Origin of the sequence: Sorangium sp. So ce281 (genome assembly GCF_051527395.1) — a bacterium.
Taxonomy (GTDB): Bacteria; Myxococcota_A; Polyangia; order Polyangiales; family Polyangiaceae; genus Sorangium; species Sorangium cellulosum_B.
The window spans coordinates 5536340-5651682 of sequence record NZ_CP150322.1 but is presented as its reverse complement, the minus strand read 5'-3'; the positions used below and the strand labels follow the sequence as shown (position 1 = coordinate 5651682).

At 72.6% G+C, this 115343-nt stretch carries 81 protein-coding genes and 1 pseudogene (2 of these 82 running past the window's edge); 47 read left to right on the top strand and 35 right to left on the bottom strand.

Annotated features, from left to right (window positions below):
• Positions 1-1582, top strand: partial view of a protein kinase domain-containing protein gene (locus tag WMF27_RS21405; protein WP_437944477.1) — the 3' portion only. 158 nt of this gene lie to the left of the window's left edge; the window shows 1582 of its 1740 coding nt (coding positions 159-1740); the start codon falls outside the window, past its left edge; its stop codon occupies positions 1580-1582.
• Positions 1583-1822: 240 nt separating this feature from the next.
• On the opposite strand, the gene WMF27_RS21400 is transcribed toward WMF27_RS21405, so the two are convergent.
• Both WMF27_RS21400 and WMF27_RS21395 read right to left on the bottom strand, forming a co-directional pair.
• Positions 1823-1993 (bottom strand): hypothetical protein, encoded by a 171-nt coding sequence (locus tag WMF27_RS21400; RefSeq protein ID WP_437944476.1) that lies wholly within the window; start codon positions 1991-1993, stop codon positions 1823-1825.
• 273 nt (positions 1994-2266) lie between these two features.
• A complete protein-coding gene (locus WMF27_RS21395) occupies positions 2267-2500 on the bottom strand; it encodes a hypothetical protein (RefSeq protein ID WP_437944475.1) in 234 nt (77 codons plus the stop codon).
• 401 nt (positions 2501-2901) lie between these two features.
• Here WMF27_RS21395 and WMF27_RS21390 point away from each other — a divergent pair, with 401 nt between their 5' ends.
• Together WMF27_RS21390 and WMF27_RS21385 are read left to right on the top strand one after the other, a co-directional pair.
• Positions 2902-7200, top strand: a complete 4299-nt coding sequence (locus tag WMF27_RS21390; RefSeq protein ID WP_437944474.1) for a hypothetical protein — start codon at positions 2902-2904, stop codon at positions 7198-7200.
• Positions 7190-8176 (top strand): S66 peptidase family protein, encoded by a 987-nt coding sequence (locus WMF27_RS21385; protein WP_437767038.1) that lies wholly within the window; start codon positions 7190-7192, stop codon positions 8174-8176. Before WMF27_RS21390 ends, WMF27_RS21385 begins: the two co-directional genes overlap by 11 nt.
• Positions 8177-8212: 36 nt before the next feature.
• Here WMF27_RS21385 and WMF27_RS21380 read toward each other — a convergent pair whose 3' ends face one another.
• On the bottom strand, positions 8213-9139 hold the full coding sequence (locus tag WMF27_RS21380; protein ID WP_437767039.1) for a lysophospholipid acyltransferase family protein: 927 nt from the start codon (positions 9137-9139) through the stop codon (positions 8213-8215).
• A gap of 99 nt (positions 9140-9238) precedes the next feature.
• Here WMF27_RS21380 and WMF27_RS21375 point away from each other — a divergent pair, with 99 nt between their 5' ends.
• From WMF27_RS21375 to WMF27_RS21365, 3 genes are all read left to right on the top strand, one after another.
• A complete protein-coding gene (locus tag WMF27_RS21375; RefSeq protein WP_437769824.1) occupies positions 9239-10204 on the top strand; it encodes an NAD-dependent epimerase/dehydratase family protein in 966 nt (321 codons plus the stop codon).
• 8 nt (positions 10205-10212) lie between these two features.
• Positions 10213-10878 carry a class I SAM-dependent DNA methyltransferase gene (locus WMF27_RS21370; protein WP_437767040.1) on the top strand — a complete coding sequence of 222 codons (666 nt, stop codon included), beginning with the start codon at positions 10213-10215 and terminating at the stop codon, positions 10876-10878.
• 76 nt (positions 10879-10954) lie between these two features.
• A complete protein-coding gene (locus WMF27_RS21365) occupies positions 10955-12256 on the top strand; it encodes a hypothetical protein (RefSeq protein ID WP_437767041.1) in 1302 nt (433 codons plus the stop codon).
• Between the two features lie 279 nt (positions 12257-12535).
• Here the strand turns inward: WMF27_RS21365 and WMF27_RS21360 are convergent, their stop codons facing one another.
• A complete protein-coding gene (locus tag WMF27_RS21360; protein WP_437767042.1) occupies positions 12536-13570 on the bottom strand; it encodes a hypothetical protein in 1035 nt (344 codons plus the stop codon).
• A gap of 54 nt (positions 13571-13624) precedes the next feature.
• Positions 13625-16795, bottom strand: coding sequence for a TonB-dependent receptor (locus WMF27_RS21355; RefSeq protein WP_437767043.1), 3171 nt, complete (start codon positions 16793-16795; stop codon positions 13625-13627).
• A 266-nt stretch (positions 16796-17061) separates the two neighbouring features.
• Between WMF27_RS21355 and WMF27_RS21350 the strand changes: the two genes are divergently transcribed.
• The 8 genes from WMF27_RS21350 to bioB all read left to right on the top strand — a co-directional run bounded on the left by WMF27_RS21350 (position 17062) and on the right by bioB (position 24366).
• On the top strand, positions 17062-17859 hold the full coding sequence (locus WMF27_RS21350) for an energy transducer TonB (RefSeq protein ID WP_437767044.1): 798 nt from the start codon (positions 17062-17064) through the stop codon (positions 17857-17859).
• 189 nt (positions 17860-18048) lie between these two features.
• On the top strand, positions 18049-18765 hold the full coding sequence (locus WMF27_RS21345) for a MotA/TolQ/ExbB proton channel family protein (RefSeq protein ID WP_437767045.1): 717 nt from the start codon (positions 18049-18051) through the stop codon (positions 18763-18765).
• A gap of 111 nt (positions 18766-18876) precedes the next feature.
• On the top strand, positions 18877-19293 hold the full coding sequence (locus WMF27_RS21340; protein ID WP_437767046.1) for an ExbD/TolR family protein: 417 nt from the start codon (positions 18877-18879) through the stop codon (positions 19291-19293).
• A 5-nt stretch (positions 19294-19298) separates the two neighbouring features.
• Complete coding sequence (locus WMF27_RS21335) at positions 19299-19742, top strand: ExbD/TolR family protein (RefSeq protein ID WP_437767047.1); 444 nt, start codon at positions 19299-19301, stop codon at positions 19740-19742.
• A 150-nt stretch (positions 19743-19892) separates the two neighbouring features.
• Positions 19893-21278, top strand: a complete 1386-nt coding sequence (gene thiC / locus WMF27_RS21330; RefSeq protein WP_437769825.1) for a phosphomethylpyrimidine synthase ThiC — start codon at positions 19893-19895, stop codon at positions 21276-21278.
• Complete coding sequence (locus tag WMF27_RS21325; RefSeq protein ID WP_437944473.1) at positions 21275-21961, top strand: thiamine biosynthesis protein; 687 nt, start codon at positions 21275-21277, stop codon at positions 21959-21961. Before thiC ends, WMF27_RS21325 begins: the two co-directional genes overlap by 4 nt.
• Before the next feature lie 121 nt (positions 21962-22082).
• Positions 22083-23135 (top strand): type IV pilus twitching motility protein PilT, encoded by a 1053-nt coding sequence (locus WMF27_RS21320; protein ID WP_437767049.1) that lies wholly within the window; start codon positions 22083-22085, stop codon positions 23133-23135.
• A gap of 181 nt (positions 23136-23316) precedes the next feature.
• Positions 23317-24366 (top strand): biotin synthase BioB, encoded by a 1050-nt coding sequence (gene bioB, locus WMF27_RS21315; protein ID WP_437767050.1) that lies wholly within the window; start codon positions 23317-23319, stop codon positions 24364-24366.
• On the opposite strand, the gene WMF27_RS21310 is transcribed toward bioB, so the two are convergent.
• The 4 genes from WMF27_RS21310 to WMF27_RS21295 form a co-directional block, all read right to left on the bottom strand.
• Entirely contained in the window at positions 24308-26065 is a 1758-nt protein-coding gene (locus WMF27_RS21310) for a mechanosensitive ion channel family protein (protein ID WP_437944472.1), read from the bottom strand. The genes bioB and WMF27_RS21310 overlap by 59 nt on opposite strands.
• Positions 26066-26259: 194 nt before the next feature.
• A complete protein-coding gene (locus WMF27_RS21305; protein ID WP_437944537.1) occupies positions 26260-27450 on the bottom strand; it encodes an HRDC domain-containing protein in 1191 nt (396 codons plus the stop codon).
• A gap of 17 nt (positions 27451-27467) precedes the next feature.
• A complete protein-coding gene (locus tag WMF27_RS21300) occupies positions 27468-28457 on the bottom strand; it encodes a matrixin family metalloprotease (protein WP_437944471.1) in 990 nt (329 codons plus the stop codon).
• Entirely contained in the window at positions 28444-29142 is a 699-nt protein-coding gene (locus tag WMF27_RS21295; protein ID WP_437767053.1) for a hypothetical protein, read from the bottom strand. Before WMF27_RS21295 ends, WMF27_RS21300 begins: the two co-directional genes overlap by 14 nt.
• Positions 29143-29265: 123 nt before the next feature.
• Between WMF27_RS21295 and WMF27_RS21290 the strand changes: the two genes are divergently transcribed.
• The 5 genes from WMF27_RS21290 (at position 29266) to WMF27_RS21270 (ending at position 34210) form a co-directional block, all read left to right on the top strand.
• A complete protein-coding gene (locus tag WMF27_RS21290; protein WP_437747667.1) occupies positions 29266-30048 on the top strand; it encodes a thiazole synthase in 783 nt (260 codons plus the stop codon).
• Positions 30049-30354: 306 nt separating this feature from the next.
• The gene (locus WMF27_RS21285; protein ID WP_437767054.1) at positions 30355-31608 is read left to right on the top strand and encodes a glycosyltransferase; all 1254 of its coding nucleotides are present in this window, start codon (positions 30355-30357) and stop codon (positions 31606-31608) included.
• A gap of 263 nt (positions 31609-31871) precedes the next feature.
• Positions 31872-33143, top strand: coding sequence for a glycosyltransferase family 4 protein (locus WMF27_RS21280; protein WP_437767055.1), 1272 nt, complete (start codon positions 31872-31874; stop codon positions 33141-33143).
• A gap of 100 nt (positions 33144-33243) precedes the next feature.
• A complete protein-coding gene (locus WMF27_RS21275; RefSeq protein WP_437944470.1) occupies positions 33244-33561 on the top strand; it encodes a tetratricopeptide repeat protein in 318 nt (105 codons plus the stop codon).
• 31 nt (positions 33562-33592) lie between these two features.
• The gene (locus WMF27_RS21270; protein WP_437944469.1) at positions 33593-34210 is read left to right on the top strand and encodes a thiamine phosphate synthase; all 618 of its coding nucleotides are present in this window, start codon (positions 33593-33595) and stop codon (positions 34208-34210) included.
• 34 nt (positions 34211-34244) lie between these two features.
• Here the strand turns inward: WMF27_RS21270 and WMF27_RS21265 are convergent, their stop codons facing one another.
• Entirely contained in the window at positions 34245-34838 is a 594-nt protein-coding gene (locus WMF27_RS21265; protein ID WP_437944468.1) for a Uma2 family endonuclease, read from the bottom strand.
• A 98-nt stretch (positions 34839-34936) separates the two neighbouring features.
• Here WMF27_RS21265 and ileS point away from each other — a divergent pair, with 98 nt between their 5' ends.
• The 3 genes from ileS to WMF27_RS21250 are packed head-to-tail and all read left to right on the top strand — an operon-like array spanning position 34937 to position 40733.
• Positions 34937-38821 carry an isoleucine--tRNA ligase gene (gene ileS / locus WMF27_RS21260; RefSeq protein WP_437944467.1) on the top strand — a complete coding sequence of 1295 codons (3885 nt, stop codon included), beginning with the start codon at positions 34937-34939 and terminating at the stop codon, positions 38819-38821.
• A 27-nt stretch (positions 38822-38848) separates the two neighbouring features.
• Positions 38849-40114 (top strand): AAA family ATPase, encoded by a 1266-nt coding sequence (locus tag WMF27_RS21255; RefSeq protein WP_437944466.1) that lies wholly within the window; start codon positions 38849-38851, stop codon positions 40112-40114.
• Positions 40107-40733, top strand: coding sequence for a DUF4276 family protein (locus WMF27_RS21250; protein ID WP_437944465.1), 627 nt, complete (start codon positions 40107-40109; stop codon positions 40731-40733). The genes WMF27_RS21255 and WMF27_RS21250 overlap by 8 nt, the downstream gene beginning before the upstream one ends.
• A 48-nt stretch (positions 40734-40781) precedes the next feature.
• On the opposite strand, the gene WMF27_RS21245 is transcribed toward WMF27_RS21250, so the two are convergent.
• Positions 40782-41867 (bottom strand): aldo/keto reductase, encoded by a 1086-nt coding sequence (locus WMF27_RS21245; protein ID WP_437944464.1) that lies wholly within the window; start codon positions 41865-41867, stop codon positions 40782-40784.
• Between the two features lie 133 nt (positions 41868-42000).
• Between WMF27_RS21245 and WMF27_RS21240 the strand changes: the two genes are divergently transcribed.
• Both WMF27_RS21240 and WMF27_RS21235 read left to right on the top strand, forming a co-directional pair.
• Positions 42001-42849: a helix-turn-helix domain-containing protein gene (locus WMF27_RS21240; protein WP_437944463.1), complete on the top strand. Its 849-nt coding sequence runs from the start codon at positions 42001-42003 to the stop codon at positions 42847-42849.
• Positions 42850-43405: 556 nt separating this feature from the next.
• Complete coding sequence (locus tag WMF27_RS21235; RefSeq protein WP_437944462.1) at positions 43406-44668, top strand: AAA family ATPase; 1263 nt, start codon at positions 43406-43408, stop codon at positions 44666-44668.
• A 16-nt stretch (positions 44669-44684) separates the two neighbouring features.
• On the opposite strand, the gene WMF27_RS21230 is transcribed toward WMF27_RS21235, so the two are convergent.
• Entirely contained in the window at positions 44685-45377 is a 693-nt protein-coding gene (locus WMF27_RS21230) for an HAD family hydrolase (protein WP_437944461.1), read from the bottom strand.
• A 137-nt stretch (positions 45378-45514) separates the two neighbouring features.
• Between WMF27_RS21230 and WMF27_RS21225 the strand changes: the two genes are divergently transcribed.
• Positions 45515-47350: a hypothetical protein gene (locus tag WMF27_RS21225; protein WP_437944460.1), complete on the top strand. Its 1836-nt coding sequence runs from the start codon at positions 45515-45517 to the stop codon at positions 47348-47350.
• Between the two features lie 33 nt (positions 47351-47383).
• A complete protein-coding gene (locus tag WMF27_RS21220; protein WP_437944459.1) occupies positions 47384-49852 on the top strand; it encodes a hypothetical protein in 2469 nt (822 codons plus the stop codon).
• 28 nt (positions 49853-49880) lie between these two features.
• Here the strand turns inward: WMF27_RS21220 and WMF27_RS21215 are convergent, their stop codons facing one another.
• Positions 49881-50435 carry an exonuclease domain-containing protein gene (locus WMF27_RS21215; protein ID WP_437944458.1) on the bottom strand — a complete coding sequence of 185 codons (555 nt, stop codon included), beginning with the start codon at positions 50433-50435 and terminating at the stop codon, positions 49881-49883.
• A gap of 308 nt (positions 50436-50743) precedes the next feature.
• Here WMF27_RS21215 and WMF27_RS21210 point away from each other — a divergent pair, with 308 nt between their 5' ends.
• Together WMF27_RS21210 and WMF27_RS21205 are read left to right on the top strand one after the other, a co-directional pair.
• A complete protein-coding gene (locus WMF27_RS21210) occupies positions 50744-51811 on the top strand; it encodes a serine/threonine-protein kinase (RefSeq protein WP_437767067.1) in 1068 nt (355 codons plus the stop codon).
• Positions 51812-51964: 153 nt separating this feature from the next.
• Complete coding sequence (locus WMF27_RS21205) at positions 51965-52531, top strand: hemerythrin domain-containing protein (RefSeq protein ID WP_437767068.1); 567 nt, start codon at positions 51965-51967, stop codon at positions 52529-52531.
• 135 nt (positions 52532-52666) lie between these two features.
• Here WMF27_RS21205 and WMF27_RS21200 read toward each other — a convergent pair whose 3' ends face one another.
• The 3 genes and pseudogenes from WMF27_RS21200 to WMF27_RS21190 form a co-directional block, all read right to left on the bottom strand.
• Positions 52667-53050 carry a DUF2752 domain-containing protein gene (locus tag WMF27_RS21200; protein WP_437767069.1) on the bottom strand — a complete coding sequence of 128 codons (384 nt, stop codon included), beginning with the start codon at positions 53048-53050 and terminating at the stop codon, positions 52667-52669.
• Positions 53051-53143: 93 nt separating this feature from the next.
• Positions 53144-54451: a hypothetical protein gene (locus WMF27_RS21195; RefSeq protein ID WP_437770007.1), complete on the bottom strand. Its 1308-nt coding sequence runs from the start codon at positions 54449-54451 to the stop codon at positions 53144-53146.
• Positions 54452-54490: 39 nt separating this feature from the next.
• Positions 54491-54556, bottom strand: a pseudogene (locus WMF27_RS21190) (zinc-ribbon domain-containing protein); the annotation flags it as partial.
• A gap of 593 nt (positions 54557-55149) precedes the next feature.
• Here WMF27_RS21190 and nuoE point away from each other — a divergent pair.
• The 8 genes from nuoE (at position 55150) to WMF27_RS21150 (ending at position 65294) form a co-directional block, all read left to right on the top strand.
• On the top strand, positions 55150-55632 hold the full coding sequence (gene nuoE / locus WMF27_RS21185) for an NADH-quinone oxidoreductase subunit NuoE (protein WP_437767070.1): 483 nt from the start codon (positions 55150-55152) through the stop codon (positions 55630-55632).
• A gap of 4 nt (positions 55633-55636) precedes the next feature.
• Positions 55637-56989, top strand: coding sequence for an NADH-quinone oxidoreductase subunit NuoF (gene nuoF / locus WMF27_RS21180; RefSeq protein WP_437767071.1), 1353 nt, complete (start codon positions 55637-55639; stop codon positions 56987-56989).
• Positions 56986-57624, top strand: a complete 639-nt coding sequence (locus WMF27_RS21175) for an NADH-quinone oxidoreductase subunit J family protein (RefSeq protein ID WP_437767072.1) — start codon at positions 56986-56988, stop codon at positions 57622-57624. Before nuoF ends, WMF27_RS21175 begins: the two co-directional genes overlap by 4 nt.
• A complete protein-coding gene (gene nuoK / locus WMF27_RS21170) occupies positions 57624-57935 on the top strand; it encodes an NADH-quinone oxidoreductase subunit NuoK (RefSeq protein ID WP_437767073.1) in 312 nt (103 codons plus the stop codon). Before WMF27_RS21175 ends, nuoK begins: the two co-directional genes overlap by 1 nt.
• Before the next feature lies 1 nt (position 57936).
• Positions 57937-60501 (top strand): NADH-quinone oxidoreductase subunit L, encoded by a 2565-nt coding sequence (gene nuoL, locus WMF27_RS21165; RefSeq protein WP_437767074.1) that lies wholly within the window; start codon positions 57937-57939, stop codon positions 60499-60501.
• Complete coding sequence (locus WMF27_RS21160; protein WP_437767075.1) at positions 60498-62498, top strand: complex I subunit 4 family protein; 2001 nt, start codon at positions 60498-60500, stop codon at positions 62496-62498. Before nuoL ends, WMF27_RS21160 begins: the two co-directional genes overlap by 4 nt.
• Positions 62495-64021 carry an NADH-quinone oxidoreductase subunit N gene (locus WMF27_RS21155; RefSeq protein ID WP_437767076.1) on the top strand — a complete coding sequence of 509 codons (1527 nt, stop codon included), beginning with the start codon at positions 62495-62497 and terminating at the stop codon, positions 64019-64021. Before WMF27_RS21160 ends, WMF27_RS21155 begins: the two co-directional genes overlap by 4 nt.
• 265 nt (positions 64022-64286) lie before the next feature.
• Positions 64287-65294 carry a hypothetical protein gene (locus WMF27_RS21150; RefSeq protein WP_437944457.1) on the top strand — a complete coding sequence of 336 codons (1008 nt, stop codon included), beginning with the start codon at positions 64287-64289 and terminating at the stop codon, positions 65292-65294.
• 34 nt (positions 65295-65328) lie between these two features.
• Here WMF27_RS21150 and WMF27_RS21145 read toward each other — a convergent pair whose 3' ends face one another.
• Positions 65329-66585, bottom strand: a complete 1257-nt coding sequence (locus WMF27_RS21145; protein ID WP_437944456.1) for a tetratricopeptide repeat protein — start codon at positions 66583-66585, stop codon at positions 65329-65331.
• Positions 66576-67667, bottom strand: coding sequence for a histidinol-phosphate transaminase (gene hisC / locus WMF27_RS21140; RefSeq protein ID WP_437767079.1), 1092 nt, complete (start codon positions 67665-67667; stop codon positions 66576-66578). The genes WMF27_RS21145 and hisC overlap by 10 nt, the downstream gene beginning before the upstream one ends.
• Positions 67668-67754: 87 nt before the next feature.
• Between hisC and WMF27_RS21135 the strand changes: the two genes are divergently transcribed.
• The gene (locus tag WMF27_RS21135; protein WP_437944455.1) at positions 67755-68693 is read left to right on the top strand and encodes a hypothetical protein; all 939 of its coding nucleotides are present in this window, start codon (positions 67755-67757) and stop codon (positions 68691-68693) included.
• A gap of 15 nt (positions 68694-68708) precedes the next feature.
• Here WMF27_RS21135 and WMF27_RS21130 read toward each other — a convergent pair whose 3' ends face one another.
• Positions 68709-72860, bottom strand: coding sequence for a PAAR-like domain-containing protein (locus WMF27_RS21130; protein WP_437944454.1), 4152 nt, complete (start codon positions 72858-72860; stop codon positions 68709-68711).
• 235 nt (positions 72861-73095) lie between these two features.
• On the opposite strand from WMF27_RS21130, the gene WMF27_RS21125 reads away from it, so the two are divergent.
• Positions 73096-74184 carry a hypothetical protein gene (locus WMF27_RS21125; RefSeq protein WP_437944453.1) on the top strand — a complete coding sequence of 363 codons (1089 nt, stop codon included), beginning with the start codon at positions 73096-73098 and terminating at the stop codon, positions 74182-74184.
• Here WMF27_RS21125 and WMF27_RS21120 read toward each other — a convergent pair whose 3' ends face one another.
• The 9 genes from WMF27_RS21120 to WMF27_RS21080 form a co-directional block, all read right to left on the bottom strand.
• Positions 74185-78465, bottom strand: a complete 4281-nt coding sequence (locus WMF27_RS21120) for a PAAR-like domain-containing protein (RefSeq protein ID WP_437767083.1) — start codon at positions 78463-78465, stop codon at positions 74185-74187.
• A gap of 137 nt (positions 78466-78602) precedes the next feature.
• Positions 78603-79370, bottom strand: a complete 768-nt coding sequence (locus WMF27_RS21115) for a phosphoenolpyruvate--protein phosphotransferase (protein ID WP_437767084.1) — start codon at positions 79368-79370, stop codon at positions 78603-78605.
• Positions 79371-79657: 287 nt separating this feature from the next.
• Positions 79658-81697: a hypothetical protein gene (locus WMF27_RS21110; protein ID WP_437767085.1), complete on the bottom strand. Its 2040-nt coding sequence runs from the start codon at positions 81695-81697 to the stop codon at positions 79658-79660.
• Positions 81694-85608 carry an RHS repeat-associated core domain-containing protein gene (locus tag WMF27_RS21105; protein ID WP_437767086.1) on the bottom strand — a complete coding sequence of 1305 codons (3915 nt, stop codon included), beginning with the start codon at positions 85606-85608 and terminating at the stop codon, positions 81694-81696. Before WMF27_RS21105 ends, WMF27_RS21110 begins: the two co-directional genes overlap by 4 nt.
• 129 nt (positions 85609-85737) lie before the next feature.
• On the bottom strand, positions 85738-86625 hold the full coding sequence (locus WMF27_RS21100; protein ID WP_437944452.1) for a hypothetical protein: 888 nt from the start codon (positions 86623-86625) through the stop codon (positions 85738-85740).
• Positions 86626-87153: 528 nt separating this feature from the next.
• Positions 87154-88155 carry a hypothetical protein gene (locus tag WMF27_RS21095; protein ID WP_437767088.1) on the bottom strand — a complete coding sequence of 334 codons (1002 nt, stop codon included), beginning with the start codon at positions 88153-88155 and terminating at the stop codon, positions 87154-87156.
• A complete protein-coding gene (gene mvaD / locus WMF27_RS21090) occupies positions 88152-89159 on the bottom strand; it encodes a diphosphomevalonate decarboxylase (protein ID WP_437767089.1) in 1008 nt (335 codons plus the stop codon). The genes WMF27_RS21095 and mvaD overlap by 4 nt, the downstream gene beginning before the upstream one ends.
• The gene (mvk, locus tag WMF27_RS21085; protein ID WP_437944451.1) at positions 89156-90202 is read right to left on the bottom strand and encodes a mevalonate kinase; all 1047 of its coding nucleotides are present in this window, start codon (positions 90200-90202) and stop codon (positions 89156-89158) included. Before mvk ends, mvaD begins: the two co-directional genes overlap by 4 nt.
• A complete protein-coding gene (locus WMF27_RS21080; protein ID WP_437767091.1) occupies positions 90187-91299 on the bottom strand; it encodes a polyprenyl synthetase family protein in 1113 nt (370 codons plus the stop codon). Before WMF27_RS21080 ends, mvk begins: the two co-directional genes overlap by 16 nt.
• A gap of 220 nt (positions 91300-91519) precedes the next feature.
• Here WMF27_RS21080 and WMF27_RS21075 point away from each other — a divergent pair, with 220 nt between their 5' ends.
• Entirely contained in the window at positions 91520-93523 is a 2004-nt protein-coding gene (locus WMF27_RS21075; RefSeq protein WP_437767092.1) for a DUF6345 domain-containing protein, read from the top strand.
• 155 nt (positions 93524-93678) lie between these two features.
• Here WMF27_RS21075 and WMF27_RS21070 read toward each other — a convergent pair whose 3' ends face one another.
• A complete protein-coding gene (locus tag WMF27_RS21070; RefSeq protein WP_437767093.1) occupies positions 93679-96468 on the bottom strand; it encodes a protein kinase domain-containing protein in 2790 nt (929 codons plus the stop codon).
• A gap of 420 nt (positions 96469-96888) precedes the next feature.
• Between WMF27_RS21070 and WMF27_RS21065 the strand changes: the two genes are divergently transcribed.
• Positions 96889-98781 carry a phosphoenolpyruvate carboxykinase (GTP) gene (locus tag WMF27_RS21065; protein WP_437769827.1) on the top strand — a complete coding sequence of 631 codons (1893 nt, stop codon included), beginning with the start codon at positions 96889-96891 and terminating at the stop codon, positions 98779-98781.
• A gap of 145 nt (positions 98782-98926) precedes the next feature.
• Here the strand turns inward: WMF27_RS21065 and WMF27_RS21060 are convergent, their stop codons facing one another.
• The 4 genes from WMF27_RS21060 to WMF27_RS21045 all read right to left on the bottom strand — a co-directional run bounded on the left by WMF27_RS21060 (position 98927) and on the right by WMF27_RS21045 (position 104150).
• A complete protein-coding gene (locus WMF27_RS21060) occupies positions 98927-99946 on the bottom strand; it encodes a cation diffusion facilitator family transporter (RefSeq protein WP_437767094.1) in 1020 nt (339 codons plus the stop codon).
• Between the two features lie 129 nt (positions 99947-100075).
• Positions 100076-101326 (bottom strand): zinc-dependent alcohol dehydrogenase, encoded by a 1251-nt coding sequence (locus tag WMF27_RS21055; RefSeq protein ID WP_437767095.1) that lies wholly within the window; start codon positions 101324-101326, stop codon positions 100076-100078.
• 272 nt (positions 101327-101598) lie between these two features.
• A complete protein-coding gene (locus tag WMF27_RS21050; protein WP_437767096.1) occupies positions 101599-103296 on the bottom strand; it encodes an AAA family ATPase in 1698 nt (565 codons plus the stop codon).
• Positions 103297-103385: 89 nt separating this feature from the next.
• On the bottom strand, positions 103386-104150 hold the full coding sequence (locus tag WMF27_RS21045; protein WP_437767097.1) for a tetratricopeptide repeat protein: 765 nt from the start codon (positions 104148-104150) through the stop codon (positions 103386-103388).
• Between the two features lie 58 nt (positions 104151-104208).
• On the opposite strand from WMF27_RS21045, the gene WMF27_RS21040 reads away from it, so the two are divergent.
• The 3 genes from WMF27_RS21040 to WMF27_RS21030 are packed head-to-tail and all read left to right on the top strand — an operon-like array spanning position 104209 to position 108076.
• Positions 104209-105492 carry a glycoside hydrolase family 1 protein gene (locus WMF27_RS21040; protein WP_437767098.1) on the top strand — a complete coding sequence of 428 codons (1284 nt, stop codon included), beginning with the start codon at positions 104209-104211 and terminating at the stop codon, positions 105490-105492.
• Between the two features lie 26 nt (positions 105493-105518).
• A complete protein-coding gene (locus WMF27_RS21035; protein ID WP_437767099.1) occupies positions 105519-107348 on the top strand; it encodes a radical SAM protein in 1830 nt (609 codons plus the stop codon).
• Between the two features lie 59 nt (positions 107349-107407).
• The gene (locus tag WMF27_RS21030; RefSeq protein WP_437767100.1) at positions 107408-108076 is read left to right on the top strand and encodes a HugZ family protein; all 669 of its coding nucleotides are present in this window, start codon (positions 107408-107410) and stop codon (positions 108074-108076) included.
• Positions 108077-108403: 327 nt separating this feature from the next.
• On the opposite strand, the gene WMF27_RS21025 is transcribed toward WMF27_RS21030, so the two are convergent.
• Positions 108404-109606, bottom strand: coding sequence for an IS110 family transposase (locus WMF27_RS21025; RefSeq protein WP_437761397.1), 1203 nt, complete (start codon positions 109604-109606; stop codon positions 108404-108406).
• Between the two features lie 365 nt (positions 109607-109971).
• Here WMF27_RS21025 and WMF27_RS21020 point away from each other — a divergent pair, with 365 nt between their 5' ends.
• Positions 109972-110250 (top strand): DUF2470 domain-containing protein, encoded by a 279-nt coding sequence (locus WMF27_RS21020; RefSeq protein WP_437767101.1) that lies wholly within the window; start codon positions 109972-109974, stop codon positions 110248-110250.
• A 155-nt stretch (positions 110251-110405) separates the two neighbouring features.
• Positions 110406-111326 carry a hypothetical protein gene (locus WMF27_RS21015; protein ID WP_437767102.1) on the top strand — a complete coding sequence of 307 codons (921 nt, stop codon included), beginning with the start codon at positions 110406-110408 and terminating at the stop codon, positions 111324-111326.
• A 29-nt stretch (positions 111327-111355) separates the two neighbouring features.
• Here WMF27_RS21015 and WMF27_RS21010 read toward each other — a convergent pair whose 3' ends face one another.
• On the bottom strand, positions 111356-112645 hold the full coding sequence (locus WMF27_RS21010; protein ID WP_437767103.1) for a PAS domain S-box protein: 1290 nt from the start codon (positions 112643-112645) through the stop codon (positions 111356-111358).
• Positions 112646-112953: 308 nt separating this feature from the next.
• Here WMF27_RS21010 and WMF27_RS21005 point away from each other — a divergent pair, with 308 nt between their 5' ends.
• Positions 112954-114114: a lysylphosphatidylglycerol synthase domain-containing protein gene (locus tag WMF27_RS21005; RefSeq protein WP_437767104.1), complete on the top strand. Its 1161-nt coding sequence runs from the start codon at positions 112954-112956 to the stop codon at positions 114112-114114.
• Positions 114115-114343: 229 nt separating this feature from the next.
• Positions 114344-115343 carry the 5' portion of a chemotaxis protein CheB gene (locus WMF27_RS21000; protein WP_437767105.1) on the top strand. The gene runs 3002 nt beyond the window's last position, so only the first 1000 of its 4002 coding nucleotides appear in the window; its start codon is at positions 114344-114346; its stop codon lies off the right edge, out of view.

Genomic DNA, 115343 nt, shown 5'->3' with positions numbered 1-115343 from the left:
CGGTTCCCAGGGCGGCCAGAGCGCGAGGCTACCTCGTTGCCCCCGCGACGGGCTGGCCCTCGTGAGCCGCGAGGTGCTCGGCGAGGCCGACGGAGATCCGTTCCTGGGGATCACGATCGCGGATCGGTTCGTGATCGTGGGCAAGCTCGGCGCCGGCTCGATGGGCACGGTGTACCGCGCGCGCCAGGAGGCGATGGGCCGCGACGTGGCCATCAAGATACTGCGGTCGGACAGGGCCTTCGACGCGCAGGCGAAGGCGCGCTTCACCCGCGAAGCGCGCGCGATGAGCCTCCTCCGGTCGCCGCACACGGTCACCGTGTTCGATTTCGGCGAGATCGTGGACGACGCGACGGACGCGGCCTTCGGCCGCGGTCGCTCCGCAGAGCAGAGCTCGCCCGTGGAGGGGACGACGTCGAGCAGCGGCTCCCTCTACCTCGCGATGGAGCTGCTCGAGGGCGAGTCGCTCGGTCAGCGGCTCAAGCGCCTGCGGCGGCTGCGCGTGGGCGACGCCGCCCGCTTCGCGCGGCACGCGCTCCTGTCGCTGGCCGAGGCGCACGACAAGGGGATCATCCACAGGGACCTCAAGCCGGACAACCTGTTCCTGGCGAGGCCCCCCGCGGGCGAGCACGAGGAGATCTGCAAGGTGCTCGATTTCGGCATCGCGAAGGTGATGACCGGGACGGAGCGGCCGGTCGATGCCCTGGAGACGCAGGCAGGCACCGTCTTCGGGACGCCGCGGTACATGTCGCCGGAACAGGCGCAGGGCAGGCCGCTCGACGCGCGGAGCGACCTCTACTCGCTCGGCGTCCTGCTCTATCAGATGCTGGTCGGGAGGCCGCCGTTCATCGACGACGATGCGGTCGTCGTGATGGCGAGGCACATCAAGTCGTCGCCCGTGCCGGCGAGCGAGGCCGCGCCGGACGCCAGGATCCCGCCGTCGCTCTCGCAGCTCCTGCAGCGCGCCCTGGCCAAGCGGCCCGAGGATCGGCCGCGGAGCGCCCAGGAGTTCATCGCCGAGCTCGATCGCGCGATGGGCGAGGCCAGGCCGAGCCTCGACCGCGAGCGCCTCGGCCCGGCTCAGCCCGCCGAGGCCGGCGCCACGAGCGAGCTGCTCGCGGTCGTGGGCGACGGCGAAGGCGCCGCGCAGGCGCCGAGCACGCTGCGTCCCGCGCCGCGGAGGCGCACCTCGCGCGTGGCCGTCGGCGCCGGCGCCCTGTCCCTGATCGTGATGGCGCTCGCCGTGCGCGAGCTCCGCCGGCCTGCGGACGGCAGCGCGCACAGCCTTCAGAAAGGGGTAGCGCTGGAAGCGAGGGCACTCGCGAGCGCGATCTCGCGCGCCGACCCGCCGCCCGCCGCCGCGCCGACGGCGCCGCCGACCGCGCCGGCGCCCGCCGCGCCGAGCGCGCCGGTGGCGCCGCCGCCGTCCGGCGCGCCGACCGCGCCGACCGCGCCGCCGCCGCCGTCCGGCGCGCCGACCGCGGGGGTCGCCAGCGCGGCGCCCGCGCCCGCGGGCGTACCCTCGGCGTCGACACCGAGGCGAAAGCCAGCGCAGCCGCGCAAGCCATATGTGAAATTCGACTGATGACGGCACGCGCGCGGCACCGCTGCGCAAGGCCGACGTGGGCCCCCGAAGGCCCGCGCTTCCATGGAGTCCCGTCGCGCGAGAGACAGCGGCGTCCGATCGCGAATGGCGCCGAGAGTCGCTGTACGAGCCGGAGGCTAACGTGTAACTTCGCCGCGCACCGATGGATCCCCGGGAGATGGAAACGCTCGTTCAGCGGCTCGTCACGAATCCGCATGACGGGGAAGCCCTGGCGTATGCTCACCGAGCCGGGGAGCAGGACCCACGCTCGTACGCCATGCTGCTCGAGCGCGTCGGCAGCTCCACCGCAGATCCGTCGTACGCGGCGCACTGGCTGAGCGAGGCCGCGAACGTGTGGTCGACCACCATCGGCGACGCGCACCACGCCGCGCGGACGCTCATGATCGCCATCGACAAGGATCCGACGCAGCGGACCGCGGCGGAGCGGCTGGCGCAGCTCTACCGCGACAAGGGCGATCAGAAGGCGCTCGTCGCGCTCCTGGAGCGGCTCGTCAAGGCGCTCACGCCGCTGCTCTTCGAGCGGCCCGAGGTGCGCGCGCAGGTCTCGACCCTGCACGAGGAGCTCGGCCGGCTGTGGAGCGAGCCGCCGCTCTCGCGGCCGGAGCGCGCCCTCGAGAACTGGCGCCGCCTGGCGGAGCTCGATCCGCACAACGTCTACGCCATCTACGCCGCCCGCGAGATGCTGAAGGCCCAGCAGCAGTACGCCGAGGCGATCCCGTACTTCGCGATGGAGCAGGCGCTCGTCGACGACCCGGATCGGCGGCTCGCCCTGCTGCGCGACGAGGCCGACATCCGGCGCCGCGCCGGCGATCTCGCGGGCTCCACCGTGGCGCTGCGGAACGCGCGCGCGTTCGTGCCGCACGACATGGGGCTCATCCAGGCGCTCGGCGTCGCCATCGTCGACCGCATCGAGGCGGGCGAGCCGGTGCCGCAGCCAGAGCGCGACGAGGCCGCGGAGCTCTTCGTGGCGCTCGCGGAGACGTACGACGGGGAGTACGGCTACTCGTACTCGGTCTACGCCCTCCGCGCGGCGCCGGGGCACGATCGCGCGATGCAGCTCGCCGACCATTACGGGAAGCAGCTGGGCCGCATCGGGGAGCTCCGCCCGCGCTACGTCGCCTACCTCCAGGTCAACCCGAACGGGTTCATGGCCCCCGAGGCGCGCAAGCGGGCGTCCGTGCCGCCCCCCCCCCCCGCGGCTGCCGTCGGTGCCGCCGCCGCCCCTGGGCGTGGCTGCCGCGCCTGCGCACCGGTCGTCGGTGCCGCCCAGCGCGGGAGCCGCCCATGCGCACGCGTCCGTGCCACCCTCGGGCGTCCTCTCGTCGCCGGCCGCCGCTGGGCTGGTCGAGCCGGGGGTGGCCGCGTTCGCGCCGGCGTCTTCGTTCGCTCCCGCGCCGGGGTTGCCGGCGCCGGACACGCTGGCTTCGCCTGCGGACGCCGCGGCGCCGGCCTCGGCGGGGGCGTACGGCCTGGCCGGCGCCGCGCCGGCGCCTCTCGCCTTCGGCGGCTCGGCCCCCTCGGAGGCGCCGCAGCCGCCGAAGGAGGAGGCGGAGGAGCTTCGCAAGCCGCTGACGCTCGCCAAGCTCCGCGAGGTGCTCAAGGGCGAGCCGGCCAACCCGGACGTGCTCGCGCAGGTCGAGGAGCAGCTGCGCCAGAAGCGGATGTTCGTCGAGCTGCGGGACGTCCTGCTCGCGGCGGCGCGCGTCCCCGAGGCGCCCATCGAGCGCAGGAAGGCGCAGCTGCGCGACGTCGCCGGGCTGTGCGAGGCGCAGCTGCGCGACGTCGACTCGGCGGTCCAGGCCTGGAAGCTGCTCTCCGAGCTCGATCCCGGCGACGCGCAGGCGCAGGCCGAGCTGAGGCGGCTGCTCGAGCGGAGCTCGCGGTGGGACGATCTCGCCGCGCTGCTCGAGCACGACGCCGCGGCGACGCCCGACGTCGCGCAGCGGGTCGAGATCGAGATGGCGCTCGTCGCGCTCCATGAGCAAAAGCGCCGCGACCCCATCGCGGCCGCGGAGGCGTGGGTGCGGATCGCGGGACTCGCGCCGGACGACGGCGCGGCGCTCCTGTCCGCCGTCAAGCTCTTCGAGCGCGGCGAGCGCTTCGATCTCGCGGCGCGGGTCCTCGCCGACGCGACCTCCTGGTTCCAGGGGAAGCTGAACCACGGGCCGCTCCTTCAGAAGCTCGGCGAGCTCCGGATGCGGCTCGATGAGCCGGGCGCCGCGGGCGACGCCTACGGCCAGGCCGCCGAGCTGCTGCGCCAACCGAGGCTGTGGGAGCTGGCGCAGAAGGCCTACGTCGCGGCGGGGCGGCTCGCCGAGGCGGCGAGGGCGCTCTGCGAGCGCGCGCTGCTCGCGGACCGCAAGGCGCGCCCTGCGCTCCTCGTCCAGGCCGCCGAGCTGCTCTTCAGCGCCGGGGACGTCGACGGCGCGCTCGACCGCGTCGAGCGCGCTGTCGAGATCGATCCGGCGACCGACGCCGCCCCCGCGATCGAGGATCTCTACCGGCGCGCCCATCGGTGGCCCGAGCTCGTGCGGTTCCTCCTGAGCCGGGCCGAGGTGCTCGGCGACAGGGCGGAGCGCGTCGCGGCGCGGCGGGCCGCGGCGGCCCTGCAGCGCGAGCTCGGCGATCGCGACGGGGAGCGCGCGACGCTCACGCTCCTGCTCGCCGACGGCGATGACGCCGAGGCCCTCGAGCGGCTGGCCCAGGACGCGGGCGAGCGCGGCGATCACCAGCAGGGCGCGGAGCTCCTCCGCAAGCTCGGCGATCTGACGGACAGCGAGCCCGGCAAGATCTCGCTCGCCCTGCGCGAGGCGCGCATGCTCGCGGAGGGCCCCGGCGACCTCGAGGCCGCGATCGCGCGCTACGAGGCGGTCGTGGCGACGCTCGATCCGCAGAACCGGATCGCGCTGCAGGGGATCGCCGATCTGGAGGAGCGGCGCGGCAACCCGAGGGGGGTCGCGGGCGCGCTCGAGCGTGAGCTCGTGCTCGTGTACGGCCACGACCAGGTCGACATCGCGCAGCGCCTCGCGGCGCTGTACGAGGGCCCGCTCGACGATCCGCGCGGCGCCGTCAGGGCGCTCGAGATCGTCCACGCCGTCGAGCCGGACGACCTCGACGCGGTCGCCCGGCTCCTGCGGCTCGCCGAGCGGCTGAACGACTGGCCGAAGGTCGCGCGCCTGATGGCGATCCTGATCGAGGTGGAGGGCGACGACGACGAGGCGTCGCAGATGACCCGGCGCCTCGCCGAGATCCTCGACCAGCAGCTGGGCAAGAGCGACGAGGCGCTGGCGCTCCTGGAGCGGCTCGCCGATCAGGGCGACGAGCCGTGCCGAGAGGCGTACGTCGCGCTCGGCGATCGGAGCGGGTGGAAGGGGATCGTCGCGACCAAGCTGGTCGCCTGGAACGAGTCGACCGCGCGCGCGGGGCGCGAGGTCGCCCTGCGCGGGGCCTTCGAGCGCTTCGTGGAGGTCGGTCGCCAGAAGGACGCCGCGCGCGTGGCGATGGAGCTCGCGCGCTCCCGCACCGCCGACGCCGGCCTCGCGGAGAAGCTCGAGGCGATCGCGGTGGAGCTCCAGGATCGCGAGGCCCTCACCGCCGCGCACGAGCTCCTCGCGAGGGATCTCGCGGGCGCGGCCCGGGCGGCCGAGCTCGTGCGGCAGGCCGAGGTCCGGGTCTCCGTGGGCGCCGATCCGCTGGAGTCGATCCACCACGGCGAGGGCGCGCTCGCGAGCGTTCCGACCGCCGAGGTCGAGCCGCTGCTCCAGCGGCTCGCGGCGCTGGCCGAGGCCCCGGGCCTCATCATCGATCTCTTCGAGCGCCAGGTCGGCCGGTGCCGCACGCCGGCCGATCGCCTCGCGGCGCTCGTCCGCGCCGCCCAGATCGCCTGCGAGCGCGGCGCCATCGACCGGGCGAGGAGCTTCTTCGAGCTGGCCCTCGGCGGCGGCGTCCAGGAGGAGACGATCGCCACGCTCGAGCAGGTGGCGCGGGACGACGACGAGCGGTCGCGGTCGACGGCGCTGCGCACGGTCCTCGCCGAGGCGCTCGCGGCCGGCGGCCAGGGCTCGCGCGACGGCGGCCGCACCCGGGCGGCGCTCCTGCGGCGCGCGGCCACGATCGCCTACCAGGATCTCGGCGACGTCGACCGCGCCTTCGGCTGGCTGAGCGGCGCCGTGCTCACGCAGGTCGACGACGCTTCGCTCGACGCGCTCGAGGCCCTCGGGCGCGAGGTGGGCGACCTGCCCCGCGTCGGCGCGACGCTGGACCGCGCGCTGGACGAGGTCTTTGACGGCCCGCTCGTGCGCAAGCTCCTGCAGCGTCGCGCCAGGCTGCGGCGCGACGTGCTCGGCGACCGGCAGGGCGCCGCGGCGGACCTGAAGAAGCTTCACGACCTGTCGCCCTCGGATCAGGACGTGATGAACGACCTGTCGGGTCTCCTGCTGGAGCTCGGCGATCACCGCGGCATGATCCAGCTGTACGAGGACCAGATCCTCCGCGGCCGCGATCCGGCGCAGCGGGCGGAGCTCGCGCGCAAGGTGGCGCGCCTCTGGGAGGAGGAGCTCGGCGAAGCGCGCGAGGCGGCGGACGCCTGGCGCCGCGTCCTCCGCATGAAGGCGGGCGATCCGGACGCGACCGCGGGCCTCGAGCGGGCCAAGACCGGCAAGCTCAAGCGCACCCCGCCGCCTCCTTCGCTGCCGACGCGCGCGCCGGGCCCGCCGCTGACCGAGCCGCCGCTCGCGCCCCGGGCTCCGGCGCTCGAGACGCTCGGCCTCGAGGCCGGCGCGGTGGCGGCGGTGAGCAACGGCTACGCGGGCTCCGAGACGCTTGAGGGCGTCGAGGCGCAGCCGGTTGCGGAGGCGCAGCCGGTTGCGGAGGCGTACCCCGCGGCGGAGGCGTATCCGGCGGCGGAGGCGTACCCCGCGGCGGAGGCGTATCCGGCGGCGGAGGCGTACCCCGCGGCGGAGGCGTATCCGGCGGCGGAGGCGTATCCGGCGGCGGAGGCGCAGCCGGTTGCGGAGGCGTACCCCGCGGCGGAGGCGTATCCGGCGGCGGAGGCGTACCCCGCGGCGGAGGCGTACCCCGCGGCGGAGGCGTATCCGGCGGCGGAGGCGTACCCCGCAGCGGAGGCGCTGTCGGCTCCCGAGGCGCAGCCGGCGGACGCCGCCGCCTCGCAAGCGCTGCCGGTCGAGCCGGAGCAGCAGGTCTGGGCCTACGGCGTCGCCGCGCACGCCGACGCGGCGGACGCAGGCAGCGGCGCTGCTCATGTCGATGTGGTTCTGCGCGAGGGGCAGAGGCTCCCTCTGGATAGCGCCACCCAGGTCCTCCACGTTGCTCCGGCTGCGTATTCCGATGCGCCAGCCGCTCCCGCGCAGTGGTCGGAGTTCGACGCTCACGCAGGGCCGCAGACGCTCGGCGACGTCGACAGCGGCGAGGCCCATCGAGCGCACGATGAGGCGCCCCTCTCGGCCCCTGCGCTGCCCGTCGCGCCCGCTGCCCCCGTGGCGCCTGTCGTGCCGCACTTGCTCGGCTCCGACGCGATCGACGTCGACATGGATGCGGAAGACGTGGAGTTGATCGACGACGAACCTGGTGCTCGCTAGCTCTCCCCCGCCGATCCTGCCCCCTGCGCTCCGGCCGGGCGATACCGTCGCGGTGATCGCCCCTTCCAGCCCGTTCGAGCACGTCCTCGCGCGGGTCGGCATCGGCTGGCTCGCCCAGCGCTACCGCGTCCTCTTCGACGCGGGCGAGGGGCCTCCGTTCGACGGCGACGGCCGGCGGGGCGGGCCGCCATCGCTGTCGGCGCCCTCCCATCACGGGCTGTTCGCGCGGGCCGGGTACCTGGCCGGCAGCGACGCCCGGCGCAGCGACGAGCTCGCCCGCGCGCTCTCGCACCCCGACGTCAGGGCCATCTTCGCGGCCCGCGGCGGCTACGGCGCGAACCGGTTCGTCCACCGGCTCGACTGGAGCGCCCTCACCGCGCACCCCCGCTGGATCGTCGGCTTCTCCGACGTCACGGCCCTCCACGTCGAGGCAGCGCGCGCGGGCGTGGCGTCGCTCCATGGCGTCCATGTCACCGCGCTCGGGCGCGGCGACGCCCGCGCCCGCGCCGCGCTGATCCGCGCCCTCGAAGATCCGCTGGGTGAGCGCCGCTTCGACGGCCTCACCACGCTGCGCGCCGGGGTGGCCGAGGGGCCGCTCTTCGGCGGCAACCTGGCCCTGCTCCACGCCTGCGCCGCCGCGGGGCGGCTCCGGGTGCCGGAGGGGGCCATCCTCCTGCTCGAGGACGTCACCGAGCGGCCCTACCGCATCGATCGCATGCTCGCGACGCTCGAGGTCGGCGGCCACCTCGCCCCGGCCGCGGCGGTGGTCCTCGGCGACTTCGATCAGTGCGCGCCAGGCCCCGACGGCATCACGGTGGACGAGGTCCTCCGCGACAGGCTGCTCCCGCTGGGCATCCCCGTCGTCGCCGGGCTGCCGATCGGCCACGGCCACCGCAACGAGCCCGCCATCCTCGGCGGCCACGCGCGCGTCCTCGCTCACGGCCCCGACGCCGCGGTCACGCTGGCGGGCGCCTGAGCGCCCGCGCGATCACGCGGTCACGCGGTCACGCGATCACCAGAAGATGCTCTTCCGCTCCTTCAGGCCGCGGTTCAGCATCGACTGGATCCGACCCTTCACGAGCGCCACCTTCTCCTGGATCACCGCGTCGTCGTCGTCGGGGTCGCCGTGGAACGTCATCGGCTCGCCGAAGTAGATCCGGTATCGGGTCGGCAGCGGCATCTGGCCGCCGGGGAGCAGGAGCTGTGGGATGATCGGGAACGTCGGCATGCCGAGCGCCTTCGAGACCGACTCGAGGTTGCCGAGCGAGATGTACTGTTCCTCGCCCCCGATGACCGCGATGGGCACGATCGGCGTGTCGGTCTCGAGCGCGAGCCGCATGAACCCGAGCCCGAAGTCGAGCAGCTGATAGCGGCTGGAGAACCCCTTCGAGATCCCCTTCGTCCCCTCCGGGAACACCAGGATCGCCGCGCCCATGTCGAGCAGCCGGCGCGCGTTCTCGGGGACGCCGACCACCTGGCCCACGCGCGAGAAGAAGGTCGCCACGAACGGCAGCGTCTGCGTCCACTTCTCGACCATGCTCCGCATCACGCGCGGCGGCTCCGCGTCCAGGAACATCGAGGCCGCGATGAGCATGCCGTCGAACGGGAGCTGGCCCGAGTGGTTCGCGATGAGGAGCACACGGCCGGCCGGGACGCGCTCGATGCCGAACACCTCGGTCCGGAAATAGAAGCGATGAAAGAACGCGGCGACCCCGACCGCGTACTTCGCCCACTCCCGGTCGAGCCCGAACGGGTCCACCCCGTCCGCCGCGTGCGGCAGCGCGACCCGGCGCAGACGGTCCTCGAAGTCCTGACCGAGCAGCCGGATGGTCGCGTCGTCGATCGTGCCGCGCAAGCTGTCGACCCCGACGCGCGCCAGCGGCAGCGCGCTGTGGGTGACGAAGTGGCTCAGCCTGGCGAGCGTCGTTCTGCTGGCCATGGGCGGCGGACGATAGCAAAACTCGCGTGGGCCTGCACCGGCACGAAGGGCTTGACCATCGGCCTCCTCGAAGCGACCGTCGCTCCGATGAGCGAACGAATGCTCGGTCGAGGCCGCCGTCCCGCCGCGGACACCGATCCGTCCCTCCGGTCCGTCCTCATCACCGGCATCTGTGGTCGCCTCGGGCGGCGCCTGGCGCGGCGCCTCCACCGCGAGCGGCGCGTGATCGGCGTCGACCGGCGCAGCTTCGAGGGGCGCCCCAAGGACATCGAGCATCACCAGATCGACATCCGCCGCAAGAAGACCCAGGACATCTTCCGCCAGGAGCAGCTCGCCGCGGTGGTCCACCTCGGGGTCATGCACGATCCGCGGGTGAGCCAGATGGAGCACCACAGCTGGAACCTCGCCGGGTTCCAGCGGCTGCTCGAGTTCGTCGCGCAGTACGACGTGCCCAAGCTCATCGTGCTGTCGAGCGCGAACGCCTACGGGCCGCGCCCCGACAACCCGCAGTTCATCACCGAGGACGCCCCGCTGCTCGGCGGCGCGTCGTTCAGCGAGATCCGCGACCTCATCGAGGTCGACATGCTGGCGCAGTCGTTCTTCTGGAAGCACCCCCAGACCGAGACGGTCATCCTCAGGCCGGTCCACATCCTCGGCTCCGTGCGGAACGCGCCGTCGAACTACCTCCGGCTCAACGTGATCCCGACCCTCCTCGGCTTCGACCCGATGGTGCAGGTCATTCACCAGGACGACGTGGTCTCCGCGATCCTCGCGGCGCTCCGCCCCGGCGTGCGCGGGATCTTCAACCTCGCCGGGCCCGCGCCGCTGCCGCTCTCGCGCGTCATCGAGATGACCGGCCGGGCCCGCGCGGCGATTCCCCACTTCGTCATGCAGACGATCATCCCGCGGCTCTGGCGGTTCAGGGCGACCTCGTTCCCGGCCCCCGAGCTCGATCACATCCGCTACGTGTGCATGGTCGACGATCGGCGAGCGCGCGACATCCTCGGCTACACGCACGAGCACGACATCCAGGACACCGTCCAGGCGGTCGACGACATCACCTGAAAGGCGTCATGAAGCGAGCGACCCGGATCGAGCGGCTCGTCGACTACTACGAGGACTTCGCGCCCGACTACGTCTCCACCTGGAAAGACATCCAGCACTACGAGAAGCCCGTGCGCGCGTTCCTGCGCGAGGCGGTCGCCGACGGCGCCCGCGTGCTCGACGCGGGCTGCGGTCCGGGCCACCTCACGCGCGATCTCCCGCCGTCCGTCGAGGTCGTGGGCTTCGACATCGCCGAGGGGATGCTCGAGATCGCGCGCAAGAAGCGGCCCCACGGCGCCTATCACCGGCACGACTACCACCTCCCGATCCCCCGCTCCTGGGGGCGGTTCGACGTCGCCCTCGCGCTCGGCACCCTCGAGTTCTGCGACGATCTCTCGCTCGTGCTCAAGAACCTGGCCGGCGCGATGCGCCCCGGCGGCCGCCTGCTGGTGAGCATCGTCGAGCGGAGGCCGAACGTCCGGCTCCACGAGCGCCACGCGCGCCCGCTCTCCGACGCCGAGCTGAGCGGCGTGAAGATGTATCTTTACACCTTCGCCGAGCAGACGGACGCCATCCTGGGTTCTGGCCTGCTCCCGCGCAGCTACCGGCTCCACCCCGGCTGGCGACACACCGAGTACGAGGTCGACGTGCTCTACGCGCTCTGGGACCTCGAGGTCTCACGCGGCGGCCGGTGATCACCCTGGACAGCGCGGCGAGCCTTTCCGCGCCGCGCTGTCCGGGGTATCTCGTGGAGAGGAGAGCCACGGTTCGATGGAAGTGAAGCTCGGCGGCACCTTCCTGACCTGCGCGATGGGGCCGCTGCACCACGCCGGCGCGTGCATGCAGGCGAGGCGGGTGCCGGAGGGGCTCCGCGAGCTGGCGCCGGCGGGGCTCCTCGGAGGCTTCCAGCGCGGCGTCGATCAAGCCGCGAAGCTCGCGGGCGTGCGCCGGGAGGACGTCGAGCGCCTGCTCCCGATGGCCGACGTGCGCGAGGCCATGGAGCGGCTCGGCGACAGCCAGTCCGAGGCGCTCCTCGCCTGGGATGTCTACGCCGGGCGCATCGGCGGGCTGCTCGAGGGCGTCGCCGAGGTGACCGACCACGGCCGGGCCCCCGACGCCGGTATGTGGCTCGAGCGGCTGGCGAACAAGGTCCGACGCGATCGCCCGTTCGCGGAGCCGCTCCAGGTGCTCGCCGAGGACATCGCGCAATGGCAGGCGATGATCGGCCGCTGCCGCAAGCTGCTCGACGAGAGCGGCGGCGGCGCGCTCGCCAAGGCGTATCACCGGCGGAGGCTCCGCAGGATCGCGTCGATCGTGGTGTCGGCGCTCGTGATCGTCGCGGCGCTGTCGGTGATCGTGCGGCTCCGCGCCGCCCGCGCGCGCGTCGATGCGGTCCTGGAGCGCCCGGAGGTGTGCGCGGTCCGCGACATCGCGGAGGACGATCTCGGCCGCGCGGCGAGCGAGCAGCAGCGGCGCGTGGCCGCGCGGCTCGAGCAGTGCGCCGCGGTGGAGGCCCGCGAGGCGCGCGAGCGCGAGGAGCGGCTGCGCGCCGAGGAGCGGGCCCGCGAGGAGCAGCGGCTGCGCGCGGAGCGCGACGAGAAGTGCGCCGCGCTCGCCGTGCGGTTCAAGGCGGGGGCGTTCTCGGACGACGACGGCAAGATCGCCGGCGTGGAGAAGGATCTGCTCCGGCGGATCGCGGGGCGGAGGCTCCTCGCCACCGACGTCGGACCGGCCGGCCCCGTGCTGCCGTGCGAGGGCGCGCGCGGCGGCGACGAGCTGCGCGCGGCCTTCGCGGACGCCCTTGTCGCGTCGGTCTGGACGTGGGCGCCGGCCGCCGATCCGGGTCCGAAGCTCGGCGATCTGCTCGTGGCGCGGCGCGCGGAGCTGCCCCCCCGCGCGCAGACGATGCTCGCGGTCCGGACCGGATACGAGTCCAAGCGGGCCATCGTATCGGGCGATCCGGGGGCGCTCGAGCGGGCGTCGCGCCTGTGCGCGCTCACGGCGAAGCTCGAGATCGCGAGCGGGGCCGGCTGCGCGGCGCTGGCGAGGCTGGCCGTCAAACCCGCGCCCTGAGCCGGCGGTCCGAGGGATCGCGACGTGTGCTGCGCTGACGTCGGGGCCGCCGGTCCTCGCACGACCAGGGATGCGCCTGGGCGATGAGGTTCTGGGGAGGTGAGGGGAGAGGGGCCGGAGGAGGGTGGTGCTGTCATTTGAACATGAAGGCGGTAAGGCGGGAAGAATATCTCAGTAATCTTCCCGCCTTACCGCCTTCATGTGCACCCTCTCTGGGCAAATGACAGCACCACCCGGAGGCGCGCAGGCGGGACGATGGCGCCCCGCCCGCCGGGCTGCCTATCTAAAGGCGGGAATGCTGTCCGCGTCGAGCACGCACAGGCCCACGGTGGTGTCGCACTTCACCTTGAGATCCGGGGAGATACCAGAGTTAGGATTCGTGCACTTGTCATTGTCGAACTTGCCTGTGGGGATCGGATCGCCCTCGGGGTCGGGGTTCGGGGTGTAGATCTGGCAGTCCCTCATCGGCCAGAGCCCGACGACCTTGTACGTCGTCGAGCAGCTCTCTTCCGAGTACGTGACTTCAGCCTCGAATTGATTCGCGAGGTTGGCGGGCGTCACGTACACGCGCAGGTTGCGCCACTCGAGCTTGTGCGACCCCAGCGCCGGCGCCGGTGCGCCACCTTCGCCAGCCCCACCCTCGCCAGCGCCACCGGCACCACCCTCGCCGCCAGCACCGCCCTCGCCGGCGCCGCCGGCACCGCCCTCGCCAGCGCCGCCGGCACCGCCCTCGCCAGCGCCGCCGGCACCGCCCTCGCCGGCGCCGCCGGCACCGCCCTCGCCAGCGCCGCCGGCACCGCCCTCGCCAGCGCCGCCGGCACCGCCCTCGCCAGCGCCGCCGGCACCGCCCTCGCCAGCGCCGCCGGCACCGCCCTCGCCGGCGCCGCCCTCGCCAGCGCCGCCGGGCATCAACACCACCTCGGCCGGATCGAGCGTTGGAACCGTGCAGATATCGTTGGTATCCGGTCCGATCGACGCGAAGGCACCGATCGCGAACGCGTTCAGGTCAGGGTTCGGGTCGATCGTTGCCCCGCCGCGATACCAGTCGCCGAACTCCGCCGTCTGGATCGCGACGAGCTTCGTCTCCACGTCGGGGAGCTGGTCGCCGTTCTCGTCCGGATTGTACATCTGCATCCCGACCAGCTCGACAGTCCCCTCCTTCCGAGCACAGGGGCCCTCGGCATCCCCGCCGACCCGGGTGAACTTCGTCACGTACGGGGATACGATTGCGGTGCCGACCGTGCACTCGGGCTTGGGCTGCGAGCAGCCCGGAGACATCGCCGCGAGCGGTGAGAGCGCCGCGAGCCCTGCCATCCAAACAAGCCATCGCCTCTTCATCGCTTGCATCCTTTCCCGCGCGCGCCGCGCCTAGAACGTCACCCGCGCGCCGAACCGGAACTGCCGCGGCGTCTGGAACTGCGTCGGCTCGCCGTAGTTCGGGTTCACGGCCTTGGGATCGAGCGGCTCGCCGGTGTTGTGGTCCTTCACGCACGTCGGGCCGCTGCTCGGATTCAGATCTTCCTTCGTTCCACCGACGCAGGGGTCGACGAACGCGGTCGTGTAACGCTGGTCCACCTGGACGGTCTCCTGGAAGTTGAAGATGTTGAAGACATCCATGGTGACGGTGAGCTCGCTGTCCTTCGCGAGCTTGACCGAATAGCCGATGTGGCCGTCGATGTTGTGGACCCAGGGGAGGCGGCCGCCGGCGCCCCGGGGCAGGATGAACGTCTCGTCGGAGCCGTACAGGTAGTGCGCTCCCCAGTAGTCGATGGGGGCGCCGGAGCGGGACCTGTACGTGAGGCCGAGGTCGAGGACCATGCCCTTCGGGAGCTCGATCGCCTTCGCGCCGTAGACCTTGATCTCGTGCGTGTTGTCGCCGGGCAGCGCCCCGTCGCGGTTGACGAGGAGCGACTCGAGATCGAACTCCGTATTGATGTTCGGATCGAGCTGGTCGGTCTCGGGCTTGAAGAGGCCCGGATAGTTGCCTCGCAGGTACGACAGCGTATAGCTCACCTGGGCGAGCCACAGGTCGGAGAAGGCCTTCTGGAAATAGAGGGTCAGCGCATCGTAATCGCGCGTCGCCTCGGGGAAGTCCTTGGCGATCCCCTTCCCGGGGTTGCCGATGAAGTAGGTGTTCGCCTCGTCCCGGCTCATGTCCTCGATGACGTTGTTCATCCAGCGCTTCGTGTACGTCGCGCCGACCCGCGCGTTCGGGAGCACCTCGTACTCGCCGCCGATCACGATCTCGTCCGACGACTGCGGCTCGAGATCCGGATCCACCGGGGACTTGCCGCCGCCGAGCGTGAACCAGTTCTTGTTCGGATCGTACGGCCCGGTGACCGGGACGCGGCTGTCGTCGTTCCGGCACTGCCCTTCGCCATAACCCGTCGCGTCCACGGGATCCCCAGGGTTACAGCCGTCGGCGCCCCCCAGGTGGTAGGAGCGGATGTTCCGCTCGTCGCCGAACGCGCGATCCAGCATGTCGAGGGGGACGCTCTCGTAATACCGCGCGTAGTTCGCGAACACCTTCGACCGGCCCTCCTGCGTGACGTCGTAGACGACGCCCACGCGCGGAGACCACTGGTTCGCGAGCGCCAGCCCGAGCTTGCCGTCGCTCGCGTAGAGGTACTGCGCGTCGTAGCGCACGCCGATGTTCAACGTCACACGGTCGAGGATGCTCCAGCTGTCCTGCGCGAAGGCGCCGATCGTCGCTCCGAGCGACGACACCGTGAGCTTGTCCTGGATGACGTAGTCCCTGGCGCCCGGGCCGGTCGCCAGGCCGTCCGGGCCGGTCAGGAAGCCGAGCTGTCGCTCGTCATGGGAGGCATCCCAGTCTCCCTCCTCCGAGTAGGTGGTGCCGCCCGCGTACGCCTTGATGTGCTTGTACGTCGTGATCTCGCCGTCGATGCCGGCCTTGACCACGTGGTGCCCGAGCCCCTGGAAGATGCTCGTCACCTTCGCGTTCAGCTGGAAGCGGTTGAGCGAGGCGTCGTCGATGTAGTCGGGCCCGCCTTGCCAGTACTGGCGTACCGCGCAGGGCAGCGCGGCGATCTCGCCGTTCTCCGCCCGCAGCGGCTTGCACATGGCCCGGGCCTCGGGCGAGAGCTTCTCGAAATCGTCGATCGAATACCGGTTCGGGGAGTACCGCTGCCAGACCATGAGGGGCACACCCGCCAGGCCCTCGCGCGTCCCGAGCTCCGAGCCGTCCGGGGGCAGCCGCGCGCTCCGCTGGTTGTGCCAGCCGAGGGTCGCGTCGAGGAGCAGGGTCTTGTTCTTGAACGCCGACGACCACTTCAGCGCGACGTCGTTCGACGACGCCACGTACTCGTGCGCCAGCGCGCCGTACTCGCCGACGATGTTCGAGAGCTCGGTCAGGCCCTGCTGCGGGTCGAACCCGAACGCGCCGTTGCCGCCCGAGGTGGAGGGCGAGCCGTAGACGGAGAGCGCGACGCTGTGGTCCGGATCGATCTGGTAGGTCAGCTTCCCGAGGTACTGCAGCGTCTGCTCCTCGGCGCGGTAGAAGCGCTGCGTCCCCGGCAGCCGGTCGACGACGTTGAGCCCGGTCGCGCGATCCGTCACCGGCTCGAACGTGGTGGGGTCGTAGCGCGTGGCGAACAGGTTGCGCTCCATCGAGCTGCTCTTGAACGCGAGATCCGCGCCCGCGAAGAACCAGAGCTTGTCCTTCAGGATGGGGCCGCCGACCTCGAACCCGTAGTCGCGGATCGACGACAGGGTCTCGTCGGTCTGGATGGTCTCGCCCTGGCGACGGACCGCCTTGGGCGCGCCCTCGAGGACGCCGGGCGTGATGTTGAAGAAGACCGAGCCCTGGAACGCGTTGCCGCCGCTCTTCGTGACGACATCGAGGACACCCCCGGTCGCGCGGCCGTACTCGGGCATGTACCCGCCGGCCACCACGTTGACCTCCTTGATGAACTCCATCGTGAGCGGCGTGCCGACGATCCCGTAGGCCGGGTCGTTCACCGACAGGCCGTCGATCACGTACTGGTTCTCGGGGGAGGAGGTGCCGGCGATGGACGTGCCGAACTCGTCGGCCTGCGCCCCGGGCGTGGTCGCGGCGACCGACTCGAAGGAGCGCGTCGTCGCGCCCTTCCCCGTGGGGGGCGAGATCGCGATGCGCCGTGTGAAGTCCTGGGTGATGCTCTGGCTCACGCTGCTCGAGCCGACGTCGACCGTCGGCGCGCGGCCGACAACGACGATCTCCTCCGCCTTGAGCGCCTCCGGGAGCAGCTCGACGTTGACGCGGATGGTCGTCGCGGCGCGGACCGCGATCCCGCCGCGCGCGTACGGCTTGAACGCGTCCTTTTCGAAGCGCAGTGTGTAGTCGCCCGGCGGCAGGTTCGGGATACGATACTGGCCAGTGCCGTCCGTGACGACCAGCTGCTCCCCTTGCAGCGCCGGCGATGTCGCCGTCACGACCACATCGACGGCCGGCGCCCTGTTCGACGCGTCGACTACCCGCCCGAGGAGCACGCCGCTGCCCGTCTGCGCGAACGCAGGGTAGGCGGTCAACAAAGTCATCGCGAGCAGCAGCAACGCCGCCCACGGCCCCAACGGCGCACGTGAGCGCCCTCCGTGTTCCAGCCTCTTTTCGAGAAACTTCACGGAATTCCCTCCAGAAGTGTATGCCCCTCGAGTCCTTCCTTACCCTAGACAGGAATCGCGCCAGACAATAGACTTTTTTGTAGGACTCGCTCGCTTATACACTCCGGGTAGGCGCCGCACGCTTCCATACGTCGCGGCTTCTCTACCTCGATCGGCTCGAGTCCTAGGAGTTACGACCCCCCATGTTCGACTCGGTACTCGGTCGCGCTACCGCCACCCAGGGGCGGCTAGGGACGGGGACAGCGCTCTCCATCGTCGCCCACGTGGCGATCGCGGGCGCCATCCTCTGGCAGGCCACGCGCCCTCGAACCGAGAAGCCGAAGGACGTCGAGGTCACATTTTTCGCTCCGGCGCCACCGCCGCCGCCGCCGCCACCGCCGCCGCCGCCTCCGGGCGGCGGCGCGAAGCGCCCGCCCAAGGTGGAGCGCGTTGAGCAGCCGAAGCCCGTCAAGACGCCTGACACCATCTACGACATGCCGGAGAAGCCCAAGGCCAAGGCGCCAGTGCCAGAGCCAAAGCCGGAGCCGGAGCCGGTCAGGGCGGATGCGCCGGAGCAGCCGGGCGGCGTCGAGGGGGGAGTCCAGGGCGGCGTTCAGGGGGGCACCGTCGGCGGCGAGCTCGGCGGGCAGATGGGCGGTCAGCTGGGCGGCAAAGTCGGCGGCCAGGTGGGCAGCACGCCGCCGCCGCAGAGCGTGGTGCTGGCGTTCGGCGCCGGAATGACCCGGCCTTCGAAGATCGCCGGGCGCGACCCGCAGTACACGCGCGAGGCGCTCGCCGCGCGCGTCGAGGGGCTCGCGATTGTCAAGTGCATCATCAAGCTGGACGGCTCGCTGACCGGCTGCCGGATGGCCAAGTCGCTTCCTCACATGGATCGGGCGATCCTCGATGCGCTCGCGACGCATCGCTACACCCCCGTCACGTATCAGGGGCGCCCGGTCTCGGTGGACTACGTGTTCCCCATCCGGCTCAAGCTCCCTTGACGTCCGGGCGCGCAGGGGTGTTATTGAACCGCTGGAGCACGTAGTAGAGAAGGGTACGGGCAGGTCCGCGCTGCGGTGCTGCCGAGTCCGCTCGGTATCCACAGAGGTGCTGCTCCAGCAGCACCAGCGGTGTTGCTCCAGCAGCACCAAGACCATCACGCGACATGGGGCGCCAGGAGGCGCGAGACGATGCAATTCACGTTGATCGAGCTGTGGGGCCACATGGGGCTCTTCGCGAAGCTGATCGTCTTCGCGCTGGCCATCATGTCCGTTGCGTCGCTGATCGTCCTGGGCGAGCGCCTCGTCGTGTCGTTCCTGTCGCGCGCCGCCTCCCGCGCGTTCGCGGCGCGGGTCGGGCCGATGCTCGCCCGGGGCGAGCTCGAGGGGGCCTGGACCGCCGCCAGGCCGGGCGGCGAGAGCGGCTATCTCGGGCGCGTCATCGGCGCCGGGCTCGCCGCTTATGCCTCGAGCGCGCCCTCGCGGCTGCCGGCGCAGGGGCACGAGCGCGACGGCGTGTTCGAGTCGGTCTCGCGGGCGCTCGAGCGGCAGGCGCAGCGCGAGGTGCTCAGCCTGAAGCGAGGTTATGGCCTGCTCGCCACGGTCGGTTCCACCGCGCCGTTCGTCGGGCTGCTCGGGACGGTCATGGGCATCGTGACGGCGTTCCAGCAGATGGCGGCGGCCGGCTCCGGCGGCCTCGGCACCGTCTCGGCGGGTATCGCGGAGGCGCTCATCACGACCGCCTTCGGGCTGATCGTCGCGATCCCGGCCGTCATGGGCTACAATTATCTCCAGGGCTGGGTCGAAGCCCGGGCGATCGACATCTCGGAGTCGTCGAACGAGCTCCTCGACGTCGTGGCGAAGCGGCTCGACGGGCGCCTCGCGCCGGCCGCCGAAGAGGCTGCTTGACACCGGACCCGCGCGACACCCCGCGCGCCTCTCCGCGGAGCGCGGCGCCCGGCGCCTGGCGCCCGCGGCGCGGCGCGGGGTGACGCGCCCAGCAGGGAAGCGAGCGTTCCAATGGGGATGGGTGTCGGCCCGCAGAGGGGCCCCAAGAGCGAGATCAACGTCACGCCGCTCGTCGACGTGGTCCTCGTCCTGCTCATCATCTTCATGGTCGTCACGCCGATGCTCCAGCGCGGCAAGGACGTGAAGCTGCCGCAGGCCGCGGAGGTGGACGAGGAGAAGAAGGAGGTGGACCCGCTGATCCTCTCCGTGACGCTGGAGAAGACGGTGTGGGTCGAGAACGACAGATACGATGACGCCGGGCTCGCAGAGCGGCTCTCGCGCGAGTTCGCGGCGCAGCCGGGGCGCAAGGTGCTGGTCAAGGGGGACCAGCGCCTCTCGTTCGGCGACGTCCGCAGGGTGATGGAGACGGCGCGCAAGTCGGGCGCGAAGAGCGTCTCGCTGGCGGTCGAGGAGCTGAAGGGGAGATAGCGGCGATGAGCGCGAAGAGGAAGTTCGTCATCAAGCCGGCGGTGCCCCTGAACTCCGACATCAACGTGACGCCGCTCGTCGACGTCGTGCTGGTGCTGCTCATCATCTTCATGGTCGTGACGCCGCTGCTCGAGAAGGACATCGGCGTGCGCGTGCCGGACACCGAGCAGGTCAAGCAGGACACCCCGCCGCCCGACCAGCTCGTCGTCCGGGTGAGCGCGCAAGGCGAGCTGCGGGTGAACGACGAGCCGGTCGAGCGCGCCGAGCTCGTGGGCACGCTCAGGCCGCTGCTCGAGCGCTACAGCAGGCCTCAGGACAGGATCGTCTTCGTCGTCGCCGACGACGGCGCCGTCTACGGCACCGTCGTGGCGGTGCTCGACGGCGCGAAGGCCGCCGGCGCCCAGACGCTCGGCATGATGACCGAGCTCCCCGAGGCGCCGCCTCCCTGACAGCGGCGCGCTCGCGGCGCGCGCTGGGCGAGCGCCGGTAAAGGCGCGCTTTCTCGCCGGCTCGAGGTCGGGCGGCCAGGCGCGACGCGGCGCTTGCGTCGCGCGCGGTCGCGACCTAAACCGCCCACCTCGAAAGCGAGGTCGTCGATGTTGCGGTCCGAATGGGTGAGCAAGCGCGCCGGGAGCCCGAACCAGAGCCAGATGCACTTCGCGAGGAAGGGCGTCGTCACGGAGGAGATGGAGTACGTCGCCCGCCGTGAGAAGCTCGCGCCCGAGCTCATCCGCAGCGAGGTCGCGCGCGGCCGGATGATCATCCCCGCGAACAAGAACCACCTGAACCTCGAGCCGATGTGCATCGGCATCGCGTCGCTCTGCAAGGTGAACGCGAACATCGGCAACAGCCAGACCACGAGCGACGTGAGCGGCGAGCTCGAGAAGCTGCGCTACTCCATCAAGTACGGCGCGGACACCGTGATGGACCTGTCGACCGGGGGCGACATCGACGGCATCCGCCGCGCGATCATCGCGGACTCCCCTGTGCCGATCGGGACGGTGCCGATCTACCAGGCGCTCGAGGCGTGCAAGGGCACCGCCAAGATGACGGCCGCGGACCTCATCGACATGCTCGAGCACCAGGCGAAGCAGGGGGTCGACTACTTCACGATCCACGCGGGCGTGCTGCTCGAGCACCTGCCGCTCGTGAAGGGCCGGATCACCGGCATCGTCTCGCGCGGCGGCTCGATCATGGCGCAGTGGATGATCGAGCACCACAAGCAGAACCCGTTCTACACCCACTGGGACAAGGTGCTCGAGGTCTGCGCCAAGTACGACGTCACGATCTCGGCGGGCGACGGCCTCCGCCCCGGCTGCCTCCACGACGCCAGCGACGCGGCCCAGTTCGCCGAGCTGAAGACGCTCGGCGAGCTCACGAAGCGCGCCTGGGAGAAGGACGTGCAGGTGATGATCGAGGGCCCCGGGCACGTGCCGTTCGATCAGATCGCGATGAACGTGCAGAAGGAGATGGAGCTCTGTCACGAGGCGCCGTTCTACGTGCTCGGCCCGCTCGTCACCGACTTCGCGCCTGGCTACGACCACATCACGAGCTGCATCGGCGCCACGATGGCCGGCTTCGCGGGCGCCGCGATGCTCTGCTACGTGACGCCGAAGGAGCACCTCGGCCTGCCGAACCCAGAGGACGTCAAGCAGGGCCTCATCGCCTACAAGATCGCGGCCCACGCCGCGGACGTGGCGCGGAAGCGCCCGGGCGCGCGGGATCGCGACGACGCGCTGAGCCGCGCCCGCTACGCCTTCGACTGGAAGCAGCAGTTCGCGCTCTCGCTCGATCCGGAGACGGCCCAGGCGATGCACGACGAGACGCTCCCCCAGGAGTACTTCAAGACCTCGGAGTTCTGCTCGATGTGCGGGCCGAAGTTCTGCTCGATGCACATCAACCGGGTGGTCGACGAGTACAACGCGCGGCAAGAGCCCGAGAACGCGCCCGCGAAGCGGTCGCTCTCGATCCTCGAGCAGCCGTGAAGCAGGGGAGGGGCCGCGAGGGCGTCCGCCGCGCGCGGCGGAGGAGGCCTGTCGCGGCGCGCCTCGCCCTCGTCGCGCTCGTCCTGCTCGCGCCCCTCGGCTGCCGCCGCGAGCAGGGGAGCGCCCCTCGCGACGCTGCGTCGCCCGCCTCGGCCGCCTCGCCCTCCGTGGCGCCGCGCCCGCCGAGCCCTCGCCTCACCGATCCCCGCTGGCGCCTCGCCGCGGGGGACGACCCGCTGGAGCGCGCCCGGCTGGCCGAGGCCGAGGGCGCGTCCGGCCTCCTCGCCGCGCTCGACGACGGCGGCGACATCGCGCTCACGGCCCTGCGCGCGCTGCCGTACGCCGATGACGCCGACCTGGCGCTCGGGCCGCTCGCCGAGCGCGCCCGCGCGGTGTCCGGGCCGTCGCTTCCGCCCCTGCTCGAGGCGCTCCTCGGGATCGCCGGTCGGCCACCGCGCCCGCGCGAGCCGCTCGACCCGGACGGGGCGCGCGGCGCGGCCGCGGCCCTGGTCGATCTGGCGGGCCGGCGCGACCTCCCCTCGGACCAGCGCGCGCTCGCCATCTCGGCGGCGCGCGCGCTCGCCGAGCGGGGGCTCGTCGATCCTCTCCGTATTCCGGCAGATCTGGATCCCGAGGGCTCCGTCGCGGGCGCCGCGGGAGGCCCGGCGGCGCCGCGTCCCTGACGTTCCGCGCGGCGGCGCGGGCGCGCGGCCGTCCCGCGCGGCGGCGCGGCGCCCTGTGGGCTTTCGGTTCGTGCAGCCGCGCTTTGGGCCGGTCGGGTTCCAATTTGGTACCTTGCCCCCCGTGACGACGCCGTACACCTCCGAGGCCTTCCTCCATCAGCTCCTCGGCAAGGCGCTTGCCGCCCACGCCAGCGACATCCACCTCAAGGTCGGTCAGCCGCCGGGCGCGCGGGTGCGCGGCGACATGGTCTACTTCCGCGTCGACAGGATCCGGCCCGAGGACAGCGAGGCCGCCGCGCGGGTGCTCCTCGCCGGGCGCCCTTCGCGCGAGCTCCTCGCCTCGCTCCAGGAGCTCGACGCCGCGTACGTCGTCCCGGGCCTCGGCCGGTTTCGCGTGAACATCTATCGCCAGCGCGGCTCGCTCGCGATCATCCTGCGGAGCATCCCGCTCAAGATCCCGACGTTCGAGGAGCTGGGCGTGCCCTCGGCGGTCCGGGCCATGGTGGAGCACGATCACGGCCTCGTCCTCGTCGCGGGCACGGCCGGCAGCGGCAAGAGCACGACCCTCGCCGCGTTCGTCGGGCACATCAACGCGACCGTGCCGCGCCACATCGTCACCCTGGAGGATCCGATCGAGCACGTGCACGAGGACAACCGCTCCAGCGTGAGCCAGCGCGAGATCGGCGTCGACACCGCGGATTTCCCGACCGCGCTGCGCGCCGCGCTGCGGCAGGACCCGGACGTCGTGCTCATCAGCGCGCTCCGCGACGGCGAGTCGCTCGATCTCGCGCTCCACGCCGCGGAGACCGGGCACCTCGTGCTCGCGGCGGTCAGCTCGGCGGACGTCACGCGCGCGCTCGGGCGGCTGATCGCGCTCGGCAAGAGCCCGAGCGAGGCGCGCGACCGGCTGGCCGACTGTCTCCACGGCGTCGTCGCGCAGCGCCTGCTCCCTCGCCGCGACGGCGCGGGGGAGGTCCTCGCCGCCGAGGTGCTCGTCGGGACGGCCGCGGTGCGCGAGGCGATCCGCCGGCCGGAGGGGAGCCCTTCGCTGCGCGAGCTGATGGAGAAGGGGGTCACGCCGTACGGCATGCAGACCTTCGACGCGCACCTCAGGCAGCTCGTCGCCCAGGGGACGATCGCCAAAGAGACGGCGAAGGCGGTGACGGCGCTCTAGAGGCGGCAATCGGGGCAAAACCGCCGGAAAAGAGCAGAATTTCGAACCGCCAAGCACGCCAAGACGCCAAGATATTTTCTGTTCTTGGCGTCCTTGGCGTCCTTGGCGCCTTGGCGGCTCATTTCATGCTCGATCGCGCCTCGCTTGCGGCGGCGCCTCAAGCCCGGCTATGAGCGAGCCCATGCTCGAAGGGATCGAACGAGAGGCGGCAGAGCACAGGAATGGATGCAGCGGCCCGGCCGGGCACGCCCCGTCGGCGGGCGCGCCCCGCCACGACTGGACCGTCGCGCAGGCGGTCGCCCTGCACGATCTCCCGCTCTTCGAGCTGATCGACCGCGCCCGCGCGGTCCACCGCGCGTTCCACGGCGAGCACGAGGTCCAGCTCTGCACCCTGCTCAGCGTCAAGACGGGCGGCTGCCCCGAGGACTGCGCCTACTGCCCGCAGTCGAGCCACTACGAGACCGAGGTCGGGCCGGAGCGCATGCTCGACGTCGGCGCGGTCCTCGCCGCCGCGGAGCGCGCCCGCGACGGGGGCTCGACGCGGTTCTGCATGGGCGCCGCGTGGCGCGAGGTGAAGGACGGCCCCGCCTTCGAGCGCGTCCTCGACATGGTGCGCGGCGTGAAAGCCCTCGGCCTCGAGGCGTGCTGCACGCTCGGCATGCTCACCGACGACCAGGCGCGCCGCCTGAAGGAGGCCGGCCTCGACGCCTACAACCACAACCTCGACACCTCGCGTAAGGCCTACAAATCCATCATCTCGACGCGCACGTACGACGAGCGGCTCGTCACCCTGCGCAACGTCCGGCGGGCGGGCATCACCGTCTGCTCGGGCGGCATCATCGGCATGGGCGAGTCGATCGCCGACCGCTGCGAGATGCTCGTCGAGCTCGCGCGCCTCGACCCTCACCCGGAGAGCGTGCCCATCAACGCCCTCGTGCGCTCGCCCGGGACGCCCCTCGAGAGCCTCCCCCCGGTCGATCCGATCGAGTTCGTCCGGATGATCGCGGTCGCGCGGGTCATGATGCCGCGCGCGATGGTGCGCCTGTCCGCGGGGCGGACGGAGCTCTCACGCGAGACGCAGCTGCTCTGCATGTACGCGGGGGCGAACTCGATCTTCTACGGAGACAGGCTGCTCACCACGCCGAACCCCGGCCAGGACGAGGACCGCGCGCTCATCGAGAAGGCGGGGCTTCAGCCGATGGCGCCCGCCGCGGCGCGCGCTTCCCGTTAGCCGAGCCGCCCGCCGCGGCCGCCTCCGGCTGCGGGTGATCCTCTCCGCGCGGCGCGACGTGCAGCGTCTGCGTCGGGTACGCGAGCCGCGATCCGGCCATGTCGATGATCTGCAGGAACGTGATCAACATCGCCTGCCGGAGCGCCCGGAACTCCCCGAAGTCGGTCGTCTGGAACCAGGCCATCACCTCGACGTCGAGCGACGAGGGCCCGACGCCGATGAAGCGCACGACGATGTCGTCGGGCCAGATCTTCGGGTGCTCCCGCAGCGCCCGCTCGCACTCTTCCACGATGGCGTGGAGCTGCTCGGGCGACGTGTCGCGCTCGATCCCCAGCATGCAGGAGAGGCGAATCCTGTCGCGCGCCGTGTACGACTCGATCTGGAGATCGGCCAGCTTGCCGTTCGGGATCGTGACGATGGTCCGATCGAGCGTGCGGATCCGGGTCGAGCGGAGCCCGATGCTCTCGACCGTCCCGAGGAGCGCGTCGACCTTCACGAAGTCGCCGACCCGGAACGGCCGGTCGATGCCGATCGCGACCGAGCCGAAGAGGTTCTCCACCGTCTTCTGGGCGGCGAGGGCCAGCGCGACGCCGCCGATGCCGAGGCCGGCGATGAGGCTCGCCACCGGGTAGCCGAGCTCCGAGAGCACGGCGATCACGCCGATGATCACGATCGAGACCTTCGCGATCCGCCCCATGAGCGGCACGAGCGAGCGCGCCGCGGGGTTGTCGCGCGTCGCGGGGTCGGCGAGCAGGCGGCCGCCGACGGCGTCGATCGTGCGCAGGGCGAACCAGAACACGGCGACGAAGACGCCGGCGCGCAGCACCTTGTCGAGGAACTCGTCGGCCGGCAGGTAGAGCCCGAGCCACGGGAGCGCGGTCGTGATCACGAGGAGCGCCGCCGCGAACGTGAACGGACCGCGCCCCCCCCCGATGAGCACGTCGTCGAGCGTGGAATCCGTCCGCGCGACGACGCGGCGGAGCAGGGCGCGGACGAGGTAGCTCAGCACCGCGCCGACGAGCCAGCCGGCCAGCGCGAGGACCGGCAGCGCGAGCCACTGCCACCAGAGCAGCTCGCGCGGGCCGGGGCGCAGGAGCGCCGGCGGCAGGTGATCGCGGAGCCAGCGATCTTCGAGCTGCGCGTACCACTCGTCGACGCGCTCCACCGTGGCGCGCGAGAAGATCCAGCGCACGCCGTCGGCCGTCGTGCGCCGAACGAGGCGCACCGGCTGGGCCCCCGTCCGCGTCGGGATCTTGCCGAGCTGCTCCACCCCGGCCCCGAGGTTGTCCTGCGTGTCCCCCTGCGGGCTCGGCGAGAGCGTCTCCACCTCCAGCCAGAGGTGCCGATCGAGCACCGCCTTGAGCTTCTGCGCGAGCTCCGCGCCGTTCGCCCTCGGCGGCACGTCCAGGTAGCGCGTGGCCTCGGCGTAGTTGCCCGCGCGGCACAGCTCGACGAAGCTGCGCATGGCAGCCCGAGGCGAGTCGGGCGCGACCGGGGTCGCCTCCGGCTCCGGGCCGATCTCGGCGTTCGCCGCGGGCGGGGGCGGCGGCGGGGGCGGCGGAGCGGCCAGCTCTCCGGCGCTCGCTCCCAGAAGGGCGCACCCGAACACGAGCGCGAAGGCGAACGCAGCGCGGAGCCACGTCGCCGGCGGCCAGAGGCGGAGCCGCCTCGGCGCCTTGGGATGATCGGTCGAGGGCATGGGCCCTGCTATTCCATCGCCCGGCGGCTCTGTCGACCGGGCGGCGCGCGCGCGACGTGCGCTCGCTCGCAGCGGGCTCCACGTGTCGGAGATCCCGCAGGGGATCGCGGACGCGCGGAACCGACATGCGGAACCGACATGCGGAACCGACATGCGGAACCGACGCGCGGCCGGCGTGCGGCCGGCGCGCGGCGCTACCTCTCGGCGGCAGGCGGCTCGCCCGGCTGCGCCGCGGCCACGAGCGCCGCGAGCGCGCGGCCGTAACGCGCGAACCGTCCCGCGCCGAGCCCCGGGATGCGCGCGATCGCGGCGGCGATCGCCTCGTCCCCGGCGTGGCCCTCCGCCAGCGCGATCTCCGCGAGATCCTGCGCGCAGTGGCCGGGCAGCACGACCTGCTCGTCCACCTTCCGCGCCTTCGCCTCGGCCCTGCGCCACGCCGCGATCCGGGTCTCCACCGCGCGCCGCGCGGCGAGCTCCTTCCTGGGCGGGCGGGCTTGCTGGAAGAGGGCGCGCTCGTGCTCGGGCACGTCGCCGTCGCTGCGCCCCTGCTCGACCGCGCGGAGCCACGCCGCGACGCACCCGGCCGCGCGGCCCGCCGCGGCCCCGCGGATCGCGCGCACGTCGTCTGCGCTGGCAGGCCTCCGCTGCGCGAGCTCGAGCAGCACGTCGCTGGCGACGACCTTGAAAGAGGGCACGTCGGCCCCCTCGGCGGCCGCCTCGCGCGCCGCCACGAGCCGCCGCAGGATCGCCCGGCCCTGCGGATCGAGCGCCTGGGCCCCCTTGATGCGCGCGTAGGCGGGCCGCGGATCGCGCGGCGGCCCGAGGGCGGTCGCGAGCTTGTAGCCGCACTCCTCCTCGATCTCCTCGTCGATCCCGAGGGCGCGGCTGCGCTCCGCGAGCCGCGCGCGGAGCGGGAGCAGGTGGCGCACGTCGTCGGCCAGGTAGCGCAGCTCGGCGTCCTCGATCGGCCTGCGCCCCCAGTCGTGCTGCTGGAGCTGCTTGTCGACCTTCACGTCGAGCTCCGACAGGAGCAGCGCGGCGAGCCCCGTCGCCGCGCACCCCAGCATGCGCGCGGCGACCGAGGTGTCGTGCGCGCCAGCGAGCGGCGCGCCCGCCTCGGCGAGCATGCGCGCGTCGAAGGTGAGGTCGTGCAGCACCTTGGGCGGGCCCGCGGCCCCGAGGAGCCGCGCGAGCGGCGCGACAGGCACGCGGAGCGCGTCGACGACCCCGATCGCGATGTCGTCCCCCTCGCGAAAGGCGAGCTGGACGGTGCAGAGCCGCGGCCTGTACGCGAACAGCCCGTTGGCCTCCACGTCGACCGCGAGCGCGTCGGCGCGGGCGGCGCGCTCGACCAGCCGGGCGAGCTCGCCTTCGCGCTCGACCAGGACGGGAGGGCGCTGGCTCAGCAGGCTGCCTCCCGGCCCGCCCGCGCGGCCGCGCCGCGCCGCGCCCGCGCGGCCGCGCCGACCAGCGCGAGCGCGGCGAGGACGAGCCCTCCGCCGCGCCCGCCTTGGCCAGCGTTGCCGCGCGGGGCCGCGGCGCAGCCGTCCGACTCCTTCACATCGGGCTGATCCGCGGCGCACAGGGCAGAGAAGCCGTGGCGCGGCGTGGGGTCGCAGCCCTTGATGGGCTCCCCGGGCGGGTACACCGCGCAGATCCCGTCGAGGTCGTCCTGGGAGAGGTCGCGGAGCGAAGAGCGGTAGTTGGCGAACATGGTCGCGTCGTGCTCGATCGAGTGCGAGAGCCCGAGGAAATGGCCGGCCTCGTGGGTGGCGATGCTCAGGAGGTCGAACGAGACGCCGCCGGTTCCCTGGGAGAGCGTCAGCGAGTTGATCTCCATGTCCGCGTCGTAGATCTCGCCGGTCTTGAGGTGGTAGGTGACGGTCGTGAGCGCGAGGGTGTTGCCGCTGTCGACGTACGGCCACCCGTCGTCCCGGAACATGATGATGTTCGCGTTCGCCTTGCGCTTGTTGTACTCGTGCGCGTCGCACGCGACCGGGCCCAGGTAGGTGACCTCCATGCGCGGGGTCTGCCCGTCGCCGCAGTCGGCCTCCGTCCACGCGGCGAACGCCTGCTCGAAGATCTCCTCCGCCTCCTGGAGCGACACCTGGACGGAGGCGTCCTCCTGGAGGGAGTAGCTCACGCACGGCGAAGGCCAGGCGAGCGGGGTGCCGCAGTCGTTGCCCTGCGGCGGCGTGCAGACCGCCGCGGTCTCTGCCTCCCCCGACGCCGTCTTCTCCGGCGGACAGACGCTCGTGCGGCAGAACGCCAGGGCGTCCCCGGGGTAGGCGAGCGCCGCGGCGACGAGCGCGCTGCAGGCTGCGACGATGGCGCCGGCGCGCGCGGGGTGGCGCGCGCCGGCGGGGCGCGGCGCGAGGTCACTTCTGCGCATGCTTCGCCTTCCACGCCTGGTTCACCGCGTCGATCGCCGCGTCGAGCGCCGCGCCGACGAGCTGCTCGCGGGCCGAGATCGCGGGGCCCGGCCGCGGCAGGACGGTCCCGCTGTCGGGGCTCGCGGCCAGCCGCCGCACGGCGATGCGCCGCGCGCCGGCCCCGCCGGCGAGGCTCGGCTTCTCCTCGCCGTCGACGACGGGGTAGTGGCCCTGGGCCATCCCGGAGACGACCAGGGCCGACCCCACCTTGGAGACGAAGACCATCGCCTGCGCGCCGATCGCGATCTGCGCGTCGCCCGACACGTGCTGTCCGACGTCCCCGACCACGCCCCCGAGCGTCCTGACCCAGACCTCGCCGTCGGGCTGTCCGGCCACGGTCCGGTCGATCGCCAGGCGGGTATAGGTGACGATCCTCCTGGCCCCGCCGAGCTCTTCCCACTGGCTGCGCTGCTCGATTGCGGTCGCGACCACGACGTACGAGGCCGCGGCGACGAGCTCGTCCAGCGAGAGCTGAAGGGCCACGGCCGCCTGCGCCGCGCGCGGACCGGACAGGAGCGCGCCGCGGCTCGCCCCGGCGCGCTCCTGGCCGGCCGGCGCGCGGCTGTCGGCTGTCGGGAGGGGCGTGAGCGTGAGCGCCGGGGGCAACGCGACGAGGAGGGCTATGCCAAGAGCTCTGGGAGACATAGGCGCAAAGATACCATGCTGCCGAGCGGGGCGCGCCGGAAGCGCCGGGTTTCGTCGACGCGCTGGACCCTGTGTCCCGGTCCGACTAGCAGATCGTCTGGGTCGAGACCCGAGGAGCCTGCGATGACGAGCGACGCGTTGACGATCGGCAGATACACGTTCACTTCCCGCCTCTTCGTGGGGACGGGCAAGTACAAGGACCTGGATGAGACCCGTCGCGCGCTCGAAGCGTCCGGCGCGGAGGTCGTCACGGTGGCCCTCCGCCGCGTCAATCTGAAGGAGCGGGGCGAGGGGTCGATGATGTCGCTGCTCCAGCAGGGGCGCGTCACGATCCTGCCGAACACGGCCGGCTGCGCCACCGTCGAGGACGCGGTCCGCACCTGCCGGCTCGCGCGCGAGCTCGGCCTGTCCGATCTCGTGAAGCTCGAGGTCATCGGCGACGAACGGACGCTGTTCCCGGACAACGAGGCGACGCTGGAGGCGGCGCGGATCCTGGTGAAGGAGGGCTTTACGGTGCTGCCCTACTGCATGGACGACCCGATCGTCTGTCGTAAGCTGGAAGACATCGGGTGCGCGGCCGTGATGCCCCTGGCGGCGCCGATCGGCAGCGGGCTCGGCATCCGCAACCCGTACAACCTGATGATCATCCGAGAGACAGCGAAGGTACCGGTGATCGTGGACGCGGGAGTCGGGACAGCGAGCGACGCCGCGGTGGCGATGGAGCTCGGGTGTGATGGGGTATTGATGAATACGGCCATCGCGGGCGCGCGGGACCCGATCTTGATGGCGCAGGCGATGAAGGACGCGGTGAGGGCCGGTCGGATGGCGTATCTCGCGGGGCGGATGCCGAAGAAGCTCTATGCGACGGCGTCATCGCCGGAGCAGGGCAAGATCGCCGCGCTGTAGCGCGGCGCCGCGGGTGTGGCCCCGCACATCGATCCCCGCGCGCTCGCGTTCCCGGCGTATTCCACCGATGCAGAGGCGCTCGCGCTCGCGGGCGCGATGAGGGATGATGGACGAGCAACTCCGACGTCCGGCTCGGCGCCGCTGCGACGCCGCCAAGTCAAGCGAACAGCATCCGCATGTCATGATACGCTCACCTACCTGAGCCAAAATGACACGGAACGCTCATCGCACGGTCGACACGCTGTCGTGGCGCGTCACGGCGCTCTGACGACGACCGCGGCGACCTGACGGTCCGCTCAGGAGAATATGAGCAAGCCCAACGTCTGCATGGTCGTGAACAACCTCGAGGTCGGCGGGCTCGAGAAGGTCGTGCTGAGCCTCCTCGATCGCCTCGGCGATCACGGCTTCGACCTCTCGCTGATCTGCCTCGACGGCGAGGGACGGCTGTTCTCGGAGGTCAAGCTCCCCCGCTCGAAGTGCCTCGTGATCACGAAGGACCTCCGGCCGGTGCTGCCGGGCCTGAAGAGCGATCCAGAGGCGCTGCTCTGGATCCGGCGCTTCTTTCACCAGCGCTCGGTCGATATCGTCCACGTCCACAACCGTGCTCCGCTCATCTTCGCTGGCTTCGCGGCGCGCCTGCTCCGGAATCGGCCGCTGGTCGTCTACTCGGAGCACAACCAGATCAACCGGGCGAAGGGCTTCGATCGGCGCAAGTTCGGCTACTACGCCTACCTCGCCGACGAGATGGTCGCCGTGTCGCACGACCTCAGGCGCATCCTTGTCGACGACGTGAAGGTCCGCGCGCCGGTCCGCGTCATCCACAACGGCATCGACGGGACGCGCTTCGCCCGCGCCCGCGAGAGCGGCGCGGGCGCGCGCGTCCGCGCGGAGCTCGGCATCGGCGAGCGGGAGTTCGTGTTCGGGTGCGCCGTGGTGCACATCGAGCAGAAGGGGCTCCGTTACCTCCTCGAGGCGGCGCCCGAGGTGCTGCGGCGCGCGCCGGAGGCGCGCTTCGTCATCGCCGGCGACGGCCCGCTCCGGCCGGGGCTGGAGCAGCAAGCCAGGGACGCGGGGCTCGGCGACCGGGTGATCTTCCCCGGGTATCGCTCGGACGTGCCGGAGCTCATCTCCGCGTTCGACGCCTACGTGCTCCCGTCGCTCTGGGAGGGGCTGCCGCTCGCGCTGCTCGAGGCGCTCGCGCTCGGCAAGCCGATCGTGGCGAGCCGCGTCGGCGGCGTCCCCGAGATCGTCGAGCACGGCGTCGACGGGTTCCTCGTCCCGTCGAAGGACCCTGGCGCGCTGGTCGAGCACCTCTCGCGGGTCGCCCGCGACGGGGAGCTCCGCGAGCGAGCGCGCGCGTGTGGCCCCGCGAAGTTCACCGAGCAGTTCAGCCTGGAAGCGATGGTCGACGCGCACGTGCGCCTGTTCGACGAGCTCATCGCCAGGCGGCGCGGGGGCGACGCCCCGTCCCGGGCGCGCGCGTGGTCGACCCCCGCGGGGGCCTCCGGGCCGGCCGCTGGACGGGCCGACGGCAACGAACGGGTCGGTCTGGACATGTAACGACATACGATACCAGGTGAGACCGAATCGAACCTGACCAGGGCGAATACGATGCTGAGCGAGGCAAAATGGGACATCGAACGATGCTGAGCGAGGCAAAATGGGACGCTGCGCTAGACTGAGCGAGACCGAGCGTAGATTGACGAGACGGAGCGAGACTGGCGAGACTGGCTAGACCGAATACGAGACCGAGCGCGAACGACGTCCTCTTTCGAGGCGCTCGCCGACTCGGTTCGCTCGGAGAGGAGGAGCTCTTGCGGCGGATGCGCGTTTTGCTGATCACGAAGATCTTTCCGAACGCGGTTCACCCGGACGAGGCGCCGTACAATCGGCGGCAGTTCGCCGCGCTGTCGCGCTACTGCGACGTCCAGGTGCTCGCGACGATCCCGTGGTTCCCGGGCATGAAGCGCTTCTCGAAGTGGCCTATCGGCGCCACCGCGCCGCGCGAGGAGGTCATCGACGGGCTGCCGGTCAGGCACCCGCGGTACCTGTACGTGCCGAGGATCGTGCCCGCCCTGAACGGCCCGCTCTATGCGGCGTCGATGCTCCCGGAGCTCATCGGGCGCGGTCCGTTGCCCGACGTCATCGTCGGGGCCTTCGCCTACCCGGACGGCTTTGCCGCGGTCTGTCTGGGGCGGTTGCTCGGGGTGCCGGCCGTGATCAAGACGCACGGCTCGGACATCGACGTGATCCCGCGCGACCGGCGGATGCGGCGGCCGCTCGGCTGGGGGCTCACGCGCGCCGCCCGGGTGGTCACGGTCAGCCGCAAGCTCGCGGACGGGGTCGCGGCGCTCGGCGTGCCGCGCGATCGCATCGACATCGTCATGAACGGCGTCGACGTGAAGACGTTCCAGCCTCGCAACCGCGCCGAGGCGCGCGCCGCGCTCGGCAAGTCGCCGAGCTCGCGGCTGATCGTCTTCGTCGGCCACCTGAGCCGCGACAAGGGCGTGCTCGATCTGATCGAGGCGTTCGAGCGGCTCGCGCCGGTCCACCCGGACATCGAGCTGGCGCTCGTGGGCAGCGGCGCCGAGGAGCAGGCGTGCAGGGAAGCCGCCGCCCGTCTGGGCGGCCGGCTGACGGTGACCGGCTACTTGCCGCACGATCAGGTGTCGCTGTGGCTCGGCGCGTGCGACGCCCTCGCCCTCCCGAGCAAGCACGAGGGCACGCCCAACGTCCTGCTCGAGGCGCTCGCCTCGGGGCGCCGCGTGGTCGCGACGAGCGTGGGGGGCATCCCCGACGTCCTGAGCAGCGCCGAGCTCGGCGAGCTCATCCCGCCGGGGAACCAGGGCGTGCTGATGGAGGCGCTGCTCCGGGCCGCCCGGGCCGACTACGACCCGGCGCGGATCGCGGAGCTCGCCGGCAGGCGCGACTGGGATGACAGCGCGCGCGCCCTCCACGAGTCGCTCCTGCGCGCCCGCGGCGAGCCCCTGTCGAGCTCCGGCGGTCAGGACGCGGGCGACGCGCCCTTCGGCGCCCCGGCCTCGAAGGGCGGGTTCGAGAACGGCGCTGCCCGGACGGGCGCCTCCCTGAACTAGCCCCGTCGCCGGCCGCCCGGCCGAGCGGGCCCGCGCGGCTCGGCCGGAGGAGCGCCGTCGCCGCGGCGTCCTCTTGACGCTCGCGCTCGTTCATCGGCGAATGCCGCCGGTGTTCACCGGCTTCCGCGCGGCCTTCGGCTCCATCGCGATCTTCGCCGCCGTCGCGCAGGCGCCTTACCAGTGCGCGAGCGAGGTCGACCCGGATCGCCGCGTGTACGAGGACCCGAGCGAGGCCCTGTACGCGCTGGCCGAGCGCTTCAAGGCGAGCGGCGATCGCCGCGCCCAGGCCGACTCCTTGCGTTTCCTGGTCGAGCGGTATCCTTCCAGCCGGTTCGCCCGGATGGCCCGGCAGGATCTCGAGGCGCTCGGCGAGGCGGGCGCCCCGGCGGAGCGCCCCCCGGGCGACGGAGCGCGATGACGCGCCGCCGCCGGCGCGCTGGAGGACGGCCATGCTCACCCCGAGGTTGACCCTCATCACCCAGGCGGCGAGCGTCCCGGAGCCGGTCTTGCTCGCGCGGCTCTCTGCGTTCGGCGCCCTGCCCCCCGAGGCCCGCGCCCGCGTGGCGGTGCAGCTCCGCGATCCCGAGCTCTCCGGCGCGGCGCTCCACGCGCTCGGCAGGCGCCTGCGCGACGCCACCGCCGCGCTCGGCGCCTCGTTCCTCGTCAACGATCGCCTCGATCTCGCGCTCCTCCTCGGCGCGGACGGCGTCCACCTCGGCCGCCGCTCGGTCACGGTGGCCGACGCGCGCGCCCTGCTCGGGGCGGGCGCCTTCGTCTCCGTCGCGTGCCACGGCGTCGACGACGTGCTCCGGGCGGCCGAGGCCGGCGCGGACGCCGCCGTGCTCTCGCCGATCTTCGCGACGCCCGGCAAGGGACCGCCGCTCGGCCTCGAGGCCCTGCGCGAGGCGCGGGCCCGCCTGGCCGCGGCCTCGCGCGGCGTCGCGCTCCTCGCCCTCGGCGGCATCGACGCGGCCTCGGCGCCGGCCTGCCTCGCGGCGGGCGCGGACGGGGTGGCCGCCATCCGCGCCGACTTCGGCGGCGTGCTGCCGGCGCCGCGCGCGGGGTGAGCTGCGGCTCCGCGCCGCCCGGCCCGGCCGGCGATTACCGCGCCCAGAGGTCGGCGAGCGGCAGCTCGATCGCGTCGAACGGCTCAGGCCGCACGATCTCGTCGCCTTCGTACGTGTCGAGCAAGGACCACCGGCCGTCGTCGAGCCGGTAGACCTCGAGCGTCTGCGCGACCGGGTTGATCAGCCAGGCGTGGCGGACCCCTTCGCGCCGGTAGATCCGCATCTTCTTGCCGCGGTCGACGCGCTCGGTGCGCGGGGAGATCACCTCGCAGACCCAGTCGGGCGCGATGTCGTAGTGCGCAGGCGCGTCCTCCGGGCCGAGCGGGTCGGGCATGCGCTCCCGACGCCAGCCGGCGAGATCGGGGACGACCTTGTCGGGCCGCGGTCCGAGGTGGAGCTCGGGCTCGTCGAGGATGACCCGGCCGCCAGGTCCGCCTCTACCGCGATCGAAGGGGCCCGTGAGACTTGAGCCCAGGAGCGACGCTGTACGCGTGTGCGGCCGCGCCGGCCGCGGGAACGTGTACAGCTCCCCGTCGAGGATCTCGGCGACCATCTCGTCCGGCACGGCCTGGAACGCGGCCTCCACCTCGGGCGCGTTGCCTGGAAATGGCGGGCGCTGCGCGCTCATCGGCAGATCCTAGCACCCCTGCGGTTCATCGCGCGCGCTCCGCGCCGGCCCAGCGCTTCCCTCGACGCTGGCAATGGGCCTTGCTACTAGGCCGGGCCATGTCCGAAGCGTCCTCGAAGAAACCGACCGACGGCCCGCACGAGCCCCTGTTCGACAGGGTGGCGACCGAGCTGAACTTCCCCGCCGACGAGGCGAAGATCCTCGCGTTCTGGAAGCAGCGCCGCATCTTCGAGAAGACGCTCCGCGCCGAGACCCGCGCCACCGGCCCCTCGCGGGGCACGTTCGTCTTCTACGAGGGCCCGCCGACCGCCAACGGCATGCCGCACAACGGCCACGTGCTCACGCGCGCCGTGAAGGACGTCTTCCCCCGGTACAAGACCATGCGCGGCTACGACGTGCCGCGGAAGGCCGGCTGGGACACGCACGGGCTGCCGGTCGAGGTCGAGGTCGAGAAGGAGCTGCGCATCCACGGCAAGGCCGACATCGAGCGGTACGGCGTCGAGCCGTTCATCTCGCGCTGCGTCGACTCCGTCTTCCGGTACACCGAGGCGTGGGAGAACCTGACCGACAAGATCGGCTTCTGGGTCGACCTCGACAGCGCCTACGTGACCTACCACCGGAGCTACGTCGAGAGCGTCTGGTGGGCGCTCTCCCAGCTGCACCGGAAGGGGCTGCTCTACCGCGGCCACCGCGTCTGCTGGTGGTGGCCCCAGGGCGGGACGGCGCTCAGCGCGGCCGAGGTCGGCTCGAACTACAAGACGGTGGACGACCCCAGCGTGTTCGTCGCGTTCCCGCTCGTCGACGAGCCGGACACCGCGCTCTGCGCCTGGACGACGACCCCGTGGACCTTGCCCTCGAACGGCTACGCCGCGGTCCGGCCCGAGTTCGATTACGTCGTCGTCGACGCGGGCGCGGCGCCCGTGGCCGGCAAGCTCATCGTGGCCGCGGCGCTGCGCGAGGAGCTCGCCAAGAAGTTCAAGCGGGACCTGCCCGTCCTCCGCGAGCTCAAGGGGAGCGAGCTCGTCGGCAAGCGCTACCGCCCGCCCTTCGACGCCTTCGCGAGGTCGCTCGAGGGCGCCTCCCTGCGCAGGAAGGACGGCAAGGCAGAGCCGCTCTACTGGGTCGTCCTCGGCGCGGATTTTGTCACGCTCGACTCCGGCACCGGCATCGTCCACGTCGCGCCCGCGTTCGGTGAGGACGACTTCAACGCGCACCGGCGGCGGATCGCGGAGCTCGCCGAGCCGGGCGCCGACGTCCCGATGCTCTGCGCGGTGCGGCCGGACGGCACGTTCGAGCCGGGGCTCACGGCGTTCTCGGGCCTCTGGGTGAAGGACGCCGATCCGCTGATCATCAAGGATCTCGCGGCCCGCGGGCTGCTCGTCCACGAGGAGAAGTACCGCCACGACTACCCGTTCTGCTGGCGCGCGGACGACGATCCGCTGATCCAGCTCGCGCGGCCGGCCTGGTACATCAGGACCCGGGACAACATCGACAAGGCGATCGCCAACAACCGCGCGGTCCACTGGCACCCGTCGCACATCCAGGAGGGCCGCTTCGGCGACTTCCTCGCCAACAACGTGGACTGGGCGCTCTCGCGCGAGCGGTACTGGGGGACGCCGCTCAACGTCTGGGTCTGCGCGAACGACGAGGAGCACCAGCTCGCCCCGGCCTCGGTCGCCGAGATCGAGGCGCTGAACCCGCGCGCCTTCGACCACTTCCGCGCGGCCAAGAAGGCCGACCCCGGCCTGAACGATCACCTCATCGTCCACAAGCCGTGGATCGACAAGGTGACGTTCCCGTGTCCGACCTGCGGCGGCGAGATGCGGCGCGTGACCGAGGTCATCGACGCCTGGTTCGACAGCGGGAGCATGCCGTTCGCGCAGTGGGGCTACCCGCACGCCGAGGGCTCGAAGGACCTGTTCGACCGCGCGTTCCCGGCGGACTTCATCAGCGAGGCGATCGATCAGACGCGGGGCTGGTTCTACTCGCTGCTGATGGTCTCGACGCTGGTCTTCGACGAGGCGACGCAGGAGAAGCTCGGGCTGTCGCGGGTCCGGAGCTACCCGCACCCGTACGAGACGTGCGTCGTGCTCGGGCACGTCTGCGACCGCGAGGGCAAGAAGGAGAGCAAGTCGAAGGGCAACTACACGCCGCCGGAGGTCATCCTCGAGCGCGTCCGGATGGAGTTCGCGGCGGCCGACGGCGCCGACGCCGGGCTCGGCGCGGCGAAGGACGGCGTCGCGATCATCGCGCGCGAGGACTACGAGGGGCTCGATCTCACGGGCGACTCGGCGAAGGTGCGGGTCTACCGCGCCGACCGCGAGGGCGCGGCGGTGACGCTGGAGCTCAGGCCGGCGACGGGCAACAAGCGCCTCCCGCGCCGCATCGTCGCGCTCTCCCGCGGGGACCTCGATCGGCTGGGCCTCTCGCCGGCCGACAAGGCGCTCTCGGTGATGCCCAACGACGTGCCCAGGCTGCCGCAGGACCAGCGCGTCGTCATCGAGGACCCGGCGACGCCCGCGCCCGGGGCCGACGCGTTCCGCTGGTTCTTCTACGCGTCCTCCCCGCCGTGGACGAACACGCGCCACTCGCTCACGAACGTGCGCGCGTACCAGAAGGAGTTCGCGGTCAAGCTCCGGAACGTCTACTCGTTCTTCACCATCTACGCGAACATCGACAGCTTCTCGCCCGCGGAGGGGAACCCGGGCGCGACGGACACGTCGCCCGCGGCGCTCGCGGCGAGCGCCGGCTACCGGCCGGCGCGGGAGCGGTCGCTCCTCGACCGGTGGATCCTGTCGGAGCTCGCGCTCTCGACGCGGGAGGTGACGGCGCACCTCGACGAGTACCGGCTGTACGAGGCGGCGCAGCGGCTGGTCGATCTCGTGGACGCGCTCTCGAACTGGTACGTCCGCCGGAGCCGCGCGCGCTTCTGGGCGCCTTCTCCGACGTGGGTCGAGGATCGGCGTTCGCCGTCCTCTCCCGGAGACGCCCTGGAGATCGCCCCGGGCGCGGTGCGGGCGGCCCAGGACAAGCGCGACGCGTACTTCACGCTGTACGAGGTGCTCGTCGCGCTCGCCAAGCTGAGCGCGCCGTTCACGCCGTTCTTCGCGGAGGCCATGTACCAGAACCTGGTGCGGCGGCCGTGGCCCGCGTCGCAGCCGGAGAGCGTCCACCTCGTGGCGTTCCCCGAGGCGGACGCCGCCGCGGTGGACGAGCCGCTCGCGATCGAGATGCGCGCGGTGCGCGAGCTCGTCTCGCTCGGCCTGCAGGTGCGCACGGCGAACAAGCTCAAGGTGCGGCAGCCGCTCTCGCGGGCCGACGTCGTGCTGTCGCAGCAGGGGCTCGCGGCGGCGCTCGCCGAGCACGTGCCGCTCATCGCCGAGGAGCTCAACGTCCACGAGGTGCGCTTCCTGAAGCCCGGCGAGGAGGGGAGCGCGGTCCGCTACGTGCTCAAGCCGAACTTCCGCGCGCTCGGGCCGAAGCTCGGCAAGAAGGTGCAGCTCGCGAAGCAGGTCCTGGCGAAGGCCGACGCGGCGGCGCTCCGCGCGGCGCTCGCGACCGAGGGCAAGATCGCGATCGCGCTCGACGGCGAGCAGGTCGAGCTCGGCCCCGAGGAGATCGACGTCGCGGTCGAGGCGGGCGAGGGGTTCGCGGCGGCCGGCGGCCGCGCGGGGGTCGTCGTGCTGCACACGGCGCTCACGGACGCGCTCCGCGACGAAGGGCTCGGCCGGGAGATCCTCTCGCGGGTGCAGGGGCTGCGCAAGGAGCTCGACCTCGGCTTCACCGAGCGGATCCGGCTCGCGCTCGACGGCGGCGAGCGGGCCCGCAAGGTCGCCGAGGCGGCGCGCGAGATGCTCATGCAGGAGGCGCTCGCCGCCGAGCTCGTGCTGGGCGCGGCGCCCGCGGCGTGGGGGCAGGCCGAGCGGCGCGAGGTCAACGTCGACGGCGAGGCGCTCGCGATAACGCTCGCGCGCACGGCGTGAGGGCGCCGGGGGGGAAGGTGAGCTGCGATGATCACGAAGGTCTGCGCCCGTAACTTTCGCAGCATTGGGGAGCGGATCGAGCTCGAGCTCGGGGCGATGACGGTCCTCGTGGGGCCGAACGCCTCGGGCAAGAGCAACGTCGCGGACGTCCTGCGGTTCCTGGCCGAGTGCGCGAGCGGAGGGATCGACAGACCGGTTGCTGTTCGGCACGGACTCGATGCGCTGCGCCACGGAACTGCCCGTGAGTCCACCGATGTGCTCCTTGAAGTGCACATCGAGCGCGAGCAGGGGGCCGGCATCTGGGGCTTCACGCTCACGTCGGCCGATGAGTACGGCGCGCTGTGCGTGAAGAGCGAGCGCGCGGTGTGGTTTCCGGGGAACGCGCCCGATCCCAGGACCCGGACCCGCTTCTTTGAGCTCCTCGAGAGGCCCGAGGACATGTGGACCGAGGAGGAGCGGAGAACGCTCCTCGGCGGCCACACGCGCGGCACCACGCCGAACGGCGACGCCGAGTTGTCGGCGCCGCAGCACTTCGTCACGCACAAGGGACATCACTACCTGCAAGTTCCATCGTCCTTTCGCCGCGACGCCGCGCAATTCCCTCTGCTCGCGCCGCTGGGCCACCCTGATTTCGCTCCGCTCATGGAGGAGTTGCGCAGCGTCGCGATCTACTCGTTGTTCCCGGACGTACTGCGCGCTCCACAGCACCCGGATCCATCCAAACCGATGAGTATGAAGGGCAGCAACTGGGCCTCGACGTTGAGGGCGATCGAGCGATCCACCTGGGGGTCAGAGCTCGTCGCTGCCCTGGGGCGCATCGCCTCGGACATCGACGATTACCGCGTCACGGAGGCGGGCGGGTTCCTGATACCGGAGTTCCGTCACGGTCTCGACGCGCAGGGTCGAGAGCGCTGGCACGGCGCCGCACAGGAGTCGGACGGCACGCTGCGCGCCGCGGCCCTTCTCACCGCGCTGTTCCAGGAGCCCGCGCCGACGCTCCTGGGCTTCGAGGAGCCGGAGCTCGGCGTCCATCCCGGGGCGATCCCGGTACTCGTCGACTTTCTGCAAGAAGCGTCGACGCGCAGCCAGGTCCTGCTGACGACGCACAGCCCCGATCTCCTGGACCTGGTGTCCATCGACGCCATTCGCGTCGTGGAGCGGCACAATGGCGCGACGACGCTGGCGCGCGTCGAGGAGCGGCAACGAGAGCTCGTTCGCAAGCGCCTGATGTCGACGAGCGACCTCCTCCACGCCGAAGGCCTCCGCCCCGAAGGCTCCACGAGCGATGGCTAAGGCCTACCTGGTCGTCGAGGGCCACGGCGAGGTCGAGGCGGCGAGGAACCTGGTCATCCGGTTGTGGGCCGACCTCGGGCTGCCACACGCGGTGTGGGGAGCTCCCAAGCGCGGCAAGGCGCTCAACACCCGCGCCGGCGTGCTGCAGGCCTGCGAGCTCCTGCGCAGCGAGCGCGACTGCGCGTTCGCGCTGCTGCTCCGTGACGAGGACGACGGATGCCCAGCCTCGGCCGGCCCCGAGACCGCGGCATGGATGGCGGCAGCGAGCCTTCCGTTCCCGGTCGCCGTGGTGCTGGCGCACCGGGAGTTCGAGGCGTGGTTCCTGCCGTGCATCCACCTCATGGCGGGGCGGGAGATCCGGCCTGGCGTGCGCATCGCTGAGGGCACGACGTGCCCGGAAGATCCCGAGGGCATCCGCGACGTGAAGGGGTGGCTCTCGAAGCATTTCCCGAGAGGCAAGGCGTACAAGCCCACGCTCGATCAGCTCAAGCTCACCCAGTGGATCGATTTCGGCGTGCTCCGCACCTCCGGGGCAAGGTCGTTTCGCACGCTCGAGAACGCGCTGCGGTTCCTCGCCGCGCCCGCCGCCCTCAAGGTCTACCCGCCTCCGCGGTCCTAGCGCCAAACGCCCCGTACGAGCGCCCCCGCCCGGGCGCTCGGCGCGTGCTCAGTGCCGCTCGCCGTCGTTCTTCGGCGCCATCGGCCACGCCGGCGCGCTCTCGCCGTTGATCGTCGTGCCGCCGTTCGTGAACGCGCCGGCCATGCGCAGGAAGCCGGCGGGGAAGTCGAGCGTCGGCGCCGAGAGCGCGTCGAGCGCGGCCACCTGATCGGGCGCGAGCTCGACCTCCAGGGAGGCGAGGTTGTCGTCGAGCTGCGCCAGCGTGCGCGCGCCGATGATGGTGGACGTGACGCCCGGCCGGGCCACCACCCAGGCGAGCGCCACGCGCGCCGGCGTGGTGTCGAGAGCCCTGGCGATCTCGACGAGCTTGTCGACGATGGCGTACGCCTTGTCGGTGAGCGCGGAGAGCACGAACGGGCCGCGATCGGCCTTGTGCTTGCCGGCGTTCTCCCGCGTGTACTTGCCGGTGAGCACGCCGCTCTTGAGGGGCGACCAGGGCGTGACGCCGAGGCCCAGCTCGCGCGCCATGGGGATGAGCTCCCCCTCCACCGTGCGCTCGAGGAGCGAGTGCTCGATCTGCAGCGCGATGAACTGCGCCCACCCGCGGAAGCCCGCAAGGCCGTGCGCCTGCGCCACCTTCCAGGCCGGCGTGTCGGAGACGCCGACGTAGCGGACCTTGCCGGCCGCCACCAGATCGTGGAGGGCTCGCACGGTCTCCTCGATGGGCGTGTGCTTGTCCCAGACGTGCATCCAGTAGAGGTCGATGTAGTCGGTCTGCAAGCGGCGCAGCGACTGCTCGCACTGCGCGAAGATGGCCTTCCTCCCGGCGCCGCCGCCGTTGGGGTCGCCGAGGTAGAGGTTCGCGGTGAACTTGGTGGCGATCACCGCCCGGTCGCGCTTGCTCGGGTGGCGGCCGAGGTGGTCGCCGATGATCTTCTCGGAGTGGCCCTTGGTGTAGGCGTTGGCGGTGTCGATGAAGTTGCCGCCGCGCTCGATGAAGCGATCGATGATCGCCTCGGACTCCTTGACGCTGGATCCGAAGCCGTGGTCTTCGCCGAAGGTCATGGCGCCGAGGCACAGGGGGCTGACGCGCAGCCCGGAGCGGCCGAGGGTGACGTAGTGGTCGAGGTTCATCGTGGTCCTCCTGGGGGTTCGGGCTGAAGAGCCCTCGCTGGACCGCACCGTGCGCCCGTGCCGGCGTGCAATCTTGGAGGAAACGGCCGGGACGGGGCCGGGCGGGTTGATGGCAGTCCGAGGCGAGCCCACGATGGCGAACGTGGTGGGATCGATCGAACAGGTCATCGCGCGGCGCGCCCCGCGCCCGGAGGCCGGCGCGCCGGCGTCGCGCGCGCTCCGCAATTTCGTCGTCGCCGTCCGCTCCAGCGCGCCGCCGATCACGAACCTCGACCTGCTGCCCGACGGCACGACGTCGCTGGTCTTTCGCCTGCTCGACGCGGACCGCGCCGACCTCGTCGTCCTCGGGCCCAAGACGCGCGCCGTGTACAAGCGCGTGCCGCGCTTCCTGCTCGCGGTGCAGGTGGTCTTTCGACCCGGCGGCGCGTACCCCTTCTTCGGTGTGCCGATGGACGAGCTCGCCGATCGCATCGTCCCGGCGCGCGATCTCTGGGGCCGGCGTGCCGACGCCCTGCTCGAGGAGCTGGTGGCGGTCGGGACCGGCGTCACGCGGGACCCCGCGCGAGCTCGCCTGGAGGCGATCGAACACGCCCTCGAAGGCCGCATGCTCGGTCCCGATGTGTTCGAGCCCGCTTCGGCGGCCGTCGCGCGCGCCGCGCTCCGGAAGCTCTCGTTCGGAGGGATCACCGTGGAAGAGACGGCGAGCGCGCTCCACGTCAGCCCGCGGAACCTGCGGCGCGCCTTCGTTGCGACCGTCGGCGTCTCGCCGAAGCAGTACGCGCGCATCGCCCGCTTCCAGCGCGTCGTCTCGAACGCGCAGGTCGCCCGCGGGTCGTGGTCGGAGATCGCCCTCGCGAGCGGGTACTGCGATCAACCGCACCTGGTCAGGGAGTTCCGCGAGCTCGCGGGTCTCTCGCCGGTGGCGTTCATGAAGCGACGCTCGACCGGCGAGATCAGCGGCTCGGGTGAAGGCCGTGGGTGAACGCTCCAAGGGGCTCCAGGGCGTTCGAAGAGAGCGCATGGGTCGCGGGGCTCCGGCGCGATTACGTGCCGGGCCTTACGATCCTGCGGGTGTGATCGCCTCGCATCGCGGGGCGGCGCTCCTTCCGCAAGGATCTTGTTGCGGACATCGCAGGCGAGGCGTTCGATGATCGTCGTCGGGTGGGGCGCATCGGAGACTTTCAGGACGGTACCGAGACCGAGGGCCGCGCATCGCCGGCTCGTGACGGGCGACAGCCTGCCCGGGCGGCGGGATCTCTCCGTGGCGCGAAGGAGATAGCGTTTCCGGGACAGCTCCCACGCTGTCCGGGTGTCCCTGGAGCCCGTCGTGGTGTCCCTGGAGCCCGTCGTGGTGTCCCTGGAGCCTGGCGCCCTGTCCCGGAAGCGCCGTGCGACGCACCCCAGGAGCGCGACGGCGTGACCCTGGAGGTCGTTCTGGCGTCCCTGGAGGTCGTTCGAGCGTCCCGGGAGGTCTCTCCAGCGTCCTGGAAGGTCTCTCAGGCGCGCCTGGCCAGCGGTCCCGCAGCGCGGGCAGGGGGGTGGATGTCCTCGAACCGAGGCTCCGCGCGGCGATGATCACCCACGTCTACGTCAGCAACTACGGCAGCGTCGGGGCTGGGCTCGAGCTCACGCTCGGGTCGATGACCGCGCTCGTCGGTCCGCCGGGCTCGGGCAAGGGCTGCCTGCTCGACGCGGTGCGGTTCCTCGCCGAGTGCGCCAACGGGGCGTTCGATCTGGCGGCGGCGAACCGGCGCGGCGCCGGCGCGCTGGAGGGCGCGCGCGGCGACGGCGCGCTCACCACGCTCGGGGTCGCGGTCTCCAGGACCGAGGGCCACGGGTTCTGGCTCGTGCAGCTCGCGCCGGGAGAGCGGGAGGGCGAGGCGCGCGTCAAGAGCGAGACGGCCGCGTGGTGGCAGCGCAGCGCGCTCACGCGGCTCGTCAAGCCGGGCCTGCGCGAGGTCTTCGACGCCGGCAGCGACGCGCCCGAGGTCTCCTTCGACCGGCTGAAGGGCAGCCCGAAGGGGTTCTCGCGCAAGGACAAGGGGCGCAGCGGCACGCTCGCGTACCGCGGCGTCGCCCCCATCGCCGTGAGCGGCACGAAGCTCGTCCTGCCGCTGCTCTCCGATGGACCGCTCACCCCGATGCTCGACGAGCTGCGCCGGGCGGTCCTCTACTCCCTCGCGCCCCGCACGCTGCGCTCGCCCCAGAAGCTCAGCGCTTCCCGGCGCCTCAAGGCGAGCGGCGACAACTGGGGCTCGGTCCTCCGCGCGCTCGCGAAGGAGCGATGGCAGGACCAGTTCCTCGCGGCGCTGTCCCAGGTGATCGGCGACGTCGACGGCGCCCGCGCGTCGTCGTCCGGCGGGTTCCTCGTCCCGGAGCTGCGCCACGGCGTCGACGGCGACGGGCGCGAGCGCTGGCGGGCCGCCGCGGACGAGCCGGACGCCACGCTGCGGCTCGCCGCCATGGTCACGGCGCTCTCGCAGGAGCCCCCGCTCGTGCTCGCCGGCTTCGAGCACCCCGACGCGGGCGTCGATCGCGCCGCGCTCCCGGCGCTCCTCGAGTACCTGCGCGGCGCGTCCGCCCAGCGCCAGCTCCTGCTCACGACCGAGAGCCCCGCGCTCCTCGATCTCCTGCCGCCCGACGCCGTCTACTCGGTGGAGCGCCGCGACGGCGCGACCGCCGCGTCGTCCATCGACGAGGCGCAGCGGAGGGCGCTCCGGGAGCGGCTCGGCGCGCCGGAGAGCCAGCGCTCGGTGGCCGCGCGCGCGGCGCGCGCCGCGCGCCCGCCCGGTGCCTCCTGAGCCCGCCCGAGCGTCGCTACGACGCGAGCGGCTCCCCCGGCGGCGCGAGCGGCGACGCGCCGTAGCGCGCGAGGAGATCCTCCGGATCGAGGTAGATCGCCGCGCACCCGGCCTCGAGGAGCTCCATTTCAGGGAAGCCTCCGCAGAGGAGCCCCACCGAGAGGAGGCCGAGCTTCGCCGCGGCCTCGGCGTCGGAGGGCGTGTCGCCGACGAGCACGACCTCGCGAGGATCGACGCTGCCGAGCCGGTCGAGCGCCGCCTCGAGGACGTCGGGGCGCGGCTTCGACCTGTCCGCGTCGTCGGCCGATACCGTCCACGAGACCAGATCGCCCACCCGGGCGAGCTCGACGCTGGCGTCGAGCTCGCCGCGCGGCGTCGGCGAGGCGAGCACGATCCGGCGCCCGTCGCGCGCGACACGCTGGAGCAGCTCGCGCACGCGGGGGAACACCCGGGCGCCCGGGAGGAGCTCGCGCCCGTAGATCTGGTCGCGCAGCGAGGAGATCGCGGCGCCGATCCAGCCGAGCTCCTCGGGAGAGAGGAACGTCTGCAGCAGCTGGTCCGCGCCCTTGCCGACCTGGCTGCGCAGCTTCTCCCGCGGGACCTCGCGGCCGAACCGCCGGAACGCCTGCTGCCAGGCGGCCGCGTGCAGATCGACGGTGTCGAGGATCGTGCCGTCGACACCGAAAATGACGGCGCTGACGCTGACCATGGCGCGACACGTGGCGCAGGGCGGGACGCACCGCCATCGGAGGGCTCCCGACGGCCCCTCCCGCGCCGCGCCGGCTGCGCTCGGCCGGAGTCGCGGTAGACTGGCCGGGGAGGGCGAGCGGGCAGGGCGATGACGACATGAACAGGCGGCTGTCTGCACTCGCGGTCCTCCTCGGCGGGCTGCTCGGCCCGGCCGGCGCCGCGGCGGCCGAGCCGGCGCTGATCGCGGTCGATCTGGACGACGACGACGCCGACGGCGTGCCGGACGGCGAGCAGCCCCGCGCGCCGCCCGCCCCGGAGCTCCTGGCGCTGCGCGCGCCGCGCGGCGCGAGCCAGGCGCCCGCGGCGATCCCCGCCGGCCTGCGGCTCCTCGTCGACGGCAGCCCGGTCAAGCCCGGCGCGCCCATCCCCGCGGGCGCCCGCCGCGTCGAGATCCAGGCGATCCGCGCCGGGCGCAGCGAGATCGCGCTCTTCGGCGAGGCGCGGACGATCAGCGCGTTCGAGGTGCGCGCGATCGACGGCGCCGGGCGGCGCATCGACATGGCGCGCTCCCACGCCTCGCTGCAGCGCACGCCCCCGGACCGGCTCGGCGACGATCCGTTCGCGAACCTCGACGATCCCGACGCGATCCGGCTGCTCGTCATCGGCGCGCCGGAGGATCTGCCGCTCACGCTCGACGTCCACTCCGCGGCGCCGTCCGGCGGAGCGATCGATCGCCTCCCCGACGTGCCGCTCGGCCACGTGCGGTGCCCGGAGGACGTGCCGCCGGGCCTCGTGTGCGGCTCGACGCGCCCCCTCCGGGTGGTCGCGGACGACATCGATCGCAACCACCCGATGATCGTCGATCGCTCCGTGAAGGGCGAGGTCGGCGGGGCGCTCGTCGTCGCCCTGCCCGGCGGGCCGAAGGTCCAGATGATCCGCGTCGCCGGCCCGCGCGCCTCGCCGCTCGGGCCGCTCGGGCGCACGCGCGCGCGCCTCCGGCTCGTCATGGTGCGCCCCCGCGCCGGCGGCCCGCCGCCGATGGGCGGCGACGACGCGGGCGCGCTCGCCATCGCGCGCGCGGAGGTCGAGCGGGCGAACGCCCTCTGGGGCGCGTGCGGCGTGAGCTTCGGCCCGCCCGAGGCGCTCGACGTCACCTTCGTCGATCCGCCGCGCCCGCACCTGCTCGCGATCGGCTGCGACCACGGCCTGCCGGCCAGCGGCGGCGCGATCCGGGTGCGCGTCGACGGCCACGAGGTCACGGCGGCGATCGCGCCCCGCGCGCGCCCCGACGCGGCGGCCCGGGCCGTCGCCGCGGCGATCGGCGCGGCGGGGTTCTCGGTGCGCCTCTCCGACAACCCGGCCATCGGCGCGGGCGCCTACGGGACCACCGACGTGCTCGTGCGGCGGCCGGGCGGCGCGCTCGCGACCCTCGAGCCGCCGGCGGCGGGCGCGCTGAGCACCGACGCGACGCTCACGGCGTGCATCGGCGCCGTGGACCTCGACGACGGCCTCCAGCACTTCAGCGACACGGACGCGATCGCCGGCACGGTCGAGGAGCGGGCGCTGCTCAAGGCGTTCGACGACGGCGACCCCTCGACCGTCGACGTCGTGATGGTCCCGAGCTTCGCGGGCGGCGGGCGGATCGGCGAGTCGTTCATCTTCGCCGACGGCGGGGCGATCCGGAACACGATCATCGAGGATCGCGCCGGCCTGCGCGCGGATCGCGCGTCGTTCGCGCTGTCGCACGAGCTCGGCCACGTGCTGCTCGACGAGCCGGGGCACCCGGACGATTTCGGGATCGACACGCCGACCCGGCTGATGGACGCCGACGCGGCCAACGCCTCCGCCTACGGGCCGCGCCGCCTGACCGTCGACGAGTGCGCGCGCGCGATCAGGCAAAGCGGCGCGGCGGAGCCGCGTTTGGGCCGACAGAGCGGCCCGGTGCCGCTGCTCGCGCCGTGGCCGCTCGCCCCGCTCGGTCGAGAGAGGTGAAACGCCGCTTCGCGCTGTGGTAGGAGCGGGCCCATGCGGGTCCCCCAGCGGAGCGGCCTCTTCAGCGGCGTCGCAGCCCTCGCGTGCGCCTCGGTCCTGCTCGAGATCTCGCTCGCGCGGATCTACGCGGCGCTGTTCGGCGAGATCCACGCGTTCCTCGCGCTCTCGCTGTCGCTCGTCGGCGCGGGCGTGGGCGGCGCGCTGCTCTACGTCGCGCCGTCGCTCGCCCGCCCGCCGGCGCTCTTCGCCCGCATGGCGACCCTCGCCGCGCTCGCGTCGGGCGCGACCCTCGCCGCGGTCATCCTGCTCGCGCACCGCGAGCCCCTGTCCGTCCCCGCGCCGGGGTCGCTCCCGTGGCTCGCGCTGTGCTACGCGGCCTCCACGGTCCCGTTCGCGCTCGCGGGCCTCGCGCTCGCGGCCGCGATCCGGCACGCGGCGCCGGAGATGCCCCGCCTCTACCTGCTCGATCTCGTCGGCGGCGCGCTCGGCGGGCTCGCCGCGGCCGGCGCGCTCCGCGCGGGCGCGCCCCGCGCCGCGCTCGCGGCGGCGATCTTCTTCGCGGTGGCGGGCATCTTCTTCTACCTCGGGTCGCGCTGCTGCGAGGGCGAGGAGCGGGCGCCCGGCGGCCTCGTCGCCACGTTCGTGCTCGGCTCCTTCGTGCTGCTCGCCGGCGACGTCGGCGCCCCATGGCTCCGGCTCGCCGGCATCCGCCGGGCGTCGCCCGACCGGACCGAGCACGAGGCCTGGACCGAGCGCTCGCTGATCACCGTCGATCGACCGAAGGCCGGCGCGGCGCTGATGCGGCTCGGCGGCGCCGCGGCGAGCCCGATCCTCGACGCGAAGGCGACGCCCCCGCCGCAGCCCGAGGACATGGCGTACGCGCTGCACAAGGACCAAGGCCCCGCGCTCGTCGTCGGCGCCGGGGGCGGGCGCGACGTGCGCGCCGCGCTCAAGGCCGGGCAGAAGGACGTGGTCGCCGTCGAGGGCGACCGCGGCGTCCTCGAGGTGATGCGCGGGAGGTACGCCGCGTTCAGCGGCAACCTGTTCGACAAGCCCGAGGTCCACCTCGTGGTGGGCGATGGGCGGAGCTTCGCCCGGCGCACGCCGCTGCTCTTCAGGAACATCGTGATCCCGTCGGCCGACACGGTCGAAGCGTCGGCGACCGGCGCGCTCGCGCTCTCGGAGAGCCGGCTCCACACGCTGGAGGGCGTCGGGGACTTCCTTTCGCGCCTCCTGCCCGAAGGCACGCTCGTCCTGGCCCGCGCGGACGCGGACTTCGATCGGCTGCTCTCGCTCGTGACCGCGGCGCTGCGCCGCGCGGGCGTGGCCGCGCCGAAGGACCACCTCTTCGCGTGCAGCGCCGCGCAGAAGACCGCGCTGCTCGCCCGGCGCACGCCGCTCGCGCGCGAGGACGTCGACGCGCTCCGCCGCCACTGCCGCAAGCACAGGTTCTCGGAGGTCCTCGCCCCCGACCGCCCGGCGACCCCGGTCCGCAGCCTGCTCGTCGCGGCGGCCGCGCCCGCGGCTTCCTCGGCGGCCGCGCGTGTCGCCGAGGGCGCGGCGGCGGAGGCCGATCTGACGCCGCCCACCGACGACAGGCCGTTCTTCGCGTACACCGTCCCGGCGCGCCGCCTGCCCGCGGTGCTCGGCGACGTCGGGGCCCTCCGCGCCGGGCACACGGCCCTCTTCGCGCTCGCGCTGCTGCTCGCCGTCGGCGCGGTCCTCTCCGCGCTCGGCGTGCTGCTCCCGGCGCTCGCCGCGCGCCGTCGGCGCGGGCACCTCGCGCCGCAGGACGCGCCCGCGTCGACCGCGTCGTCGGCGCCGCCCGCCCGAGCGCTCGCGTTCTTCGCCGCGATCGGCGCGGGGTTCGCCCTCGTCGAGCTCGCCGTGTTCCGGCACGGTCTCCTCCTGCTCGACCTGCCCGCGCACGAGCTCCCGGCCGTGCTCGTGATCCTCCTTGTCTCGGCCGGCGTGGGCGGCTACCTGACGGCCCGGGTGGCCCCGGGCGACGCGACGGCGGTCTCCGCGAGGGTGGCGGAGGCGCTCGCCGTGGCCGCGGCGCTCTCGGCGGTGGGCCTCGTGCCGCTCGCGCGGTGGGGCCTCGGGCTCGGGGCCTTCCCGCGCGCGATCCTCGCCATCGCGATCCTCGTGCCGTTCGGCGTGCTCGCGGGCTCGCTGGCGCCGCTCGGAGTCAAGATCGTGGACTCGGTCTCGTCGGCGCTGCTGCCGTGGTGCTGGGCGCTCTGCGCCTTCGCGGGCGCGACCGCGATGGCCCTCGGCGCCCTGTGCGCGCTGAACCTCGGCTACAGCGCCCTGCTGCTCGGCGCGGGCCTCGCTTACCTCCTCGCCGCGGCGACCGTGCCGCCCGCCGCGGCCGGGGCGACCGCCGCGGGAGACGACGAGCGAACGACGTCGTCCGGAGGCGCCGCCGCCGGCGAGCCACCGTCCCGGGACGCCGCAGGGGCGCAGCCCGTGGCCATCGAGGCGGCGCCGATCGCCTGAGCGCCCGGCGTCGCCGGCGCCGCCGGCGTCACCGCCGCGCGGCCAGCAGGAGGTGCGCGAGCAGGCCCGCGATGTTGTGGGCGTCGTCGATGCCCCGGTGGTGCGTGCCCGCGAGCGGCAGGCCGGCGCGCTCCAGGGCCTCGGCCATCCCCACCTCCCGCGACAGCGCGTGCGTCAGCGCGAAGAGGCTCTTCACGTTGAGGTGGCTCGGCCCGAACGGGAGCGGCACGCCGCGCGACTGGCACTGCCGCTCGAACATGCGCCGGTCGTAGTCGCCGTAGCTCGCCCAGAGGCGATCCTGCGCCTTGAGCTCGCTCCGGAGCGTCGCGCACGCCTCCCTGAACGACACGCCCGCGTCGACATCCGCCTGCGTCAGCGTCGTGAGCGCCGTACAGAACGGGCTCACGCGCGAGCGCTCCGGGCGCACCAGGATCGAGCGCCGCTCCCGGCGCCGGCACGAGGCGACCTCCAGCGGGCACACGCCGATCTCGATGATCTCGTTCTCCTCGCCCGGCGGCGGGTCGCCGTCCCAGCAGGTCGCTTCCACGTCGATCACGAGAATGAGATCAAGACGCTTCGCCACGTCGTCGCCCCCGGCATGTAGTGAGGAGTGCGCCGCGAAGGTAACGGGGATCGGGACACAATTTCCTTCAGGATTTTCCTGACCGTCCGGAAACGCCTTGGGCGGTTCGCTTCGTCCGGGCAAAAACTGAGTAGAAACGGGACATAAGCCGGAGGTGCACCCACACGTCGTTGGTCGTTTCGGCACCCAATCCGCTTGCTTGGCGGGCCTGGTCCATGGACACTCGTCAGGTAATTTCTGACGAGGTTCTCTACGTGGATCCTGGCTCCCAACTGCGTTGCTCCTCCGGTTCGGCCAGGGAGAGGTCCGTGATCGCTGAGGCGCTGCCTGACCCTGCCGACCCGGGCCGCGCTCCAGCCGAGGAGCGACGGCTGCCGCCTCGTTCCGGGATCGTCCGCCACGCGGGCCGCGAGCGGGGGGCGCCGACGGGGCTCCCGTCGGGGCGTGGCGCCGGGGCGGTAGGCGGGATCACCACGGGGGCCCCGGCGTGTGGGCGGCTGGCCGTCGACCCGCTCGTCGGTCGTACAGAGCACGGACTGCACATCGAGCGGCTCATCGCCGAGGGGGGGATGGGCGCGGTGTACGCGGCCCGCCGCGCCGCGACGGGAGAGCCGGTCGCCCTCAAGGCGCTCCGGCGCGTGCACGCGGGGGACGCCGGGATCGAGAGCCGGTTCGCCCGCGAGGTGCGGCTCGCCCGCCGCATCGACCACCCGAACGTCTGCCCCGTGCTCGGCGAGGGGCGCCTCGAGGACGGGCGGCCGTTCTTCGTGATGCCGCTCTTCGACGGCGTGACGCTGAGCGAGGAGGTCCGGCAGCACGGCCCCTTGCCGATCGGCCGCGCGCTCGCCCTCGCGGACCAGATCCTCGCCGGCCTCGCGGCGATGCACGCGGCGAAGGTCGTCCACCGCGACCTCCAGCCCGGCAACATCCTGCTCGTCCCCGGGGCGCGGGGCGCCGGGGCAGGGGAGGGCGCGACGACGGTCAAGCTCATCGATCTCGGCTTCGCGCACGAGCCCGGCGTCGACACGGGCGACGGCGTGACGCCGGACAGCCCCGGGTCGCTCGTCGGCACGCTGCGCTTCATGTCGCCGGAGCAGGCGATGCGGAGCCGCGCGATCACCGAGCGGAGCGACCTGTTCGCGGCCGCGCTGCTCATCTACTACGCCCTCTCGGGCAAGCTCCCCTTCCGGGGCCGGGGCGATCTCGACGTGCTCGTCGCGATCGTGCGGTCCGCGCCCGTGCCCCTCCGGCGGGAGCGCCGTGATGTCCCGCGCGTGCTCGACGAGGTGCTCTCGCGGGCCCTGTCCAAGCACCCCGACCGCCGCTTCCCCAGCGCCTCGGCGATGCGCGACGCCCTCGCCGGCGTGCCGGTGTAGCCAAGGCAGCGCTCCGCGCGCCCCGGCGCCGGCCCGCTCCTTGCCACGACGGTGCCGCCTGCACCGCGCCGCCCGGCACCGCGATCCGGGGCTGTGCACGCGCTGCTCAAGCGCGGCGGCGCGGGGCGGTGAGCTTCACGCGAGGGGAACCCCATGGACGCACTCGATCTCTTGGAGCAGCAGCATCTCGAAGTCAGCGCCCTGATGGCGCGCATCGCCGCCGAGCCCAGCCCGGGCCTCCGGACGGCGATGGTCGCGCAGCTCTCCCGGATGATCGACGCGCACGTACGCATCGAGGAGACGTACCTCTACCCGGTGTGTGCCGAGCGGATGGCCGGCGACAGGAAGCCGCTCCACGACGCGTACGAGAAGCACGGCCTCGCGCGCTTCGCGGCGGACAACCTGCTGCGCACGCGCGTGACCGATGTGCGCTTCGAGGCGCGCCTGCGGCTCCTGCGGGACATTTTCGCCCACCACGCCGACGAGGAGGAGGACATCCTGTTCCCCAAGGCGAAGCGGGGCCTGACGGACGAGCAGCTCGACGTGATCGGCAGCGATCTGGAGCGCGCTTACGAGGTGCTGCTGCGCGTCGGCGTGCCCGCGGGCGCCCCGCTCGCGCGCTCGGAGCGCGGCTGGCCCCGGCGCGGCGCCCACGCCGTGCGCGCCCTGCGCCCCGTGTCGCGGCGCCGCGGCGAAGCGCTCCGCGTCCGCGGCTGTTGATCCGCTTCGGATACGGGCCCATCTCGACGTTTTCGGTGCTCAGCGCACCTTCGTTCGCTTCCGCGCCGAAAACGCCGATCTGGGCCCGTCTCCTGTGCGGGTGACCGTCGCTCTGCGCTGCAGGGGGGCGACGCTCTAGACGGGGACGGGGCCGCCGAACGCGCCGAGGAAGCGCGCGATCCAGACGGCGAGCATCAGGACCGCCAGCGCGATGCCGAGCCGCGTGACCCACGCGCCCTGCACCCCCTCGGCGGCCGCGATGCGGCCGTCCTTCACGTAGATCGCCGCGTTGTACGCGAGCGCGGCGATCACGAGCGGCGCCATGACCGGGGAGAGCGGGTGGAGGCGCAGCGCGTCGGCCAGGTGGCCCTGCGCGAGGGCGAGCGTCGCGCGCGTGAGCCCGCAGCCGGGGCAGGGGTGGCGGGTGACGATCGCGAACGGGCAGAGCGGTGCGCCGCACGCGACGAGGAGCCCGAGCACCGCCGCCGCGGTGCCGAGTCGCGCCGCGCGGCCGCGCACGTGCGCCGCGCTCCATCGGGACAGGGCCGACGGAGCGGGCGAACGGGCTTCGGTCGAGCTGGACGGCGACACGGCGGAGGACCGCGGCGCGGGTCAGGCGGCGTTCGGGTCCCAGACCTCGTTGAGGTCCTTCGCGAGGGCGTAGAGCGGGAGGAAGACGTAGAGCACGATGCCCTCGGCCTGCTGGTTGCGCGAGCCGGCCATCTGCTTGGCCCGGGTCACCTGCTCCGGCACCTTCACCCAGAGGAAGTAGTAGTTGAGGAACGGGACGAAGAGGTACCAGGGCTTGAACTCGGGGTCCTTCGTCGCCTGCTGGAGCTCGTTCAGCATCGCCCACATCTGCCAGAGGGCGTAGAGGAAGCAGACCATCCCGATCACGCACACCGTGACCGGATTGCGGATCTCACCCTTCGCGCCCGGGGCCATCGAGCCGCCGCCGCCGTACACGCCCAGGTTGCTGGCCGCCTGGCCGAACTGGCCGGGCGCCGACATCTGAGCGCCGCCGGGCGACCCGCCGTAGCCGGGATCGCTCACGCCCGGAGGGCTGCCGTAGCTGCCGCCGGGCGACCCGCCGTAGCCGCCGCCCGGAGGGCTGCCGTAGCCGCCAGCCGGCGACCCGCCATAGCCGCCGCCCGGAGGGCTGCCGTAGCTGCCTCCCGGGGGGCTGCCGTAGCCGCCGCCCATCGGGTCCTGGCCCGGAGGCGGCCCGTACCCGCTGGCGCCGTGCTGCGGAGGCTGCCCGTAGCCGGGCGGCGCGCCGCCGGGCGGCTGCCCGTAGCCGGGCGGCTGCCCGTACCCAGGCGGCTGCCCGTAACCGGGCGGCTGCCCGTAGCCGGGAGGCGCGCCGCCGGGGCCGCCCATCGGGTCCTGGCCCGGGGGCGGCCCGAAAGGATTCCCGCCCGGGCCGCCCTGAGGGGGCTGGCCGTAGCCGCCCTGAGGAGGCTGGCCGTAGCCGCCGGGCGGAGGAAACGCGCCGGGCGGCGCGCCCGCGGCCCCGCCCATGCCGCCGGGCGGCTGGCCCGGGGCGCCGTACCCGGGCATCTGGTCGATTGCCATGGTGCCGCCGAGCGGGTTCACGCCCTGGGGCTGCTGGCCGAACGGCGCATAGCCGCCGGACGGGCTCGCGGCCGCGCCGCCGAAGGCCGGGCCAGACGGCTGCTGCCCGCCGGGGGACGGCGAGCCGTAGCCCATCCCGGGAGGCGGCGGGGCAGGGGGAGGCCCCGCCGAAGCGCCCAGCCCCGCCGGCGGGACGCCGACCACCGTGCCGGCGAGGCCCTGCGGTGGGCTCGGGATCGCGGCCATGCCCGGCGGCGCTCCGGCAGGAGGCGCCGGAGGCGGAGGCGCCCCCGGCGCGCGCGGACCCGCCGCGCCCGCCCCGGAGGACGGCTGACTCATCAGCATGGTGCCTTTGAACTTCGGCGCGGCTGCGCTCTTCAGGTTGTAGCCGCACTTCGTGCACGTGGACGCCGTTTCCGAGTTTTGCGTCCCACAATTCGGACAGAACACGCACCACCTCCGGCGGGGGATTCGCTGCTACGGATGTCCGCGCCCCTGCGCGTCATAATGGGCGCCGAGGGTAGTTGAAGCGCGTTCCGGTTCTCAAGTGAAAGACGAAGAACGCTGCGGACTTCTCGGCAGGCTACGCGGTCTTCGTCAGAAAACCCAGGGAGTACCGCGTGGCCACGTGCTCCAGGCAGGGGCGGGTCGTGGCGGGGGGCCGCGTCTACGTCTACGACCACGATCACGAGCACGGCCACCTCGCGGGGAGCCGTCCGGTTTCTGGGCAGCGGCGGGCTTTGTGTGGTCCGCTTTATGTTTCCCCCCGGCGCGCCTTGACAGTGACCACCGTCGCTCACTAGCGTGCCCGCGCCTCGGGACGGCTCCGTACGACGGACAACCGAATGCCCGGCCGCCGGTGCGCGGGGCTGTCCGCCTCCGGCAGGCGCCTCCAGATCGGAGGCGCACGAGGGTGCGCCCGGTCTGCCGGGCGGACCCTCGCTGAAAGGGGCCCGCGTTGCGGGGTCCCGACTGCATGTGGAAGCGGGCACGCCGCGAGCGCGGCGCGCCCAGGGAGCCAGCGGACCGTGCCAACAGCCGACATGACCGAACAATTTGCTCTGACCGCCGAGCGGCGAACCGAGTTCGAGAAGATCCTCGCGCGCTACCCGAACCGCCAGGCCGCGTGCATCCCCGTGCTCCACCTCTGCCAGGAACAGGAGGGGTGGGTCTCCGAGCGCGTGGTCCGCTGGGTCGCCGAGCAGCTCGGCCTCTCGGCGGCGCACGTCCAGGGGGTCGCGACCTTCTACACGCTCTTCAACAAGGAGCCCGTCGGCAAGCACCAGGTCTGGGTCTGCCGGACGCTGAGCTGCGCGCTGAACGGCGCGGACCAGGTGCTCCACCACTGCGAGAAGCGGCTCGGGATCCACGCCGGCGAGACCACGAAGGACGGGAAGATCACGCTGCGCACAGCAGAGTGCCTCGCCTCGTGCGGCACCGCCCCGATGATGCAGGTCGATCGCGACTACCACGAGGGCCTCACGCTCGAGAAGGTGGACGCGATCCTCGATCGGTTGACGAGGTGACGAGATGCTCCGGCTGACGCGCTATCTGACCAAGAACTACGACACGCCCGACGGCCACAAGCTGTCCGTCTACGAGAAGGGCGGCGGCTACCAGCAGGCGAAGCGCGCCCTCGGGATGACGCGCGAGGCGCTCGTCGAGGAGATGAAGGCGGCGAACATCCGCGGCCGCGGCGGCGCCGGCTTCGCGATGGGCGTGAAGTGGAGCTTCATGCCGTGGCCCCCGAAGCCCGAGCGGCCGCACTACCTCGTCATCAACGCGGACGAGGGCGAGCCCGGCACCTTCAAGGACCGCACCCTGATGGAGAAGAACCCTCACGCCGTCGTCGAGGGGTGCATCATCGGGTGCTTCGGGATCGGCGCCCACGCCGCGTACATCTACGTGCGCGACGAGCTGCACCTCTCGAAGGCGCGGCTCTGGGGGGCGATCGAGGAGGCGCGCGCGAAGGGCTACCTCGGCAAGCGCCCGTTCGGGATCGACTACCCCGTCGAGGTCTACGTCCACACCGGCGCCGGCGCGTACATCTGCGGCGAGGAGACGGCGCTCCTCAACTCGCTCGAGGGCAAGCGCGGCGAGCCGCGGCTCAAGCCGCCGTTCCCCGCCCAGTTCGGCGCGTTCGGGATGCCGACGACCGTGAACAACCTGGAGACGATCGCGGCCGTGCCCACGGCGCTCGAGCTCGGGGGGGAGAACTTCTCGAAGCTCTCCTCGCTGCACCACCTGAAGGACGGCGGCTGCCGGCTCTTCGGCGTGAGCGGCCACGTGAACAACCCCGGGATCTTCGAGGCGGCCGTCGGGGTCACGCTCCGCGACCTCATCTACGAGTACGGCGGCGGCGTGAAGCACGGCAAGCTCCTCGGGGTCATCCCGGGCGGCTCGTCGTGCCCGATCCTGCGCGCCGACGAGGTCGTCAACGCGCCGAGCGACAAGTCGCCGCTCCACCCGTGGCACGGCCAGAGCGTGCTCGACGTGCCGCTCGGCGTGGACACGTTCCGCGCGCTCGGGACGATGCTCGGGACCTGCTGCGCCATCGTGCTCAGCGACAAGGCGTGCCCCGTCCTCGCGATGCACAACCTGATGCGCTTCTACCGCCACGAGTCGTGCGGCCAGTGCACGCCGTGCCGCGAGGGCAGCGCCTGGATCCACCGGATCCTCGATCGCATCGTGCACGGCGAGGGGACGATCGAGGAGCTCGATCGGCTGCACGAGATCGCCGACAACATCATGGGCAACACCATCTGCGCCTTCGGCGAGGGCACGGCGATGCCCGCGCTCGGCTTCCTCCGGAAGTTCCGCAAGGAGTTCGAGGCGTACATCCAGACCAAGGGCCGCTCGTCGACAGGGGTGCTCACGCCGTGAAAATCTTCGAGTTCGCCTTCTTCGGGCTGGCGTCGCTGCTCGTCCTGCTCGGCGGCCTGACCACGGTCGCGGCCAGGAACCCGATCCGCGGCGCGATGGGCCTGCTCACGTCGATCGTCGGCATCGCGGGGCTCTACCTGATGCTCTCGGCGGAGTTCCTCGCCGCGATCCAGATCCTCGTGTACGCGGGCGCGGTCGTCATCCTCTTCCTCTTCGTGATCATGCTCCTCGGCCCGTCGGCGACGTCGCCGCGCGACGCCCGCACCGCGGTGCCGCGCTACGTGGGCGCCGGCGTCCTCGGGGCGAGCAGCATCGGCGCGCTCGCCCTGGTCGCGAGCGCGTCGAAGCCGGGGGTCGTGGCCGTCCCGGCCGCCCCCGAGTCGCTCGGGACCATCGAGGCGCTCGGGCACGAGCTGTTCACGAAGGGGATCGTGCCGTTCGAGCTCTCGGGCGCGCTGCTCCTCGTCGCCGTGATCGGCGCCGTCGCCGTCGCCCGCGGCAAGCAGGTCGACCCGACGCTGCTGCCCGCCGGCGAAGGCCCGGACACCGCGTCGCCCGAGCCGGGCGATCAGGGGGCCGCGCAGCCGGGCGCCCTCGCGGGACACGCCACCCTGTCGGCGAAGGAGCCGCACTGATGATCTCCGTCCCCATCGAGTACTACCTCGTCGTCGCGGCGGTGCTGTTCCTGATCGGGTCGATCGGCTTCCTGCTGCGCAGGAACCTCATCGTCCTCCTGATGAGCATCGAGCTGATGCTCAACGCCGTGAACCTCACGCTCGTCGCGTACAACCGGGTGCACCCGCACGACCACGCCGGGCAGATCTTCACCTTCTTCGTCATCGCCATCGCGGCGGCGGAAGCCGCAGTCGGTCTCGCGATCGTGCTCGCGTTCTACCGCATCCGGAAGACGATGCGCTCGGACGACGCCGATCTCCTGAGGAGTTAGCGTGGAAGCCCTGAGAGTCTTATTCCCCGCGTCCGAGTTCGCGCTGCTCGCGGTCATCCTCGGCCTGCCGGCGCTCGGCGCGTTCGTGAACGGCCTCTTCGGCAAGCGCCTCGGCAAGGACGCGGTCCGGCTGATGGCGCTCGCCGCGCTCGGCGGCGCCTTCCTGGCGGCCGTCACGACGTTCCTGATGCTGCCCCACGAGGGCGGCAAGCTCACCTGGACGGCCTGGCGCTGGTTCTCGATCACCGGCCGGATGGGCCAGTCGATCCCGATCGACGTCGCCTTCAGCGTCGACGGCCTGAGCGGGACGATGATCCTCGTCGTCACCGGCGTCGGCTTCCTCATCCACCTCTACTCGTCCGCGTACATGCGCGAGGACCCGGGGTACTACCGGTTCTTCGCGTACCTGAACCTGTTCATCTTCTCGATGCTCGTGCTGATCATGGGCGACAACCTCGCCGTCCTCTTCGTGGGATGGGAGGGCGTCGGCATGTGCAGCTACCTGCTGATCGGGTTCTGGTTCAAGGACGACAAGAACGCGAGCGCCGGCAAGAAGGCGTTCGTCGTGAACCGCATCGGCGACTTCGGCCTCCTCGTGGCGATGGCGATGCTCGCCTACTACACGGGCACGCTGAACTTCGACGGCATCGCGGCGAACGCGGGCAACCTGCTCGCCGCGGTGAAGATCTGGCCGATCGGCAACATGTCGGCCGACACCGTGCCCGGCTTCCTGAGCTTCCTCATCCCGTCGCAGCCGGTGCTCGTCTACGCGGGGACGCTGGCCGCGCTCGCGCTGTTCCTCGGCTGCGCCGGCAAGAGCGCGCAGATCCCGCTCTACGTCTGGCTGCCCGACGCGATGGCCGGCCCGACGCCGGTCTCCGCCCTGATCCACGCCGCGACGATGGTGACCGCGGGCGTCTACCTCGTGGCCCGGCTCTCGGCGGTGTTCGTGCTGTCGCCGTTCGCGATGGCGGTCGTCGCGGTGACCGGCGTGGCCACGGCGCTGTTCGCGGCCTCGATCGGGCTCTTCCAGAACGACCTGAAGAAGGTGCTCGCCTACTCCACGGTGAGCCAGCTCGGGTTCATGTTCATCGGCGTGGGCGTCGGCGCGTTCGCCGCCGGCTTCTTCCACGTGCTCACGCACGCCTTCTTCAAGGCCTGCCTCTTCCTCGGCGCCGGCTCGGTGATCCACGCGATGCACGCCCGCATCCACGACACCGACCAGTCCCAGGACATGCGCAACATGGGCGGCCTCAAGAACCACATGCCGCTGACGCGCTGGACCTTCCTCTTCGCGTGCCTCTCGATCGCGGGCTTCCCCGGGTTCGCCGGGTTCTGGTCGAAGGACGAGATCCTGTGGCGCGCCTTCTCCAGCCGGATCGAGTCGGTGTCGACGCGCGGGCAGCCGGTGTGGCAGTGGCCCGAGTGGCTCGGCCCGGCGATCTACTTCGTCGGCATTCTCGCCGCGACGATGACCGCGTTCTACATGTTCCGCGCGTACTTCCAGACGTTCCACGGCGAGTTCCGCGGCTGGACGATCGTGCGCGGCTGGAAGGACCCGCACCCGCACGGCCACCACGACGACCACCACGGCCACGCGCACGGCGAGAAGCTCGAGGGCCCGGAGCCGCACGAGTCGCCGCTGCCGATGACGATCCCGCTGATCGTCCTCGGGGCGCTGTCGGTCTTCGCCGGCTTCCTCATGGCGGAGCCGCTCGTGCACCTCACCCACAACCACGCGTTCGCGCCGCTCGCGCACCTGCTCGAGCCGGTCTTCTCGCTGACGGAGCGGGCGGTGAAGACGCGCGAGGGGGTGGAGGGGCTGCTCTTCCCGATGATGCTGCCCGGCGTCGCGGCGTGCTTCACCGGCATCGGCCTGGCGATGCTCGTGTACTGGAACAAGCGCGGCGAGCCCGAGCGGCGCTTCGCCGAGGGCTTCCCGAGGCTCTACCGGCTCATCTACGACAAGTGGCGGATCGACGAGCTCTACAACGCCACGGTGGTGGGCATGGTCGACGCGATCGCCGACATCTTCACGATGGCCGACAAGTGGATCATCGACGGCATCATCGCGAAGCTCTCCGCGGCGCTGGTCGGGTTCTTCGGCACGGTGCTGCGCGCGCTCCAGACGGGCCGCGTGCAGGTCTACGCCGCGTCGATGGTCGTCGGCCTCGCCGGCGTCGGATGGTTCCTTGTCAAGCCGCACGCGGACGCGAACGTCGACGACGCGGAGCTGCGCCGGTCCGGCGAGGTGAGGCTCTCGGCGGCGCCGGGGCTCGGCTACCGGTACCGCTGGGAGGCGCCCGGCCTGCCGGCGCGCGACTTCTCCGAGGCGCCCGACGTCACGGTGAAGCTCGATCCCGGCGAGACCAAGGACGTCGTCCTCCGCGTGCGCAACGCGTTCGACCGCGAGGCGACCGAGACCTTCTCGTTCTCCAGGCCGGCGAGCCGCAAGACCCCCGCGGGCCCGACCACCATGCTGGGCTCGGACGTGCCCGCGCTGCCCCCGGGGGCGACCCCGGCGGAGCAGATCCATGACCTGATCCAGCCGAGAGGCCTGCAATGAGCGCGCTCGACCTCGTAACGCAGTACTGGCCGGCGCTCGCTGCCGGCGTCGTGGGAGCGATCCTCCCGCCGGGCGACGGGCAGGGCGCCGACGGCGCCCACGCCGGCGACGATCACCACGGCGACCACGGTGACGACCACCACGGCGACGGGCACGGCGAGGCCCACGCCGCCGCGGGGTACACCCCGTGGCAGCGGGCCGGTCTCGGGCTCATCGCCGCGCTCACGGTGCTCTTCGTGCAGTGGCTCTGGCCGTCCGGCGCCGCGGCGGAGGCGGCGGGAGCGACGGGAGCGACAGACGAGTGGTCGTCGCTGCTCAACGTGCTCATCGGGCTGCCCTTCGTGGGCGCCGTCGCGGTGCTGTTCGTGCCGCGGCAGCTGCTCTCGCTGCTCCGGGGCTTCACGCTGGCCGTGCTCGGCGCGGGCTTCCTCGCGTCGCTGTGGCTGCTCACCGTGCCGATGACCGTGGGCTGGCACTTCCAGTCGATCAAGGAGTGGATCCCGTCGCTGGGCATCCGGTGGCACGTCGCGATCGACGGCATCAGCCTCTGGCTCGTCCTGCTGACGACGTTCATCGCGCCCATCGCGGCGTACGCGTCGTTCGGCTCGATCAAGAGCCGGATCAAGGAGCTCTGCTTCTGCCTCCTGTTCCTGCAGGGGGCGATGCTCGGCGCGTTCGTCGCGCTCGACCTGTTCCTGTTCTTCGTCTTCTGGGAGCTGATGCTGGTGCCGATGTTCGTGATGATCGGCATCTGGGGCGGCGTCGAGAAGATCAAGGCGGCGCTCAAGCTCTTCGTCTACACGATGGCGGGCTCGATGCTGATGCTCGCGGGCATCGTGTACCTCGTGTGGGCGAACCAGAAGCTCACGGGCGCCTACACGTTCGATTACCTCGCGCTGTCGCGCGTGGTGCTGCCCCGGGGCGCGCAGATGCTCTGCTTCTGGGCGTTCTCGATCGCGTTCTTCATCAAGGTGCCGATGTGGCCGGTGCACACGTGGCTGCCGGACGCCCACGTGCAGGCGCCGACCGGCGGCTCGGTGATCCTGGCCGCGGTGATGCTGAAGATCGGGACGTACGCGTACCTGCGCTTCTCGATGGGCCTCTTCCCCGGGCCGGCCTCCAGCCTCGCGGCCAACCTGGCCGGCATCGCGATCCTCGGCGGGGTGATCTACGGCGCGCTCGTCGCCTGGAAGCAGTCCGACGTGAAGCGCCTCGTGGCGTACTCGTCGGTCGCCCACCTGGGCTACGTGATGCTCGGGCTCTTCGGCGTCACGCCGAGCGGGATCCAGGGCGCGGTGATCCAGATGGTGAACCACGGCGTCTCCACCGGCGCGCTCTTCCTCCTCGTCGGCGTGATCTACGACCGCCGGCACACCCGTGAGGTCGCGGAGTTCGGCGGCCTGGCCAAGGTGATGCCGGTCTACGCGACGCTCTTCCTGATCGTGACGTTCGCCTCCGTCGGCGTGCCCGGCACGAACGGGTTCATCGGCGAGTTCATGATCATCATGGGGACCTACGCCTCCGAGCGCCTCGGGACGTTCAGCGGGATCCACACGATCGGCGCCGCGGCGGGCGTCATCCTCGCCGCCGTCTACATGCTGAGCGTGGTGCAGAAGATGTTCTTCGGGCCGCTCACGAACCCGAAGAACAAGCACCTGCCCGACGTGACGCCCCGCGAGGCCCTCGCGCTCGCGCCCCTGGTCCTCATGATCTTCGTGATCGGCCTGTTCCCTGCGATCTTCCTCGATCGGATGAAGGAGTCGGTCCTGTCCACTTACAACCAGTTCAAGGTCGTCTCCGGGCAGGCGATCCTCTTCGCGGACGAACGGAACGCGAAGCTCCTGCCCGAGGACACGTTCTCCCCCGCCTTCCTGAAGGGGGCGCCCTCGCCGGGATCCGGCGAGGGCGCGGCGGGGGCGGGTGAAGACGAGCAGGCTCGGCGCGATCGGGCGGCGGGCGGCGCGCTCGCGGCGCGCGCGGGGGAGGCGGCGCGATGATCCTCGGACCGTACATCGCGGTATCGCCGCTCATCGTCATCTCGCTCGGCGGCGCGCTGCTGATGCTCGCGGAGGCGTTCTCGCACCGCCGCGAGGAGTCGCACGATCGCCGCTCCGGCCCCTCGTCCGACATGGCGCTCGGGACCGCGATCACGCTCCTCGCCGGGGCGGTGTTCTCGGGCGCGGTCGGGTTCGTCGGCCCCGAGACGCTGGAGGGGTTCGACTCGCTCGCCCCGTACCTGGTCATGGACCGGTTCACGCTGTTCTTCTCCTTCGTGCTCTGCCTGGGCGGCGCGCTGGCGGCGCTGCTCGCCGGGGGGTACCTCCCGGAGCACCGGCTCGATCGCGGGGAGTTCTACCCGCTGCTGACCTTCTCGACGGTCGGGGCGATCATCCTCGCCGGCGCGGGGGATCTGCTGACGCTCTTCCTCGGCCTGGAGACGATGTCGCTCGGGGCGTACGCGCTGACCGGGTTCCGCCGTACGTCGCCGCGGAGCACCGAGGCGGCGATCAAGTACTTCCTGCTCGGCTCGTTCGCGGCGGCGCTGCTGCTGTACGGCGGCGCGCTGATCTACGGGGCGACGGGGCACACCGACCTCGCGGGGATCGGCGAGGTCATCGCGGGCGCGAAGGGGGCGGCGGCGCCGAACCCGGCGCTGCTGCTCATCGGTGCGGCGCTGGTGCTCGTCGGGCTCGCGTTCAAGGTGAGCGCGGTGCCGTTCCACATGTGGACGCCGGACGCGTACGAGGGCGCGCCGACGCCGGCCACGACGTTCATGGCGGTGGCGGTGAAGGGCGCGGCGTTCGCGACGCTCCTGCGGGTGCTGCTCGGGGCGTTCGGTGGCCCGGCGCTCTCGTCGTGGGCCGCGGGCTGGCCGCCGGCCGTGGCGGTGATGGCGCTGCTCACGATGACGGTCGCGAACCTCATCGCGGGCCGGCAGGAGTCGGTGAAGCGGATGCTCGCGTACTCGAGCATCGCGCACGCCGGGTACCTGCTCGTGGGCGTGGCGGCGACGGTGCGGGCGAGCGAGGACGCGCAGGCGAGCGTGATGTTCTACCTGCTCGTCTACACGGTCTCGACGGTCGGCGCCTTCGGCACGCTCATCCTCTGCGGCAGCCGTGGGGCCGAGGCGGTGAGCTACGAGGACCTCGCCGGCATCGGCAAGCGGCACCCGGTGGCGGCGCTCGCGTTCTCGCTCTTCCTGCTGTCGCTGGCCGGCGTGCCGCCGACCGCGGGCTTCTTCGGCAAGCTCTACATCGTCAAGGCGGCGATGGGCGCGGAGCTGTACACGCTGTCCGTGGCGCTGCTCCTCAACAGCGTGCTGTCGGCCTACTACTATCTGCGGGTGCTCGTGTACATGTACATGCGCGAGCCGGCCCCCGGCGCTCCCATCGCGCGGCCGATGCGCTCGGGCTACGTCAACGCGGCCCTGGTGGTGTCCGCGGTGCTCGTGATGGTCCTCGGCATCTGGCCGACGACCTCGCTCGGGATCGCAGTACGCGCGGTCCTCGCCTCCCGCTAGAGCGGGGGCCCACCCGCTTCGGATACGGGCCCACCTCGACGTTTTCGGTGCTCGGCGCACCGGAGTGCGCCTGTGCGCCGAAAACGCCGATCTGGGCCCGTCTCCTGTGCGGGTGAACCCCCGCTCGGCAACGCGGGTGCTGGCCTGAGAAGAGCGCTGCCAACTCGTATGGCAACGGGGCGCCGGCGCTCGAGGCGCTCGGGCTTCGTTCGGTAGCGAAACCACGGTGCTGCGCGGGGCGCGCGAGTTGCTAGAGTCGGCGCCGATGCGAACCGGCGAGAAGCTGCAGAGAAGAGCGGGGGATGGAAGGATGCGAGCGGCGTGCGTCGCGCTGCTCGGAGCGCTCGGGTGTCAGGGAGGGAACGCGAGCAGCGGCGCGACCGCGGGGAGCGCGACACCGGCGGGGAGCGCGGCGCCCGTGGCTGCAGGGGCCGCGGCGGGGAGCGCGAGCGCTGCGCCGGGGACCGCGGCGGCCGCGGGGAGCGCGAGCGCCGGCGCTGTGGGGAGCGCGCAGGCCGGGGCGGGCGAGGCGCACGAGATCTCGCTGACCTCGGACGACGTCGCGAAGGTGATGAACCCGAAGCGACAGGCGCCGTACAGCGGGCCCACGGGGACGCTGCGAGGACGCGTCACCATCAAGGGCGACCCGCCGCCCGATACAGGGCTCAGCTTCCCGATCGGCAAGTGCGGCGAGGCCGCCGCGACCTACGGGCGGCTGTTCCGCGTGGGACAGCAGAACGGGGTCGCCGACGCGCTCGTCACCGTCGTCAACTACAGCGGCTACGTGCCGGAGCGCGAGGAGGCGGAGAAGGTGACCATCCACGGGTGCGCGTTCTCGAAGCGGACCGTGGTCATGTCCTACGGTCAGCGGCTCGAGGTCGCGAACCTCGATCCCCTGGAGCCGTACATGCCGAACCTCGAGGGCGCCCCCTTCATGGCGGTCCTCGTCGCCGTGCCCCAGGGCGACCCGGTGAAGTTCTACCCGCCGCAGCCAGGCTACTACCACCTCGTGGACAAGCTGCCGAAGCCGTTCCTCAAGGCCGAGGTCTTCGTGCTCAAGTTCGCGACGCACGACGTGACCGGGCTCGACGGCAAGTACGAGATCAAGGGCATCCCCGTGGGCAAGGTGCTCACCGCCGCCCTGCTGCCGGCGATCGAGCAGGACGTGAAGCGGGAGATCGAGATCAAGGAGGGCGAGAACACGCTCGATTTCGAGCTCAATTTCGACCTCAAGAAGTACAGCGAGAAGCCGCACACCAAGCGCGCGCCTTGAGCTAGACGGCGGGGGCTCGCGCCCCCCGTGTAGCTCAACGCGCGCCGCCCGCGAGCTCCCGGTGGACGCGCTGCTCGACCTCCTGGGACAGCGTATCCGGGGCGCCGAGCGCGGGCGGCAGCGACGGGCCGAGCCAGGTGAGCGCGGCGTCGCGGCCGACGCGACGGAAGAGCAGCTCGGCAAAGAGGAGACGGGCGAGCCGCGAGGGGGCCACGGTGGGGCCGCCCGCCGGCGCGGACAGGTCGAGGGCGTCGCAGGCCCGGGTCAGCGCGTCGAGATCGCCGCTCAGATCGGCCGCCACCGCGAGCGCCACGAGCGCCGAGGCGCTCGCCGGATCGGCCGCCGAGACGAGCTCGGCCTGCTCGCGGGCCTCGCCGAGGCGGCCCAGCGCGGCCGCGCGCACCGCGACCTCGGCGGGCGTCAGATCCGCGTCGCGCGCCAGGCGGCGGGCGCGGCGCAGCTGGCCCAGCACGAGCGCCTCGTCGACCTCGGCCAGCTGCCCCCGTGACGGCATCCGCCGCCCCGGGACGGCTGCCCCCGGCGCAGCCAGCTCCCTCAGGCGCCGCGCAGCCTGCTCGGCCACCGCGCGATCGCCCGCCTCGACGGCCGCAGCGCGCAGCGCGCGCCACGCCTCCGCCGACCAGGGGCGCCGCACAACGAGCGCCCGCAAGGCGAGGCGCGCGTCGTCCGTGCGGCCCAGCCGCCGCAGGATCTCGGCCCGGAGCAGGGCGCCGTCGTCACGATCCGGATCGAGCAGGATCGCCCGATCGATCCGCCCGAGCGCCGCCTCGAGCCGCCCCACCGAGAGATCGCAGCGCGCCTGCTCGCGGTAGGCCGGCTCGTAGTCGGGCTCGATCGCGCGGGCGCGCTCGAAGGCGGCCCCCGCCGCCTCCCCGCGCCCGAGCCGGCAGCGCACGGTCCCGATACGCGTCCAGATGTCCGCGCTGTCGGGGTCTCCGTCCTCCGCCAGCTCGTACGCCTCCAGCGCCGTCGCGAGATCGCCGCGCGCCTCGGCCTCGGCGCCGATCGCATACAGCGCATAGGCGTGCGCCGCGATGGTACGACCCTCGATGATCTGGCCGTCGATCGAGCGCGCGACCCGGGGCGCGGCGCAGCCGGCAATGGACGTCAACGCCGTCAACGCCGTCAACGCCGTCAACGCCGTTAGCGCCGTGAACGCCGTTAGCGCCGTGAACGCCGCCAGCGCCGCGGGCGCCGCGATCTCCGCGAACGTCGCGAGGACCACGCGCGGCGCGCGCCGCGCGGCGGAGAGCGGCACGGCTACGCGCACGCGGCGATCTCGGCGAGGAGGCGGTCGTTCTCCTCCGGCAGGCCGACGGTGATGCGGAGCCGGTGCGCGAGGCGCCCGCCCGCCGCGTGGAAGCTGCGCACGAGGACGCCGCGCGCCGCGAGCGCCTCGAAGACCTCGCCGGCAGGGCGGCGCGTGCCGATCCAGAGGAAGTTGGCGTGGCTCGGCGCGACCGAGAGGCCGAGCTCGGCGAGCCCGGCCGCGAGGCGCTCGCGCTCGGCCGTCACGGCGGCGGCGGCGCGGCGGAGCTCGCCGCCGAGCTCCCGCAGGGCGAAGGCGGCCGCGCGCTGCGACGGGGTGGGCAGGTTGTAGGGCTGGCGGACCTTGTCGAGCTCGGCCACGAGCTCCCGGGCGCCGATGAGCCAGCCGATCCGCAGCGACGCGAGGCCGATCTTCGAGAGCGTCCGCAGCACGGCGACGTTCGGGTGCTTGCGCAGGAGGGCGAGCTGGTCGCGCGGGGCAAAGTCGATGTACGCCTCGTCGACGATCACGAGGGCGTCCCTCGCCGCGGCGGCGACCGCCTCGAGGCGGTCCTCCGACATGAGCGCGCCCGTCGGGTTGTTGGGCGAGGCGATGAAGACGACGTTGGGGCGCGCGAAATCGACGGCGCGGGCGAGGCCCGCCACGTCGAGATCCCAGCCGGCGTCGAGCGGGACCTCGACGACGCGCATCCCGCGCGCGCGCGCGCTCAGCTTGTACATGACGAAGGTGGGGCTGACCGTGACGACGCTCGCAGCGTCCGCGCCCTGCCGCGGGCGGCTGAGCGCGGTGAGCACGATCGAGATCACCTCGTCGGAGCCGACGCCGGCCACGATCTCGTCGGGCTCGGCGCCGCAGTGGGCGGCGATGGCCTCGCGGAGATCGAGGGCGCGCGCGTCGGGATAGCGTCCCCAGTCCTCGGGCGCCGCGGCGCGCGCGAGGGCCGCCCGCGCCTCGGCCGAGAGCAGCGGCGGGCTCTCGTTGGCGTCGAGGCGCACAGGGAAGTGCCCCGCGACCGGGGTGTAGGCGTGGAGCTCGGCGAGCTCCGGACGAAGCAGCGCAGGGAGGAAATCGGGCAGCGGCATGGCTCGGTCCATGGTCGTCGCGGGCGCGGCGATGAGGGAGGAGGAGGGCGGTATACTATCCGCCTCCTTCCAGGACCAGAGGACCTCATGCCCACGATGAGCCGCGCGACCGTGCTCGTGCCGTCGCTGTCGTCCCCCATCGCTCCAGACCAGACCCTGATCTTCTCGCCGGATTTCCCTCTGGAAGAGCGGGAGGGAGAGGCGTCCGCCGTGCCGCGCGCCGCCGGGTCGCCCTGGTCGGTCGCGCGCGTCGGCGCCGCCGCAGAGGCGCTCCGGGAGGTGGCGCAGGAGAGCGCGCGCAGGTTCGAGCCGCTCCCTGAGGGCGCCCTGCCGGAGAGCGCGCCCGGTGACGCCCTCGGGGCGTACGCGTTCTCGTTCGTGCGCCCGTCGTTCGCAGCGCCCTTCGCCAGCCGGCGTGAGGGCGTCCTCTTCGGCGAGCGCGTCCTGCCTGCGTTCGGGCTCTGGAACGACGTCGACGAGGCGACGTGGTCGCGGGCCGCGGCGCAGCTGACGGTGCATCGCCACGGCGGCCCCGACGACTTCGTGATCGAGATGGAGGCCAGCGGGGATGAGCGCGTGGTTGTCGCGCGGCGCCCGCGCCCCGCGACGCTCGGGGCCGCCGTCGCTGAGGTCGTCGCGACGGCGCGGAGGCCGAGGGGCTGGCTCGGGAGATGGTTCGGCGTGAAGCCCTTCGATCGGCGCTGTGCGCTGAGGATCCCCCCGCTCGACCTGTGCGCGGCCCGTGTGCACGAGGAGCTCATCGGCAAGCCGCTCGCGGACGGGGATGGCCGCCGGATCGGCGACGCCCGCCATGCCGTCCGCTTTCGCCTCGGCTGGGACGCGCTCCCGCCGAGCGAGCCCGGGCCGATCACCCTCGGGCGCGGCGATATGTACGAGCGTTACTTCGTGTGCGACGGACCGTTCCTCGTCGTCGTCCTGGGCGCGCCGCCGCAGGACGAGGTGCGGCTCGCCGCCTGGATCGGGTCGCCGGAGGCGATCGAGGGCGCGACCGCCGGCGCGCCCTGAGCGGCAGGCCGCCCGTCACTGCCCGAACGTGTACCAGCGCGGCTTGATGTCCTTGATCAGGTGACCGCCGCCGCTGACGTGCAGGTTGCCCGGGGCGTTGCCAGACCCGAGGCCGGTGGGCATCCCGCTGACCAGGCCGGAGGCGCCCGCGTTGCCCATCGCCCCGGCGGAGGCCACGCCGGGGACGCCCTTCGCTGTCGCGCCGGAGGTGGTCGCGCCGGTCCGGTCCGCGACCGCCTGGGCGACGCTGCGGCCCATGAAGTTCGGCTTCGTCCCGCCGTTGCACGTGACGACGTCCACGCGCGCTCCGGGCATTTTCCCGTTGAACCCGGCGGCGTTCAGCTTGTCCGCGAGCTGGGCCCCGGAGATGCTCTTCCCCGCCCACTCGACGCCGCCCGGCCAGCCGTGGGTGTCGACGACGACATCGGTCTCCCCCTTGAGGCTGCCAGGCACGACCTGGTTCGGCTTGAGGATCGTCGCGCCCGGGTACTTCGCCGCGTACTGCGAATAGTAGGCGTTGTGGAGCTTGGGATCGTTCGAGGCCGTGATGATCGTGAGCAGCCCGAGCGGGTCGATGAAGAGCGTCGGGTTCGGGACGAAGCCGATCTCCTGCAGCGAGCCCGAGAGGCCGATGGGATCCGGCGTGATGAACACGCGCAGGTCGGGCGCGTAGTAGCGGAACCGGTTGTAGTGGAGGCCGGTGAGCTCGTCGGCGCGCTGCCCGGCGAAGCGGAGCGCGCCCGGCTCGCCGCGCTCGTGGGCGACCTCGCCCCAGGTGGTCAGATCGATCTCGGTGATCTCGCCGGCCGCGTCGAGGGTGAGCCACGGCGTCCCCGCGGCGTCGGTCGCCACGAGGCGGAAGCCCGCGCCGCCCTGCGACTCGAGCAGCGGCATGTGGCCTGACGCGTCGAAGACACGGCGCGTGACCTGCCCGCCCGAGGCGCGCTCCTCGACGATGCTGTCGCCGTCCCAGCCGAACCACGTGCTCCCCTGGCCGACGATCTCGGCCACGCGGCGGCCGAGCGCGTCGTAGATGTACTGGACCTTCAGCCCGTCGCCGCGCACGGCCTCGGTCAGCCGATCGTTCTCGTCGAAGGCGTACCGCCACGTGCGCCGCGGATCGGGCGCGTCCCGGCCCGAGAGCCGGCCGAGCCGGTCCCAGGTCAGGACCTGGTCGCCCGCCGCGCGCGGCCGTCCGCCGGCGCCGACCGACGCTTCACCCCGCGCGATCGCCGTGCCGTGCGGCGAGTAGGAGAACGCCTCCGTCGCGCCGAGCCCGCGCACGTCCACGGGCCGCCCGTGCGCGTCGAGCTCGTAGCGGCGCTCGCCGCGCTCGCTGTCGATCACGGCGGCCAGCGCCCCGACCGGGTGCCAGCGGTAGGCGCGGGAGCGGACGACGTCGCCCGACGCGCCCTCCACCTGGATCTCCACCGGGAAGCCCTCGGCGTTGCGCCGGGTCAGGATGGCGCCGGCGCCGCCGTCGCGCCTGCGGGCGCGCTCGCCGTCCTGCTCGTCGCGCTCGAAGACGAAGCGCTCGGCGGCGTCCGGATGGCCGACGCCCATCGCGGCGACCCGCCCGTACGTGTCGTGCTCCAGCGCCACGCGCCAGCCGGACGAGTACCGGCGCCCCACGAGCTGGCCGCCCTCGTCGTAGTCGTAGCTCGTGACGAACTTGAAGCCGCCGCACGTCTGGGTGTCCCGCAGGATCGCGCCGCGCTCGTCGTACGCGAGCTCCGTCGTGCAGGCGCCGTTCGTCGCGCGCGCGACGCGCCCCAGGGCGTCGTACTCGAAGCGCTCGACGAGGCCCGACGAGTACTCCCGCGCGACGACGTTGCCCGCGCCGTCGCGCGAGAGCCGCACGATCGACTCGTCGGGGCGGAGGATCGACACGAGCCGGTCCGCGCCGTCGTACTCGTAGCGGTACTGGAGCCCCGTGAACGTCGTCTCGCGGACGACGTTGCCGGCCGCGTCGTACTCGAACGAGCGCCGCTCGCCCGCGGCGTTCTGCATCCAGCTCAGCCGGAGGAGCGCGTCGTAGCCCATGGTCCAGCGCGAGCCGTCCGGCAGCACCTGCTCGACGAGCGCGCTGGCCACGTAGCGGTAGTGCGCGCGGCCGCCGCCGGGGTACGAGGTCGCCGTGCGCAGCCCGAGCCCGTCGAAGGCGTGCTCGGTGCGCTGCCCGCTCGGCCCCACGGCGCTGACGATGTTGCCCGAGGAGTCGACCTCGAGCGTGGTCACCGCGCCGCCGGGCGACTCGATGCGCACGGGCATGCCCAGGAGATCGTACACGTAGGTCCACACGCGCTCTCCCTGGGCGTAGCGGACGAGGTTGCCGTGCGCGTCGTACTCGAGCGTGTCGACGAGGCCGCTCGGGTACGTGATCTTCGTGTTCTTGCCGCGCGCGTCGTACTCGGCCGTCGTCTTGCCACGCGCGTCCTCGATCTCGACGACGCGCCCCCGGCTGCGCCGCTCGGTGGAGCGGTGGCCGCTCGGGGCGATGGTGGTGACGCCCTGCTGCTCCTCGTCCGTCTGGTACCGGACCGTGCCGCCGCCGTCGCTGATGGAGATCAGCCGTCCGGCGAGATCGTGGCGGCGCCGCTGTGTGGCCCCGGCGCCGTCGGTGACGGCGATGAGGCGCCCGACCCCGTCGTACGTGAACAGCATGGCGTAGCCGCGCGGGTCGACGTAGCGCTCGACGAGGCCCAGCGCGTTGCCCTGGTAGCGATGCACGTGGCCGAGCGCGTCCGTCACCGTCGTCTGGTGAGGCTCGGGCCCGTACGCGACGCGCGTGTGGAAGATGCCGCGGGGACCGCCGGCCACGTGCGCCTCGGGGGCGCCGAGCGCGGCGAGGAGGTCCCCGCCGGGCAGCTCACCCCAGGTCTCCACGCAGCGCCGCTCGCCGCCCGCGTCCTGGTACACGAAATGGAAGACGACGCCGTCGGCCCGCGTCTCCGAGCGCAGGGTGTGCTCGTCGTCGTAGCTGAACCGGGTCTCCGCGCCGCCCACGTCGATGACCCGGACGAGGTCGCCGCGCCCGTCGAGCTCGTAGGTCACGAGGCGCCGGCGGTGCTCCTTGCCGCCCTCGTCCGCGACGGCGACGGACCAGATGCGCAGGTTCCCGTCGCGGGCGACCTCCGCGCGGCGGCCGACCGAGTCGGTGATCGCCACGACCTCGTCCTGATCCCACTCGATCGTGGCCCTGTTGCCGAAGGCGTCGCGCAGCTCGGCGAGCGCGTACGCCCGCGGATCCGCGGTGGGCCGGAGGACCCGCACGAGGTCGTCGCCGAGGTCGACGACGATCGCGTCCCCGTCGAGGTGCACCTTCCGGCCGTGGGGGAGGAGCAGCGCTTCAGCGGCCCCGGGCAGCCGCATCTCGGTGCGGCGCTGCTGGTCGTCGACGAGGACGAGGTGATCGCCGTTGCGCTCGGCGCGCCAGGCGAGGCTGTGCGACCAGCCCCACCCGAGGCCGCAGCGGTGGCGCACCGCCGAGGTGCTGTAGGTGCGGATCCACTGGACCCAGAGGAACCCCGTGAGCGTGAAGTCGGCCGCCGGGATCGTGAACAGCGTCCCGGTCACGACGTCGATGGGATGGCCCGCGGCCGCCTGGCCCTCGGCGCCCGGCGGCGCAGGCGGGCTCGGCGGCGCGGCGCCGCTGTTGCCCCCGCCGCCGCCCCCGCCGCCGTTGCCGCCGCCTTGAGGGCCGCCGCCGCCCGGGCCCCCGGCGCCGCCGCCGCCGCCCCCTCCACCACCGCCGCCCCCGCCTGCGCCGCTCGCGCTGGCGCCGGCGCCGACGGTGATGCTCTTGTTCATCTGGCCCATGCTGCCGGTGATGCCGGCCATGCCGAGCTCGATGATGACGTTCGGCGCGCCGAGCCAAGGGAAGCAAGGCCCGCCGGTGTTGAGGCTGACGACCTCCTTGAGCGTGCCCGGCTCGTTGCCGTGGCACGCCTTCATGCAGCCGCCGACGGTGAGGATCTTCGCGCCCTCGATCTTCGTGCGCATGCACGGGTCGATGATCCCCTCCGCGACGGTGCCCATGGTGGGGTAGGGGATGGGCAACGGGCTGGGCGCGGCCGGGGTCAGACACACGCTCACCGCCAACCCGGTCATCTGGTGACCGGATTTCTCGGTGATGGTGTCCATGTGGAGGGCGGTGACCTTACCCATGGTGACTGGATCGTCCCACGGCCCCGCGAGCGTGTGCAATCGCGGCAATCGCGAGCCCACCGTCCGGTAGCCCAGGAAAGCTACATGGCTCGGACGGCGTCGCCGGGGGGCGGCCGACGTGCGGGGGAGGGAGATGATCAGGCGGGAACGTCGGGCTCGTTCTTCTTCCTGGCGCTGGCGGCGTGGGCTCGCTCGGTGCGAGGCAGGCGTTCGCGATTAAACTCCCCTTGTCGCCATGCCGCCCACCGCCTTCGCCGTCTGCCACCACGACGCGCCGCACGCGCATGTGCGTGTCTGCCCTCACCTCGACGTCGAGCACCGGCGGGGCGTGAGCCTCGTGTGGACCGGCGCGAGCGCGATCGCGTGGCAACGGCTCGCCTCGCTGGCAGGGGCTCCCCTCGAGATCGCGCCTGCTGGGACCGGTGAGCCGGCGGCGCCCCTCGCGCAGGCCATAAGCGAGAGCTCGATCGGCGAGATGACCCTGGACCCGGCGTACTGGGCCGCCTGGGCTGGGCCGCTCGCCGAGAGCTCGGCCGAGGTGCTCCAGCGGGAGAGCTGCCGTCTCTTCGGCATGGACTGGCCCCTGGGCGCGCCGTCCGGCGCGGACCCGGACAGGATCGCCCTGTGGAGCGGCTTCGCCATGCACCCGCGCTTCGATCCTCCGCTGGCCCGCGCTCCATTCCCTCGATCGCACCACGGCGTTCAAGTCCCCTGCTTCGGCGTGTGGTCGAGCCCGGACGAGCCCGAATCCGTCTGGCGGTCGCGGGCAACGCAGGCGCTCGTGCATTTCCCCCGCTACACGGATGCCGAGCTCGTGGGCCTCTCGGACGAGGAGATCGACGCCGCATACAACCAGTTCGTCGTCGAGCTCCGCGCGGCCGAGCCCGAGGTCAGGATCATCGTGGCCACGTTGCCCGCCGGATCGACGCTAGCGCGCACGATCGGCCGCGCGCTCTCCCTTCTTCAGGAAGACGACGTGCACCCGCGCGCGCGCTTCTCCGCCGACGAGGGCCTGTTCATGCCGGTGATCGACATCGCGTGCGCCGCTCGCTCGAGCGAGCTCGCCGACCGCGTGCTCGAGAGTCCGTCCCTCGGGCGCGTTCGCCTGGGCCCTCTCGAGCAGGTCATCCGCTTTCGCCTCGACGACGGGGGCGCAAACGCACCCTCGCCGTCGCGTTCCTTCGGCCTGATGTCACCCCCGCGGCGCTTCAGCTGCGCGATGCCGTTCCTGGTCCTCGTCCTCGCCCGGCGCAGCAAGCTGCCCATCTTCGCGGTGTGGGTCGAGAACGCCGAGGTCCTCGCGAAGGCGCCAGCGTCCCGGTGATCAGTCCTGGTGCGGCGGTGCGCCGGGGAAGCCGCCGCCGTGCGACCCGCGCCCGGTCGGCGCCGTGGGATCGTTCCACGAGCCTGCGTGCTGCGAGCTGGGTGAGCTGACCTGGCTCACCGTGGGCGTGCCACCGCGCGGACCTGTCGCGCGGTCCCAGTGCCCATCCGTGAGATCCACCGAGCCCGCTGCGCCCGGCGTCGGCGGGCAAACGCCGCAGTATTGCTGGTTGTAGGGGCGGACATAGGCGATCCCCGAGGGCCCCGAGGTCGGGCAGCCCGTGGCCTGGTTGACGCCCGCGATGACGCTCTGCCTCGGTCGCTCCGTGGGGGTCGTCGACGCGTTGCAGGCGACGACAACGACCTCCGAGCTTGGCTGTAGCCCCGCCTGGTTCAGCGCCTCGCCGAGCTGGCGGCCGGTCGACCAGTTGCGCTGCCCGTTCTGGAACGTGACCTGGCCGCCGCGCGTCGAGCCGTGCGTGACGACCTCCACGTGCGTCTCGCCTTCGAGCGAGATGCCGCCCGGGTTGTGGGGACCGCGCAGCTCGTCGGCGCGCACCACCCGCTGTCCGGTGGCCGCTCCGCGCTCCTGCGCGGCGCGGAGCGTCTCGCCGCGCCCCTGCGCGTCGGGATGATCGTCATTGGCCGTGTAGCCGATGATGACGATGAGCCCCAGCGGGTCGATGTACTCGGTCGCGTTGGGGACGAAGCCGATGTCGTGCACCGAGCCGGCCTGTCCGAGCGGGTCTGGCGTAAGAAAGGTCCCGAGCTCCGGCGAGTAATACCGGTGCCGGTTGTACCGGAGGCCGGTCTCCACATCGGCGCGCTGGCCCGCGAACCGGAGCAGCCCGATCCGCCCCTCGACCCTCACCTCGTTGCCCAGGGGGTCGAGATCGAGCGACGCGACGGCGCCGTCCGCGCTCAGGTAGAGCCAGGGCGTCGAGGCCGCGTCGGTCGCCACGAGCCGCCAGCCTGCCTCGTCCGCGAGCTCGGCGAGAGGTGTATATCCGTCCTCCCGGAACATCCGGCGCACCGCATGCCCCGCGCTGGGCAGCTCCTCGACCACCGAGTCACCATCCCATCCGAACCAGGTGCTCGTCCCGTCGCTGCGCAGGAGCGCAAGGCGCCGCCCGAAAGCATCATAAACGAAGCGGACCACGAAGCCGTCGTGCCGCTGCACCTCGATCAGCCGGTTCTCGCCGTCGTAGGCGTACGTCCACGAGCTCGCCGGCGAGTCGCCGAGGCGCTGCGCGAGCCGTCCGCTGGTGTCCCACAGGAAGCGCGCCGAGCCGGCCGCGCGCTTGCGGCCGCCGCGGCCGATGGATGCGGTGCCCTCGCTGCCCGCGATCGGCGTTCCCTGGGCCGCATACTCGTATCGCTCCTCGACCCCGAGGCCGCTCGCGCGGCGGACACGACCGATTGCGTCGAGCGTGTAGCTGCGGCGACCATGGGCGCTGTCCACGACGGTCGCGATGCCCGGCTGGGGCGCCCACTCGAACGCGCGCTCGCGGATCGACGCGCCGCCCTCGCCGACCGCGCGGACGCGCACCGGCCTCCCGAGGCGGTCGCGGGTGATCGCGACCCCGGTCCGCCGATCGGAGCGCCGCACGATCTCCTCGGGCCCATGCTCGAAGGTCAGCGCCTCCTCGATGGATCCGTCGACGCCGTGCACGGTGAGCTGCTCGATGACACCGCCTTTGCCCCGGCGGCGCGAGACGTACCAACCGGTCGAGTAGCGGGTCCCGACCTCGTGGCCGAGAGAATCGAACTCGTGCTGCACCGAGAAGGACCACCCGCCGCACCGCTGCGTCTCGCGCACGACGCGACCCGTCTGGTCGCGGACGAGCTCGACGCTCGCGATCCCGTCGAGGGCGCGCGTGACGAAGCCGCGGACATCGCGCTCGAGGACGACGCTCGTCCCGTCGTGGTGCTCCCGCCGAACGACCTGCCCCGCGGCGTCGAGCACGAGGCGCAGCGCGCGCCCGTCTGCTCCTGTCCTTGCGATGCACCGACCGAGGAGGTCGTACTCGTAGTGATGCTCATGTCCGGCGAAGGTCCGCTCGCGCACGAGCTGGCCCGCCACGTCGTACTCGAACAGGTGGCGCTCTCCGGCGGCGTTCTCGAGCCACACGGGGCGCAGCATCGCGTCGTAACCCCATCTGAGCCGGGAGCCATCCGCGAAGGCGCGCTCCACGAGCGCATCGCCCACGAAGCGCGACCTCGTGATCCCGCCTCCCGGGTGCCGCTCGGCGACGACCCGCCGGCGCGCGTCAAACTGGCGCTCACCACGGCGCCCGTGCGGTCCCACGACCTCCACGATATCGCCCCGGGAGTCGTACGAGAGCTCATACACCGCGCCCGTAGGTGTCTCGAGGCGCACGGGGAGGCCGAGGAGATCCCACGTGTAGCGCCATGTCTCGCCGCGCACGCCGATCCGCTCGATCAGATTCGCGTGGGCATCGTAGCGCGCCTCTTCCGTCCCTCCCGGCCCGGTGGTCCGTACGGCGCGCCCGCAGGCGTTGTACTCACACCGCGTTGCGGCGCCTGACGGATCGGTGCGCTGCACCAGCCGGCCAGCGCCGTCGTGCACCATCTTCCAGACCGCGCCGGCCGGGTCGGTCAACTCGACCGCATTGCCCTGCGGGTCCCGGCGAAAGCGCAGCCTGCGACCGAGGACATCGGTCGACGTGAGCGGCCTGCCCATGGCGTCGTGACGCGTGTGGTCGACGTAGCCCATGGCATCCTGCACAGTGGCGAGATGGCCGTTCGCGTCGTACGACAGGCGGGTCGTGCGGCCGAGCGGATCGACATACCGCTCGACCAGCCCGAGCGCGTTGCCGTGATAGCGGTGGACGCCGCCCGTAGCGTCGGTGACGGTCGACTCGAACGGGCTCGGTCCGTAGGCGATCCGCACGTGGAAGAGGCCCTTCGCCGCGGAGGCGCCGCGGTCGCCGATCTCCGCGAGGATGTCGCGGCCGGGCAGCTCGCCCCACGTCTCGACGCAGCGGCGCTTGCGGTCGGGGCCGTCCTCGTAGCGGAAGCGGTAGACCATGCCGTCGGGCAGCCGCTCCTCGATGAGGAAATGCTCCTCGTCATAGCGGTACTCGACGGCGACGCCGCCTGAGTCCACGACCTTCACCAGGTCCCCCCGCGCGTCGATCTCGTATGCGACCCCGAGCCGGCGGTGCTGCGCGCCGTTCTCATCGGTCATCAGGATCCGCCACAGGATCGCGTTACCCGCCTGCTCGCGCTCGATCCGTCGCCCCACGGAGTCCGTGAGCGCGACGAGCTGGCCGCCCTCCCACGAGAGCTCGATCTCGTTGCCGGAGCGATCACGGACGGCGTGCAGGCGGTACCGCCCCTGCGATTCACGCTGCAGCACGCGCTCCACCCCGTCCCGCGTCGCGAGCACGAGCTCTGCGCCCCTCCGCTCAAGGCTTCGGCCGAACGGCGCATAGGCGATCTCGCCGTCGTTGACGGGTGGAAAGTGGAGGGGACTCCCCTCGCTGTCGAAGACCGTGACGATGGACTCGCTGACCTCGGCGGTCCAGCCGAACGAATGGGTCCATCCCCAGCCGAGCCCCGAGCGGCGGCGAACAGCGGACGTGCGGTATTGGCGCACCCACTGCAGCGGGAGCGGCCCCCCGAGCTCGAAGTCGACGCAGGGCACCGTGAACATCGCGCCGGTGATCACGTCGACCGGGTGGCCAGCCTTTCCTTGTCCCTCGGCGCCCGGCGGCGCAGGCGGGCTCGGCGGCGCGGCGCCGCTGTTGCTCCCGCCGCCGCCCCCGCCGCCGTTGCCGCCGCCTTGGGGGCTGCCCCCGGGCGGACCCCCGGCGCCGCCGCCGCCGCCCCCACCACCGCCGCCGCCCCCGCCTGCGCCGCTCGCGCTGGCGCCGGCGCCGACGGTGATGCTCTTGTTCATCTGGCCCATGCTGCCGGTGATGCCGGCCATGCCGAGCTCGATGATGACGTTCGGCGCGCCGAGCCAAGGGAAGCAAGGCCCGCCGGTGTTGAGGCTGACGACCTCCTTGAGCGTGCCCGGCTCGTTGCCGTGGCACGCCTTCATGCAGCCGCCGACGGTGAGGATCTTCGCGCCCTCGATCTTCGTGCGCATGCACGGGTCGATGATCCCCTCCGCGACGGTGCCCATGGTGGGGTAGGGGATGGGCAACGGGCTGGGCGCGGCCGGGGTCAGACACACGCTCACCGCCAACCCGGTCATCTGGTGACCGGATTTCTCGGTGATGGTGTCCATGTGGAGGGCGGTGACCTTACCCATGGTGACTGGATCGTCCCACGGCCCCGCGAGCGTGTGCAATCGCGGCAATCGCGAGCCCACCGTCCGGTAGCCCAGGAAAGCTACATGGCTCGGACGGCGTCGCCGGGGGGCGGCCGACGTGCGGGGGAGGGAGATGATCAGGCGGGAACGTCGGGCTCGTTCTTCTTCCTGCTGGCGCTCGCGGCGCGGGCCCGCTCGGCGCGCCGCTCCTCTTCCGCCGCGTCTTCGTAAGGCGACAGGAGGCGGTCGCGGAGGAGCGCGTGCGCCTCGTCCTTGTCGTCGTCGTACTCGGCGTGGACCTGGACCAGGAGCGTGCCGTAGGCCTCGTGCCACGCCTCCACCGCCTTGATCGCCGGGTCCGCGCTCTTCGCCTCGGTGACGCCGAGCTTCTGGCCGTAGAGCGCGGTCCAGCGCCGGAGGCGATCGACCTCGGCCGCGAGCCCGAGGCGCTCCACCGCCGCCTTCACGTCCTTGCCGTCGAGCGCCTTGATCATCGCGCTCATGCGCACCCACTGCTGGGAGTACACGAGCTTGACGAAGCCCGTGCCGGACGACAGCACCTCCGACCGCACCAGCGCGGCGTCGGCCCGGCGCGCGGCCTCGTCATCGCTCAGCGGCAGGATGTCGTCGTGGTCGAACGAGCGCTCGATGCCGTCGAGCTGGGCGCCGAAGGCGGAGATGCACCGGTCGGCGCCGCGATCGATCTCCGTCATGGTGGCGTCGGAGCTCCCGAGCGCCTCGACGGCCTCGGTGCGCGCGATGACGGACTGGACCGCAGCGTCGACCTTGGGGGCGAGCTTGATCTTCTTCGATTTCAGCGCCTCTCGGTGAGAAGCGAGCCTTGTACCTGCGACGATGCACCCGCTCGGCGTGAGCCGGCGGGCGAGAAACGCGGCTTTTCCCATGATGGCGGGGGTATCACGGTCGCGCGGGCGCGGAAGAGGCGAGCAGAATTTCGGCGATGGGAGGCAGCTTTGCGACGTGGGCGTCGGCGACGCGGCGGCGGCGATCGGGAGCGCGTCGGCGACGCGGCGGCGGTGACCCGGCGGGCGTCGGCGACGCGGCGCGGGTCTCCCGGCGGGCGTCGGCGACGCGGCGCGGGTCTCCCGGCGGGCGTCGGCGACGCGGCGCGGGTCCCCGGCGGGCGCGTCGCCGACGCGGGCATCACACGGGGCCTGGTCCCGAGGCGCCGCTACGGCAACCAGCGGCCCACCTCCGCGATCGCGGAGGCAGCGCCGACGATCGCCGCCGAGCCGCCCAGCCTGCGCAGCAGCGGCGCGAAATCGGTGAGCCCGCCCCAGCCGATCAAGAGGTTCTCGAAATCTTTCTGCCACCGGTTCCCCAGCACATCGCAGAGCACGCATGATGCGTCGTCCAGCGCCATCCACGGCGCACATGCGAGCACGGATCGCAGCGTGTCGTCGTCCCCATGCTGCCAGTAGGCGTCCATGACCTCGGCCACGGCTCGTTCGCGGAGCGCTTCGGGCAGGTGCGGCACGATCGCCGCGAAGGCGGTCACGCGGAGGACACCGCCCGTGCTGCCAGCCAGACGCAACGCTTCTTCCGGCTCAAGCCCCGCGCACGCGGCGGCAGCCTCATGATAAGGGCCGGAGAGAAGAGACCCGAACTTGTCGGGAGCGGCGTCGCGCAGTTGGCGCGTGAGCGCCGGATCGGCCTCTGTCGGGATACCGGAGAACGAGGGGATTGGACACGGCACGAGCTCGCCGGCCTCGCCGAGCGCAGCCCGCGCCTCGTCCGCCCACGCCTCCACCGCCTCACGTTCGGCCCCGGCCAGGGTACCTGCCAGCGTGACGAGCGCCACCGCCCGCGCGCGCGCCGCGCCGGTCGGCTTCGCGAGATCCACGCACGGCTCCTTGTAGGGGTGGGCGCGATCGTCACGCGGCCCGTGCCGGCTTCCCTCCTTGGCGAACAGCGCACCCTCGACGACGGCACACCGGGTGATGGCGTTCAACGCCGCCGCTCGCTCCGGCTCGGTGGACGCGTTGAACAGCACCTCTTCTGCCGTCGCGCGCGCGCGGCGCGCGTCCGTGACGAACCCCACGAGCCCTCCCGGTCTGTCCATCCACGCGGCGAGCCACGCCGGTGAGACCAGCTCCATGAAGGCGGACAGCGCAGGCGCTCGCCGCGTCATGTGGGCTCCCAGATATTCGACGAGGTAAGCTGGCCAGGCGAGAGGAGCACGCTCGGGAGTGCCGGCAGCGCGCAGGCTGGCCAGACCCCGAGCGACGATGCCGTCTTCGAGCGACGCGATGTCTGCCGATGCAGACCAGCGCGCGCGCGTCGCGTCGTCGCGGAAGCGGTAGGTCCCGTCGTCCGCATGGACCACGAGAGCACGCGCCGGACGCGGCGCGCGGTGGAGCGCCTCGATCGACGCGCTGGAAAGCCCGAACGCCGCGATCAAGTCATCCTTCGATATCGGCGCCAGCGCCGTCGCCAGGGCGTCGAGGCATCGTTCCGCCGCGCGCCCTTCGTCCCCGCTCCCGGCCAGGGTGTCTCGCGCCTGCTGCACCACCTCTTCTGCGGCGGTGGCCTCCCCTGGTAGGTGCAGCACCGCGGAGGTCTCCTCCGTCCATTCGAGATGCTGACGCCAGTCCGAGCTCCGCGCCGAAGGACCTTCCACGCCCACGGACACGAGGAACCGCACCCTGAAACCGGCTTCGTCCAGAAACGGTACCCCCTTCTCAGGCTCCCAGTCCGCCGCGCGCTCGAGGCCGTCGACGATTACGAGCAACACAGGATCTTCCATCTCCAGATCCCACCGCAATGCTCCGGCGATCGACCACCGGAGCTCATTAGGGCTGCGTGGTCGAGAGAATGCCGCTGACCACGAGCTTCGAAATAAACCGAGCAGCACCTTGAGAGCCTCGCGTTCCACCGCGGTTCCGAAGCACGAGCTCACCGGGAGAAAGATCACCTCTGCTCTATCGCGTGCCGCCATAGAGAGGGCCCAGCGCGCGAGCACCTCGGTGCGCCTCTTCTGATCTGCGCCGACGACGAGTGCACAGCTCGGCCCTTCCGCGAACCACCCGTCGAGCGCCGTGAGGAGATCGGCATCTTGCTCGGAAGCGGACCGGGCCAGGACATCTTCATGGAGGCATCGCCAGAACTCGGCCAGGCCAGCGTGCGACCGCGCGTACCCACCGTCCGGGCCACGCAGTCGATCCACAGCACCTCTAGGAGGCTTTGGGCCGTCAATCATTCGATCGCTCATCGTCGTCTCTTTCGTGCCTGCTGCAGTACCCCCTTGGAGACAGGGGTGTAGGTCGTTTCGCCGTCCCAAGGTTTGATTTTCTCGGACTTCCTCGGCGCATGTCCTATGATACCCTTCTCGATCCCCATGTCGTTGAACATCTGCTTGCACGCTGGACAGGGATTGGCGCCGTAGCGGATGCCCTGCCTGTAGTCGTCCCTGGTCCCTTCATAGGTCTCGATGGTGTACCCCTCCTCGTTGAACAGCTTCGCGATGTCCTCCTTCTTCGTTCCGGGCCCCATCTTGTGAGCGAGGCTCGTGAGCGCCGTAATTTCTGCGCATGAAGTCCGTGCGCTCGTCGCGCCACGGTGGGGTGTAACACCGCTGCCGCCGACGCCGCCGCCCGGAATCTCCTGGTTGTGCCCTTCGGCAACGACGTTGCCCCGCGCGTCCTTGATGACGGAGTACATCAGCCCGTCGGGGTCGACGGCGGACGTGGGGCAGTTGGCGGCGTAGGCGAACGGGTTGAGGCCGCCCTCGACGCCGATGGGGTCGGGGCTGATGTACCGGCCCAGCTTGGGGTCGTAGTAGCGATGGCGGTTGTAGAACAACCCGGTCTCCTCGTCGGCAACCTGCCCGCGGAAGCGGATGGGCGTGCTCGTCGAGGCGCCGTCGGCCACGGCGGCCGCGCCCCACGGGGAACGCAGGAGCTCGCAGCCGAGCCGGCCGTCCGGCCCCACGAGCGCCTCCGGGGTGCCGGCGTCGTCGTTCACGTAGTGCCACCACGGCGACACCGTGCGCACGCCGCCCTCCGTGCGCGCGTCGCGGTGCGCGAAGGGGATCGTCGCGCCTTGCTCGAAGACGTAGGTGCGCTCCTCGACGACGGGCGCGCCACCGGCCGCTGCGCTGTGCTTGATCTCGTGGACCAGCGCGCCGCCGTCCCACACGAAGCGTGTCGCCTCGAGGAGCGTGCGCCTGCCGTCCGCCTCGCGCCGCCACAGCCGCTTCGCCACCCGGCGAGCGAAGGGGTCGTACTCGAACGAGACCACCGTCCCATCCGGCCGCTCCACGGCGTCGAGCCGGCCGGCGGCGGACCAGCGGTAGCGCGTCACCGCCTCTTCCCCTGAGGAGCGGCGCTCGCGTCGCGCGACGAGGCGCCCTTCCGCGTCCCAGACGTAGCGCTCGGCGCCGCAGCGCTCGATGCGGTCTCCCGGCCCGTACAGGCGCCCCGGCGCGCCGGGCGTGACGTCGTGTACGTTGCCTGTCTCGTCGTACCTGAACGAGGCCTCCTCTCGGCCCTCCCGCAAGACACGCGCGAGCTGGCCGATCGGATCGTACGAGAACTGCGTGGTGCCACGCCGCTGGTCCCAGCGCATCGCGAGGAGCCCGTCGCTCGTGTAACGGAACGTCTCCGCGCGGACGGTGGCGGGCGGCACCGGGCCGACCCAGGCAGGCTGTCCTGGTCCGACCGCGGGCGCCGCCGCGCGCGCGATCACCCTGCGCTCCGACAATCGCCCCAGCGCGTCGTACGCGGCCTCGATCCTCGCCCCGCCCGGGAGCACACGCGTGACCTCGCGGCCGAGGACGTCGTTCTGGGACACCGAGGCGACCTCGCCGTCGAGCGCGAGCTGCACCTGTCCGCGCGCGAAATCGTGGGTCCATTGCGCCGCGTGCCCGAGCGACGTGCGGCGCCCGGCGACCTCGCCCGTGAGGCGGTAGTCGATCCGCACGTCGGCGCGCTCGCCCGCGACGTGCTGCTCTTCACGCACGATCCAGCCGTTCGGATTGCGCTGGAACACGAACAGCCCGGCAGGGCACGCCGCGGCCACGATGTCTCCGTTCTCGTCGCGCTCGAACGACTCCTCCGTCCCGTCGGCGAACACCCGCCGCACGAGCCGCCCGGCGGTGTCGCGCTCGTACTCCGTGCGCTCGCCCAGGCCGTTCCTCGACCACACGACGCGGCCCATCGCGTCGTGACCGTAGCGCGTGACGCGCCCGTCGAACGTGTGCTCCTCCACGACGAGCCCCGCCGGATTTCGCGTGAAGCGGTAGATCTCGCCGCGGGCGTTCTTGACGTAGGAGAGCCACCCTTCGCGGTTGTAGCGGAGCTCCACGACCTCGCCGTTCGGCTTCTCGATGCGCGAGAGCTTGTGGAAGCCGCCATAGGACAGGCGCGTGGTGCGACCCTCGGCATCCGTGATCGCGACGAGGTTGCCGGCGCCGTCGTGGGCATACCGCTCGATGGCCCCGTCAGGCGAACGCACGGTGAGCAGGCGGCCGGCGTTCGAGTACGTGAACGCCGTCCTCCCCCCGCGCGCGTCGAGGATCTCGACGCACCGGCCCCACGCGTCGTACCTGGCCTGCGTGCGTGCCCCGAGCTCATCGACGCGCTCGACCACGTTGCCGTGCGCGTCCCGCGCGAAGACGATGGTCCTGCCGTCGGGCCACTCCGCCCGGACAGGCTGCCCTCGCGCGTCGAAGCGCACGGTGCAGGTGGCGCCGAGCGGGTCGGTCCAGCTCAGCTCGTCGCCCGCGCGGCGCACGCGCGTCGAGGCGCCGTCCGGCCCGAACACCTCGAGGATCTCACCCGCCGGATCGCGGCGGATCGTCGTCACGCGCCCGAGCGGATCGACCACCCTCGTCTCACGCCCGAACAGGTCGCGCTCCCAGGTGGTGGTCGCGCCGAGCGCGTCCGTGAACGAGGTGAGGAAGCCGCGGTCGTCGTAGCTGCGCAGGAAGACGCCGAGCGGCGTCACCGCCTTGGCGACGAGGCCGTGCGCGTTGCCGAAATAGCGGTGCAGTCCGACCGAATCCACGGCCTCGGAGTAACCGTCATCCCCGTACTCGAACCTCGTGTGGAGGACCCCTCGCGCTTTCGTCTCATGATCCGCAAGGACCGCGGGGACATCCTCCGCGAGGCTGATGTCCGTGGCGCCCGGAACCTCTCCCCAGGTCTCCACGCATCGGCTCGCCGCGTCGTAGCGGAAGAAGAAGGTGAGGCCGGTCGGGGCCGTGGTGGACGTCAGCAGGTTTCGCTCGTCGTACGCGTACGTCGTGAGCTCGCCATCGGCGTCCTCTGCGCCGGTCAGCCGCCCATGCGCGTCGTACGAGTACCGCACGAACGGGACCCACCTCGCCTGTTCGAGCGCGTTCTTCATCTCCAGAGCGGCAATGTGGCCATCGCGCCCGCGGACGACGCGTACGACCCGTCCGACGGCGTCGGTCACCTGAACGAGATGGCCTCGCTCGTGGGTCAAGACGATGCGGTTGCCCCAGCGGTCGGCGATCGCCGAGAGGCGGTAGGTCATGCCGTCGTCCGACGGCACCTGAACCTCGAAAATGAGGCGCGGACCGTCCGGTAGATCGAGCCTGAACCCGAGGCCCTCGCGGTGCAGGAGCCAGCCATGGGGGCCGACCACACCGGCGCCCGGTTCGAGCTTGCCGAAGTCGTGCTCCACGCCGTCGGACGTGATGACGCGGACCGACCTCCGGCGCTCGAGCACCTGCCACGCGAGCGAGAAGGTCCACCCTGGTCCGAGGCCTACGTCGCGGTCGCGCGACGTGCTGGAATACGTGCGCTCGATCCGGAGCGGCTGCGGGCTCGGAAGAAAGAGGTCGACGGCGGGCAGCGTGAACACGCGGCCTGTTACGACGTCGACCGGATCGCCGCGCGACATGGTGCCGCTCGTACCGGGCCCGTGGTGGTTGGGGCAGCCGCCGCCGTCGGTCGAGCCGGTGCCGCACGACCCCGCGCTCTTCCCGCCGCCGATCGCATCACTGCCGCCGCCCTTCCCGTCGGCTCCCCGCGCGCCTGTCGAACCGCCGCCGCCTTTCCCCCCGGACCCGCCGCCGCCTCCTCCTCCGCCCATCACGAAGACTCCCGGATTCATGCCGGGGATCGCGGGGATGTTCGGCACAGGCGCTGTTCGCATGCGGCCATGCTCGACGGCGCGACGCGAAAGGGCAACGGCGTTTGCGACGCGGCGAACGCACGACGCAGCGCGCGCGCTCCCCCGCGTCGCCGAGCGATCGCGCCCGCCGGCGCCGCCGAGCCGCGCCCCTCAACGCGCGACGAGGCGCATCGGAGGGCGGCTGTGCTGGATGTGCTCGGTCTCGAGCTCCTCGAGCTCGAACGCCCTGTCCATGTCCATGTCGAGCTCAGCGAGCTCGCGCTGCGTGCTCTCGCCGTTGTCGAGATCGTCGAGCTCGCGCATGAACCGGTCGATCTCCACGCACGTCGCCGGCGAATCCACGGGCGTCATGGACTGCTCGTGCATGAGCTGGATGAGCTCCAGGATGGTGGCGAGCTTCTGCGACACGACCTCCAGCCCGTCGCGGGTCTGGCTCCAGCACTCGGCGCGCCGGTAGGCGATCGAGAGGCGCCGCTCGGACAGCCCGCGGGTCCGCCCCGCGGACGTGCTCCGGACCGCCTCGAGCGAGCGGATCGTGTCCATGAGCTCGCCGTGGTTCGTCATCGCGAGCGACTCCTGGCCGGCCTTGTGCGCGATCGCGAGGCGGATGTAGCTCATGATGAGGCGGCTCAGGCCGAAGCCGTCGTCGAGCAGGGGCGGGATCGATCCGCCGCGGCGCCGGATGTTCTCGCGGGTGCGATCGATCAGCCGGTCGAGCCGCGCGAGCTCCTGCTGGTGCCGGATGTCCATCTGCCGGATCAACGCCTCGCGCGCCCGCGACCAGGCCGCCCGATCCACCTCGTCGAGCTGCGCGTCGATGCTGCGCCGGAAGAAGCCGCGCCAGGGGACGACGCACAGGATCACGAGCTCCGCGCCGAGCCCGAGCAGCAGGAGCAGCGGGCTCCAGCCGATGAAGCTCAGGAGGAGCGCGCTCCCCACGACGAGCAGGTTGTACGGGTGGACCAGCACCCGCCCCAGGTACGTGCTCGCGGTGCGCCTCCGCAGCGGTGCGACCTGGACGCCGAACGCTGCCAGCATCGCCCTCGACTCGGCCATGCTGGCGCCAAGCACATCCTCCAATCGGCAAAGCTCTCGATCGCACGTCGTCATGGAGCCCCCCTCCTCACCTGGTCCTCTGGTCCTCGTGCCACCTCACCCCGTTCACCACCCCCCGCGGCCGAGCCGCGACCGACGGCCGGCGGTCCGGCGCGCCTGCGCGCGCCCCCGCGCCGATCCGTCAGCGCGCTGTGAACGCAGGTCACGCCCGCCGAGCCCGCGCCGGCAGCCTCCTGCCCGCGGAGCCCGCCTCGGAGGACCGGGCGCCCACCGCGCTCATCGGCCGTCCAGGTGGTATCACCATGAAAACTCAAGCTTTCACGGCGGCGTTGCAGCATCGCCGGCTCCACGAAGTCCATGCTTTCCCTGCTGTTCGCGTCCCGAAGGCCTCATGAAGGACCGCGGTGCGTCGCCCGAGCGCAGCGCCGCGGTCGATCCGGGAGCGAGCAGAGCGGGCTCCGTGCCAAGCGCTCCGGCACCGCGCGGCGCACGATCGGCGAGGGGACGCGCTCAGGCGGGGAACGGAGAGGCTGCGTCCAGCACGTGGACGCCGGGGGCGCCGAGCGACATCGGCACGCGCTCGAGGCCGGCTTCACGCGCCGCGGCAAGCCATGCCGTCGAGGGCGGCGCGCCGCCGACGAAGAGGGAGACGTCGCCTCCGCCCGCGCCGCTCGGCGCGACCGCTGCGCCTTCGGCGGCCGCGGCGGGGCGGAGGCGCCTGAGCGCGGGGGTGACGATCGGCGCGCCCGAACGGTCGCCGAGCTCGGCGAGCGCGTCGACCTGGCGATCCAGCGCGGCCACGAGCGCGCGGGCGTCCGCGGCACAGGCCGCGGCGCGCGCTCCCTCGGCGGCCGCGCCGAGCAGCGCGCGGTGCGCCTCCGGCTCGCGGGCCGCGAGCGCGCGCACGCGCTCGAGCATGGCGCTCGTGCGCGCCGAGGCGTCGCTGGCGAAGACCTCGATCACGAGCCCGCCCGGCAGGGCGTGCGGCGCCACGTCGAGCTCGCCGCCCGGCCCGAGCCGGCAGCAGAGCACGCCGCCGTAGACGCTCGCCGCGACGTCCACGCCGCTGCCGCCGCCCTGCGCGCGCCGGTGCGCCGCGAGCGCGTCGAGGAAGAGCGCGCGGGGGTCCCACGCGGGCGCGCGCCGGACGCGCTGGACGCCGCGCGCCGCCCGCGCCTCCGAGGCCGCCGCGGCGCGCGCGGCGAGCGTCGCGACGAGGATGGCGGCGCTCGATCCGAGGCCCAGCTTGCGGCTCGCCTCGCGGGGCGGCGCGCCCGGCGAGGCCGGAGGCGGCTCCGGCGCCGCCGAGCGGAGCGCGGACGCGTCGAACCACGCCGCCGCGTCGATCGCGCCCGCGTCGATCGCGGCCTGGACCTCCTCGGTGACGAGCGCGGCGGGCCGCGCCGGGTCGGCGAGGACGTACCGATCGACGGCGGCCACCAGCGCGGGCGCGCCCTCGAGCACGGCGTAGGCGCCCGAGAGGACCAGCTTGCCAGGCGCCCGGACGATCACGCGCCCCCGGCCGAGGGCGCGAGGCGGGCGCCGCCGCCGGGGACGGCCGTGATGGTGCGGAGGACGCCGGGGACAGCGAGCAGCGCCGCGCCCACGGCGGCCTGCGCCTCGGGCGTCGTGAAGACCTTCACGTGCGGGCCGGCGTCGATGGTGAAGAACGCCGGCGTCCCCTGGGCGCGGAGCCTCCGCACCGCGGCGATCACCTCGACGGTGGCGCCGGTCCAGTAGAGCAGGCCCGGCGAGGCGGCGATGCTCGAGGCGTGCATGCAGAGGGCGCTCGCCTCGGCCGCGGCGCCGAGCGCGGCGAGGTCGCGGGCGAGGACCGCCGCGCGGACCGCGTCGAAGAGCGCCGGCGCGGCGTCCACCCACGCGGGGAAGTACGGGCTCGTCATCGCGGTGTGCCGCATGCCGTCGCTGGAGCCCACGTCCTTCGGGCCCTCGCGCGTCACCGCGATCACGACCGCGAGCGGCCAGTGCTCCTCGGGCGCGAGCGGCGTCGCGGCGAGCGCGTCGTCCCCGGGGCGGCCGGCGCGGAGCTCGACGAAGCCGCCGAACGCGGAGCGCGCGGCCGAGACCGAGGTCTTCCTCGCGAGATCGCTCACCAGCGCGGGCGCGGTGGGCAGGCCCGCGGCGGCGCTCGCGGCGAGCGCGAGCGCGGCGAACGCCGACGCGCTCGAGGCGAGGCCCGCCGCGGTGGGGAAGTCGTTCCGGCTGACCACGCGGGCGCGCTCGCGCCGCCCCGAGGCGGCGCGGACCCGGTCGAGGAGGCCGGCGACCCGGCGCGTCGCCTCCGCGTCCGGCGGCAAGGCCGCGCCGCCGAGGTGGAGCTCGTCGCGGTCGAGCGACGCGTCGAAGGCGACCTCGGTCGTCGTCGCCATCCCGGCGAGCGTCACCGAGAGGCTCGGGACGGCGGGCAGGTTGTGGCCATCGGCCCGCTTGCCCCAGTACTTCGCGAGGGCGATGTTCGGATGGGCGATCGCGGTCGCCCGGCTCACGACGGTCATGCTTGCTCCTGTGGCTCCGTCCTCGTCACGCCCGCTTTTACCCGGGTGACGAAGCCGCTGTACCCCGCGTCGCGCCAGGCGGCGAGCACGCGGTCCGCGGCGCCGTTCGACGCCGCCGCCCCGCCGTCGCCCGGCGGAGGCGGCGGGAGCAGCGCGATGACCGAGCCGCCGCCGCCGGCGCCGGTGAGCTTGGCGCCGAGCGCGCCGGCCTCGCGCGCGAGCTTGCACAGGGCCTCGATCGCCTCGGTCGAGACGAACATGCCGGCGAGGAGCATCTGGTTCAGGTCCATGAGGCGGCCGAGGCCGACCGCGTCGCCCGCCTCGATCGCGAGGGCGGCGTTCTCGACGAGCGCGGTGATGCCCGCGATGGACGTCGCGGCCAGCGTGGGCTTGCGCTCGAAGAGCCTCGCCACGAGCTCGACCATGCTGCGCGTGGACGACGACACCCCGGTCGAGCCCACGCAGAGCCACAGGTCGTCGCGCGGGGCGACGGAGGTCGCCCCGCGCTCCCGGGTGAACCGGAAGCAGCCGCCGCGGACCGCGGCCGTCGTGTCGATGCCCGACGGGTTGCCGTGGAACACGCGCTCCCAGGCGGCGGCGGCGTCGGTCACGGCGGCGGCGTCGGCCGCGGTGTGCACGGCGGCCGTGCTTTCGGACGCGGTCCGCGCGGCGGCCGCGGGCGCGCGCGCGAGCGCGAGCGCGGCCACCGACCGGGCGATCGCGACCCCGAGCGCCGCCGAGCTGCCCAGGCCGCCGCCGGGCGGCAGATCGCTCTCCGCCTCGACGCGCACCGGGCCGACGTCGGGCAGCGCCCCGAGGAGCGCCGCGAACGCCCGCGCGACGTCCTCCTCGGCCGGCGCGGCGCGGAGCTCGCGCCCGCCGAGGAGGAGGGCGCTCGCGCCGGCGCAGCGGATCGCCCGCGCGCGGGCGCCGCGCTCGATGCCGGCGGCGAGCGCGGGCGCCCCGTACACGACGGCGTGCTCGCCGAGCAGGATGACCTTGCCGGACGCCTCGCCGAGCGCCTCGGTCACGCGCCGGTCCACCGGAGCACGCTCGCGGCCCCGCCCAGGATCTGCCGCGCCGGCGCGCTCACAGGCAGCGAGCCCGCCAGGACCTCGGCCTCGCCGCACAGGGCGGAGAGCCGCTCCTCGACCGCGCGCCGCGCGCCGCACGCCTCGAGCGCGAGCGTCGCGGCCGCCACGGCGTCGTCGCTCGCTTCCTTGCGGCCGAGCGCGCGCTCGACGGCGCTCCGGCCCGCGGCGTCGAGGCGCCCCTCGGCCGCGGCCAGCACGGCGGTGCGCTTGCCGGCGCGCAGGTCGTTGCCGACCGGCTTGCCGGTCGCGGCGGCGCTCCCGAAGGTGCCGAGGAGGTCGTCGCGCAGCTGGAAGGCGACGCCCACGGGCGCCGCGAACCGCTCGAGCGCCGCCACGGTCTCGGCCGGCGCGCCGGCCAGCGTGGCGCCGAGCGCGAGCGGGCCGCGCACCGTGTAGCTGCCGGTCTTGAGCGCGTGCATCTGCTCGACGTCCTCGGCCCGGCCGACCACGTCGAGGTGCTGCCCGATCACGACGTCCTCGTGCATCGCGCAGAACAGCCGGACGGCCGCGAGCGTCGTCGCCGGCGGCGCGTCCGCGCCCGCGAGCGTGCTCAGCGCGAAGCTCCAGGTGAGGTCGCCCGCGAGGATCGCGGACGAGGCCCCGAGGTGCGGATCGCCGAGCGTCTCGGTCAGCGCGACGTGGACGGTGCGGTCTCCGCGCCGGACGGTGTCGCCGTCGATCCAGTCGTCCTGGATGAGCAGGTACGTCTGGAGCAGCTCGAGCGCGACGCCGGCGTCGATCGCGGGGCCGAGCGGCGCGTCCGGCGCGACGCCCTGGTAGGCGGCGACGAGCAGCCCCGCGCGGAACCGCTTGCCGCCGCGCAGGGTGAGGCTCCGCGCCTCGGAGACCATGGCCTCGACCTCGCGGCCGTAGCGCCGCACGGAGGCCGCCTTGTCGCGCCAGCGCCGATCGAGCGCGGCGTCGACGCGGGGGCGGATCGAGGAGAGAAAGTCGAGGAACAGCCGCGCGCCGGGATCCGCCGTCCCTTCGAGCGTCCGATCGCCGGCGCCGGGCGCGCTCTCTCCGTCCTTCGTGTGCGCTGTCATGGAATGCGCGGCAGCCTAGGAGCCGGACGCGAGGCGGTCAATCTCGGCCGAGAGCGCGCGGAGCCTCGCCGCGGAGCGGCGCGGCCGAGGTGGCTTGGGTCGTGCAATGCGTGGCGCTCGCGTCGCGGGCCGCGAGCGCCGCGCGGAGGCTCCCTGCGCGATCGCTCGTGCGGAGTTGCGCGCCGAGCCTCGCCGTGGCCGCAGGGAAAGGGGGACTTTGATGAAGAGATCAGCGGATGGGGTGTTGGGCGTCTTTCTCCTCGTGACCCTCGGCGTCGCCGGGTGCGGCGGCCGCGACGCCCGCGAGGAACTCCCGGAGAGCGCCGATCGCGGCGTGCTCCGCGCGGCGTCGCCTGCCGCGGGGTCGCCTGCCGCGGGGTCGCCTGGCAGGGAGACGCGATGGCTGCCCGCGTACCGCGTGATCGGCGGCGGCGCCGACGTCGCGCGGGCGTCGGCGCTCGCCGGCGCGCTCGGGCTCGCCGAGGATCCCGCGCGGGGAGGCGCCGGCGCGCTCGTGGCCGACGGCGCGATTCGCTACGTCGACAGCGCGCGATTCCAGCGCTTGCCCACGAGGAAGGCCGACGCGCCGCCCGCGCCTGGGTTCCGCGACGAGCGTGGCTTCGAGACGTCGGCGGGCGATGACGCCCTGGATTTCGAGGCGCTCGCGGCGCTGCGCGTCCTGCCGGAGGCCGACGCGGCGGCGCGGGCGTGGGCCGCGCTGGACGCCGCGGGCCTGCCGGTCGGGAGCGACATCGCCGTCGGCCACTCGCTGCTCGAGGCGGTCGACGCGGAGGGGCGTTATGTGGCGCGGGCCGAGCTCGACACGCAGGTGAGCTTTCGCGACGCGCTCGAGGGGATCCGGCTGATCGGCCCCGGGGCCAAGGTCCGGGTGACGTTCGACGGCGAGGGCGCCGTGACGCACCTGATCTACGCGCGGCGCGAGCTCGCGCGAGGGGAGGACGTCGCGATCGTCCCGGCCTCCGAGGCCCCCGCGCTGTGCGCCGCCGCGCTGGGCGGCGGCGCGGTGATCGCGGCCGAGCCGGAGCTCGTCTATTACGCGCCGCCGCTCTCCCGCGAGGTACGGCGGATCCTGCCCCATTATGTGTGCAGCGCACGACGGACGGTCGGCGGGGAGGTGGTGGACGTCCGCAAGCGGATCGTGCCGGCCGTCATGGACGCTCCGAGGGCCGAGATCTCGGTGCGTGTGGACGGCGAGAACGCGCTCGCGGAGGCGAGCGTCACCGGCGGTGCTGCGCCATACACGTACAGGTGGGTATCGTCGGCGCGCTCGCTCGACGCGCTCGACGCGGTCAGCGAAGGGCGCGACGGGCGCGAAGGGCGCGACGGGCGCGCAGGCGGCGCGCGGGTGAAGGTGTCTGGCGTCTCTGGCCTTCGCGGGGAGACGGAGACGCTCTCGCTCTATGTCACGGACGCCGACGGTCTGGTCGCGACGGCGGCGCAGCGGCTCTCGTTCGGCCGCGCGCCGGCGGGGCTCGGCGCGGCGCGCCCGCCGCTCCCGCCGCCGGTCGACGACGGGCGCGCGGTGGTCGGCGCCGAGTGGGTAGGGCTCTGCGGCGGCCTGGATCACTCGGCGGCGAACGTCGATGGGCTGCTGAGGAGCTTCCGGGAAGGGGGAATCGAGTCGCGCTTCAACTGGGGCGACCAGCGCGCGTGGGAGGTCGATTTCAAGGATCCGGCCTTCGGCGGCCAGGACGCGTCGTTCGCGGATTCGGTGGATCTCACGTTCTACACGGGGCACGCGAACGGCGTCGGGTTCATGTTCTGCAGCGCGATGAACGACCGGGTCCTCCATTTCAGCGACGCCCGCTGGGGCAACGCCAACCTGGAGTGGATGGTGGTGGCCGCCTGCGGCCCGCTCCAGGACGACGGCGGCGCGTGGCGCTACCGGTGGGCGGGCGCGTTCGATGGGCTGCACCTCTTGCTCGGCTATGCGACGGAGTCGTTCGACGACACGACCGAAGGATCGATGTTCGCGCGCAGCCTGCTCGACGACGCGAGCCCGGCGCCGGTGCGGCAGGCGTGGGTGACGACGGCGATCGAGGTCCAGCCGGACGACGAGGTGATCTACGCGGTGATGGGGGCGTACGGGCAGGGGTGGACGGTGCCCAACTACGATGACTATTTCTGGGGGAAGGGGCCGGTCGGGCCGGATCTGACGGGGGCCGCGAGGATCGGGTTCTGGCGGATCTCTGGGCCGACCTAGCATGATTGCGGGAGGTCCGTAGCGGAAAGAGAGGAACCGCCAAGACGCCACAAGACGCCAAGAAACACAGAAAAATCTTGGCGTCTTGTGGCGTCTTGGCGGTTCCATTCTCTCGGGCCTCTCTGCCACCCCCGGCAGCGGGGCGCGGGCTCAGCTCAGTACCCGAGCCACTTCGCGTCGAGCTCGATCGAGCAGTGATCGACGAACCGAAACCCGACCCCGCCCCCGTCCGCGCTCCCGATCGTGTACACCGACTCGTTCGCCTGCGGCCGATGGTCTGTCGCGCTGAACGAGATCGGCCCCGCCGTCATCCCGTCGAGCACCACGTTCTGGAAGCCCTCGAGCGCCGCCTTCAGGTCCGCTCCGGTCGGGTGCGTGCGGCCGGCGTCGACGGCCCGCTCGACGGCCTTGCGCCACATGAGCGCCGCGGCGTGGCCCTGGACGTAGGGCTGGTCCTGGTACAGCTCTGGCGGGTGGCCGTCCTTCTCGCGGTAGGCCCTGTGGATCCGCAGCATCTCCGCCATCCCGCTCGAGTGCTGGGTGTCGCCGTAGACGGGCACGGGGAACAGCCCATAAAAGATGCCCGCGCAGTCGGCCCCGCAGATCGCCAGGGTCCTCTCGCCGATGCCCCAGTTGTTCGCCATCACGCGCAGCTGCCAGCGGTTCTTCTCCGGCCCCGGGAACGCCTGCTGGATGAGCTTCTGCGCCGCGGCCGCGCCCTTCCCGACGAAGGACGAGGAGAGGACGCTGTTGCCGGCCCAGAACCAGCTCGCCGGCACATACGACGGGTCCGCTCGCTTCTTCTCGATCTCCCGCTTCACATAGCCGATCACCGCATCGACGATGCGCCCCTCGTCCTCGAGGGACGACGTCTGCGGGACGATGAGATCCTGGCCGAGCAGCATCCCAGGAAGCTCCTCCACGTAGGCCTTGCCCGCGGCGAGCGGATCGACGCAGTAAAGACACTTGTCTATCGTGTCGTGCACCATCGCGATGCGCCCGGGCGCGATCTTCCAGGCGGCCTTGATGCCGATGCGGATGGCGGTCGAGTAGTCCGTGGCCGGAAAGAAGATGTAGGGATATCCAGGGCTCGTCTTGTGCTCTGTCGCGGAGGCGCTCTGGCCCAGGGCGTTGAACTCGGCGTGGGACACGTCCGCCGAGATCGGCACCGGCGTGGCGAGCGAGCCGGCGTACGAGCCGGGAATGATGAGCTTCCTCTCCTCCGTGAGCCTCGGGGCCACGCGGGTCGTCGGCCCGGTGCCGAACACGAACAGCGTGGAGACCTCGCTCCACCCGGGCTGTCGCCGCCACGCCTCGATGACCTCCTCCGTCCTGGCGGGGTCGTACTGCGCGTCCTTCATGTCGACGTCGATGGGACAGCCCCGGAGCCCTCCCTGGCTGTCGTTGAGGTGACGCAGGTAGTCGTAGACCCCGTGGTTGTACGGCGGCGCGATGTCGGTGGCCGTCCCCGTGTCGTCCGTCGTGATCCGGACGCGGAGCACCCCGGTGCAGCGAGCGCCGGCGTCCGGCTCGACGAGCACGGCCGCGGCGGAGCCGGCGGCGGGCGCCTGCCCACCAGGGCGGCGCGTCGAGAACGCCGCCGCCGCGACCAGCACGGCCGCGCCGAGCGCCCCGATCCAGTAGCTGCGCTGCTGAGGCCCGGCGCCCGTGCGGAGGTTCGACTTCAGGCCCGTCGAGTCCGAGGCGGTGCGCCCGGGGCCCGGCGTCCCCGAGGTCCTCTGCCCGAGCTCCTCGTCGAGGGCGATCACGGGCTGGATGCGCCTCCCTTCTGCGCCCTCGAAATGGCTCACGCGAGAGGGGCGGGGCTCGACGGGCACGCTCGGGCGGTCCACGCCCTGCGCGCTCTGCTCGAGGTACGCCTTGACCTGCCGCTGCATGCTCGCCCGGCGCTCCGCGAACAGCCCCAGCATGCTCGCGCCGATCTCGTCGGACCCGACGTCCTCGCCCGACGCGCGCAGGTAGTCCTCGAGCGCCGCGCGCATCTCCTGCGCGGTCGCGAACCGCTTCGCCGGATCGCGGTCGAGCGCCCGCGCCACGATGGCGTCGAGGGCCGGGGGGACGTCCGGCCGGAGGAGCGAGGGCCGCGGGATCTCGTCCACGGCCGCCAGCTTCCAGAGCGCGCTCACGGCGTCGCCCCCGAAGAGCCGCTCCCGCGTGAGGAGCTCCCAGAGCACGATCCCCGCGACGAAGATGTCGGCCCGCCGATCGGTCGACCCGCTGCCGACGGCCTGCTCCGGCGCCATGTACGAGGTCTTGCCCTTCAGCTTCCCGGCCTCGGTGAGGTCGGTGTTGATGGACGCCTTGGCGATGCCGAAATCGAGCAGCTTCACCGCGCCGTCGTACGTGACGAAGATGTTGTGCGGGGAGACGTCGCGGTGGACGATGCCGAGCGGCGCGCCGTCGTAATCGCGGAGCTCGTGCGCGTAGTGGAGGCCGCTCAGGAGGTCGGCCACGATCCTGACCCAGACGCCGCGCGTGAAGCCCGCGGCGCCCGGCGCCCCCTCGGCCACCGCCCTCACGAGCGCGCTGAGCGGCTGGCCCTCCAGGTACTCCATCACGGTGAAGTAGCCGTCGTCGTCGTGATCGACCTCGTAGGTCTGGACGATGTTGGGATGGTTGAGGCGGGCGGATAGCTTCGCCTCGTCCAGGAACATGGCGACGACCTTCTCGCCGCCTCCGCCCGCTCCGCCCACGTCGCGATGGCGCTTGACAACGACGAGCTTGTTGAAGGACCCCGGCCCCCGCGCGATCGCCAGGAACACGTCCCCCATCCCGCCCCGGCCGAGCTTCGCGATCAGCCGGTACTTGCCCAGGATCGCCGCCTGGGTCGGCTCCGCGTCCGAGGTGTCTTGACCCGTGCCCACCATGTTCCCGGCCGTCCCCAGGGACGCGCGATGCTCCGAGCGGACTGGGTATATGAGCAAGGCCGGTTATCCTTGTCAACGCCTCCGTGGGCTGGGCCACGGCAGGTCGTCGGCGTCTCCACCCGCGTCTTCACCCGCGTCTCCACCCGCGTCCAAGCACGCGTATCCGCCAGCGAGGCAGCCCTCGGAGCCACCCTCGGACGGATGTCGGGAGGATTTCGGGCGGCTCGACGACCCAGCGCTCGGCGCAGGGCTCGCTTCCCAGGCGCACCTGATGCGCGCGACCCCGCTGCAGCGATCGGGCTCAGGAAGAATCAGGGCAGCCTCGCGGCCGCATTTCGGCCAGAATTGCCGTCGAGGGCGGGCAGGGCCTGCGCTTTGCAGAGCGCGTTCGACCCAGAGAGCCAGGAGGGTACGCAAGTGTCCGTAGCAGCCAGCCAGAACAGCCAGAGCTCGTTCCACTCGGAGCCGCCGCCGCCGGTGTCGATCCCCGGCCTGCGGGCGAAGATCGCGAACGAGAAGCTCAGGCAATGGATCGCCGAGGTCGTCGCGCTGTGCCAGCCGGACAACGTGCACGTGTGCGACGGCTCGAAGGAGGAGTACGACGCGCTGTGCGACCAGATGGTCAAGGCGGGCACGCTCATCCGTTTGAACCCGGAGAAGCGCCCGGACAGCTACCTCGCGCGCTCGGACCCGAGCGACGTCGCGCGGGTCGAAGACCGCACGTTCATCTGTAGCCGGCGAAAGCAGGACGCCGGCCCCACCAACAACTGGGCCGAGCCGCAGGAGATGAAGGCCACGCTTCGCCGGCTCTTCGCCGGGTCGATGCGGGGCCGCACGCTCTACGTCATCCCGTTCAGCATGGGCCCGATCGGCTCGCCTTACGCGCACATCGGCGTGGAGCTCAGCGACTCGCCGTACGTCGCCGCGAGCATGCGCATCATGACGCGCATGGGGCGCAAGGTGCTCGAGGCGCTCGGAGACGGCGATTTCGTCCCCTGCCTGCACTCGGTCGGCATGCCCCTCGCCCCGGGACAGGCCGACGTGCCGTGGCCGTGCAACGCGGAGCACAAGTACATCGTCCACTTCCCGGGAGAGCGGCTGATCTGGTCCTACGGGAGCGGCTATGGCGGCAATGCGCTGCTCGGCAAGAAGTGCTTCGCGCTGCGCATCGCCTCGGTCCTCGGCAGGGAGCAGGGGTGGCTCGCGGAGCACATGCTGATCCTGGGGGTCGAGTCGCCGAAGGGCGAGAAGACGTATGTGGCCGCGGCCTTCCCGAGCGCGTGCGGCAAGACGAACTTCGCCATGCTCATCCCGCCGAAGGCGTTCGCGGGCTGGAAGGTCACGACGGTGGGCGACGACATCGCCTGGATGAAGCCGGGGCGGGACGGGCAGCTCTATGCGATCAACCCCGAGGCGGGCTATTTCGGCGTGGCCCCCGGGACGTCGGTGAAGTCGAACGCGAACGCGATGGCGACCATCCGGAAGGGGACGATCTTCACCAACGTGGGGCTCACGCCCGACGGCGACGTCTGGTGGGAAGGGATGACCGACGAGCCGCCGCCGGAGCTCGTCGACTGGCAGGGGAAGCACTGGACCCCGGACTGCGGCCGCAAGGCGGCCCACCCGAACGCGCGCTTCACGACGCCCGCGTCGCAGTGTCCGTCGATCGATGCGCGCTGGGACGACCCGAACGGGGTGCCCATCAGCGCGATCGTCTTCGGCGGGCGGCGGGCGACGACGGTGCCGCTCGTCGTCCAGTCGTTCAACTGGAGCTTTGGCGTCTACACGGCAGCGACGATCGGCTCGGAGATGACGGCGGCGGCCGCCGGCACCATCGGCCAGGTGCGCCGCGACCCGATGGCGATGCTGCCCTTCTGCGGCTACCACATGGGCGATTACTTCAATCACTGGCTGCAGATGGGGCGCCAGATCGTCAATCCGCCCCGCATCTTCGCGGTGAACTGGTTCCGCAAGGACGACCAGGGCAACTTCCTGTGGCCGGGCTTCGGGGAGAACATGCGCGTCCTCAAGTGGATCGTCGACCGCGTGCACGGCCGCGGCTTCGCGGAGGAGAGCCCGCTCGGCTGGATGCCGCGCTACGAAGACATCGAGTGGCGCGGCATGGACCGCTTCTCGAAGGAGCAATTCTACCAGCTGATGGCCGTCGACCGCGAGGCGTGGAAGGTCGAGTTCGGCTCGCACGGGGAGCTCTTCGAGCGGCTCTACGACCGGCTGCCCAAGGAGATCCTGCTGATGCGCGAGCTGCTCCTGTCGCAGCTCTGGCGCTCGCCGGAGCGGTGGGAGCTCGCGCCCGAGCGCTACCTCGAGGAGCACGAAGACGACGCCGCCGCCGACGAGCCCGGCGCGTAGAGGCCTCCCCGGGTGAGGGCGCCCGCGTACCTGGTCACCGAGACCCTTCACGAGGGCCAGCGGGTCAGCCTCCTGCGCGCGGTCCGGGCCGCCGCCCGGGGCAGCGCCGCGCGCCCAGCCGGACTGAGCGGCGCTGCCAGGGCCCTCACGCCGGCTCGTCGCGCTCGGGGTCGATGTGCACGAGCACCTCTGCGTCGGGCTCGATGGCGAGGATGGCGTCGCGCGCGAGGTCGCCGGTCGCGTGCGCGCGCGCGAGGGGGAGGTCGCCCGAGAGCTCGATGTGCACCTCCACGAACAGCGTGCGCCCGGCGATCCGCGTGCGCAGCCTGTGGTGGCCGAGGAGCTCGCCGCGCGCGCGCATGGCGTCGAGCGCGTCCGCGATGGCGCCGACGCGCTCCTCCGGGGCGCTCGTGTCGATGAGGTCGCGCACGCCGAGCCGGAGGAGGGTCCCCGCGGACGTGAGGACGTAGACGGCGACCGCGACCGAGAGGACGCCGTCGATGCGGGAGAAGCCCGTCGCGTACGTGAGGGCGACGCCGAGGAGGACCGCGAGGTTCGCGGCGATGTCGGTGCGGTAGTGGACGGCGTCGGCCTGGATGGCGCTCGAGCCGGTGCGCGCGGCGACGCGGCCGAGGTAGGCCACGAGCGCCGCGGTGATGAGCGCGGCGGCGGCCATCGCGCCGAGCGTGACGGCGGCGAGGCGGAGCGGCGCGGGCGAGAGCAGCCGCCGGATGCCCTCGATGAGCAGGTAGACCCCCGAGCCGCCGATGAGCAGGCCCTGACCGGCGGTCGCGAGGGTCTCGATCTTCGCGTGGCCGAACGGGTGCGAGCGGTCGGGCGCGGCGTGGGCCAGCTGGATGGCGAGGGCGTTCGCCGAGGAGGCGAAGAGGTCCGTGAGCGAGTCGACGGCGCTCGCGGTCACGGCCATCGACTGGCCGAGCTGGCCGGCGACGAGCTTGCCGAGGGCGAGGCCGCCGGCGGTCAGCGCCGCGATGCGCCCGGCGCGCAGCGCGGCGCGGGCGCGGTCGGCAGGGTCGAGGCGGCGGACTTCGGGGGGAGGTGCGCCGGGGTCGACGGCGCGGGCGGCGGGCGCAGCGCCGGGGTCCGGGCGGTCGGCGGGGTCGGGGAGAGCGCCGCGGCGGGCGGCAGGGTGCAGTCCGCTCATGGCCGGCAGGCTACCTGCGGCGCCCGCGCCCGTCATGCTCGCGGAGATCTTGGGCGGGCACGCGTCCGCCGCAGGATCGCGGAGGCGTACGGCGGCTCGATCCGCGTCCGGAGCGCGTCCGGCGCCGGGCTACGCGACGGCGCGGTCCAGGTGGGCAGGCGCCCCCGCCCGTGACGGGCGGAGCTCGACCTTCACCCACCCGGCGTCTCGCCGATCGAAGGCCTTGTAGGCGTCGATCGCCGATTCCAGGGGCGCTTTCTTGGTGAGGATCGCGGTGGGATCCACCTGCCCCGTCTGCACGAGGTCCACGAGCTTCGGGATGTACTTCCTGTGATTGCAGTTGCCCATCTGGAGGGTGAGGTTCTTGTTCATGGCCTCTCCGATGGGGAACGTGCGCGACGTCTGCGGATAGACGCCGATGACCGCGATGGTCCCCGCCTTGGCCACGCACCGGACGGCCCACTGCAGCACCTGCGACGGCCCGTCGCCGGCGCGGAAAGCGTCGCCCGTGGTCCGCGCGTCGGGGGCGATCTGCTTGACCTCGAGGTCGAACGCCTTGGCCTGCTGCTTCGCCTCCTTGTAGGCGGGGCCCTCGTGCGGGCGCTCGGCGTCGACGCCCACGGCGTCGATCGCCCGGTCCACGCCGATGCCGCCGGTGAGGCGCACGATGGCCTCGATCGGGTCCTCGGCGGAGAAGTCGACGGTCTCGGCGCCCTGCTCGCGCGCCATCCCGAGGCGGTCGGGCACGCGATCGACGGCGAGGATGCGCCCCGCGCCCATGAGCTTGGCGCTCGCGATCGTGAACAGGCCGACGGGGCCGCAGCCGAAGATCGCGACCGTGTCGCCGGGCTTGATCTCGGCGAGCTCGGCGCCGAAGTACGCCGTCGGGAAGATGTCGGAGAGCAGGATGGCCTGGTCGTCGCTGACGCCGTTCGGCAGCTTGACGAGGCCGACGCCCGCGAAGGGGATGCGCGCGAGCTCGGCCTGCAGCCCGTCGAACGGGCCCGACATGGCGGGGCCGCCGAAGAACGCCGTGCCCGCGTGCTTGCCGTTCGGGTTCGCGTTGTCGCACTGCGCGTAGTACGCGGCGCGACAGTACGAGCAGTAGCCGCACGCGATCGTCGAGGGCACGACGACGCGATCGCCCTTCTTCAGGTTCCGCACGTCGGCGCCGAGCTCCTCGACGACGCCGACCGCCTCGTGGCCGAGGACCGTGCCCGGCACCATCCCCGGCATCGTGCCGCGGACGAAGTGGAGATCGGTCCCGCAGATGGCGCTCGCCGTGATCCGGAGGATCGCGTCGGTCGGCTCCTTGATCTTCGGCTCCTTGACGTCGTCCATCCGGATGTCGCCGACGCCGTGAAACACTACCGCCTTCATGGGTTCTCGCTTTCTCCCTCGGGGGGCGGCGCGCCGGCCGGCCGAGCGGCACAGGCCGCCGCGCTCTGCAGAGATGGCCGAGGTCCTGGACGCCGCGTGTCCGTGCCGATCCCGTGCCAGCCTGCGCGTGCAACCGCGGCGCGGAGGGCGCAGCAACCGAGGTGCCAGCGGGACATCGCCGGGAGATCCGGCCCCGGCGCGCTGCTCCTCGGGCGGCGGGGCGATCGTGACAATCTGCCCCGTCCGGGGCCGCCCGCCGCGGGCGAGCCCGGTTATCCGAGCTCTCCGGGCCGGACGCGGACGACCTTGCCGTCGAACGCGACGGCCATCGCGAAGATGGGCGCGGCGCCGCTCGCGCGGAGCTCGGCGGCGTAGTCGCGCGCCCGGATCTGCGCCAGCGCCTCGTCGAGCGCCTGCTCAAGGCTGACCCGCGGCGCCCGGGCGACCTTGAGCTCGAGCACGACGCCAGGCCGGCCCGGCTGCGCCGGCCGGATCATCACGTCGGGCCGCCCTTGCCCGGACTCGCGGTTGGAACGCACCTGATGGCCCGGCTCGAGCGCCGCGAGCAGGCCGGCGACGAAGCCGTGATAGACCGCCTCCGGATCGACCCTCGTCGCGTCGTGGTACGAGAGCACGCCGGTGACAAAGGCCTGGAGCTCCGCCTCGAACCCCGCGGCGTCGCCCGAGAGGAGCGCGGCGAGGAGTCGTTGCATGCTGCTGCCCTGCCGCCTGAGCCGCGCCTCCGCCCAGCGGCGGAACGTGCCCGTGTAGAGCAGCCGCACCTCGCGGTTCGGGATCTTCAGGGCGTGCGCGGGCTGCTCCCCATGGCCGCGTGAGCGCTTCTCGGCGCGCAGGTATCCCGAGAAGACCAGCAGCCCGAACAGCGCATCTTCGTTCTGCGCGAGGTCGCCGATGGCCACGTTCTCCTCGAGCACGCGCTCGATCTCGCCTCCCTCCATCAGCACCTCCAGCGCAGGCTGCAGCGTCACGGCGTGCTCCTCGATCACCTTCTGGATGAGATCGTTGGAGCTCGTGCCGAGCCAGAAGGGGAGCGGATCCTGGTCTTGTCCTTCGAGGAAGCTGAGGATCGACCAGGGGTTGTAAATGACCGCGCCGCCGAAGTCGTACCCATTGTACCAGGCGCGGATCACCTCCAGCAGGCCGCGCCGCCCCGCCTTCTCGAGCAGCGCCTCCACCTCGGCCTCCGTGAACCCGAAGCAGGTGTTGAAATCCGAGCGGAGGAGCGAATAGGCGACCACGTTGTTGAGCCCGGAGAAGATGCTCTCGCGCGCTACCCGGAGGATGCCGGTGAGGACGGCCCTGTGGAGGTGCGGATTGCCCTTCAGCCCCTCGGTGAGGAACGTGCGCACGAAGTCGAGGATCCTCGGCGCATAACCGTGCAGATACCCGGCGTGGATGGGCTCGTCGTACTCGTCGATGAGCATCACGACGCGCTCGCCATGGAGGCGGTGGAGGTGGCTCGACAGATCCAGGAGCGCCCGACCATACACGGCCTCGGACGCCGTGCCGTCCAGCACTTCCTTGTAGCGGCGCTGCTCCACCTCACCGAGCTGGCCGCTGTCGAGCACGTGGCGGTGCTGGTTGTAGAGCTCGACGATCTTCTCGCGCAGGGCAGCCCAGCAGCGCTCGAACGTCTCCTGCTTCGCTCCCTTCAGCGTCAGGTAGATGACGGGATACCGCTGGAAGTGCTCGCGATAGCGCTCTCCGGCCCGCCATACCGAGAGGTCTTCGAACAGGTGGGACAAGTCCTCCTGCCGCTTCTCGAAGAACCAGCGCAGCATCGACAGGTTCAGCGTCTTGCCGAACCGCCGAGGGCGGGGGAGGAGGACGACCTCGACGCCCCCCTTGTCGACGAGCTCCTGGATGAGGTGGGACTTGTCGACGTACTCCAGCCCGGACTCGCGGAGCTTTCGGAAGTCGTCGATGCCGAGCGCGACGCGGAGGGACATGAGATTCCAGCCGTATGCGGCCCGTCCGGCAGGAGGTCAAGCGAGCCGCTCTCCGTACCCGATACGGCCGCCGGGCCGGCGTCGTGGCGTCACCGCCCTTCGCGCCGCCGATCCGGCGCGCTCCCCCGCGCCGGCGCCGCGGCGTACCGCGCGAGCGCGCGCCGGACCGGGCCGCGATCGGCGCCGCCGGCGCGCACGGGATCGGCCTCGCCGACCAGCGCCGACAGCGCGCGCGCCTGCGTCGCCGCCGCGGCCGCGAGGGCGCGATCGCCGTTCCGCGCGGCGAGCGCCGAGCGCCGCCGCGCGACGCCGAGCGCCGCCGGCAGCGCGCCCGCCGCCACGTAGGCGGCGGCGAGCTCCTGGAGCAGCTCGCCGTCGTCGCCGCGGAGCGCCGCCGCCGCTTCCAGGTCCGCGATCGCCTCCTCGCGCCGCCCCTCGCGCGACCGCAGCGCCGCCCTGGCGCGGTGGCCCTCGACGAAGCCGCTCACGTGGTCCAGCCCCACGGTGTACGCGCGCTCCGCCTCGCGCGGATCGCCCGCCCGCTCGTACAGCGCGCCCAGCCCGAGGTACGCCGGGCCGTACGTCGCGTCGAAGCGGACCGCCTCCAGGTACCGCTGCAGCGCCACGTCGGCCTCGCCGGCCGCGGCGCGGGCCTCGGCCTGGCGCGTCAGCTCGGCGGCCTGGGCCGTCGCCCAGCCGACCCCGTCCGCCCGGGCCGGCGCGGCCCCGTGCAGCAGCGCCGCGGCGAGCGAGGCGGCGGCGAGGGCGCGCGCTCGCCGCCGCGCGCCCCCCGCATCTACGCACCGCGCCGCGCACACCGGGCCGAGCGTACCGGCGCCCGGCCCGTCGAGCAATCGGACGGCTGCTCCGGAAGGCAGCCGCCCGGCGCGAGTTCGCGTAGGATGCGCGCTCATGGGTGAGGATCTGCGCTTCCCGGACGGGTTCCTGTTCGGCACTGCCGCCTCCGCCACACAGGTCGAGGGGCACTGCGCGCAGAGCGACTGGGCCGCGTTCGCGCGCGAGCCGGGGCGCGTCCGCGGCGGCGATACGCCGGACGACGCGTGCGACCAGCTGCACCGCTTCCGCGAGGACGTCGCGCTCCAGGCGCGGCTCTGTATGGGGGCGCACCGGCTCTCCATCGAGTGGGCCCGCGTCGAGCGGGAGCCGGGCGAGTTCGATCCGGCCACGTGGGACCACTACCGGGACGTGCTCGGCGCGCACCGCGACGCCGGGATCACCCCGATGATCACCGTCCATCACGTCACGCTGCCGCGCTGGGTCGCGCAGCGGGGCGGCCTGCTCTCGCAGGAGCTGCCGGCGCTCCTCTCGCGCTTCGCCGAGCGCGCCGTCGAGGCGCTCGGCGACCTGTGCCAGCTCTGGGTCACCATCAACGAGCCCAACATGCTCGCCCTGCAGGCCCACCTGCTCGGCGTCTGGCCGCCGGCGCGGAGCTCGCCCGTCGAGGCGGTGCGCGCCCACCAGAACCTCTTCCGCGCCCACGCCGCCATGTACCGCGCCATGCACGAGGCCGCGGGCCGGCGCGGGCATTCCATCTCGGTCGGCGTCGCGCACCACCTGCGCGTCATCGAGCCGGAGCGGTTCGGGCGGCTCGCCGACCGCATGTGGGCGGCCCTCTTCGAGCGGCTGTTCAACGACGCGTTCGCGCGCGCCGTCTGCGACAGCGGCCTGCACGACTTCTTCGGCGTGAACTACTACAGCCGCGACCTCGTCCGCTTCTCGGCGGCGCACGCGCGCGCGGGGTTCCTCCGGCGGCTCGTCCCCGAGGGGGCGGAGGTCAGCGATCTCGGCTGGGAGATCTACCCGGAGGGGCTCGGCTACGTGCTCGACGCCTGGTGGCCCCGCGCCCGGGTCCCGATCTACATCACGGAGAACGGCATCGCCGACGCGGACGACGACCAGCGCCCGCGGTTCCTCGTGCGGCACCTCGCGGAGGTCGCGCGGGCCATCGAGCGCGGCGTCGACGTGCGCGGGTACATGCACTGGTCGCTGCTCGACGGCTTCGAGTGGGCCGAGGGCTACGCCCCGCGCTTCGGGCTGGTCGAGGTCGACCGCGTGACCCAGGAGCGCAGCCCGCGGCCGAGCGCCGAGCTCTACGCCCGGATCGCGCGCGCGCGCCTCATCGAGGCAGACGGCCCGGGCGGCGCACAGCGCGAGCGCGGCGCCGCGCCCGCGTGACGGACGGCACCGGAAAGGCAGGATCGATGCGCATCGCGCTGCTCTACCCACCGCCCTGGAAGATCCCCGCGCCCGGGGAGGCGCCCGACACGAGCGGTGACGGCCCGCCGGCCGAGTACCGCGAGGGCGACCTCGACCCGGACTTCCACCAGACCCCGTACGGGCTCTTCTCGCTGGGCGCGCAGGCCCTCCGCGCGGGCCACCAGGTGAAGGTGCTGAACCTCTCGTCGTACCCGTTCTCGCAGGTCGAGCGGGTCGTGCGCGAGCTCGGCGCGGACGTGTTCGGCCTGTCGTGCTGGACCGCCAACCGGCGCGGCGTGGCGCTCACCGCCCGGAGCATCCGGCGGCTCCACCCCGGGGCGCACATCGTCGTCGGCGGGCCGCACGCGACCCCGCTCGCGGCCGAGATGCTGCGGCACCACCCCGAGATCGACACGGTGACGCTCGGCGAGAGCGAGCACTCGTTCCTCGAGCTCCTCGAGCGCCTCGAGGCCGGCCGGCCCGCGCTCGGCGTCCCCGGCACGGCGTACCGCGTCGACGGCCGGGTCGAGCTCGGCCCGCCCCGGCCCGCGATCGAGGAGCTCGACGCGCTCGCGTCGCCGCACGAGCACTTCGCCACGCACATCGTGATGACCTCGCGCGGCTGCGCCTGGGCGTGCACGTTCTGCGGGGCCGAGGCGACCTGGGGCCGCGGCTTCCGTGGCCAGTCGGTGCCCTACGTGCTCGACTCCATCGAGGCCGCCGTGGCGAAGCTGCCGGTGAAGATGGTCCAGATCAAGGACGACACCTTCACGACGAACAGGAAGCGCGTCATCGAGATCTGCCGCGGCATCCGCGATCGGAAGATCTCTTTCCTGTGGAGCTGCGACACGCGCGTCGACGTCCTCGGCGAGGAGCTGCTCCGCGAGATGCGCCTCGCCGGCTGCCAGCGCCTGAGCCTCGGCGTCGAGTCGGGCTCGCCGTCCATCCTGAAGAACATCGACAAGAAGATCACGGTCAAGAAGATCATCGAGTCGACGGAGCTCGCGAAGAAGTACGGGATCCAGGTCCGCTACTACATGATGCTGGGCAACCGCGGCGAGACGGCGGAGACGTTCCGGGAGACGCTCGCGTTCCTGGAGGCGGCGAGGCCGCACCAGTACATCTTCTCGTGCCTGTCCATCTACCCGGGCACGCGCGACTTCGACGACGCCGAGGCGGCCGGCTGGCTGGAGCGCGACGTCTACTTCCGCGGCGACTTCCAGGAGCTCAAGACGCCGTTCGACGCCTCGGAGGAGGACACGGCGCTGATGAGCGCCTGGTTCGAGCAGAACAAGGGGCTGCGCGAGCTCTACCGCGAGGGGGTGGAGGAGCGCAGGGCGATCCTCGAGCTTCTCGGCGATCACCACGCGGCGCACCTGGAGCTCGGCGTCGCCTACCTCGACGCGGGGCAGCTCGACCTCGCGGAGCGGCACGCCGCGCGCGCGCTGGAGCTCGGCCATCCGCTGCCGGGGCTCGCGCTCAACGCGCTCGCGTGCGTCGCGGCGGGCCGGCGCGACTGGCAGGCGATGCAGGACCACTTCACGGCGGCCGCGAAGCGCGACCCGCAGCACGCGGTGCTCATCCGCAACGTGCAGGCGGCGCGCGCGTGGTTCGCGAAGGGCGGGCCGGGCAAGGGGCTCCCGCTCGATCTCGTCGCGCGCTGCGACTTCCAGCTCCTGGAGCGGACGGCGCAGCCGGCGCTCCCGGGGCCGCTCCCGGAGGACTTCGCGGTGTGGCCGCAGGTCGTAGCGCGGCCCGCGCCTGCGCGTCCGGCCGAGGCGGGCGGACGCGAGGCGGCGGCGCAGCGCGGGCGGCTCCGGGTGCTGCCGTCGTAGCGCTGGGCGGCGCGGCGCCCCGGTTCCTCCGGCCCTCCCGGCGTGCTACCCGCCCTTCCATGTCGACGAGCACAGACCACGGCCGCCCCGGCGCCGGCCCGGAGCCGGCGGCGGATCCACATCTCCAGGGCGCGAAGGCGCCGAGCCACGCCGAGCGCTGCCGCACGCTGGCGCAGCGGGCCCGCGCCGCCACGCTGTGCACGCTCGCGCGGGATCCCGCCGGTTATCCGTACGGCTCGCTCGTCGCCGTCACCGTGGACGCGCACGGGCGCCCGCTGCTGCTGCTCTCGGCGCTCGCCGAGCACACAGGCAACCTCAAGGTCCGCGCCGAGGCGTCGCTGCTCCTGGCCGAGCCCGCCGAGGGCCTGGCCGACCCGCTCGCGCTCGGCCGGATGACCCTGATCGGCCCGTGCCGCCCCCTCGAAGGCGCCGAGGCGGCCGCCGCCCGGACGAGCTTCCTCGCGACGCACCCGCGCGCGTCGTACTACGTCGATTTTACTGACTTTTCTTTCTACAGGCTCGACCCGGTGTCGATCCGCTACGTCGGCGGCTTCGGCCGCATGTCCTGGGTCGAGGCCGACGCGTACGCGGCCGCCGAGCCCGATCCGCTCGCCGCCGACGCCGCGGGCATCCTCGAGCACATGAACACCGACGATGAGGCAGCCCCGAGGTCAAGGGCTTTAGCGCTCTCTTTCCGCGGCTGGCCGGCTTCGGCTCGGCAGCGGTAGCGCTCGGTGTCGTCAGTGCAGGTCGTTTCGGCATGGGCGTCTCCCTTCGCCCTGGCGGGCGTCGTTACGGTTGGGCTGGAGCGCCGCGTCGCGTGCGCAGGAGCGAGCTGTGGCTCAATCGACGATCCGCATTCACAGGCCGGCGGTCGCCCTGGTGACCTGGATGCAGGCTGGGGTCCGAAACGGGATCGTGGAGGCGCAATCTATCAAACGGTGTGTTCCACCCAGAGGCGGATCACCCTCGGTGTTCCCGCGCTCATCCACGTAGCCCTCGTTCACGCTCCTGGCGTGGCGCGCTCGTGGCGCATGTCCCCCGTGTGGGGGAAGTCAGTGCATCGAGGCCCTCCTTGAGGTCGAGCTCGGCCTCGATGGAGCCGCTGCCGTGGCGGCGTTGAGTCCCTTGTCGACGGACCGTTGCCGGCGGCGCGCCTTGACCGTGGCTCGCTGCAAGGCGTGCGCCTGCTGCTCGACCGACTGCGCCTGCAGGCGCAGGCCCTTGGCCGAGGCAGCCGCTGCGCTCTGCGCGTCGTAGAGCGTGCCGTCGCGCCACATGGCCCACAGCACCCCCGACAGCCGCCGCGCCAGCGCCACGACGGCGATGTGGCGACCCCGGCGTTCGGCAATGGCGTCTGCCCATCGACGCAGTGGGTCGTCGCCGCTCTTGTTCTTGTGCCGCAGGATCGTGTGCGCGGCCTGTGTCAGCAGCACGCGCACGTACGCGTTGCCTTGCTTGGTGATCGAACCCAGCCGCCGCTTGTCGCGCCCGCCGGAGGTGTCCTCCAAGGGAACCAGACCCAGGTAGGAGGCGAGCTGGTGGGCGTGGCGAAAGCGCTTGGCTTCGTCCACGACCGAGACGAACGCGGCAGCGACGACCAGCCCCACGCCGGGCGCCGTGGTCAACCGCGCGATCACCGGCTCGTGGGCGCACAGCTGCTCGAGCGCGGCATCGACCAGCGCGATCTGGGGGTTGAGCACCTCCAGCGTGATCACCAAGGGCCCGACCAGCTGACGGCTCTCGGCTGGCAAAGAGGCCTCGCGCAGCCGCGCGAGAAAATCCTCGGTCATACATGTCGCGAGCTTGTGTCCGCAGGCGCGCAGAATGCCGCGCACGGTGGTGACGTACTGGGCTCGCGTCTCGACCAGCGCGCGCCGGACGGCCAGCTGGTGGCGAATGGCCCGCCGGTGAGGCGAAAGCACGTGAGCGAGCGGAATGCCCCCGCGCTCGACGGCGCGCGCCAGCGCCTCGGCATCGAGGCGGTCATTCTTGCGGCCGTGCTGGCCAACGCCGACCTGACGTGCTCGCGTGGTGTCGACGACCAGGACGTCGTGGCCCCAGTCGCGGAGCTTGTCGTGAGCCACCCAGGCCTCCCGGCACGCCTCGATCGCCACCCGGGCCGGCGAGGACGACGGACCGAGGACATCTTGGAGCGAATCAAGCGAGCGGACCGTGCGTCGCAGCGCCACCTGCCCGCCCACTACCTCGCAGAACGAAATCTCGTTGACCCCCAGATCCAGCGCTACACTTCGCATGGCTGACCTCTCCTGGGCCCCCGTCGACTGCGTCTTCGAACGCGTGGGGGTGCCCGCAGGCAACCCTGCAGGCGAGAGGTCGGCCATCTTGCTTGCTGCTCCGAGTGGCTCCTTCTTGCGCGCTGCTCTCCGGAGCTTGGAGCCCCCGCCGGAGGCCTCCGTCCGCCCATCGCCCGCAGCTTTGTCCGGCTGGAGCGCGCAGGGGGAGTCAAGGGCGGCGGAGCCGGCGAGCTCCGCTCGCGAACCCTTGACCCCCCCGAGCACTCCAGCACGCTCTGCTGCTGCCGATGGGCCGACCTCCACGGTGATGCGGGCTGTCTTCGCAGGCCCCGCCGCGCGAACGCGTCGAGCAGACGCACGGGTCGGTGCGGTCGGCATCGTGGATCCAGGCGCCGCTTGGGCTGCCTCATCCCATCTATCACGGCGATGCGGTCCTCGCGTACGCGAAGGTGCTCGCCGGCATCAAGGACGCCACCGGCGCCACGATGACCTCGGTCGATCGTTACGGCTTCGAGCTGGACGTCATCACGCCGGCGGGGCCGAAGGCGGCGCGCCTCCCGTTCGGCGCGCCGGTCTCGGCGACGGACGAGGTGCGGAAGGCGATGGTGGCGCTGGTGCGCGAGGCGCGCGGCCGCACCGCCTAGCGGCGCGCCGCGCGGGCGCTGTCCTGCCGCCGCCGGCGCGGGTGAGGCCGCCGTCCGCCATGGCGGCGCCAGCCCCGAAGCGCGCCACGCCCCCCGGCACCCCGCTGATTTCGGCGACTCGCTCCCTGGTACGCGATCTGCCGAGGTCGCGCTCCATGGGAGACGCCGACATCACGTTGCGCCACATCGCCCGGAGGTGCCCCGGCGACCTGACGCGCGTCTTTGTCCCCGAGGGCAGGCCGGTCGAGGTCCTCGGCTGGATCGACACGCAGGTCACGAAGCTCGAGCGGCGCCTCGACAAGGCGCTGCGCCTGCGCGTCGGCGCCGAGCTGCGCGTGCTTCACGTCGAGTTCTGCTTCGCGTGGCGCGACGACGTGCCCGACCAGATGTTCGAGTACCTCGGGTTCCTCTTCGCCGCGCTCCGGCGCGAGGCCCCTGGAGAGCCGGTGCCGCCGATCGAGAGCGTCGCCGTGGTCCTCTCGGGCCGCAGGCAGCGCCTGCCCGCGACAGGGACGCGCCGCACCGCCTGGCCGGAGCGGCGGTTCAGCGGCACGCATTTCCGCATCGACGCGGTCTACCAGCGCACTGTCGCCGAGCTCAGGGCGCGCGGCAGCGTGTTCTGGCTGGTGTTCGCCCCGCTTGCCCGGGACGCCTCCGCCGCCGCGATGCGGGAGGTCGTCGCGGAGATCCACGCGCGGGCAGCGACCAGTGAGGAGCGGGTCGAGTTATATACAGCGCTCCTCGTCATGGCGGTCATCGACCCCTGGGGACACAATTTGCAGAAGGAGCTCGTCATGCTGATGGACGACAGGGAGACGGACGAGAAGCTGCTCCAGAGCGTGCCGTGGATCAGAAAGGCGATCGACGAGCGCGCGCGGGAGCTCACGCAGCAGGCCATCGCCCCGCTGCTCGGCCGTCTCTTCGCGCGGCGGGTCGGGCGCCAGCCGACCGCGGAGGAGGAGCGCTCGATCCTCGAGCGCGCACAGGCCATCGGGCCGGGCGAGGTCGAGGATGCCCTGCTCGATCTCGACAGCGATGCGCTGGTCCGCTGGCTCGCCGAGCCGATGCACCGCTGACGAGAGCCGGGCAGGAGCTCCGCGGCCCGTCACCCGTCGCGGCGCCGCGGGCCGCCCGACCTCCTCCCGCCGCGGCGCGAGCGCCCCAGCGCGTGGTGGAGCCCGCTCTGGAGCGAGCTCAGCGTGACGATCTCCCGGAGGTCGATGCCGATGCCCACCATCGTCTGCGCCACCTCGGGGCCGACGCCGGTGAGGATGACCTCCGCGCCGAGCAGCTTGACCGCCTGGGCCGCCCTGATCAGCGAGTCCGCGATCTCGGCGTCCACCACCGGCACGCCGGTGACGTCGAGGATGACCGTGGCCGCGCGCTGCGCCACCACCCCCTGGAGCAAGCGCTCCAGCAGCTGCTCGATGCGCACCCGGTCGAGCCGCCCGACGAGGGGCATCACCAGGATCCCCGCGTCGAGCGGGATGAGCGGCGTCGAGAGCTCCCGGATGGTCGCCTCCTGCGCGTCGATCATCTGCGCTTGAAGCGTCGCGCGCTCCGCCTCGGCCCGCCGGAGCTCGGTCACGTCGTACCCCTCGGCGATCAGGAGGACGCTCTGGCCCAGCGTGTCGAGGATCGGCTTCATCTTGAGGTCGAGCGTCGCCACGCGCCCGCCGGGCCCGTGGATCTGGACCTCGCACGACGACGGCTCGCCCGCCGCTGCCCGGCGGACGCACTCCCTGATCCGCTCCCCAGCGCTCGCTCCGCCGACCCAGAACGGCGCCTGCCAGAGCGGCCCGCCGCGCGCCTCGCCCGGCCGCGCCGCGGTGAAATCGGCCATCGTCCGGTTGCGCTCGATCAGGTCCCCCTGCGGGGTGAGCAGGCCGATGAACATCGAGGTCTCGTCGAAGATCGCCCGGAACTTCTGCTCGCTCTCGCGCAGCGCCTGCTCGCGCTTCAGCTGCTCCGTGAGGGGGCGCGAGAAGGCCGAGAAGAACTGCTCATCACCGCTCTGGACGAGGTGAGAGCTCACCTCGACGTCGATCAGGTGGCCGTCCTTGTGGCGGTGCCTCGCGAGGAAGCGGAGCGACCCCTTGGCCTTGATCTCCTCGATGACCATGACGACCTCGTGCGGCGGCCGCTGGTCGATCTGGCCGATGTTCATCGTCAGGAGCTCGCTCCGGTCGTAACCCACGATGCCGGCGAAGGATGGATTGCAGTCGAGGATCTCGCCGTTCATCCCGACGACGTGGAACCCCTCGCCGGCCGCCTGCAGGATCAGCCGCGTCCGCTCCTCCCGGCGCCCCAGCTGCTCATGGAGCCTGTCGATCTCCTTGCGCAATCCGGCGTTCTCCACCCGGAGCCGCTCGATGCTGTCCTGATCCGTCTCCACGTTCGCTCTTCCTTCCATCCTTCCGGCCGCCCCCTCCCACCCGCCGAGGAGCCGCTCGCCCCTCCCGCGCGTCTCCAGCGAGCAAGGAAGATAGCCGATCCCGGCGTCACGCCGCGCGCTCGTCGGTCGGCTGTCCGGGCGCGTGGGGCGCGCTCGACCAGAGCGGACGAGCTCGGCGCGCCGCCGCGCGAGTCGTGGCGCGTCGTCGCGGCGTTGCGCCCATGACATCAGCGCGCGACGCGCCTGCGCGATACGAGCGCTCGCCCTCGACCTCAGGCCCTCGGCCGGCGCCGGAGCGCGAACGTGTGATGACCTTCCTTGCCCGTGACGCCCACGATGAGCCTCTCCCCGGGGCGCGCTCCCGCCCGGGCGCGGGCGCCGTCGCGCTGAGGTGGCTCGGGGTCGCCGTCGCGGCGGCGGCGCTCTGGAGCACGCTGCGCGGCGCGGATCTCCCGAGCGTCGCGGCGCTCATCGCCTCCGTGTCCGCGCCGATGATGGCGCTCGCCCTCGTCCCCAACCTCGTCGCGCGGCTCTTCCAGGCCGAAGCGAGCCGGCGCGTCTTCGACACGCGCACGCGCGACCCCGCGTCCGGCCGCCACGCGCCGTTCTCCCGGTATCTCGCGCTCACGCTGTCGACCGAGGCGCTCACGATGAGCGTCCCCGCCGGCGCTGCCCTCTCCGAGTCGGTCACGTTCTATCTGCTGCACCGGTGGTGCGGGATCCCGGGGCCGCAGGGCGTCGCCGGCATCGCGGCGCGCAGGGCGCTCATCGTCCTCGCGAACGCGGCGTATGTCGCGATCGCCCTCGCGCTCGGCTTTCGCCACCTGGAGCGCGCCTCGCGCCCCCTGATCGGCGGGCCGGGGCTCCCGTGGCTGGTGGTCCTCTCGGGGCTCGGCCTGCTCGCCGTGGCGCTCGCGCTCGGGGGCGCGCTCCTCTCGGGCACGGTCGCGTCGCGGGTCTTCGCGTGGCTGAAGCGCCTGCCCGGCCAGCGCGTGAAGGCCTCTATCGACGCGAGGGCCGCGGCCTTCTCCGCGACCGACCGACACGCGGCCGCGCTCGGGGAGCGTCGCGCTGCGCTCGCCGCGGCGGCGCTGCTGCTGCTCGGGATGTGGCTCGCCGAGGGGGCGGAGACGTACTTCTTCCTCCGGCTCCTCGGGGTCGACGTCTCGCTCTCCGAGGTCCTCTCGTTCGAGGTCGTCCTCGCGCTGCTCCGCGCCGCCGCCTTCATCGTGCCTGCCGGGCTCGGCGTGCAGGACGCCGGCTATGTCGCCTTCCTGACCGCGCTCGGCGTGCCCGCCGCCGCCACGGTGGGCGCCGCCTTCGTCCTCGTCAAGCGCGCCAAGGAGCTCGTGTGGATAGCGCTCGGCCTGCTCGTGTTCTTCGGCGGCCGGGCGGCCTTCCGCCCGGCGCCCGCCCCCATGGCGGGGAGCGAGGCGACGAGAGGACGAGACGGTGTGGTGACGAGATGACGAGGCCGTCGCGACGCCGCAAGACCACCACATGTGGCGCGCAGCGAGGCAATTTGTCACACGTCCGGCGTCCGCCCTCCGCCTGAATTCCGGGGGATTTTGGCCCAGGTGAAGGCGCTCGCCAGCGGCCACAGCCTGGGCACGCTTGCTGCCGTCGAGGTCGGTCATGTCGACCGAGCGCGAGGTGCGCGACGCAACAAAGACAAGAACCCGCACAGTCCGGCCAGAGGTGGCGCCCTACGTTGTAGGAATCGGCGCTTCGGCGGGGGGGCTCGAGGCGCTCGAGCACTTCTTCGCGAACATCCCGAAGGAGAGCGGGATGGCCTTCGTCGTGGTCCAGCACCTGTCGCCGGACTTCAAGAGCCTGATGGACGAGATCCTCGGGCGCCGCACCGAGCTGCCCATTCACCTCGTCGAGGACGGCATGGTGGTCGAGCCCGACCACGTCTATCTGATCCCGCCGAAGAAGGAGATGATCATCTCCGGAGGCCGCCTCCTCCTCAGCGAGAGGGATCGCGACCAGGAGCTCGCGCTGCCCATCGACGTGTTCTTTCGATCCCTCGCGCAGGACTGCGGCCCGCGGGCGATCGCCGTGGTCCTCTCCGGGGGCGGCAGCGACGGCTCGCGGGGGATCCGCGCGGTCCACGAGGCGGGCGGGCTGGTCGTCGTGCAGGACGTCGACAGCGCGCAGTTCGATGGGATGCCGAAGACCGCGCGAGACGCCGGTGTGGCCGATTGCGTCCTGCCTCCCCAGGACATGCCGCGCGTCCTCCTCGATCACGTGAGGTCCAAGGGGCGCCGGCCGGAGCGGGACGCGGTCGGCGTCGATCAGGGGATGAGCGCGGTCTACAGGATGCTCGAAGAGCAGTTCGGCATCGACTTCACGCACTACAAACCGAGCACCGTCACACGGCGCATCGAGCGGCGGATCCAGCTCGCGCATACGGACGATATCGAACAGTACGTCAAGCGCCTGAAGAGCAAGTCGAGCGAGCTCGACGTGCTCTACCGTGATCTCCTCATCGGCGTGACGCGCTTCTTCCGGAACGAGGAAGCGTTCGGCATCCTCGAGCGCTCGGTGCTCCCCGATCTCCTGCGCGCGGGGCCGCGGGACGCCCCGTTCCGCGTGTGGGTCGCCGGCTGCGCGACGGGCGAAGAGGTCTATTCGCTCGCCATCCTCCTCCACGAGCTGACGTCCGTGGGCGGCCACCGCCCGTTCAAGGTCTTCG

Excerpts from the sequence above, each read along its gene's own strand:
- WMF27_RS21075 (WP_437767092.1), top strand. The coding sequence starts at position 91,520 with ATGAAGAGATCAGCGGATGGGGTGTTGGGCGTCTTTCTCCTCGTGACC.
- WMF27_RS21340 (WP_437767046.1), top strand. The coding sequence starts at position 18,877 with ATGGGGATGGGTGTCGGCCCGCAGAGGGGCCCCAAGAGCGAGATCAAC.
- WMF27_RS21400 (WP_437944476.1), bottom strand. The coding sequence starts at position 1,993 with ATGGCGATCATGAGCGTCCGCGCGGCGTGGTGCGCGTCGCCGATGGTG.
- WMF27_RS21040 (WP_437767098.1), top strand. The coding sequence starts at position 104,209 with ATGGGTGAGGATCTGCGCTTCCCGGACGGGTTCCTGTTCGGCACTGCC.
- nuoF (WP_437767071.1), top strand. The coding sequence starts at position 55,637 with ATGCTCCGGCTGACGCGCTATCTGACCAAGAACTACGACACGCCCGAC.
- WMF27_RS21015 (WP_437767102.1), top strand. The coding sequence starts at position 110,406 with ATGGGAGACGCCGACATCACGTTGCGCCACATCGCCCGGAGGTGCCCC.
- WMF27_RS21115 (WP_437767084.1), bottom strand. The coding sequence starts at position 79,370 with ATGGGAAAAGCCGCGTTTCTCGCCCGCCGGCTCACGCCGAGCGGGTGC.
- WMF27_RS21125 (WP_437944453.1), top strand. The coding sequence starts at position 73,096 with ATGCCGCCCACCGCCTTCGCCGTCTGCCACCACGACGCGCCGCACGCG.
- WMF27_RS21290 (WP_437747667.1), top strand. The coding sequence starts at position 29,266 with ATGACGAGCGACGCGTTGACGATCGGCAGATACACGTTCACTTCCCGC.
- WMF27_RS21225 (WP_437944460.1), top strand. The coding sequence starts at position 45,515 with ATGAACAGGCGGCTGTCTGCACTCGCGGTCCTCCTCGGCGGGCTGCTC.
- WMF27_RS21105 (WP_437767086.1), bottom strand. The coding sequence starts at position 85,608 with ATGCGAACAGCGCCTGTGCCGAACATCCCCGCGATCCCCGGCATGAAT.
- WMF27_RS21380 (WP_437767039.1), bottom strand. The coding sequence starts at position 9,139 with ATGGCCAGCAGAACGACGCTCGCCAGGCTGAGCCACTTCGTCACCCAC.
- nuoE (WP_437767070.1), top strand. The coding sequence starts at position 55,150 with ATGACCGAACAATTTGCTCTGACCGCCGAGCGGCGAACCGAGTTCGAG.
- WMF27_RS21050 (WP_437767096.1), bottom strand. The coding sequence starts at position 103,296 with ATGTCCCTCCGCGTCGCGCTCGGCATCGACGACTTCCGAAAGCTCCGC.
- WMF27_RS21255 (WP_437944466.1), top strand. The coding sequence starts at position 38,849 with ATGATCACGAAGGTCTGCGCCCGTAACTTTCGCAGCATTGGGGAGCGG.
- WMF27_RS21265 (WP_437944468.1), bottom strand. The coding sequence starts at position 34,838 with ATGAGCGCGCAGCGCCCGCCATTTCCAGGCAACGCGCCCGAGGTGGAG.
- WMF27_RS21005 (WP_437767104.1), top strand. The coding sequence starts at position 112,954 with ATGACCTTCCTTGCCCGTGACGCCCACGATGAGCCTCTCCCCGGGGCG.
- WMF27_RS21335 (WP_437767047.1), top strand. The coding sequence starts at position 19,299 with ATGAGCGCGAAGAGGAAGTTCGTCATCAAGCCGGCGGTGCCCCTGAAC.
- WMF27_RS21395 (WP_437944475.1), bottom strand. The coding sequence starts at position 2,500 with ATGGCGACGCCGAGCGCCTGGATGAGCCCCATGTCGTGCGGCACGAAC.
- WMF27_RS21135 (WP_437944455.1), top strand. The coding sequence starts at position 67,755 with ATGCCCACGATGAGCCGCGCGACCGTGCTCGTGCCGTCGCTGTCGTCC.
- WMF27_RS21120 (WP_437767083.1), bottom strand. The coding sequence starts at position 78,465 with ATGGGTAAGGTCACCGCCCTCCACATGGACACCATCACCGAGAAATCC.
- WMF27_RS21360 (WP_437767042.1), bottom strand. The coding sequence starts at position 13,570 with ATGGCAGGGCTCGCGGCGCTCTCACCGCTCGCGGCGATGTCTCCGGGC.
- WMF27_RS21300 (WP_437944471.1), bottom strand. The coding sequence starts at position 28,457 with ATGCGCAGAAGTGACCTCGCGCCGCGCCCCGCCGGCGCGCGCCACCCC.
- WMF27_RS21100 (WP_437944452.1), bottom strand. The coding sequence starts at position 86,625 with ATGCTGGCAGCGTTCGGCGTCCAGGTCGCACCGCTGCGGAGGCGCACC.
- bioB (WP_437767050.1), top strand. The coding sequence starts at position 23,317 with ATGCTCGAAGGGATCGAACGAGAGGCGGCAGAGCACAGGAATGGATGC.
- WMF27_RS21155 (WP_437767076.1), top strand. The coding sequence starts at position 62,495 with ATGATCCTCGGACCGTACATCGCGGTATCGCCGCTCATCGTCATCTCG.
- ileS (WP_437944467.1), top strand. The coding sequence starts at position 34,937 with ATGTCCGAAGCGTCCTCGAAGAAACCGACCGACGGCCCGCACGAGCCC.
- WMF27_RS21275 (WP_437944470.1), top strand. The coding sequence starts at position 33,244 with ATGCCGCCGGTGTTCACCGGCTTCCGCGCGGCCTTCGGCTCCATCGCG.
- WMF27_RS21110 (WP_437767085.1), bottom strand. The coding sequence starts at position 81,697 with ATGAGCGATCGAATGATTGACGGCCCAAAGCCTCCTAGAGGTGCTGTG.
- WMF27_RS21365 (WP_437767041.1), top strand. The coding sequence starts at position 10,955 with ATGGAAGTGAAGCTCGGCGGCACCTTCCTGACCTGCGCGATGGGGCCG.
- WMF27_RS21240 (WP_437944463.1), top strand. The coding sequence starts at position 42,001 with ATGGCGAACGTGGTGGGATCGATCGAACAGGTCATCGCGCGGCGCGCC.
- WMF27_RS21035 (WP_437767099.1), top strand. The coding sequence starts at position 105,519 with ATGCGCATCGCGCTGCTCTACCCACCGCCCTGGAAGATCCCCGCGCCC.
- WMF27_RS21355 (WP_437767043.1), bottom strand. The coding sequence starts at position 16,795 with ATGACTTTGTTGACCGCCTACCCTGCGTTCGCGCAGACGGGCAGCGGC.
- hisC (WP_437767079.1), bottom strand. The coding sequence starts at position 67,667 with ATGCCGCTGCCCGATTTCCTCCCTGCGCTGCTTCGTCCGGAGCTCGCC.
- WMF27_RS21295 (WP_437767053.1), bottom strand. The coding sequence starts at position 29,142 with ATGTCTCCCAGAGCTCTTGGCATAGCCCTCCTCGTCGCGTTGCCCCCG.
- WMF27_RS21060 (WP_437767094.1), bottom strand. The coding sequence starts at position 99,946 with ATGAGCGGACTGCACCCTGCCGCCCGCCGCGGCGCTCTCCCCGACCCC.
- WMF27_RS21130 (WP_437944454.1), bottom strand. The coding sequence starts at position 72,860 with ATGGGTAAGGTCACCGCCCTCCACATGGACACCATCACCGAGAAATCC.
- WMF27_RS21205 (WP_437767068.1), top strand. The coding sequence starts at position 51,965 with ATGGACGCACTCGATCTCTTGGAGCAGCAGCATCTCGAAGTCAGCGCC.
- WMF27_RS21025 (WP_437761397.1), bottom strand. The coding sequence starts at position 109,606 with ATGCGAAGTGTAGCGCTGGATCTGGGGGTCAACGAGATTTCGTTCTGC.
- WMF27_RS21270 (WP_437944469.1), top strand. The coding sequence starts at position 33,593 with ATGCTCACCCCGAGGTTGACCCTCATCACCCAGGCGGCGAGCGTCCCG.
- WMF27_RS21030 (WP_437767100.1), top strand. The coding sequence starts at position 107,408 with ATGTCGACGAGCACAGACCACGGCCGCCCCGGCGCCGGCCCGGAGCCG.
- WMF27_RS21375 (WP_437769824.1), top strand. The coding sequence starts at position 9,239 with ATGCTCGGTCGAGGCCGCCGTCCCGCCGCGGACACCGATCCGTCCCTC.
- WMF27_RS21150 (WP_437944457.1), top strand. The coding sequence starts at position 64,287 with ATGCGAACCGGCGAGAAGCTGCAGAGAAGAGCGGGGGATGGAAGGATG.
- WMF27_RS21310 (WP_437944472.1), bottom strand. The coding sequence starts at position 26,065 with ATGCCCTCGACCGATCATCCCAAGGCGCCGAGGCGGCTCCGCCTCTGG.
- WMF27_RS21280 (WP_437767055.1), top strand. The coding sequence starts at position 31,872 with ATGCGCGTTTTGCTGATCACGAAGATCTTTCCGAACGCGGTTCACCCG.
- WMF27_RS21285 (WP_437767054.1), top strand. The coding sequence starts at position 30,355 with ATGAGCAAGCCCAACGTCTGCATGGTCGTGAACAACCTCGAGGTCGGC.
- WMF27_RS21220 (WP_437944459.1), top strand. The coding sequence starts at position 47,384 with ATGCGGGTCCCCCAGCGGAGCGGCCTCTTCAGCGGCGTCGCAGCCCTC.
- WMF27_RS21230 (WP_437944461.1), bottom strand. The coding sequence starts at position 45,377 with ATGGTCAGCGTCAGCGCCGTCATTTTCGGTGTCGACGGCACGATCCTC.
- WMF27_RS21055 (WP_437767095.1), bottom strand. The coding sequence starts at position 101,326 with ATGAAGGCGGTAGTGTTTCACGGCGTCGGCGACATCCGGATGGACGAC.
- nuoK (WP_437767073.1), top strand. The coding sequence starts at position 57,624 with ATGATCTCCGTCCCCATCGAGTACTACCTCGTCGTCGCGGCGGTGCTG.
- WMF27_RS21345 (WP_437767045.1), top strand. The coding sequence starts at position 18,049 with ATGCAATTCACGTTGATCGAGCTGTGGGGCCACATGGGGCTCTTCGCG.
- WMF27_RS21245 (WP_437944464.1), bottom strand. The coding sequence starts at position 41,867 with ATGAACCTCGACCACTACGTCACCCTCGGCCGCTCCGGGCTGCGCGTC.
- WMF27_RS21250 (WP_437944465.1), top strand. The coding sequence starts at position 40,107 with ATGGCTAAGGCCTACCTGGTCGTCGAGGGCCACGGCGAGGTCGAGGCG.
- WMF27_RS21370 (WP_437767040.1), top strand. The coding sequence starts at position 10,213 with ATGAAGCGAGCGACCCGGATCGAGCGGCTCGTCGACTACTACGAGGAC.
- WMF27_RS21350 (WP_437767044.1), top strand. The coding sequence starts at position 17,062 with ATGTTCGACTCGGTACTCGGTCGCGCTACCGCCACCCAGGGGCGGCTA.
- mvaD (WP_437767089.1), bottom strand. The coding sequence starts at position 89,159 with ATGACCGTCGTGAGCCGGGCGACCGCGATCGCCCATCCGAACATCGCC.
- WMF27_RS21160 (WP_437767075.1), top strand. The coding sequence starts at position 60,498 with ATGAGCGCGCTCGACCTCGTAACGCAGTACTGGCCGGCGCTCGCTGCC.
- WMF27_RS21080 (WP_437767091.1), bottom strand. The coding sequence starts at position 91,299 with ATGACAGCGCACACGAAGGACGGAGAGAGCGCGCCCGGCGCCGGCGAT.
- WMF27_RS21195 (WP_437770007.1), bottom strand. The coding sequence starts at position 54,451 with ATGCTGATGAGTCAGCCGTCCTCCGGGGCGGGCGCGGCGGGTCCGCGC.